The sequence below is a fragment of the Variovorax sp. GW823-FHT02B07 genome (assembly GCF_058797695.1).
In genome coordinates, this window is the sequence record NZ_JBXAJX010000005.1 from 1 (window position 1) to 110,172 (window position 110,172).

A 110,172-nucleotide genomic window follows, 5' to 3' on the forward strand; every position below is an offset into this window, starting at 1 on the left:
CTGGCCGACGTGCTGCGCGTGCACAGCGGCCAGGCCATCGGCGTGCTTGCGGGGGCGCAGAAGGCCGATGCGGACACGGGCCTGTCGGTCATCGCGGGCAACGACGACCTGGACTTCCAGGCGCAGCACGACGAGTTGCGCGTGCAGGCCAAGGAAGCGCTGAAGATCGCCAGCACCGACCAGACGGTGGAGTTCGCGGCCAAGAAGAAGATCCGCATCTCGACGGCGCAGGGCGCGTCGATCACGCTGCAGGATGGGGACATCACCTTCGAGTGTCCGGGGAAGATCACCTATCACGCGGTGCAGCGGAAGTTGGCCGGGCCGACAAGCTCGCCGTATGGGTTGCCGCTGTTCCCGCAGAGCATCTGCATCGAGTGCATGCTGAAGGCGGCACAAAGCGGAGCCCCCTTCTCCGCCTTGCAGTGAGCGTGGCGTTGGAATTCGCGACCGATCCGATCGACCCCCTCCACCTTGCCCATGCCGTGCAAGCGATGGTCGACGCCCAACCGTCATCCGTCGGCCTCTGGTTGCTGGTCGATGCGGCCTTGCTCGACCCGGCGCGCCTCGCATCGGTGCTGCGCCGCAACGAGTGGTCGCACGTCAATGCGCTGGCCAACACACCGTTGGAGGCCTATGGCGCAAGGGGACCGCAGCTGCTGGAGCTGCCACTGGACGACGAGGTGCGCACCGAGGGCTTGCGGCGCCTCGCCACGATCGACCCGGCGGCGCCCGCATTCAGCTGGATCGCCTCCAGCCACGCCGCTGCGGATTTGCAGGCCTGCTTCGGCTACCTTGCGCAGGCGCGGCACGACGGCTTGAAGCTGCACTGCCGCATGGGCGATGTGCGCGTGCTTCCGACGCTGCTTGCCACGCTGGCCGTGCCACAGGCACGGCGCGTGGCGCAGGCCATCTCGCAATGGCAATGGTTCGATCGCAGTGGTGCCGTGGTCGGCAACTGGCTTGCTGCTGATGGGAAGGACGATGTGGCCGATGCCCGCGACCATCTCGAACTCGATGCATCGCAATTCGCGACGCTCCTGGATGCCTCGGAAGCCGACGGCATCTTTGCGCAGCTGCTCGAGACGGTGTCGCAGCTGGTGCCGCAGACCGACCGGGCAGCGTTTCATCAGCGGCTCCAGCGCGCCCTCGCGGTTGCCACGCGCCTGCACGTGGCAGGCAACCCGGACCGGTTGCAGTTCGTGGTGCTCTCGCTGACCTGCGGCGATGACTTTTATCAGCATCCCGATCTGTCGGACACATGGAAGACCGTCGCACAAGGCTCCAGCCTGTCGGGCCTGATGAAGGGCTGGAGCGACGCGCTGTGGAAGGCGTTGGAGGGGAAGGCTTCATGAAGCGCATTGCTCTCCTGGTTCTTTGCGCGTTGGCGTTGTTGGAGGCTTGCAGCAGCAAGAAGCCGGCGGCTGAAAGCTACAGCGCCAACCTCAGTGCCTACAACCACACAGAGGACTACATCCACGAGTTCTATGTGGATGGGGCAGGTGGCGGCAATTCACGTCCTTACGGCGGTGGCGGCAGCTTTGTGTGCTGCATCTCCTATCCGGCCCAATGGCGCCCCGGGCTCAGCGCAACGGTGGAATGGACAACCTCGAGCGGAATTCCGGGCGACAGGCGGCCCGAGGCCATCAAGCCCACTTGGCACAAGAGAGTTGTCTCGATTGATCGATATGACGTCCCAGGCAGCACGCTCAACGTGCACTTCCTGGCCGAGGGCGATGTTCGATTGGTCATCTCCAGCAAGGGCTCCGGTGCCAAGGGCTACCCCGGCCCCGACTACCCGATGAAGCCACCGAGCTGGAAGTGGTGACTCAAGGCGAGCAAGAATTTTCGGAAACCCGACGAACAACACGTGAACGCATTGAAAGGCCACACGCCATGAAACGCCCAACGATCCTGACGCTTTGTGCACTGGCACTGCTGACGCTGCCACTGGTGGCTTGCAGCAGCAAGAAGCCGGCCGCCGAAAGCTACAGCGCCAACATCAGCGCCTACAACCACACGGAGGACTACATCCACCAGTTTTACGTGGATGGGGCCGGCGGCGGCAACTCGCGTCCGTATGGCGGCGGGGGCAGCTTTGTGTGCTGCGTCTCCTTTCCGGCGAAGTGGCGCGCCGGTCTCAACGCAACAGTGAAGTGGACGACCTCCAGCGGAATCCCGGGCGATACGCGACCTGATGCGATCAAGCCTCGCTGGCACGAAAAAATCGTGCCCATCGAAAAGTACGACGAGCCCGGTGGTCTCTTGAACGTGCACTTCCTGCCGAACAACGAGGTGCGGTTGATCATTTCCAACAAGAGAGCCGGCGCCAAGGACTATCCCGGGCCGGCCTACCCAGTGAAGCCTGCAGACTGGAAGTGGTGAACCGAGGCGACCAAGGGATATCTCGAGAGATCTGGGGGCAACACATGAATGAATTTTCTGAAGGCTGGTACGAAATCAGCTTCGACGCCAGCACCTATGACAAGCGCTGCCTCTACTTCAAGACCGCAGAACTCTGTACGGCCGAGTGCATCCTCAAGGAATCGGGGCTGCAGATACTGATGTGGTCGGAGGAACCGGGTCGGGCCATCGCGTGGAAACAGGAGTATCGGCCGCTACAAAATGCGCCCGCAGGCGACTGGTGGGACAAAGACCCGGGCGGCACGAACTACCAGCCCGCATTGCCTGGCGACCACTCCCGCGCAGACCGGACTCTGACCGCACGCGAGCTGTGCCAACGCGCCGCCAGCGCCGATCCGAGCAAGGCCGATGCCCTGAGTTGCGCCAAAGAGATTCACGTGGGCCTGTTTTTCGACGGCACCAACAACAACCTGGTTCGCGATGTGCCGGATCAAAGCCACACGAACGTGGTCAGCCTCTTCAACGCGCACAAGGACGACAAGGTCGAGAATTTCCGCTTCTACATACCCGGCGTCGGCACACACTTCCCCGAGATTGGCGAAGTCAAGGAATTGGACGCCGGTAAGCGCTTCGGCACCGGTGGCGAGGCGCGCATCCATTGGGCGTTGATACAGGTCTACAACGCCTTGCACATGGCCTATCACGATGTTCTGTTGATCCGGCCCGAGGAGGCGAAGACACTTTGTGTCGATCAATTGAAGACCAGCTGGCGCTTGGGCGACGACAAGATGGTCAGCATCTTCAAGGGCATTCAGGAGCGCCTGCTCAAAGCCATCAAGGACCAGCGGCCGCGCGTGACCAAGATGCATCTGTCGGTCTTCGGTTTTTCGCGCGGCGCGGCCGAAGCGCGCACCTTTTGCCAATGGATGCAGAAAGTCGCCGAAAACATGACGGTCGGCGAGGCGACGCTGGAGCTTCATTTCCTGGGCATCTTCGACACCGTGGCGTCCGTCGGGCTGGCCGATTCGGCGCCGATCTTCCAAGGCTTTCAGGACTGGGCCGATGACACCATGGACATCCATGGCGTCAACCAGACGGTTCACTACGTGGCAGCGCATGAAATACGCCAGTCGTTTCCGCTGTCCACGGCGCGCATCAGGGCCAAGAACTACCCGCCGAACACCAAGGAGTTCGTCTATCCCGGGGCACATTCCGATCTGGGTGGGGGCTATCCACCGAAATCCCAAGGCAAGGCCATCGAGGGACGAACCGCATTGCTCTCGCAGATCCCCTTGATGGACATGTATTTCGAGGCCTTGGCGGCGGGCGTGCGATTGGACAGCAAGTCCGAGATGCAAGGGGAAATACAAGCCGATTTCGCAGTCGCGCCCACCCTCGACAAGGCCTTCAGCAGCTACGCCGCCTGGACCACGGAAGAGGAAAAACAGAATGTTGCCAACGGCGGCGAGCCCGTGCAGAACCGCATGCGCTATCACATGGAACTGTATTGGCGCTGGCGCGCCTCCAAGAGCGACGAGGCCACCTTCAAGGCCATGGCGAGCTATGAAGCCTCCAACAAGCAGGACCGACAGGATCTCTGGGAGTCGGAACTCGACTGGCGTACGGACGTGCAAGCCGCTCAGGTGGCCAACCAGCCCAGGCGGGTGTTCGTTCCCAGAGCGGGCTACGTCGAGCAGCAGTCGCGTGCCGATGAGGTGCAAAGGCGCCTTCTGCGCGCCGTGGCTGCCGCCAAGGACGTCCCGCAAAGCGCCAACGACTTCTTCGACAAGTATGTCCATGACTCGCACGGCGGGTTCTGGATGCTCGGCCCCATCACGAAGGAAAACCGCGAGGACTTCGTGGCCGCCATCAAGCAGAAGAAGGCCACGCACGACCGGTTGTTGAAGGAATCGGAGGCGCAAGGCAACCCGGGCCGTGCAGGAAACATCCGCAATCAGGCTCGTGCCTATGAACTCAACAATTTCGAACGCCGCGTCATCGCGACGGATGCGAAAGAACCGGGAACACTGCCGCTGATGACAGATGCAGATGCGCAAGATCTGCGAGACAACGCGGGCACGACGGCGAAGATTGCATTGAAAATCCTGGGCACCGCCAGCCGCCGCGAGCCGCACGGCCATGGTCGCTACCGGCGCGTGTTCGACAAGAGTTGAAGAAGCTCGCTGCAGGTTCAGTCATCGCCCCGCAGAACCCGCAGCAACCAACTGCCCGGCCATCGCCGTTCAGTGACGCCGGATCAAGATGAACTTGATCGCCCTCGTCCTGGTGGTTGGCACCCTGCCATCGCTGGTGTGCACGCTCTTCCTGATCGGCCATCGCGTGCGTCCACATCCCTCATGGGCACCTCGCTTGAAGCAAGCCCGGCTGTTCGTGCTCGTGCTGGCCGGCACCGCGTTGCTCTACCTCGGTGCATGCCAAGCACTCATCGACGCACGCAATACAGGCGCGCGTCTCGAGACCTACATGGCCGCCGTGACCTTCGCACCCTGCATCGTTTCAGGACTCGTCGCCCTGTTCCTCAAGCCTTGACGGCCGGCCTCACTCACTCGATGCGCGCGATCGCCGTCCCGGCTGCCACATAGCCCCCCGCCGCCGCCGCGAACACGATGCGCCCCGCGCGGTGCGCCACGACCTGCATCTCCATCTTCATCGCCTCCATCACCGCGATGACCGCACCTTCGGCGACCTCGTCGCCGTCCGCGACTTTCCAGCCTTGCAACGTGCCCGACACCGGCGCAGCCACGGCGGCGGCATCGGCCGCTGGTGCGTTCGCAACGCCAGGCGCAGCAGCAGCACCCGCACCACCCGCCGACGCCAACCCACGCAGCAACTCCGCCGGCAGCCCCAGCGACATGCGCCGCCCGTCGATCTCGATGGCCGTGCGGTGCAGCGACGCATCCGGCAACGGATCAGGCCGCATGCCTGCCTTCTCGTCGTTCGCAAAGTCCGTCTCGATCCAGCGCGTGTGGACCTTGAAGGCGTCTTCCGACACGAAGTCGGGGTGCGCCATCACCGCGCGGTGAAACGGAAGCACCGTGGCCAGGCCTTCGATGCGGAATTCCTTGAGGGCGCGGCGTGCGCGCGCGATCGCCTGGGCGCGCGTGGCGCCGGTGACGATGAGCTTGGCCATCAGCGAGTCGAAGGTGCCGGGCACCTGCGAGCCGGCGTCCACGCCGGTGTCCACGCGCACGCCCGGGCCCGAGGGGGCGTCGAACACGTGGACGGGGCCGGGCGTCGGCAGGAAGCCGCGGCCCACGTCTTCGGCGTTGATGCGGAATTCGAAGGAGTGGCCGCGCGGTGCGGGCGTTTCCTTGACGGACAGCGGCAGGCCTTCGGCGATGCGCAGCTGTTCGATGACGAGGTCGATGCCGGTGGTCTCCTCGGTCACGGGATGCTCGACCTGCAGGCGCGTGTTGACTTCGAGGAAGGAGATGGCGCCGCTCGCGCTCAGCATGAACTCGACGGTGCCGGCGCCGGTGTAGCCGGCGGCCGCGCAGATGTCGCGTGCCGACTGGTGGATGCGCTCGCGCTGCGCGTCGCTCAGGAACGGCGCGGGTGCTTCTTCGACCAGCTTCTGGTTGCGCCGCTGCAGCGAGCAGTCGCGCGTGCCGAGCACGACGACGTTGCCGTGCGTGTCGGCGATCACCTGCGCCTCGACGTGGCGCGGGCGGTCGAGGAACTGCTCGACGTAGCACTCGCCACGGCCGAAGGCGGTGATGGCTTCGCGCACGGCCGATTCGTAGAGGCCTTCGACTTCGTCGAGCCGCCACGCGACCTTGATGCCACGCCCGCCGCCGCCGAAGGCCGCCTTGATGGCGATCGGCAGGCCGTGCTGTTCGGCAAAGGCGAGCACCTCGCCCGCGTTGCTGACCGGGTCGGCCGTGCCCGCGACGAGCGGCGCGCCAACCTTCAGTGCGAGCTTGCGGGCCTGCACCTTGTCGCCCAACGTGGCGATGGCCGAGGGCGAAGGGCCGATCCACGTCAGGCCGGCGTCGATCACGGCCTGCGCGAAGGCGGCGCTTTCCGAGAGGAAACCGTAGCCGGGATGCACGGCGTCGGCGCCGCTGCGCTTGGCGATGGCCAGCAGCTTGGGAATGTTGAGGTAGGTGTCGGCGGGGCGGTGGCCGTCCAGGCCGTAGGCCTCGTCGGCGTGGCGCACGTGCAGCGCATTGAGGTCGGGATCGGCGTAGACGGCGACCGACTGCACGCCGTGGTCGGCGCAAGCACGCGCGATGCGCACGGCGATTTCGCCGCGGTTGGCGATCAGGACTTTTTTCATCGCAGGACTCTCGATCTCAAATCAAAGTTCGATGGCGCCGTGGCCGGCCATCGGTTGGAAGCGGACGCGGGCGTTCACGGGAATCTGCCCCGCACGGTCCAGGTGGTGGGTGGCGACCGACGCGATCACGGGGTAGCCGCCGGTGAGCGGGTGGTCGGCAAGGAACAGCACGGGCTGGCCGCTGGGCGGCACCTGGATCGAGCCGCGCGCCGTGCCTTCGCTGGGCAGCTCGGCGCTGTTCGCGCGCACCAGCGGTTGCTCGCCGTTCAGGCGGATGCCGACGCGGTTCGACTGCGGCGTCACCGACCACGGCTGGCTGCACAGGCGCTCGACGGCGTCGGCGGTGAACCAGTCGGTGCGCGGGCCGAGCACGATGTCGAGCACGACTTCTTCCTGCACGGTGGGCAGGTCGATGGGCGGCACTTCGGTGGCGCCGACGACGGCGCCAACGGCAACGCTGCGCACGGGCAACACGTCGCCCGCCACCACGGCGGGCGGGCCAATGCGGGCCAGCGTGTCGGTCGCGCAGCTGCCGAGCACGGGCGCCACGGCAAAGCCGCCGCGCACAGACAGATAGCTGCGGATGCCGGCGACGGGCTCACCGAAGGTGACGGTGTCGCCGTCGGCCAGCGCGATGGGCTGGTAGCGCAGCAGCGGCCATTGCGCGCCGTCGGCGCGGGTCAGCGTGAGCGGGCCGTCGGCGCCGGTGACGGCCATCACGGCGTCGCCGCGGCAGACGAACTGGAAGCCGCCGTAGGCGAGCTCCAGGCAAGCCGCATCCGACGCATTGCCGACCAATCGATTGGCCGCCTGCAGCGAGCGCTGGTCCATCGCGCCGGAGGCGGACACGCCCTGCCGGGCCTGGCCATGGCGGCCGCCGTCCTGCCACAGCGCTTGCAAGCCAGCGGCGCGGACCTCGAAGGCACTGCCGCCTTCGACGGCAGCAGGCGCGGGCGCCGCGACAACGCTCTCGACGACAGGCAACGCCACCTTCAACGACGTGGCATCGACAAAGCGCACCGCATCGCCCGGCTGCAGCAGCGCGGGCGTCTCGCGCGACAGGTCCCACATGGGCGTGTCGGTCACGCCGATGATCTGCCAGCCGCCGGGGCTGGCCTGCGGGTACACGCCGCTGAAGCTGCCCGCGAGGCCGACCGCGCCTGCGGGAATGCGGGTGCGCGGCACCGCGCGGCGCGGCACGTTCAGGCTGGGGTGGCCGCCGCTCAGATAGGCGAAGCCGGGCGCGAAGCCGGTGAAGGCGACGGTGTAGTCGCTGCCGGTGTGGCGGCGCACCAGCTCGTCGGGCGTGATGCCGAGCAGGCCGGCCACTTCGGCGATGTCTTCGCCGTCGTAGCGCACGGGAATCTCGATGCGCTTGTCGATGCGCGTCTCGCGGGCATCGAGCTTTCGCTGGCGCACGGCGTGTGCCAATGCGGCGGCCGACAGCACGGCGGGGCGGAAGGTGATGAGGATGGTGCGCGCGGCGGGCACCAGCTCGTCGATGCCGGCGACAGGCTCGGCGCGCAGCGAGGCCAGCAGCGCGAGCGTCTGCGCCAGGTCGTCGAGCTCGACCAGCACGGCATTCAGGTTGACGCGAAGAAAGCGCATCGATGTCGTCATGCGGTGGTGGCCTCGGCGAAGGGGCGGATCGTCACGCCGGCCTGCACGAGCCGCTCACGCACGCGGCGCGCCATCTCGACCGCGCCGGGGCTGTCGCCGTGCACGCAGATCGAATCGGCGCGGATGCGCACCACGCTGCCGTCGATGGCGGTGACGGTGCCTTCGTTGGCCAGCCGCAGCATGCGCTCGGCCACGTCGTTCGCGTCGTGCAGCACGGCGCCGGGTTCGCGGCGCGACACCAGCGTGCCCTGCGGCGTGTAGGCGCGGTCGGCGAAGGCCTCGGCCACCACGCGCAGGCCCTGGGCCTCGGCCCAGCCCACGAGCGGCGAACCTGCGAGCGCGACGAGCACGAGGCTGGCGTCGATCTCGTGCAAGGCCGCGATCACGTCGCGCGCCTGTCGCTCGTCGTGCGCGATGGTGTTGTACAGCGCGCCGTGCGGCTTCACGTAGCGCACCTCGGTGCCGGCCGCGGCGGCCAGGCCCTTCAGGGCGCCGATCTGGTAGATGACGTCGGCGCGCAGGTCGGCGCTGTCGACGTCCATGTTGCGGCGGCCGAAGCCGACGAGGTCGCGGTAGGCCACGTGGGCGCCCACTGCAACGCCGCGTTCCTTCGCCTGGCGCAGCGTGCGCAGGATGCCCGCGGGGTCGCCGGCGTGGAAGCCGCAGGCCACGTTGGCGCTGCTGACGATGTCGAGCATGGCGGCGTCGTCGCCCATGCGCCAGACGCCGAGGCTTTCGCCGAGGTCACTGTTCAAGTCGATGTTCATCGGGGGTCTCCGGCGTGCACCGCACGCCTCAGGAATCAATGCAGCCGGCCGGCGGTTTCGCGCACGTCGTGGCGCAAGGTGAGCGCGGTGCGGATCGCCACGCGGAAGGCCTCCACCTGCGCGGCCAGCGCCATGCTCGCCACGCCGGGTTTCGAGGCGGCCTGCTCGGGCAGGTAGGGCACGTGGACGAAGCCGCCGCGCGTGTGCGCCAGTGCCGGGCGCGTCGCGAGCCGGTGCATGAGCGCGTAGAAGATGTGGTTGCACACGAAGGTGCCGGCGCTGTTGGACACGGCCGCGGGCAAGCCCGCCGCGCGCATGTCGCGCACCATGGCCTTGATCGGCAGCGTCGAGAAATAGGCCGCCGGGCCGTCCCTGACCACGGGCAGGTCGATGGGCTGCTGGCCGGCGTTATCGGGAATGCGCGCGTCGTCGATGTTCAGCGCGGCGCGCTCCATCGAGATCTCGGTGCGCCCGCCCGCCGCGCCGATGCACAGCACCAGCTGCAGCGGCGAGCCGATCAATGCGGCGTCGAGCGTGTCGATGGCGCGGCCGAACACGCAGGGCAGCTGCACCGCCTGCACCACGGCGCCTTCGCAGGCCCAGCCATCGAGCGCGCGGGCGATCTCCCACGCGGGGTTGACCGGGTCGTTCTCGAAGGGCTCGAAGCCCGCGAGCAGCACGCGGCGTGCCTTGGCATCGGTGGCGGTGGTCATGCGCGGTGCCTCAGCGGAACATCAGGAAGTACAGCAGGAAGATGTTGACCACCAGCAGCGCGGCCGCCGTGGGTATCTGCACCTTGATCACCGCGTTCTTGTCGGGCAGCTCCAGCAGGGCCGCGGGCACGATGTTGAAGTTGGCCGCCATCGGCGTCATGAGCGTGCCGCAGTAGCCCGAGAACATGCCGATGGCCGCCATCACGGCCGGGTCGCCGTGGTACACGCCCACCAGCACCGGCACGCCGACGCCGCCCGTCATCACCGGGAAGGCCGCGAAGCCGTTGCCCATGATGATGGTGAACAGCGCCATGCCCAGCACATACACGGCCACGGCGACGAAGCGGATGTCCATGTTGATGTAGCTGGTGGTGATGTGCGCCACCGCCTTGCCCACGCCGGCGTCGGAGAACACCAGGCCCAGCATGCCCAGCATCTGCGGCAGCACCACGGCCCAGCCGAGCGCGTCGGTCAGGCGGCGCGACTCGCGCATGCCCTGCACGGGCGTCTCGCGCGTCAGCCAGCAGGCCAGCGCCAACGCCACCACGCAGCCGATGCCCAGGCTCACCAGCGTGGTGTTCTTGGGGTCGAGCAGCAGCGTGCCGCCGAGCTTGATGTGGCTCATGCCCACGGTGCCGATCACGGTGACCAGCGGGATCGCCAGCGCCGGAATGAACAGCTTGTTGCCCAGGCGCGTAGCGCTGGCCTGGTACTGCTCGGGCGTGGGCTCGCGGTGCTTGCCCGCGCCGACGCCGCGCAGGCCGGCAATGACGGCCATGCCGATCGCACCGGCGCCCACGAGCGCAGGCGGCAGCTTGTCGCCGACCAGGAAGACCAGTGCATAGATGCCCCAGAAGAGCGCGCTGGTGTAGCGCTTGGGATGCTGGCGGTCGGCCAGCGTCATCACGGCCGTGACGGCGAGGATGAAGCCGACCAGGAGGTACAGGTGCTGGATCGAGAGAATCATGATGCTCAGCGTCCTTCCTTGGCGGGCACGGCGGTGGCGGGCACGTCGGCCTCTACGGCGCCGCCCAGCTCACGGGCCAGCGCCTGGTCGAGCCGGCGCAGGCGCCAGGCGTGGATGATGAAAGCGGCGATGGCCGTGGGAATGCCCCACATCGCGATGTGCAGCGGCTCCACGTCAATGCCGGCTTCGTGCAGGAAGGTGGTCATCAGCACGATGGCGCCGAAGGCCACGAAGATGTCTTCGCCGAAGAACAGGCCCACGTTGTCGGTGGCCGCGGCATAGGCGCGCAGCTTGTGACGGATGCGGTCGGGCAGCTTGCCGTAGCGCGTCTCGGTGGCGCCTTCGGCCATCGGCGCGAGCAGCGGACGCACCATCTGCGGATGGCCGCCCAGGCTGGTCAGGCCCATGGCCGCCGTGAGTTCACGCGCGGCGAGGTAGACGATCAGCAGGCGACCGGCGGTGGCCGACTTGATGCGGCTGATCCAGTTCTGCGCGTGCTGGCGCAGGCCGTGGCGCTCCAGCAGGCCGATCACCGCCAGCGGCAGAAGAATGATCAGCGGCAGGTTGCGCGTCTTGATGAAGCCGGTGCCGATGGCCGTGAGGATCGCCATCGGGCCGAAGCCGGCGGCGAACGCCGTGACGATGGCCGTGACGATCACCACCAGCATCGGATTGAAGCGCAGGATGAATCCCGCAATGATCACGGCCACGCCGATCAGCGGCCACAGGGGGACTTCAGGTGTCATGGTTGGTCTTTCGTTGCAATGCAAAACACCGGCGCAGGGGCACCGGTGCGGTCGATTGATGCAAACCTCATGCCAATGAATGAGCAATTCATTTCTTATGAATCACTCATTTCAAACAAGTTGTTGAACAATTTTATGTAGTGTGCCCAACAACAGTGCCTGAATACCCCCATGAAAACCCTGAAACGGGCGCGTTTCGGTGCACGACTAGGCGTGGCACGGGGGCGGTCTGTTACAACGCAGGCTCGCTGCGCCCCTCTCTTTTCCCCTCCGACCGACCGGCATGACCCGACTGGATTCCCCCGCTTCCCCCGCCTCGCCGGCCGCCGGCGCGCTCACGCTCAACGACCGCGTGGCCGAGCTGATCCGCCAGAAGATCGTGAAGGGCGAGTTCTCGCCGGGGCAGCGGCTGTCGGAGGCCGCGCTGGCCGACAGCCTGGAGATTTCGCGCAACACCCTGCGCGAGGTGTTCCGCACGCTGACCAAGGAAGGCCTGCTCAAGCACGCGCCCAACCGCGGCGTGTTCGTGGCGGTGCCGAGCATCGCGTCGATCATCGACATCTACCGCGTGCGCCGGCTCATCGAGTGCCAGGCGCTGGCGCAGGCCTACCCGCGCCACCCCGCCAAGAAGCACATGCGCGAGGCGGTCGAGATGGCGCTGAAATGCCGCGACGCCGGCGACTGGCTCGGCGTGGGCACGGCCAACATGGAGTTCCACAAGGGCATCGTCGAGCTGGCCGACAGCGAGCGGCTGAACGTGCTGTTCGCCCACATCCTGGTCGAGCTGCGGCTGGCCTTCGGGCTGCTGAAAGACCCGGAGTTCCTGCACGCGCCCTACGTGGACATGAACACGAAGCTGCTCGAACTCATCGAGGCCGGCAAGTTCGCCGAAGGCTCGGCGGCGCTGAACGACTACCTGATCCACTCCGAGCGCATCGTGCTGGCCGTCTACGCGCGGCAGATGACGGACGTGGAATAGGTCGCCCCGGCTTCGCATCGGCATGCCTGTGCGGGCGAGGTGCTGAAATAATGACCACCCCGCCACCCCCACCGCCGGATGCGCCATGACCCTGTCCGCCTACCTGCTGTTCCTGCCCGCCTGCTTCGCCATCAACATGGCCTTCGGCCCCAACAACCTGCTGTCGGTCACCAACGGCGCCAAGCACGGCGTGTCGCCGGCCGTGATCGCGGCGAGCGGCCGGCTCGTGGCCTTCGCGGTCATGATCGCCATCGCGGGCCTGGGCATGGGCGCGGTGCTGGTGGCGTCGGAGCTGGCCTTCGACGTCATCAAGTACATCGGTGCCGCGTACCTCGTGTGGATCGGCGTCCGGCTGCTGCGCGCGCCGGCACCGACTGCGCAGGTGCAGGCGCACGAGGCCGCGCCGCCGTCGATGCGCGCGCTGGTGCGCCAGGAGTTCACGGTGGCGGCCGGCAACCCGAAAGCCATCCTGGTGTTCACCGCCTTCTTCCCGCAGTTCGTGGTGCCTGGCGCGTACGCGTCGAGCTACGTGCTGCTGGGCGTGACCTTCCTGGTGTTCGAGCTGGTCGCGATCGCGCTGTATGCGCTGCTCGGCGCGCGCATGCGCCGGCTGGCCAATGGCAGCCGCGCGATGCGCTGGTTCAACCGCGTGAGCGGCAGCATGATGGTCGGCTTCGGGCTGATCCTCGCGTTCACGCGCCGGCCTGCTTGAGTGCCCGACCGCACGGCGGTCAGCACTCGACGATGTTCACGGCGAGGCCGCCGCGCGAGGTTTCCTTGTACTTGGTCTTCATGTCCGCGCCGGTCTGCATCATGGTCTGGATGACCTTGTCCAGCGACACGAAGTGCGAGCCGTCGCCGCGCAGGGCCATGCGCGCCGCATTGATGGCTTTCACCGCGCCCATCGCGTTGCGCTCGATGCACGGGATCTGAACCAGACCGCTGACCGGGTCGCAGGTCATGCCCAGGTTGTGTTCCATGCCGATCTCGGCGGCGTTCTCGACCTGGCCGGGCGTGCCACCCATCACCGCGGCGAGCGCGCCCGCCGCCATCGAGCAGGCCACGCCGACCTCGCCCTGGCAGCCGACCTCGGCGCCCGAGAGCGAGCCGTTCTTCTTGTAGAGGATGCCGATGGCGGCCGCAGTGAGCAAGAAATCGACCACCGCCTCGTCGCCCGCGCCGGGAAAGAAGCGCTGGTGGTAATGCAGCACCGCCGGGATCACGCCCGCCGCGCCGTTGGTGGGCGCGGTGACCACGCGTCCACCGGCCGCGTTCTCTTCGTTGACGGCCATGGCGTACAGGTTGACCCAGTCCATCGCCGCGAGCGGGTCGGGCGCCGCCTGCGCCGTGCCATTGCCCTGCAGTTGCCCGAACAGGTCGGCCGCGCGCCGCCGCACCTGCATGCGCCCGGGCAGGGTGCCGGTGCTCGCGCAGCCGCGCCGCACGGCGCCGGCCATCGCGTCCCACACCTGCAGCAATTCCGATCGCACCTCGGCCTGCGGCCGCCACTGCGTTTCGTTGGCCATCATCAGCGCGGCGATCGACAGGCCCTGCGCCCGGCATTGCGCCAACAGCTCCGCGCCGGTGTCGAAGGCGAAGGGCAGCGCGGCCGGCGCCGGGCGCTGCACGCCGGCTTCGTTGCGCACGCTCTCGCCCTGCGCATCGACGACGAAGCCGCCGCCGACCGAGAAGTAGTCCGCCTCAGCCAAGGTCTGGCCCTGCGCGTCGAGCGCGATGAAGCGCAGGCCGTTCGGGTGCCGAGGCAGGCTCTTGCGCAGGAAGAGCAGGTGCTCTTTCTCGTCGAACGCCACGGCGTGCGTGCCGAGCAGGTGCAGCCGCCGCTCGCGCCGGATGGCCGCGATGGCGGGCTCGATGGTGTCGGGATCGATCCGGTCCGGCCGGTGGCCTGCGAGCCCGAGCAGCACGGCGCGGTCGGTGCCGTGGCCGCGGCCGGTGGCGCTCAGCGAACCGTACAGCTGCGTCACCAGCGCGGCCACCTGCGGCAGCAGGCCTTGCGCTTGCAGCAGGCAGGCGAACTGGCGCGCCGCGATCATCGGCCCGACCGTGTGCGAGCTCGAGGGGCCGATGCCGATCTTGAACAGATCGAAGGCGCTGACCGGCGTCGAAGGCGCCTTCGCCGTACTCGTCACCGCGCCTTCACCGCCAGGTTCCACAGCGCCACGAGCTGCTCGTACTCCGCCGAGGCCGCTTCCTGGTCGAGCGGGAAGACCTTGATGGCGCTCAGGTCGGGCAGCGAGGTGAGCTTGGACACCGCGATGTCACTGCGCACCGGACGACGGAAGTTCTTCACCAGCAGCTCCTGCTGCGTCTCCTTGCTCAGCAGGCCGTTGTAGAGCGCGACGGCGGCGTCCATGTTCTTCGCGCCCTTCACGATGAACATGCCTTCGGGCGCCAGGTAGCTGCCCTCGGTCGGGTACACCAGCTTGATCTCCTTCTGGCCGCCCGCCACGTACTCCTGCGCCGCGTACTCGATGGTCAGGCCCACCGGGTACTCGCCGGCGGCCACGCCCTTGTAGGTGCTGCCCGACGACGCGGTGACGACCGCGTTGGCCGCCAGCTTGCCCAGGCCGTCGCGGCCAAACTGCTTGAGCAGGCCGTACACCAGCATGTAGGCCGTGGCGCTCTTGCTCGGGTCGGTGATGGCGAATTTGCCCTTCCACTCGGGGCGCATCAGGTCCGACCAGGTCTTGGGCGCGGGCATGCCCTTGAGCTGACGCTCGTTGACCATCATCACCATGACGTGCACATTGGTGCCGACCCACAGGTCGTTCGGGCCGCGAAAGGCCGCGGGCACGGCCGCGAGGTCGGGCGACTTGTAGGGCGCCATCTGGTCCTTGTAGGCGCCCAGCGTGCCGAAGCCGCCGCTCCACAGCACGTCGCCGCGCGGGTTCTTGGCCTCGGCCTGGATGCGCTTCATCAGCGTGCCGGTGCCGCCCGTGACCTGCTGCACCGTGAGCCCGGGCGCCTTCTTCTTGACCACGGCCAGCGCGGTCTCGACGGTCTCGGTGTTGTTGGACGAATAGAGCACCACCGTCTGCGCACCCGCGACGCCCGCCGTGAGGGCCAGGGTCGCGAACGCGCATTTCGCCAGGGACTTGAAGGACATGAAAACCTCGCAGGTTGAAGTGAATGGGTGGGTCATTTGCTGGAGAACAGGTTGATGCGGAACACCTTGATCGCCACCACGATGGGCAGCAGGATCACGCTGACCAGCGCCGCGCCGTAGGCCGAGGCCAGGCCCAGGCGCCCGCCGTCGACCTGGCGGAAGATGGCGATGGGCATGGTCTCCAGGCCGCCCGTGTAGACCACGATGGAGGCCGACAGCTCTGAGATCGTGGTCACCCACATCAGGATGGCGGCCGAGATGATCGAGGCCTTCATGGCCGGCAGCAGCACCTTGAAGAAGGTCTTCAGCGGCGACACGCCCAGGCTGATCGAAGCCTCTTCGATCGAGTCCGAGATGTTGAACAGCGTCGACGACGCGTTGCGCACCGCGAAGGGCAGGCGACGCACCGTGTAGCACAGCACCATGATCCCCGAGGTGCCCGCCAGCACCAGCCAGCCGGTGTTGAAGGTCTGCACCAGCGCAATGCCCAGCACCGTGCCCGAGATGGTCAGCGGCAGCACCACGATGTAGTCCAGCAGCTGGGTGAAGGGGTTGCGCTTCTTGATCGTCAGGTAGCTCACGAGCACCGCGAAGGCCACGCCCACCACGGTGGCCATCGAGGCGAACTTCAGCGAGTTGATGATCGGCTCGGGCGCGCCGCGCAGCGCGCGCTCCAGGCTGGACAGCGACCACTGGCCCCAGCGCATCACGGGCCCGCTGGTCTCGGTGAAGGCGCCCACGAAGACGATGAGCAGCGGCAGCATCGACAGCACGACGATGACGCCCACGCTGAGCGTGTAGAACACCGCCGCGCCCGAGCGCACGCGCACCACGGCGGGCGCGCGGCCCTGCGTCATCGTGTAGATCTTGCGTTCGACCACGCGCTTCTGGAAAAACAGCACGATGGCCACGATGCCGATCGACACCACCGACATCGCGCTTTGCAGCGTGGGGCTGCCGCCCATCTCGCCGACGAAGGCGTTGTACGTCATGACCGACAGCAGCGGCACGCTGCTGCCCAGCACCACCGACAGCGCGAAGTTGCCCACCACCAGCGTGAACACCACCAGCGCATTGACCAGCACCGCGGGCAGGATCACCGGCACCAGCACGCGCAGCTTGGTCACCAGCGGCGAGGTGCCCAGGCTCAGGCCGGCCTCTTCGAGCTGGCCGTCGAAGCCGCGCAGCGCGGCCAGCACGCCCAGGTAGATGTAGGTGTAGTAGACCAAGGTCATGGAGAACACCATGCCGGTCCAGCCGTAGAAGGTCGGCAGCGTGATGCCCGCGCCCGCGAGCAGGTTGGTCACCAGCCCGTTGTTGCCCAGCAGCAGCAGCCACGACTGGCCGACGATGATCTCGGGGATCACGATGGTCATGATCGGCAGCACCGCCACCAGGTTCTTCAGCGGGAAGTCGTAGCGCGCCACCATGTACGCGAAGGGCACGCCCACGGCCACGGTGCAGGCCGTGACCGACACGCCGAGCACCAGCGTGTTGCGGAACGCGAGCAGGTACTCGCTGTCCTGCAGCAAGGTGATGAAGCCGGACAGCGAGAACGCGCCCGACTCGTCGCGCACGCTGTTCACGAACAGCGTGCCCAGCGGGTAGAACACGAAGAACAGCAGCAGCACGAGGCTGAGCAGGGTCAGGAAACCCCAGGGCCACCAGTTGATTTTCATGGCGTGCGTGTCCGTTCAGGCGGCGACGACGCGGCTGTCGGCCGGCACCAGCACCTGCACCGCATCGCCGGCCTGGAAGTCGGCCACCATGTTGCCGGCATGCAGCTCGACGCGGATCTCCGACTGGTCGTGCAGCCGGATGCGGTAGGCGGTCTTGAAGCCCAGGTACTGGCGGCGCAGCACCTCGCCCGCGATGGCGTTGGGCACGTGGGGTGCGGGCGCCATCAGCGACAGCGCCTCGGGGCGCGCGATGAGGATGCCCTGCGCGCCCAGCGCGGCGCCGCCCTGCTTGCCGTCCAGTTGCTGGCCGCACAGCTGGTAGCGTACGTGCGACGCGGCGCCGCCGGCGGACTCGGCCGGCACCGGGATCACGTTGGCCGAGCCGATGAAGTCCGCCACGTAGGCGTTCACCGGCGTGCCGTACAGCTCTTCGGGCGTGCCCAGCTGCGCGATGCTGCCGCGGTCCATGATGGCGATGCGGTCGGACATGGCCAGCGCCTCTTCCTGGTCGTGCGTGACGAACACGGTGGTGATGCCGGCTTCGCGCACGAGGTCCAGGATCACGTCGCGCATCTGCAGGCGCATCTTGGCGTCGAGGTTGGACAGCGGCTCGTCCATCAGCAGCACGCGCGGGCGGATCACCAGCGCGCGCGCCAGCGCCACGCGCTGGCGCTGGCCGCCGCTCATCTGCGCCGGGTAGCGGTCGGCCAGTGCCAGCAGGCTCACCTTGTCCAGCGCCTCGTTGACGCGCCGGGCGATCTCGGCCTTGGGCACCTTGCGCGCGCGCAGGCCGTAGGCCACGTTATCGAAGGCCGTCTTGTCGGGGAACAGCGCGTAGTCCTGGAACACCATGCCGATGTCGCGGTGGTGGGTGGACACGCGCGTCACGTCGTCCTTGTCGAAAAGAATGCGCCCGCCGTCGGGTTCGTTGAAGCCCGCGATGCAGCGCAGCAGGGTCGTCTTGCCGCAGCCGCTGGGGCCCAGCAGGGTGTAGAAGGCGCCATCGGGCACATGCAGCGACAGGTTCTGCAGCACCGTCTGGTTGGCGAACTGCTTCACGACGTTGTCGATGGTGATGGAAGCCATGTCTCTTGTTCAGGGTGGAAGGAAGCGCGATGCTAGGTGCGCCCCCTGCGTGCCACCAGCCGTATTTTTTAAGGCGGCCGGTTAGTTTTTCTGCAGGCTTCCCGGTCTACGATGCGCGCCGGCCTCCGACCCCGGGCGGCACGCAACCGAACACGAAAAGAACATGAGGAAGACAAGCCCGCTCGCCAAGGGTCGCATGTGGTGACCCGACGCCTCCCCCCTTTGAAGGCACTGCGCGCCTTCGAAGCGGCGGCGCGCCATGCCAACTTCACCGCGGCCGCCGACGAACTCAGCATCACGCACAGCGCCGTCAGCCAGCAGATCCGCCTGCTGGAGGACTACCTGGGCCAGCCGCTGTTCGCGCGCGAGGCCCGCGGCGCGACGCTGCTGCCGCATGCGCGCGACTACTTCGCCGAGGTGCAGGCCAGCCTGGACCGCATCGCCAGTGCCACAGCCGCGCTGAAGTCACCCCACCAGCGCGCCAGCCTGCGCGTGTGCACCACGCCCTCGCTGGCGATGAAGTGGCTCATCCCGCGGCTGGCCGGCTTCCAGGCCCTGGCGCCGCAGACCGACGTGCAGCTGTCGACCCTGGGCCGGCAGTTCTTCGACCAGGCCGAGGCCGGCAGCGACGTGCTGATCCGCCGCATTCCCATGCAGCGCCCCGACCACACCTGCGTGCGCTGCCTGGACGACCACCTCGTGGCCGTGGCATCGCCGCGCTTCATCGAACGGCACCGCATCGCCAGCATGGCCGACTGCCTGGGCCACCCGCTGCTGCAGGCCGCCGGCGAAGTGGAGAACTGGCCGCGCTGGTTCGAGCTGGCCGGCGTGCGCGTGCCGCCCCAGCTGCCCGGCCCCGTGTTCGACCACCAGTTCCTGTGCATGCAGGCGGCCATGAACGACCTGGGGCTCGCGCTGGCGCCCTGGTGCCTGCTCGAGGAAGACATCCGCGCCGACCGGCTGCGCCTGGTGTTTCCCGAACCGCGCCTGCCGGCCTCCGGCGTCTACGCGCTGTACCGCACCGAAGGGCCGGTGGCCGCGCTCGCACGGCAGTTCGTCGACTGGCTCGGCACGCAGCACTGGAACGCGGGCAGCCCCACCCCATGACCACCACGCTCACTCTTCCTTCCCTGCGGCTGTCGGACTTCAAGCTGATCGCCTTCGACATGGACTCGACGCTGATCGACATCGAGACGGTCGACGAGATCGCCGACATCGCGGGCTGCGGGCCCGAGGTCGCGGCCATCACCGAGGCCACGATGCACGGCGAGATCACCGACTACAAGGACAGCCTGCGCCGGCGCGTGGCCCTGCTGCGCGGCGTGCCGCTGTCGGCGCTGCAGGCCGTGTACGACCAGCGCCTGCACCTGAACCCGGGCGCCGAGACGCTGATCGCCGCGTGCAAGAAAGCCGGCCTGCGCGTCGTGCTGCTGAGCGGCGGCTTCACCTTCTTCACCGACCGGCTGCGCGATCGATTGAAGCTGGACGACACGCGCTCCAACGTGCTGGAGATCGAAGACGGCCGGCTCACCGGGCGCATGCTGCCCCAGCCCTGGGGCGACATCTGCGACGGCGAAGCCAAGAAGGACAAGCTGCTCGAATGCTGCCGCGCGATGGGCATCCCGCCGACCCGCGCCATTGCCGTGGGCGACGGCGCGAACGACCTGCCGATGATGCGCGTGGCCGGGCTGTCGGTGGCCTACCACGCCAAGCCGCTGGTGCGCGAAGCCGCGATGCTGGCGATCGACGAGGGCGGGCTCGACCAGCTGCTCGACCTGCTCAAGCCTTGAGGTATTCGGCCTTCGTGCCGAGCCAGCGGTCGATGTGGCGTTGCGCCAGCTCGGGGTGCTTCTGCAGCATCACCGGCGCAAGCTCGCGCGCCCAGTCGAGCAGCAGCGTGTCGGTCGCGAGGTCGGCAAAGCGCAGCAGCGGCGCGCCCGACTGGCGCGCGCCGAGGAACTCGCCGGGGCCGCGAATTTCGAGGTCGCGCCGCGCGATCTCGAAACCGTCGCCGGTCTCGGCCATCGCCTTGAGCCGCGCGCGCGCCGCCTCGCCGACGCGGCCGCTGTCGCCCGGCGCATAGAGCAGCACGCAGGCCGAGGCCGCCGCGCCGCGCCCCACGCGCCCGCGCAGCTGGTGCAGCTGCGAGAGACCGAAGCGCTCGGCATGCTCGATCACCATCAGCGAGGCGTTGGGCACGTCGACGCCCACCTCGATCACCGTGGTGCTCACCAGCACCTGGATTTCGTTCGCGGTGAAGGCGGCCATCACCGCCTGCTTCTCGGCCGTGGGCATGCGCGAATGCAGCAGGCCGACCTGGATGTGTTCGCCCAGCGTGCCGGCAAGTTCGTCGCGCGTCTCGGTGGCGTTGCGCAGGTCGACCGCCTCGCTCTCCTCGATCAGCGGGCAGACCCAGTAGACCTGTCGGCCCTGCGAAATCTGCGCCTGGATGCGGTCGATGACCTCGTCGCGCCGATGGTCGGCCACCAGCTTGGTGACGATGGGCGTGCGGCCGGGCGGCAGCTCGTCGAGCGTCGACACATCGAGGTCGGCGTAGTAGCTCATCGCGAGCGTGCGGGGAATCGGCGTGGCGCTCATCATCAGCAGATGCGGTTCGAGGTCGCCGCCCGCCTTGCCGCGCAGGGCCAGGCGCTGCGCGACGCCGAAGCGGTGCTGCTCGTCGATGATGGCCAGCGCCAGGTTCTTGAATCTCACCTTTTCGGAGATGACCGCGTGCGTGCCGATGACCAGCGCGGCCTCGCCGCTTTCGACGGCGGCCGACATCTCGTCGCGCTCCTTCTTCTTCTGGCTGCCCGTGAGCCAGGCCACGCGCAGGCCGCGCTCGGCCAGCAGCGGATCGAGCCAGCCGACCAGCTTGCCGAAGTGCTGGGCCGCGAGGATTTCGGTGGGCGCCATCAGCGCGCACTGGAAACCCGCGTCGATGCAGCGCGCCGCGGCCAGCGCCGCGACCACGGTCTTGCCCGAGCCCACGTCGCCCTGCAGCAGGCGGTGCATCGGGATCTGGCGGTGCAGGTCGGCCGTGATCTCCTCGCCCACGCGCTGCTGCGCGCCGGTGAGGCCGAAGGGCAGCACGGCGAGCAACTGCGCATGCAGCGAACTCGCCGCCGCGTCGGTGGACGCAGGCAGCACCGGCGCACGCTGCGCCGCGCGCTCCAGCCGCGCCTGCAATTGCGAGAGCTGCTGCGCCAGCAGCTCCTCGGCCTTGATGCGCTGCCACGCCGGGTGGCTGTGGTCTTCGAGCGCGGCGATCGACACGTCGGGCGTCGGGTAGTGCAGGAAGCTCAGCGCGCTGCGCAGGTCCCACGCGCCGCGCAGGCCGATCTGCACCGGGATCGTCTCGTCGAGCAGCGCGCGCGCCAGGCCCGAGCGCACCTCGCGCCGCAGCACCGGCTGCGCGAGCCCGGCCACGGTCGAGTACACGGGCGTGAGCGCGTTGGGCAGCGCCGTGCCGGCCGCCTTGACGGTCGGATGCATGATCTGCCGCCCCACGAAACCGCCGCGCATCTCGCCGCGCACGCGCACCTTGGCGCCCACCGCGAGCTGCTTCTGCTGCGACGGATAGAAGTTGAAGAAACGCAGCTGGCAGGTGTCGCTGCCGTCGTCGATGGTGGCGATGAGCTGGCGGCGCGGGCGGAACACCACCTCGCACTCGGTGACCACGCCCTCGACCTGCGCCATGTCGCCGTCGCGCGTGTCGACCAGGCGCACGATGCGGGTCTCGTCCTCGTAGCGCATCGGCAGGTAGAGCGCGAAGTCGATGTCGCGCGCGAGGCCGAGCTTGCGCAGCGCGCGCTGCACGAGGCTCAGGCCGGTGCCGGGCGGTGACGCCGGCGCGGCGGGGGGAGTCGGTTCTTTCTTGGCGGGCACGGACAAGGCTTCTAGCGTGGACGGCAAAGGTCCGTCAAGGCGCTGCGGGCATCGGGGAACATGAACTGGAAGCCGGTGCGCAGCAGCTGCGCGGGCACCACGCGCTGGCCTTCGAGCAGCAGGTCGGCCTGCTCGCCGAGCAGCAGCTTCACGGGCGCGGCGGGCGTGGGCATCCAGCAGGGGCGGTGCAGCACGCCGGCGGCGACGCGGGTGAAGGCCTCCTGGCTCACTGCACCGGGTGCGGTGACGTTGAAGGCCTTCGCGGTGGCCGGACCTGTGGCCGGCTCCGTCACCGTCCACACATGCGCGATGGCGCGGATCAGGTCGTGCACATGCACCCACGAGAGCCACTGCCGCCCGCTGCCCAGGCGCCCGCCCATGCCCAGCTGCACGGGCATCAGCAGCTGCGGCAGCGAGCCCTGGTGGCCCAGCACGAAGCCGAAGCGCAGGCAGGCCACGCGAACGCCGTGCGCCACGGCCGCGTGCGCGGCCTGCTCCCAGCGCTGGCACAGTGTCGACATGAAGATGCTCTGCGGCGGTGCGTCTTCGGTGAGCTCGGTGGCGTCGCCCTGCGGCTGCACGCCGTAGTAGCCGATGGCCGAGCCCGAGAGCAGCAGCCACGGCTTGCGCGGGCGCGTGGCGATCCACGCGACGAGCTGTTGCGTCAGGCCTTCGCGGCTTTGCAGCAGCTGCTGCTGGCGCCTTGCGCTCCAGCGCTGGCCGAGGATGCGTGCACCCGCGAGATTGACGACCACGTCGATGGCGTCGGCGGCGGGAATCTGGTCGAGCGACTGCACGCAGCGCACCGCGCCGCCAAAGCCCCAGGCGGCGGCGCGCGCGTCGCGCGTCCACACCGTCACCGCATGGCCGTCGTCCAGCAGGTGGCGCACGAGGATCTGGCCGATGAAGCCGGTGCCGCCCGTCACCAGCACCTGCTGCGGCGTCGTGCCGAAATGCACCGGGGCCTCGACGGCGCGCACCTGCGCCTGCTTCTGCTGTTTGAACAAGGCGCGCGCCGCGAAGCCGTCGCGCAGGCCCGAGATACCGACACCCACGCCGCACAACGCCAGGAAGGCGCTGAGCCAGCCGTGCGGCTGCCACACCATCGCCGTCGGTTGCGCTGCCCAGCCGACCGCGCTCATCGCCAGCAGCGCGATGAACGCGCCGGCGTTGATGGCCAGCACCGTGTGCGTCACGCGCTCGGTGGGCGGCAGCAGGCGGCTGCCGTCTTCGACCACGAAGTCCCACAGCGTGAGCACGATCTCGACGCCGAACACCACGAGCAGCACCCACGCCCACGCGCCGTGCCAGGCCCATGCCGACAGGCCGAGGAACAGCGCGCAATAAATCGACGAGCGCGTGGCGTGGATCGCCAGCTCGCGCCCCGCCGTGCCGCGGCGCGGCAGCGCCTCGGTGCCTTCGTGGTGGTAGAGCGTGTCGAAGGCGCCCAGCGCGCCTTGCGCCGCCATGAGCTGCAGGGCCAGCAGGTGCGTGTCGATCATGCGGACACCGCCTGCGGCTCCGGCACTTCCTCGAACACGCCGACCTGCGTGAAGGTGGTGCCCATGAGGCAGTGGCGGATCTCGATGCGGATGTTGAAGCGCTCGGGCGTCTCGTTGTGGTGCCAGAGAAAGGTCTTGCCCGGCGTGAACAGGCCCGGCAGCGGAATGCGCCAGCCGAACACCTCCCAGAAATAGCCGTCGCTCTGGAAATGCAGGCTGCCGCTGGGCTCCACGCTCAGCACCAGCTTCATGCCCAGCCCCATGCCGACGTACTCGAGCACCTCGCCGCGTTCGCTCTCGCGCATGAAGCTGGTGAACTGGATCGGTGGGCGGCCGTGCAGGCGGTAGATGCGCTGCTTGTAGATGGCCGGGTCGTCGGGCCGGGCGTAGACCTGGATCTCGACCGGGAAGTGGCTGTCGCTGTAGGGGATCAGCGCACCCTGGATCATCGGCTGCGTGAGGTGCCCCAAGAGCTTGCCGAAGCGCGAGCAGCGCAGCTCGCTGAGCGCGCCCAGGTAATGCAGCGCCTTGCCCGGCAGGGGGTTCTTGTCGAAGCGTCGGCGGATGTCGGGGTGCAGGCCCATCCAGGCGCCGCCCAGGATCTTCTTGAAGAGCTCGCCTTCGGAAGGAGGGGCGGGGGACGGCGTGACACGCGCGACGGAAGAATCGACCATGCGTCGATTCTGCCTCGGCAACCCCGAGCCAACCCCAGGTGACGCCCGTGATTCCGGGCCATGGGACAATCGCCGCTCTCCGCCTTTTTCCCTTCCCATGCCTCCTTGGCACGGGCCCGTCCGGCCCTCAAGCACCATGCGCGCCTTCACGCTTTCCGATTTCGATTTCCATCTGCCGCCCGAGCTGGTGGCACAACACCCGGCCACCGAACGCACCGCCTCCCGTCTGCTCGACGGCACAGGCCCCGCCCCGGCCGACCGCATCTTCAAGGAACTGCCCTCGCTGCTGCGCGCGGGCGACCTGCTGGTCTTCAACGACACGCGCGTGGTCAAGGCGCGCCTGTTCGGCGAGAAGCCGACCGGCGGCAAGCTCGAGCTGCTGGTCGAGCGCGTGCTGCAGGGCCACGAAGTGGTCGCGCACATGAAGGTCAGCAAGAAGCCGCCCGTGGGCACCACGCTCGAGATGGTGGGCGGCTTTCGCGCCACGCTGCTGGGCCGCTGGCCCGAGGAAGACGGCGCGCTGTTCCGCTTCGGCTTCGAGAGCGACGCCGGCGAAGACCCGTATGCGCTGATGCAGCGCTGCGGCCACGTGCCGCTGCCGCCCTACATCACGCACACCGACTCGGCCGACGACGAGAGCCGCTACCAGACCGTGTTCGCGCGTGTGCCCGGCGCCGTGGCCGCGCCCACGGCCGCATTGCATTTCGACGAAGGCCTGCTGGCCGAACTCGAAGCGCGCGGCGTGCAGCGCGCCAACGTCACGCTGCACGTGGGCGCCGGCACCTTCCAGCCGGTGAAGACCGAGAACATCGCCGAACACACGATGCACGCCGAACGCTACGAAGTGCCCGAGGCCACGCAGCGCGCCATTGCCGAATGCAAGGCACGCGGCGGGCGCGTGGTCGCGGTGGGCACGACCACGGTGCGCACGCTCGAGTCCTGGGCAAAAAGCGGCGAGGCCACGGGCGACACGCGCATCTTCATCACGCCGGGCTTCGCCTTCGCGCACGTCGACGTGCTGGTGACCAACTTCCATTTGCCCAAGAGCACGCTGATGATGCTGGTCTCGGCCTTCGCGGGCTACGAGCGCGTGATGGCGCTGTACGCCCACGCCATTGCCAACGGCTACCGCTTCTTCAGCTACGGCGATGCCATGCTGCTCGCACGCACCCAGGACTGAACGACATCATGCTGAACTTCGAACTCCTCAAGACCGACCCCGACAGCCACGCGCGCCGTGCCACGCTCACGCTCAACCACGGCAAGGTCCAGACGCCGATCTTCATGCCCGTGGGCACCTACGGCACCGTCAAGGGCGTGATGCCGCGCAGCCTCGAAGAAATGGGCGCGCAGATCATCCTGGGCAACACCTTCCACCTGTGGATGCGTCCGGGCCTGGACGTCATGGCGAGCTTCGGCGGGCTGCACCAGTTCGAGAAATGGGACAAGCCCATCCTCACCGACTCGGGCGGCTTCCAGGTGTGGTCGCTGGGTGCGATGCGCAAGATCAGCGAAGAGGGCGTGAAGTTCGCGTCGCCCGTCAACGGCGACAAGCTCTTCCTCACGCCCGAGGTCTCGATGCAGATCCAGACCATCCTGAACAGCGACATCGTGATGCAGTTCGACGAGTGCACGCCCTACGACACCAAGGGCCACATCACGACCGAAGCCGAGGCGCGCGTCTCGATGGAACTGAGCCTGCGCTGGGCCAAGCGCTGCCAGGCCGAGTTCACGCGCCTGCAGAACCCGAACGCGCTGTTCGGCATCGTGCAGGGCGGCATGTTCGAGAACCTGCGCGAAGAGTCGCTGGCGGCGCTGGTCGACATGGACTTCCCCGGCTACGCCATCGGCGGCGTGAGCGTGGGCGAGCCCAAGGAAGAGATGCTGCACATCATGGGCCACACGCCGCACCGGCTGCCCGCGAACAAGCCGCGCTACCTGATGGGCGTGGGCACGCCCGAGGACCTGGTGCAGGGCGTGGCCGACGGCGTCGACATGTTCGACTGCGTGATGCCCACGCGCAATGCGCGCAACGGCACGATGTTCACGCGCTTCGGCGACCTGAAGATGCGCAACGCGCGCCACAAGAGCGACCCGCAGCCAGTCGACCCGAGCTGCACCTGCCACGCCTGCGCCGGCACCTCGGGCGTGTCGTGGAACGACGGCGGGCGCGAAGGCTTCAGCCGCGCCTACCTGCACCACCTGGACCGCTGCGGCGAAATGCTCGGCCCGATGCTGTGCACGATCCACAACCTGCACTACTACCTGAACCTGATGACCGAGATCCGCGCGGCGCTCGACGCGGGCACCTTCACGGCGTTCCGCGCGCAGTTCAAGGCCGACCGCGCACGCGGCGTCTAGGACTTTGCGGCGCCCGGCGGCTGGATGGCCAGCGGCGTCGCGTAGGGTTCGATGCGCAGCAGCTCGTTCCTGAAGACCACGATCTGCCTGAGCGGCGCCTGCACCAGGGCTCCGCTCGCGTCCTTGTGCGAGGCGTACTGCCAGAGCGTGAGCTGACCCTTCTCGGCCAGCATGGCGGCAAGCCGCTGCACGGGCGGCGCCGCGCCGGCGCCCAGCTGGGCCGCCTCGATGCCCACCACGATGTCGTCTCGCGGCGAGACCACTTTGAAGAGCAGCACGGGCGCCGGTGCCTGCGCCTGCGCGCGGACGTGCCGCGCCGCGAAGGCGGCCGGAAGCAGCGCGAGGCAGAAGACGAAACGGCGGTTGAAGGAGCTCATGGGCCGAAGCGTATGCCTGCCACGGCGACCTGCCCACAGGCCGGAAGCCATACGCCGGGTGGAGGCCCGGCCGGCACCAGGGACGCCGTCATCCGGTACGCTTGCCCTGTCTTCACTGCGGTTGTCCTCCCCCTCATGACCAACGCCTCCCCACCCACGGCCTATACCGCCCGCTACCCCTCGCTGGCCGGCCGCACCGTGTTCATCTCGGGCGGCGCCAGCGGCATCGGCGAATCGCTGGTGCGGGCCTTTCATGCCCAAGGCGCGAAGGTCGGCTTCTGCGACCTCGACACCGCCGCCGGCGATGCGCTCGCCGCGCAGCTGCAGGGCGCGCACCCCGCGCTGTTCGTGCCCTGCGACGTGACCGACACGGCCGCCCTCGCCGCCGCCATCGATGCGGTGCGCCAGCGCTTCGGGCCGGTGTCGGTGCTGCTGAACAACGCCGCCAACGACCGGCGCCACGAGATGGCCGACGTGACCAGCGACGACTTCGACCGCCTCGTGGCCGTCAACATCAAGCACCAGTTCTTCGCCGCGCAGGCCGTGGCCGACGACATGCGCGCGCTGGGCGGCGGCTCGATCGTCAACTTCGGCTCGATCAGCTGGCTCATGAAGGGCCGCGGCTACCCGGTCTACCAGGCCTGCAAGGCGGGCGTGATGGGTCTCACGCGCTCGCTGGCGCGCGACCTGGGCAAGCAGAACATCCGGGTCAACACGATCATGCCGGGTTGGGTGATGACCGAGCGGCAGATCAAGCTCTGGGTGAAGCCCGAATCCGCCGCGGAGATCGATGCGGCCCAGTGCCTGCCGGGGCGGGTGATGGCGGAAGACATCGCCGCGATGGCGCTGTTCCTCGCGGCCGACGATTCGCGCATGTGCACCGCGCAGGACTACGTGGTGGACGCAGGCTGGACCTGAAGCGCTTCAACGGTCGCCCCAAGGAAAAAGCCCGGCATGCCGGGCTTTTTGCTGCGTGGGTGGCGGGACGATCAGTCGCGCAGTTCGGCCGGCAGCGTGCCGCCGTTGGCGGCGATGCGGGTCATCACCTGCTTGTGCAGGCCGATGTTCCATTCGGCCGAACCCGGTTCGCCGTTGCTGTAGAGGATTTCGCTGGCCAGTTCCTTGCGCGCGGCGAGGCTGCTGTCCAGGCCCAGCAACTTGAGCAGGTCGACGATCGAGGTGCGCCAGTTCAGGCCGGCGGCACCCGGCATCGCGTCCAGGACGGCGGGCACGTCGCCCAGCGGGATCGCGGGCGGCGGTGCGGCAACGGCCAGTGCGCCGGGTGCAGCCGCCGGCGGTGCGGCGACGACTTCAGCGGCGTTGGCCGACGGGAAAATCTTGGAAAAAATCTTGCCGAAAATGCTCATGGGTGTGCTCCGTCAATGTGAATGGGAAAACCCGCGGCACGGCGTTGCGTGACGCAGCCCGGGGTTGTAGCACGACCGTGCGGCGCTTTCGCTACGTGGCCGGCTGAACCGGCGCGCCCGGCGTGACCGATTGCGCAGTGCCGGTCACAGGTGTATGCGCAGCGGCCGAGGTTCCGCAGGCATGGCAGAACTTGGAGAACGCGCTCTTGCGCGTGCTGCAGTGGCCGCAGTGGTCGAACAGGCCGATGCCGCAGTGCGGGCAGAAGTCGATCTCGTTGTTCTTCAGGTCGACCGGCCGCTCGCAGCCGGGGCACACGCTCTTGGCCAGGCGGGCCAGCGCGGTGTCATAGCTCAGCTCTTCGCGGCGCACCTGGTCGGGCTGCTGCTCGGCGAGCTTCTGGCGCGCCAGGTAGCGGTTGAGTGCCACGATGGCATAGCGCCCCACCAGCACCGTGAGCACGATGCCCACCACGTAGCGCACGTAGCCGCCGTAGCTCGGCAGGTAGGGCACCAGCTCGACGAAGAAGGCGAACAGGGCGAAGAAGATGAAGCCCCACACGAAGGGCCAGTAGGTGCTCTTGCGCTTCTTCACGAACAGCCAGCCGGCCACCAGCAGCAGCGGCAGGGTCAGCGCGAGCCGGTAGCCGAACACGCGCAGTTCGACGCGGCGGTACTCGGCGTCCAAGCGCTGCTGTGCGTCGTGCTCCAGCACGCCCAATGCCGCGCGCGCACGCTGCTCGGCCTGGCGCGCGTCGAGTGCGATCTGGCGCTGCGCGTCGGCCTTGCGCTGCGCCGCGTCTTCCTTCTGCTTGAAGGCGTCGAGCGCCTTGGTGCGCGCGATGAGCTCGGTGTCCTGGTCGGGCTGCGCGGTGGCGCGGCGCGTGGCGATCCAGTTGCCGAAGGTCTCGCGCGCGTTGGCGCTGGCCTGCTGGGCGGTGTTGAGCTGCAGCTGCGCCTGATCGAGGTCGCGCGCGGCCTGCAGTTCGGCGGCCTCCGAGGCCTTGATGGTGGCGCGCAGCGGCTCGGCTGTCGGCTTGTCGATGAAGTCGTCGAGCACGCGCACGCGCTCGACCTGCGGCAGGTCGCCCACGATCGTGCTGCCCAGCCCGATCAGGAAGCTCGCGAACACGAACGCCACCAGCCACAGGCCGCGGCGGAACCACTTCTCGGACAGGCGCAGGGATTTGCTCATGGTCTTACCTTCTTTCTTTCTTTTCTTCGCTCAGAGCTTGAGTGTGACCGGCGCCGCGCCCAGGCCCGCACGCGGCAGCCAGGCGAACACCGAGTCGACGGTCACGGTCTCGATGCGGTCCGAGAACCGCTTCTCGTTCGGATGATCGTCGAAAGCGATGTTGGCCGAGCCCACGCGCCCGCCCAGGCGGGTCAGCGGGCCGAGGTTCAGCGTGGTGGGCTCGTAGCCCTTGAACTGCAGCCAGGCCTGCGCCTGCGCGCGGGTGCCGATGGTGGCGGGCTCCATCGCGGCGGCCAGGGTCTCGATAGCCCACTGGTTCGACTGCTGGTACTTCTGGCCCCAGGCGTAGCTCACGATGCTGTAGGGCGCCACGTTCAGGCGCACGAGGCGCGCATCGGGCTCGCGCAGCGCGGCCATCAGCTGGGCCTGCACCGCGGGCGTGGGCACGGACCAGGCGGCCTCGTAGCGCCACAGGTCGTCGAGGAAGAACTCGCCCAGCCCCTGCCGGTAGACCGCGGCCACCGCGGTGCCGCAGTGGTTGAGCTTGTGCACCACGCGCCACGGGCCTTCGTCGGTCTTGTAGGCGATGCCCAGGTGCGAGTAGCGCAAGCCGTACTTGCTCAGGTCCTGCCCGGCGCGCGCCAGGATGACCACGCGCGCGCCGCTCGCATCGAGCTGCTGCGAGGTGCGCTCGGCCAGCTGCATGCCCTTGACGATCAGCGCCGGCGTCGGCCTGACCTGTTCGCACGAGCGGCCGGCGTTCGCCTGCAGCGGGAGCACCGCAGCGACGGCGAACGCCAGCAGCAGCGCGGGGCGCAAGGCGGGTTTCACGACAGTCTTTCGTTGTGAAACAGTGCGCGGCCGACCGCGTTGGGCACGAAGGCCAGCACCTCGCCGGCAGCCGAGAGCACGACGCCCGTGCCGATCACGCTGACGACCACGGCCGTGCCGGCGGCCGCCGACACGCCACGGGTGGCACGCCCCATCACCTTGACGCTGACGCGGGCGCCGTCCGAGGCGCGTTCGAGCAGGTAGACGGTGCCGTCGACCGAAGCCTCGACCGCGATCACGGTGAGCACCGAGCCGCCCACCGACAGCGCCGCGGGCACGGCGACCACCGCCGTGGCCGAGGCACCGACGACCGAAGCAGCACCGACCACCGAAGCCACGGGCAGCAGCGACAGCGCGGCCGAGGCCTCGCTCTGGGCCCGTGCGGGCAGCGGCGTCGCGACACCCGCGAACGCGGCGCAAGCGGCGAAGGCCAGGGCGGCCATCGACCGCGCCAGGGCGGTCCTGCGGTAAGCCGGCAGGCTGCGCTGGAGGATCGAAACGGTGGGGGATGAGAGGGGTTGCATGAAGGCCTCGCGGCGCAGTGAAGGTGAGCGAATGATGGTTCGCCTTCACGCCGCGAGGCTCGAATACTTCAACCAGTTGCGATCCTGGCGTCCCGCAGTATCCCGAAGAGATACTTTGGGGCGCACGCCTCAGGAGGCCAGCAGGCCGGCCACGCGCTGGCGCAGCGTCTCGGGCTGCACCTCCTGCGGCGCCACGGGGTGGCCCACGCGCAGGCCCACGCGGCTGAAGAAGCCGCGGCGGAAGGGCTTGGCCATGGCGACCTGCTGGCCGCCGCGCAGTTCGATGCGGCTGAAGTACGAGCCCCAGAGGTTGGTCAGCGCCATCGGGACCACGGGCGGCTCGATGCCTTCGGCGCGCGCGCCTTCGAGGATCTTCATCACGCCGCCCTTGAAGGGCTGCAGCTCGCCGTCGCGCGTGATCGCGCCTTCGGGGAAGATGCCCAGCAGGTCGCCCTCGCGCAGCACGCCGATGGCCTTGGCGAAGGCCGCCTCGTACGCGGCCGGGTCTTCCTTCTGCGGTGCGATCGGAATGGCCTTGGCCAGCTTGAACAGCCAGCCGAGCACCGGCACCTTGAAGATGCGGTGGTCCATGATGAAACGGATCGGGCGCGGGCTCGCCGCCATCAGCAGCACCGCGTCGATGAAACTCACGTGGTTGCACACCAGCACGGCGGCGCCCTCGGTGGGAATGTGCTGGTCGTCCTTGATGTCGAAGCGGTACACGAAGCGCGACAGCACCCAGGCCACGAAGCGCAGCAGGTACTCGGGCACCAGCATGAAGATGTAGAACGCCACCACCGCGTTGGCGATGCCGGTGAACAGGAAGATCTGCGGAATGGTGAAGCCCGCGCCCAGCAGCGCGCCCGCCAGCACCGAGCTGCCGATCATGAAGAGCGCGTTGAGGATGTTGTTCGCCGCGATGATCCGCGCGCGGTGCGTGGGCTGGCTGCGCAGCTGGATCAGGGCGTACATCGGCACGCTGTACAGGCCCGCGAAGAGCGACAGCAGCGCGAGGTCGGCCATCACGCGCCAGTGCGCGGCCTGGTGGACGAAAGCGCCCAGGCCCATGCCGGCCGAAGGCGGCAAGGCGCACGAGGCAAAGTACAGGTCGATGGCGAACACGCTCATGCCGATGGCGCCCAGCGGCACCAAGCCGATTTCCACCTGACGACGACTCAGCGTCTCGCACAGCAGCGAGCCCACGCCGATGCCCACCGAGAACACCACCAGCAGCAGCGAGGCCACCTGCTCGTCGCCGTGCAGCACTTCCTTCGCGAAGCTCGGGAACTGGCTCAGGAACACCGCGCCGAAGAACCACATCCAGGAGATGCCCAGCAGCGAGCGGAACACCACGATGTTCTCGCGCGCCAGCATCAGGTTGCGCCAGGTTTCGCTGAAGGGGTTCCAGTTGATGACCAGACTCGGGTCGGTGGCCGGCGCGGGCGGAATGGCCTGCGCCACGCCGCGCCCCACCAGCGCCAGCAGCAGGCAGGCCACGGCCACCGTGGTGTGGCCGATCTGCGGCATCGCCACCAGCAGCCCGCCCGCCACCTGGCCCAGCAGGATGGCGACGAAGGTGCCCATCTCGACCATGCCGTTGCCGCCCGTGAGCTCACGCGAATCGAGCACCTGCGGCAGGTAGGCGAACTTGACCGGCCCGAACAGCGTGGAGTGCAGCCCCATGAGGAACACGCAGCCCAGCAGCACCACCGCGTCGGCGCGCACGAAACCCCAGGCGGCGATCACCATGATCGCGATCTCGAGGTTCTTGACGAAGCGGATCATCTTCGTCTTGTCGAACTTGTCGGTCAGCTGCCCGGCCGTGGCCGAGAACAGCAGGAAGGGCAGGATGAACAGCGCACCGATCACCAGCCCCGCCATGGCCGGCGGCATCCAGCTCAGTTGCAGCTGGTAGGTCACCATGACGGTGAAGGCGAACTTGAAGAGGTTGTCGTTCGCGGCCCCCGCGAACTGGGTCCAGAAGAAGGGCGCGAAGCGCCGCTGGCCGAGCAGGGCGAACTGGTTCGCGTGGGCGTTGGGCTCATGCACCACGGGCGCGGGCGCGGCGGCGGCGGGGGTTGTCATGCGATGCAATCTCCTCTTTGTCTTCTACCGCTGCGCCACGGGCGTTCCGTGGTCAGGCCGCGTCATGCCGCGATCGCGGCAGGGTCGGGATTGTGCCGCAGCAGCGTCGCGCGCCAGCCCTTTTCAAGGCGGTACAGCGCCATCAGCACGGGCAGGCCGGCCAGCGACGCCACCAGGTGCTTGAGCGTGTGACCCGACACGAGGTGGCCGGTGGCTTCGTAGATGGCGTGGTCGCCCAGTTCGAAGGCCTTGGCCACCACATAGAACGCGATCACCCAGCCCAGCTTGAGCCCGACAGCGCCGCGCATCGGCGTGGCCAGCGCCAGCGTGAGCACCACCGCCATGCCGCCGAACTGCACCAGCGCCCAGGGCAGCACGTTGCCGGTTTCCTGGCAGACCTCGGCGGCCAGCAGGCCGGCCGTGAGCACGAACCAGGCGGCCGGCCAGCCGGCGCGCTGGCTGACGCGCTCGCAGACGGCAATGCCGATCAGGCCCGCGAAGGCCACGGCCATGCCGGCGCGGTCGGCCGCGAGGCGGGGCGCGTCGGGCATCAGGTGATAGAAGGCCGAACCGGCGGCGGTGGCGATCAGTCCGGCGAAGAACAGCCAGGCGCAGTCCAGCGTGTTGTCGGGCGGGTCGTTGGCGGGCGGCGCCAGCGGGAACCCGGCCAGTGCCTCCTGGTGCGAGCGGTCGATGCGGTTGAGCCGGTACAGCCCCAGGCAGCCGATGGCCAGGAACGGCAGGTTGCTCAACACGTCCATCGCGTTGGGCAGATGAAACAGCGGCCGGTTGTCGGCGAACACGGAGGCGATCGCCACGTCGGCGGCCGGCAGCGCCGGGCCGAAGAAGGCGACGAGCAGGAGCAGCGCGAAGGTGAACAACAGTCCGCGTTCGCGGCGTGTCAGGGTCGGCAGAAGCATGGCGTTCCTCGGTGGGGTGGTGGCTGGCGGGTGGAATCTAGTTGCCAGCCCTTCCCCAGGCATCGAGAATCGATACGAGGCACTATTTCACTCCCTTCGGTATCCTTTTTCTATACCTTCAACCCGTACCCTCCCTTCATGAGCACCACCGTCGATCTGGTCCAGGCCCTCAAGAACGAACTCAAAAGCGCCCGCATGACGTATGCCGACCTGGCCCGGTCGCTGGACATGGCGGAGTCCAGCGTCAAGCGCATGCTGGCCAAGAGCGACATGCCGCTGTCGCGCGTCGATGCGATCTGCCGCGCCCTGAAGATCGATTTCGCCGAGCTGGCGCGGCGCGTGGCCGACGCCCAGCCGCTGCTGAAGGAGCTGACGCACGAGCAGGAAAAGGCCGTGGTCAAGGACAAGAAGCTGCTGCTGGTGGCGATCAGCGTGCTGAGCCAGTGGACGCTGGAGCAGATCGTGTCGTCGTACCGGATCACCGAGGCCGAGTGCATCGGCTGCCTGGCGCAGCTGGACCGCATCGGCATCATCGAGCTGCGCCCGCTTAACCGGTACCGCCTGAAGCTCGCCAAGACCTTCCGCTGGCGCCCGCACGGCCCGGTGATGGAGTTCTTCCGCGAGAACGTGGTGCTCGACTACTACAAGGGCGGCTTCGACGGCCCGGCCGAGGGGCTGCTGCTGGTGCACGGCTCGATCAGCCGGTCGCTGGCGCCCGCCTTCATGGAGCGGCTGCAGCGCGTGGCGCAAGACTTCGCGCAGCAGCACCAGACCGACCAGAAGCTGTCGGCCAAGGACCGCGAGGGCTACACCCTGCTGCTGGGCATGCGCAACTGGGAATTCGAGCTCTTCACCCGCCTGCGCAGAAACTGAAGGCCCGTCAGGGCTTCGCAGCTTCCAACGCGTCGCGCGTGGTGCGCGCCGCGTTCTTCGCCGCGTCGGCGAAGTCTTCGCCCGACGAGGCGTAGATGATCGCCCGCGACGAGTTCACGATGATCGGCGCGTCGGCGCGCCAGCCGGCGCGCACGGTGGCGACCGCGTCGCCGCCCTGGGCACCGACGCCCGGGATCAGCAGCGGCACCGTCGGCGCGAGTTCGCGCACGCGCTCGATCTCGGCCGGGTAGGTCGCGCCCACCACGAGGCCGAGCTGGCCGTTGAGGTTCCACGGGCCCTGCGCCAGGCGGGCGACGTGCTCGTACAGGAAGGGCTGGCCCTCGACGCTGGCCAGCCGCTGGCCCTGCAGGTCGGAACCGCCGGGGTTGCTGGTGCGGCACAGCAGGAAGGCGCCCTTGCCTTCGTACTGGAGATACGGCGCGACCGAGTCGAAGCCCATGAAGGGCGACAGGGTCACGGCGTCGGCGCCGTAGCGCTCGAAGGCCTCGAGCGCGTACTGCTCGGCGGTGGAGCCGATGTCGCCGCGCTTGGCGTCCAGGATGGTGGGCACGTGAGGCGCGTTGCGGCGCATGTGCTCCATCAGGCGTTCGAGCTGGTCTTCGGCGCGGTGGGCCGCGAAGTAGGCGATCTGGGGCTTGAAGGCGATGACCAGGTCGGCCGTCGCGTCGACGATGCGCGCGCAGAAGTCATAGATGCGGCTGGCGTCGCCCTTGTACGCCCCCGGGAATTTGGCTGGCTCCGGGTCGAGGCCCACGCAGAGCAACGAACCGTTGGTTTGCTGTGCAGCGGCCAGCTTGTCGAGGAAAGTCATGGGGCCCGATTTTACGGACCCCGCCCGCCGCCCTCAGGCCGTGGGGGTGGCCTGCTCTGCGGCCAGGCACAGGTCGGCCCAGGCGCGGGCCTTGTCGGCCGGGTTGCGCAGCAGGTAGGCGGGGTGGTAGGTGGCGACCACCGGCACGCCGTTTGCCGACGCCAGCGGCACGGCACGACCGCGCAGCTTGCCCAGCGGATCGCGGCTTTGCATCAGGCTCTGCGCGGCCAGCGGGCCCATCGCCAGCACGACGCACGGCGCCAGCGCCGCCGCGTGGGCGTCGAAGGCGGCATCGATCGGTTGCGGACTGCCGGGCTGGCCGGCCGCCACGCCGCGGTGCGTGCGCATCAGGTGCACGGGCGTGCGGCCGTCGTGCAGCTTCAGCGCGCGCAGCATGTTGTCGAGCAGGCGGCCGGCGTCGCCCGCGAAGGGCTCGCCGTGGCGGCCGTCGGCCTCGGGGGGCATGTCGGCCACGACCAGCCAGCCGCCCTGCACCGGCGCCGCGGCATCGGCCTTGTCGGCGTACAGGCGGCAGGGCGCTTCGACCAGCACGGCGGCGCCTTGCGCCACGGGCGCCGGCGCGACAGGACGCGGCGCCGGGGCGGCCACGGGGCGGGCGACGGGTGCGGGTGCCGGGCGCGGCGGGGGCGGCGCGTCGTAGGACTGGTCGCGATCGTCGAGCTCCAGCGGCGGGCCTTCGGGCATGTCGGGCATGCCGGAATCTGCGGCCACGGGGACCTCTGGCTCGGCGTCGACTTCGATCTCGGGTTCCGGTGGCACGGGCCACCAGACCTTCACGCCCATCTCGTCGAGCATGGCGCGCTGTCGCGCGTCCAGGCGCAGGGTGTGGACCGCGGTGTCCGTCATCGCAAAGCTCCCCAGGCGGAGCCTGTTTCGTTGAGGCGCATGCTCATGACGACCGCGTCTTCACGCTTGCCGTCGAACGCCGGGTAGTAGCCCTTGCGCACGCCGACGCTGCGAAAGCCTTGCCGCAGGTAGATGTCGAGCGCGCGCCGGTTGCTTTCGCGCACCTCGAGCCACAGCCACAGCGCGCCCTCGCCGCGCGACCAGCCGGCCAGCGCCTCGAGCATGAGCGGCGCCCAGCCCTGGCGCTGGAAGGCCGGCGCCACGGTGATGTTGAGCAGGTGCACCTCGTCCACGCCCTTCATGGCAACGAAGTAGCCGATCAGCGTTTCGCCCAGGCTCGTACAGGGCGACTCGACACCCGGCGCCACGCCGGGCGCCAGCAGGCACTGGCAGTGGTAGCCCACGGCCATCGAATCGGTGAAGTTGGCGCGCGTCCAGGGGTGCGTGTAGGCCGTCTGCTCGACCGCGCACACGGCATCGATCCGCTCGACGGTGAGCGGTTCAAGACGGGCTTCGACGGACTGGAGGACGGCGCTCATGCGGGGTTCGGCGGAACGGCGGCCGCCGCCTTGATGGCGGCGCGTTCCTCGGTGGTTTGCGCCACTTTATCGCGAACATACAGCGGCCAGGCCTGCGCGGCGGGCACGGTGCGGCCGGCCGCGAGCAGCGCGGGCGCCAGCCGCAGCATGGCGGCTGCCGTGGGCAGCACCTCGTGGCGGGCCGTGGCGCCCGCCAGGCGCGGGCCGTAGGCGGTGAAGGCGTTGCCGGCGAGCGCCCAGCCGGCCGGCACCTCGAGCGCCTCGGGGGCCAGCAGCAGCGGCTCGGGGTCGCCGCCGAACGGGCCGGCGGTGGCGAAGTCGTAGTGCGCGGCGTAGAGCTGGTCCATGCGCGCGTCGAGCACGGCCACCACGCGCTGCGCGCCGAAGGCATGGCGCGCCTCGTCGGCCACGGCCAGCAGGGTGTCGACCGGCAACAGCGGCACCTTGGCGCCGAAAGCCAGGCCCTGCGCCACCGAGCAGGCGGTGCGCAGGCCGGTGAAGGAGCCCGGGCCGCGCCCGAAGACGATGGCGTCGAGCTCGGCCAGCGCGAGCCCCGCGTCGGCGAGCAGCTCGCGGATCAATGGCAGCAGCGTGCTCGACGCCTGCGCGCCGCCCACGCCGCTGTGCGCCAGCACGCGGTCGCCGTGGCGCACCGCGACCGACAGGTGCTCGGTGCTCGTGTCGAAGGCCAGCAGCTTGTCAGACATTCGGACGCCCCATTCCCGCCGGGCACGGCGTCGGGCAGACCGGCGCCACGCGCACGACCGCCGCGCGCACGCCGAACAGGATGCCGGCCGTCACCAGCGCGAGGCCGGCAACCAGGCTCCAGTGCATCGGTTCGCCCAGCCACAGCACCGCGCCGAAGGCCGACAGGCCCGGCACCAGCGCCGTGATCATGGTGGTGCGCACGGGGCCGAAGTGCTGGATCATCTTCGTGAAGGTGATGCCGGAGATCACCACCGAGCCGACGCCCTGGAAGGCCATCTGGAATGCGACCTCGCCCCACGGCGCGCTGCCAATGTGGCTCACGACCGCGCCCGAAGCCACCAGCAGCGTGTAGACCGGCACATAGGTCATCAAAGCAAACACGGTGATGGCGATGGTCGCGCGCACGGCGTCCAGCCCATGGCGGCGCGCCACCACGCTGTAGCAGGCCCAGCAGAAGGCGGCGCCCATGAACATCAGGTCGCCCTTCCAGACCTCGCCGCCCTCGAAGGCGTGCAGCAGGCTGCGCCCGCCGACCACGAGGTCGCCCGCGACGATCATCGCCAGCCCGATGGCGCGCGTGGGCGTGATGCGGTCGCGCAGCACCAGCGCGGCCAGCAGCGTGGTCCACAGCGGCAGGCTGCCGGGCATCAGCACGGCGGCATGGCCGGCCGGCGCGAAGAAGAAGCCGCTGTAGGCGATGAGCGCGTAGGCCACGCCGCCGAAGATGCCGGCGGTGGCGGTGATGCGCAGCGACAGCGGCGACAACCCGAAGAACGAGGACACCGCGCCGCGATGCTTCGTCGCCAGCCACGCGCCCCAGGGCACCAGCACCAGGCTGGCGCCGCAGACGCGCGCAAAGGCCAGGTCGAAGGGCGTGAGCGAGCGCGCGGCCGAGGCGCGCGCGATGAGGATGAAGGCGGTCCAGACCACGACGGTGACCACGGCCGCGCCGATGCCGAGCATGCGGGGAGACAGGAGGGGCGGGGAGGTCTGCGGGGGCGCGGCGGGCATCCCGCCATTATCGAGGGCAGGCCCCGGCCACGCAGGGGCGGGGCGAATCAGCCGGCCTCGTCGGCGCGCAGGATCGCCAGGCCGGCCGCGCGCAGCGGCGCCAGCGCCTGCTCGGGGGCCTGCGGCGCCACCAGCAGTTGCGTCGCGTCCGCCAACGGATTGATCACCCAGGCCGAGGCGGCCCCGAGCTTTTCGGACGAGGCCAGCACGACGGTCTCGGCCGCGGCGGCCATCAGCGCGCGCTTGATCTCGGCCTCTTCCGCATCGCCCGTGGTCAGGCCCGCCTCGGCGTGCACGCCGGTGGCGCCCATGAAGTAGGTGTCGGCATGGATGCGCGAAATGGCCGCCATGGCCGCCGCGCCGACCGCCACCATCGAATGCCTGAAGAGGCGCCCGCCGATCAGCACGACCTCGATGCCGGCGTGCGCCGCCAGCTCGACCGCCACCGACGGGCTGTGCGTGACCACCGTGGCCTGCAGCGCGAGCGGCAGGTGGCGCGCCAGCTGCACGGCCGTGGTGCCGCCGTCGATGAACACCACCTGCCCCGGCTTCACGAGGCGCGCGGCGGCGCGGCCGATGGCCACTTTTTCGTCCGGCGCGAGCTGCTGGCGCCCGCTGAAATCGGCCTCGGCCGCCGCGACCGGCAGCGCGCCGCCGTGCACGCGCTGCAGCAGCCCTTCGGCCGCGAGCTCGCGCAGGTCGCGGCGGATGGTGTCCTCGGACAGGGCCAGTTCCTCGCTGAGCGCCTTGGCGACGACCTGGCCGTCGCGCCGCAGGACCGAGAGGATGTGTTGCTTGCGCGGTCGGGTGAGCATGGGCCGATGGTAACTGGTTTGCACGCTATTGCACGAATCTTCTTGATATTGCACGAACTCGGTTCTATGCTCGCCGCCATGACCATTCACGACCGCGTCCGGGTGCACGAAGTCACCCTCCTGTCCGACAACTGGTACACGCTGCGCACCACCGCCTTCGACTGGCGGCGCAACGACGGCGAGTGGCAGCGCATGCACCGCGAGACCTACGACCGCGGCAACGGCGCCACGCTGCTGCCCTATCACCTGGGCCAGCGCACGGTGCTGCTCACGCGGCAGTTCCGCTACCCGGCCTTCGTCAACGGCCACGACGACCTGCTGATCGAGGCGGCCGCGGGCCTGCTGGACAACGCCGCGCCCGAGGAACGCATCCGCGCCGAGGTGGAAGAAGAACTGGGCTACCGGCTCGGCACCGTGCAGAAGGTGTTCGAGAGCTTCATGAGCCCGGGTTCGGTGACCGAGAAGCTGCACTTCTTCGTGGCGCCCTACGAGGCCTCGATGCGCGTCGGCGCGGGCGGCGGGCTGGCGGAAGAGGGCGAGGACATCGAGGTGCTCGAGCTGGGCATCGACGAGGCGCTGGCCATGGTGGCCGACGGCCGCATCGCCGACGCCAAGACGATCATGCTGCTGTACCACGCGAAGCTGCACGTGTTCCCGCCGGGATAATCCGCGGATGCCTCTTGCCTCCCGCCGTGCGCAGACCTTCGCGCTGACCCTCGCCCTGCTGGCCCCGGCCGGCGCCCTCGCCCAGCAAGCCCTTCCGCCCCAGGTCGATGCCGCCCTCGCGCGCGCCAAGGTGTCGCGCGAGGCCGTGACCCTGCTCGTGGCCGATGCCGACGCCAGCCGCGCGCCGCGACTGGCCTGGCGCTCGCAGGTGCCGGTGAACCCGGCCTCGATCATGAAGCTGGTGACCACCTACGCGGCGCTCGACCTGCTCGGCCCGGCCTACAGCTGGAACACGCCGGTCTACGTCGAGGGCACGGTGGCCAACGGCGTGCTCAACGGCAACCTCTACATCAAGGGCCAGGGCGATCCCAAGCTGGTGCTGGAGCGCGTGTGGCTGCTGCTGCGCCACGTGCAGGGCCTGGGCATCACCACCGTGAGCGGCGACATCGTGATCGACCGCAGCGCCTTCGAGACCACGGTCGAGAACGACCCGGCCGCCTTCGACGGCGAGCCGCTGCGCCCCTACAACGCCTCGCCCGACGCGCTGCTGGTGAACTTCAAGTCGGTCAACATGACCTTCGCGCCCGACCGCGCCGGCCAGTACGCGCGCGTGAGCTACGAGCCCCCGCTGGCCAGCGTGGCGATGCCGCCCACGGTGCCGCTGGCGCCCGGCGAATGCGGCGACTGGCGCGGCGCGCTCAAGCCCGACTTCAGCGACGTGAACCGCATCCGCTTCAACGGCGGCTTTCCCACGGGCTGCGGCGAGAAGAGCTGGGCCGTGGCCTACGCCGATCCGCGCACCTACAGCCTGCGCGCCATCGGCGGCATGTGGGCCGAGATGGGCGGGCGCGTGGGCGGCCAGATGCGCGAGGGCCGCGTGCCCGCGGGCCTGAAGCCGGCCTTCGACTTCGAATCGCCGCCGCTGGCCGAGGTCGTGCGCGACATCAACAAGTACAGCAACAACGTGATGGCGCAGCAGGTGTTCCTCACGCTGGGCCTCACGCAGAAGCAGCGCGGCACCTTCGAGGCCTCGCGCAGCGCGCTGGGCCAGTGGTGGCGCGAGCGCATCGGCACCGGCGAGGCCTCGCCGGTGTTCGAGAACGGATCGGGCCTGTCGCGCGACGAGCGCATCAGCGCCGCCGCGCTCGGCAAGATGCTGCAGGTGGCGTGGCGCTCGCCCGTGATGCCCGAGCTGGTGGCCTCGCTGCCCGCGATGGGCGTGGACGGCACGCTGAAGCGGCGCACGCTGCGCTCGGGCGGCGCGGCCCACCTGAAGACCGGCACGCTGCGCGACGCCTCGGGCGTGGCCGGCTACGTGCACGGCGCGAGCGGCCGGCGCTACGTGCTGGTGGCCATCGCCAACGGCGAGAACGCCGGCGCCGCGCGCGCCGCCTTCGACGCGCTGATCGACTGGACCGCGCAGGACCAGTGACTCGGACGGGGCCCGAGGCGGCCCGCTACTGAATAGGTTCTGCTCGCAAACGCTGCTTGCGCGCGGCCATGGCGCTGCCCAGAATCGGACGCTCGTTCGTTTTCGATACAACTCCAGGAGACGCGTCTTGACCTTGCATCCACGGCATTCCTCCCTCTCGGCCCGCCGGGTCACCGCCGCGGCGACGCTCGCCGGCGCCACGTTGCTGCTCGCCGCCTGCGGCGGAGGCGGTGGTGGGGGCGGCATCGGCATCGGCTTTCCGCCGCCGGGCGGCGGCAGCGACACCGGGCGCGGCACGGTCGTCACCAGCCCGCCCGAGCAGGGCACCAAGCTCACGGCCGACCAGTTCAGGGCCAGCCTGCAGGCCTCCGACCAGGGCAAGGCGCTGCTGCAGGTCACCGGCGCGCCCAAGTGCGGCGTCGACATGCGCTACCTCGAATACCGCACCGTCGGCGGCAAGAACGAAGCCACCAACGCCACCGCCGCGATCATGGTGCCCTCGGGTTCCGACGTGGCCTGCAGCGGCGCGCGCCCCGTGGTGCTGTACGCGCACGGCACCACGCCGGCGCGCAACTACAACCTCGCCAAGTGGACCGACACCACCCAGCCGGCCGCCGGCGAGGGCCTGATGGTGGCGGCCATGTTCGCGGCGCAGGGCTACATCGTGGTGGCGCCCAACTACGCGGGCTACGACAAGTCGACGCTGCCCTACCACCCGTACCTCAACGGCGAGCAGCAGGGCAAGGACATGGTCGATGCGCTCACCGCGGCGCGCAAGACCTTCTCGGACATCGGCGCGAACGACGCCGGCTCGCTGTTCATCACCGGCTATTCGCAGGGCGGCTACGTGGCGATGGCCGCGCACCGCGAGATGCAGGCCACCGGCAAGACCGTGACGGCCTCGGCCCCGCTGGCCGCGCCCTCGGCCATCAGCCTCCTGACCGACTACACCTACCTGGGCTGGCCGGCGCTGGGCGCCACGCTGTTCGTGCCGCTGCTGTCGACCAGCTGGCAGCAGCAGTTCGGCAACGTCTACAACAGCACCAGCGACGTCTACGAAGCGCAGTACGCCACCGGCATCGACACCCTGCTGCCCACCCTCACGCCGGGCACGCTGTTCTCCAGCGGCAAGCTGCCGCAGCTGGCGCTGTTCCCGGCCGACGGCAAGCCGGGCCCGGTGAGCCCCGAGCTGGCGATCTTCTATGGCGCCAACAACCTCATCAAGCAGAGCTTCCTCACGCAGGCGGCCACCGACATCCAGTCGACTCCCTGCCCCGGCAACGCGCTGCCGGCCACGGCCGCGTCGCTGAGTTCGGCCTCGCCGCTGGACTGCAAGCCCGCCACGGGCTTCCGCAAGGCGGCCATCGCCAACGACCTGCGCAACTGGGTGCCGACCAAGCCGATGCTGCTGTGCAGCGGCGCGAACGACCCGACCGTGAACTTCCTGAGCACGCGCGCCACGGCCGGCTACTTCCGCGCCAAGGGCATGCCCGCCGCCGCGCTCGCGGTGGTCGACCTGGAAGACCGCGGCACCACCGACAGCTACTCGGCGGCACGCGCCGGCTTCGCACAGGCGAAAGACCTGCTGGCACAGAGCACGCCGGGCAGCGCCACCGACAAGGCGCGCGCCGTGACCGCGGCCTACCACGGCACGCTGGCGCCGCCGTTCTGCCTGGCGGCAGCGCGCGGGTTCTTCCAGGGTGTGCTGGCGGCCGGGGGCTGAGCCCCGCAGCCTGAGAGGCGTTGATCAGGCCGCTGCAGCGCGCTGCAAGCGGTCTTTCACACCTTCCCACTCGGGCGTGTCGGGCGGCGTCTCGACCCAGATCAGCTTCACGCCCTGCGCGTCGAACTCGCGCAGCACCGCGAACAGCTGCTGCGCGGTGGCTGCGGCGTCGTCGGGCATGCGCCGCAGCAACACGCGCTGCGAGCGGCTGCGCACGTTGCTGCGCGTCCACACGGCGATGTGCGCGGCGTTGGCGCCGAGCACATCGAGGCCGGTCTGGATGGCCTTGGGGTCCATCAGCCGCACCTTGGCGTCGGGCGCGTAGTGCGCCTCCAGCGTGCCCGAGGCGCGTGGGTCGGGCGTGTCGAGCACCTCGCGGTCGCGCAGGGGCTCGCCGACGGCGGCCTCGATCTGGTCGCGCGTGATGAGGCCCGGGCGCAGCAGCACGGGCGCGCCGCGGCTGCAGTCGACGATGGTCGATTCGATGCCCACTTCGCAGGCGCCGCCGTCGACGACGAGCAGCGCGTCGCCGAACTCGTCGTGCACGTGCTGCGCCGTGGTCGGGCTGACGCGGCCGAAGCGGTTCGCGCTGGGCCCCGCCAGGCCGGGCACGCCCTGCTCGGCGCAGGCTTCGAGCAGCGCCTGCGCGACCGGGTGCGCGGGACAGCGCAGGCCGATGGTGTCCTGCCCGCCGGCCGCCGCCGTGCCCACGCCGGGCTGGCGCGTGACGATCAGCGTGAGCGGGCCGGGCCAAAAGGCCTGCACGAGCTTCTGCGCGAAAGGCGGCAGCGGCTGGGCGAAGCGCGACAGCGCCTGCGCGCCCTTGGCGCCCGCCGCCACGTGGACGATCAGCGGATGGTCGGCCGGCCGGCCCTTGGCCGCGAAGATGCCGGCGACGGCGGTGTCGCTGCTGGCGTCGGCGCCCAGGCCGTAGACGGTCTCGGTCGGGAAGGCGACCAGCCCGCCCACGCGCAGCACGCGCGCAGCCTCGGCGATGGCGTCGGGAGCGTGGCCGTCGAGGATCATGCGAGCGCCGGCAGGCCCAGCAGCAGCGCGGCCTGCGAGGCGTTGGCGCGCACGCTCTCGAGCGTGGCGCCGGTGAGGGTCAGGTGGCCCATCTTGCGGCCGCGGCGCGGTGCCAGCTTGCCGTACAGGTGCAGGTGGGTGCCGGGCAGGGCGAGCACCTCGCTCCAGCGCGGCGCGACCGGCTTGGCGCCGTCGCCTTCGCCGCCCGGGAACCAGAGGTCGCCCAGCAGGTTGAGCATGACGGCGGGGCTATGCTGGCGCGGCGCGGTCAGCGGCAGGCCGGCGAGGGTGCGCACCTGCAGCTCGAACTGCGACACGTCGCAGGCCTCCATGGTGTAGTGGCCGCTGTTGTGCGGGCGCGGCGCCATTTCGTTCACCACCAGCGAACCGTCGGCCAGCGCGAAGAACTCGACGCACAGCACGCCCACGTAATCGAGGCCGGTGGCGATGCTCTTGGCGGAATTGACCGCGCCCTGCGCCACGGTCTTGGGCATGTTCTGCGGGTGCACCTCGGTCACGGCGAGGATGCCGTCGCGGTGCAGGTTGCGCTGCGGCGGGAAGTGCACGATCTGGCCGTCGCGGCCGCGCGCCAGGATCACCGAGCACTCGAACTCGAGCGGCAGCATCTTCTCGAGCACGCAGGGCACGCAGCCGGCGGCCTGCCAGGCCTCGACCAGCTCGGCGCGCGTCTTCACGCGCTGCTGGCCCTTGCCGTCGTAGCCCAGGCGGGCGGTCTTGAGGATGCCGGGCAGCAGCTGGTCCTCAACAGCGGCCAGTTGCTCCGCGGTCTCGATGACGGCATAGGGCGCGCAGGGCACGCCGCAGCGCGTGAAGTGCGCCTTCTCGGCGATGCGGTCCTGCGCGATGGCGATGGCCGAGGCGGCGGGCGACACCGGCCGCGCCACCGCCAGGTGCTCCAGCGAGGGCGCGGGCACGTTCTCGAACTCGGTTGTCACCGCATCGGCCAGGCCGGCCAGGCGGGCCAGGCCGTCGACGTCGGCGTAGTCGGTGTGGATGTGGTGGTGGCTCACGCGGCCGGCGGGGCTGTCGGCATCGGGGTCGAGCACCGCGGTGAAGTAGCCCATGCGCTGGGCCGCGTGCGCGAACATGCGCCCGAGCTGGCCGCCGCCGAGCACGCCGAGCGTGGCACCCGGGAGGATGGGCAAATCGCCGGCATGGCCCGAATGGCCGGTGCTCACAGTGCACCCCCGCCTTGCGGCGAGAAGGGCGACACCGCCGCGCCCGCTTCGGGCGGCGGCAGCACCATGGCCTCGGCAGCGGCGGTCTGGGCCGTGCGGAAGGCGTCGAGCCTGGCGCGCAGCGCCGGGTTGTTCACCGCCAGCATCGCCACCGCGAACAGCGCCGCGTTGGCCGCGCCGGCGGTGCCGATGGCAAAGGTAGCCACGGGCACGCCCTTGGGCATCTGCACGATGCTGTAGAGGGAATCGACCCCCTGCAGGTGGCGGCTGGCCACCGGCACGCCGAGCACCGGCACCGTGGTTTTCGACGCCAGCATGCCCGGCAGGTGGGCCGCGCCGCCCGCCCCGGCGATGATCGCCGTGAGCCCGCGCCCGGCGGCGCTTTCGGCGTACGCGAACAGCGCATCGGGCATCCGGTGGGCCGAGACCACCTTCGCTTCGTGGCTGATTCCGAATTGCTGGAGAATCTCGACCGCGTGGCGCATCGTCTCCCAATCGGAGTTCGAGCCCATCACTACACCGACCTGAATGGTTTCGTTCATGGTTTCAATTTTACGTTTCACCCCCAGCTGTTCCCGATGATCGACATCACTCTCGAAAATTTCCAGGCCGAGCTGATCGAAGGCTCGGTCGCCACGCCGGTGCTGCTGGACATCTGGGCCGAATGGTGCGGCCCCTGCAAACAGCTCGGCCCGGTGCTCGAAAAGCTCGAAACCGAGTACGCCGGCCGCTTCACGCTGGCCAAGCTGGACGCCGACAAGGTGCCGCAGATTTCCTCGCAGCTGTCCGAGATGTTCGGCGTGCGCAGCATCCCGTTCTGCGTGATGTTCAAGGACGGCCAGCCGGTGGACGGCTTCGTGGGCGCCATTCCGGCCGAGAAGATTCGCGAATTCCTCGACAAGCACGTGCCGGGCGCGGATGAGGCCGAGGCGGCTTCGGAAGGCGCCGCCGCGCAGGAAGCGCTAGCCGAGGGCGACACCCTGGGCGCGCTCGAGAAGCTGCAGCACGCCGTGGCCACCGACCCGGCCAACGACGACGCGCGCTTCGACTACATCAAGCTGCTGCTGCAGGAAGGCCGCATCGACGACGCCAAGGTCGCCTTCGCACCCGTGATCGCCAAGACCACGCTGGTGCGCCGCTTCGATTCGCTGCAGCGCTGGATGGACGCCATCGATTTCGCCGCACCGGTCACCGGCTCGGCGCCGACGCTGGGCGACTTCGACGACAAGATCGCGGCCAACAAGCGCGACTTCGACGCCCGCTTCAACCGCGCCCGCCTGCTGATGGCCGCCCAGCGCTGGACCGACGCGATGGACGAGCTGCTCGACATCCTCATGCGCGACAAGAGCTGGAGCGAAGACCTCGCGCGCAAGACCTACATCGCGATCCTCGACGTGATCGAGCCGCCGAAGGTGAAGGTCGCCGACGGGCAGATTCCGCCGGACGATCCGGTCGTGGCCACTTACCGTCGCCGCCTCAGCAGCGTGGTGTTGAGCTGAACGGCTGAACGACGCATTGCGCCTTTCAGTGCGCAATTGAACAAGAAAGCGACCTGAGGGTCGCTTTTTTGTTGCCGCCACCGCCCCATATAGATAGCATTGCTACTCAATTTCCGATAAAAGCGCATTGCAATGCTCCAACTGACCGAAGAACTCGAAAAAGCCCGCAAGGCCGGCGGCCTGAGCCAGGAGGCGCTGGCCACGCGCGCCGGGCTGTCGCGCATGACGGTGCAGCGCATCGAAAGCGGGCAGATCGATCCGCGCCTGTCGACGCTGCTCGAAATGGCGCGCGTGCTGGGGCTCGAGCTGATGCCCGTGCCCGCCAGCCTGCGCCCGCAACTCGAAGATTTCGTGCGCTCGGGCGGGCGCCTGCTCGGCCAGCCGGCGGGCGTGGGCGCACCGCCGTCCATCGCGCAGAGCCTGGCCGACGAGAACCGGTGAGGCGGTGAGCACGCGCGCCGCCTTCAACACCGGCATCCGCTACCTGCGGATGCACCTGCACCTGCCCGGTGGCGGGCGGCGCGCCATCGGTTACCTCTCGCAGTACGGCGACATCCTGCGCGTGTCCTTCGACGAGGCCTACATCGCCGATGCGGGCCGGCCCACGCTGTCCCTCGCGTACCGCGGCGCCGACGAGGCCGCCACGCGCGCCATCCTGGCCTCGGCGCGCGACGCCCGCGTGTCGCGCAGCGATGGCCGCTGGCCCAGCTACTTCCAGAACCTGCTGCCCGAGGGCCACAACCGCGAGCGCCTGGCGCAGCAGCGTGGCTGCGCGGCCGACGACGAGTTCGAGCTGCTGGCCGCCGCCGGCCACGACCTCATGGGCGCGCTCGAGGTCGAGCCGGTGCCCACGTCCGAGGGCATTCCCGACACCGTGCGCCACTGGCACACGGCGCTGGGGCTCGACGTGCTCGAACCCGGCTTCGTCGAGATGCCGGTGGAAGACGCCGCCGCCATCCCCGGCGTGGTGACCAAGTTCTCGGCGGTGCAGGACGGGCGGCGCTACGTGGTCAAGCGCCACGGCGCGGCGGGCTCGTTCATCCTCAAGCTGCCGAGCACGCGCCACCCCGACCTGGTCGCCAACGAATACACCGGCTACCGCCTGTGCGGCGCGCTCGGCCTCGACTGCGCGCAGGCCCATGTGATTGACCGGGCCGACGCCGAGCTGCCCGAGCTGGTGCCCTTCGCCCAGATCCTGGCGGTGCGCCGCTTCGACCGCACGCCCGAGGGCGGGCGCATCCACATGGAAGAGTTCGCGCAGGTGCTGCAGTACGAGCCGCGCCAGAAGTACGGTCGCGGCCTGGCCACCGACTGGCCCGCCATGCTGCGCGTGCTCGACCGCCTGTCGCCGAACCCGGTGGCCGACGTGCGCGAGTGCGTGCGCCGCCTGGTCGCTTTCATCCTGCTGGGCAACAGCGACGCGCACCTGAAGAACTGGGCGCTGCGCTACCCCGACGGCGTGGCGCCGGTGCTCGCGCCGCTGTATGACCCGGTCTGCGTGGCCGCCTTCTTCGAGGACGTGCCGGCGCGCGACTACGGCGTCAACCGCGCCATCGACGCCACGCTGCGTGCCTTCGACGGGGCGGCGCTGGAGGCGCTGCTGCGCACGGCCGGGCTGCTGCGGCCGGCGCGTCTGATGGCCATCGCGCGCGACACCGTGCGCCAGGCCCAGGCCGACTGGCCCGCGCTGCTGGCGCAGGACGGCACGCCCGCCAGCGTGCGCCGCTGCGTCGAGGCGCGCCTCGCGGGCGGCGTGGCCCTCGCCAGCCTCGCGGCCTGAAGAAGCCCGGATGCGCCATCGGGCCTGTCTTCGCACCGGCCACGGCGTCGCATACGATGGCGCCGGTTTTAACTTGTTGCAGATTGAAAAGGAAAATTGGCCATGCGTTCCTTCGCCCGCCGTACCGCGCTCCCCGCCATTGCCTCGGCCGCGCTGCTGCTGACCGCCCTGACCGGTTGCGGCAGCGGCATCAGCCTCGACGAGCCGATCGAAGGGCCGGTGTGGCGCCTGGTGCAGCTGGGCGACGAGCCCATCGCGCCGGGCGGCGATGCCCAGCTGCAGTTCGATCGCAACAGCGGACGGGTCAGTGGGTCAGGCGGCTGCAACCGCGTCACGGGATCGTTCACGCGCGCGGGCGTGTCGCTCAAGCTCGGCCAGATGGCCGCGACGCGCATGGCCTGCGCCGACCCGGTGCGCGGCGCCAACGAGGCGCAGTTCCTGTCGGCGCTGCAGAACACGGCCAGCTACCGGCTGGCGCCGGGGCGGCTCGCGCTGCTCGATGGCAGCGGCCGCACGGTCGCGTTGCTCAGCAGCGGCACGACGCGTTAAGGGCGAAAAACCAGATCAGCCATGGGTGAGGCGGTCCAGCGCCTCACGGTACTTGGCGGCCGTCTTCTCGATGACTTCGGCCGGCAGGCGCGGCGCCGGGGGCGTCTTGTCCCAGGGCTTGCCGTTGATCTTGGTGGCCTCGAGCCAGTCGCGCACGAACTGCTTGTCGTAGCTCGGCGGGTTGGTGCCGGCGGCCAGCGCGGCCTCGTAGCCCTCGACCGGCCAGTAGCGCGAGCTGTCGGGCGTGAGCACCTCGTCCATCAGCACCAGCGTGTCGTTCTCGTCCAGGCCGAACTCGAACTTGGTGTCGGCAATGATCATCCCCTTGGCGAGCGCGATCTGGGCCGCCGCCTCGTAGATGGCGATGCTGACCTCGCGGATCTGCTGGGCCAGCTTGGGGCCGACGACCTCGACCACGCGCTCGTAGCTGATGTTCTCGTCGTGCTCGCCGGCCGCGGCCTTGGCGGCGGGCGTGAAGATCGGGCGCGGCAGCTTGCTCGCGTTGGTCAGGCCCTCGGGCAGCGGCACGCCGCAGACGGCGCGGTTGTCCTGGTATTCCTTCCAGCCACTGCCGGCCAGGTAGCCGCGCACCACGGCCTCGACCGGGATCGGACGCAGGCGCTTGACCAGCATCGAGCGGCCCGTGACCTGCGCCACCTCGTCGGGCTGCACCACGCTCTCGGGCGCCTCGCCCGTCAGGTGGTTGGGGCACAGCGCGCCCAGGCGGTCGAACCACCACAGCGCCATCTTGGTGAGGATCTCGCCCTTGCCCGGGATGGGCTCGCCCATGATCACGTCGAAGGCGCTGAGCCGGTCGCTCGCGACCATCAGGATGCGGTCTTCGCCGACGGCGTAGTTGTCGCGCACCTTGCCGCGCGCAAGCAGGGGCAGGCTCTGGATGGAAGAGGTGTGAACGGTGGTCATGGACGGATGCTCGGCTGGGAAACGGTGACGGGAAAAGCGGATTGTGCGCGCAGAAAAAAGCCACCGCGAGCGGTGGCCTGCGGCGCGCAGTCTGTCTTCGTTAGATGACTTGCTGCGCCAGGTCGCCCTTGGCGTACTTGGCGGCAACGACCTGCAGCGTGTCGCCCTTGATCTTGGCGCCCTGACCTTCGCAGCCGAACTCGATGTAGCGCTGCTTGCAGATCTGCTTGGCGGCTTCGCGCGCGGGCTTGAGCCACTCGCGGGCGTCGAACTTCTCGGGGTTCTCGGCCAGGAACTTGCGCACCGCGCCGGTCATCGCCAGGCGGATGTCGGTGTCGATGTTGATCTTGCGCACGCCGTACTTGATGGCTTCCTGGATTTCCTCGACGGGCACGCCGTAGGTTTCCTTCATGTTGCCGCCGTATTTACGGATGATTTCCAGCAGGTCCTGCGGCACCGACGACGAGCCGTGCATCACCAGGTGGGTGTTGGGCAGGCGGGCGTGGATTTCCTTCACGCGCTGGATCGACAGGATGTCGCCCGTGGGCTTGCGCGTGAACTTGTAGGCGCCGTGGCTGGTGCCGATGGCGATGGCCAGTGCGTCCAGCTGCGTGGCCTTCACGAACTGGGCGGCTTCTTCCGGATCGGTGAGCAGCGACGCATGGTCGAGCACGCCTTCGGCGCCGATGCCGTCTTCTTCACCGGCCATGCCGGTTTCGAGCGAGCCCAGGCAGCCCAGCTCGCCTTCGACCGTGACGCCGACCTTGTGGGCCAGTTCGACCACCTTGCGGGTCACGTCGACGTTGTAGTCGAACGAGGCGGGCGTCTTGCCGTCTTCGTGCAGCGAGCCGTCCATCATCACGGACGAGAAGCCCAGGTCGATCGCGCCCTGGCAGATGGCCGGGCTCTGGCCGTGGTCCTGGTGCATCACCAGCGGGATGTTCGGGTACTGCTCGATGGCGGCCTGGATCAGGTGCTTGATGAAGGCTTCACCCGCGTATTTGCGGGCGCCGGCGCTGGCCTGCAGGATGACGGGCGCGCCGGTTTCCTTGGCGGCCTCCATGACGGCCTGGACCTGTTCGAGGTTGTTGACGTTGAAGGCCGGAATGCCGTAGCCGTTGGCGGCGGCGTGGTCCAGCAGTTCGCGCATCGAGACGAGTGCCATGGGAAATACCTCGTGGGAATAGAAAAAGACGGGAAAAAGAGAAGGCGGAAAGTCGGGAGAAAACTACCCCGATTCTACCGAGCCCCCTTGTGGGACAGGGCCGACGCCACCCCGGGCGCCACGGGTACTGGCGCGCAGCTCTTTTTCAACTTTTTCAGATCGGCAACTGCGTGGTCGACAGCACCTGCTTGAGCACCACGAAGGTCCGGATCTGCCGCACGCCCGGCAGGTACAGCAGCTGCTCGGCATGCAGGCGGTTGAAGCTGTCGTTGTCGCGGGTGCGCACGAGCATGAAGTAGTCGAATTCGCCCGTGACGACGTGGCATTCGAGGCAGCCCGACACCTTCTGCGCCGCCTTCTCGAAATCGGCAAACGAGTCGGGCGTGGAGCGGTCGAGCACCACGCCGATCATCACGAGCATGCCGACCTCGAGCGCGTCGGGGTCCAGCAGGGCGACCACGCCCTTGATGAAGCCGGCGGCCCGGAGCCGCTCGACCCGCCGCAGGCAGGCCGGCGCGCTGAGGTTCACCTTGGCGGCCAGCGCCACGTTCGACACCGAGGCGTCGCGCTGCAGGGCGCGCAGGATGGCGCGGTCGGTGCGGTCGAGCTCCGTCGGGGCACGCAACTTTGTTGTGCTCATGGCTTCCTTTCCGGATGAAAAACCTTCTGTATGGAGATACTGCCTTCTTTTGAGCGACGAAGCCAGCCAACTTCGCAAGCACATTGCAAAGGCTTCTTCCTACGATCAACAGCTTCAACCCCTCACCGCTTTTGGAGCTGCGTCGATGAACCTGAAGAAATTCCCCCGCCACGCCCTGACCTTCGGCCCCACGCCGATCCAGCCGCTGAAGCGCCTGAGCGCCCACCTGGGCGGCAAGGTCGATCTCTACGCCAAGCGCGAGGACTGCAACAGCGGCCTGGCCTTCGGCGGCAACAAGACGCGCAAGCTGGAGTACCTGATTCCCGAGGCGCTCGAAGGCGGCTACGACACGCTGGTGTCGATCGGCGGCATCCAGTCGAACCAGACGCGCCAGGTCGCGGCCGTGGCCGCGCACCTGGGCCTGAAGTGCGTGCTGGTGCAGGAGAACTGGGTCAACTACTCCGACGCGGTGTACGACCGGGTCGGCAACATCGAGATGTCGCGCATCCTCGGCGCCGACGTGCGGCTGGACGCGGCGGGCTTCGACATCGGCATCCGCCAGAGCTGGGAACAGGCCATGGCCGACGTGCGCGCGGCCGGCGGCAAGCCCTTCCCGATCCCGGCGGGTTGCTCGGAACACCCGCGCGGCGGGCTGGGCTTCGTGGGCTTTGCCGAGGAGGTGCGCCAGCAGGAGGCCGAACTCGGCTTCAAGTTCGACTACATCGTGGTCTGCTCGGTCACGGGTAGCACGCAGGCCGGCATGGTGGTGGGCTTCGCGGCCGACGGGCGCGCCGACCGCGTGATCGGCATCGACGCCTCGGCCAAGCCCCAGCAGACCTACGAGCAGATCCTGCGCATCGCCAAAAACACGGCCGAGCTGGTCGAGTTGGGCCGCGACATCACCGAGAAGGACGTGGTGCTCGACCGCCGCTTCGGCGGGCCCGAGTACGGGCTGCCGAACGAGGGCACGCTGGAGGCGATCCGCCTGAGCGCGCGCTTCGAGGGCATGCTGACCGACCCGGTGTACGAGGGCAAGTCGATGCACGGGATGATCGAGAAGGTGCGCCTGGGCGAATTCCCGGCGGGCTCGAAGGTGCTGTATGCGCACCTGGGCGGGGTGCCGGCGCTGAACGCCTACAGCTTCCTGTTCCGCAACGGCTGAACCAGACGGCGCCATGAAAAAGGCCGGCATGTGCCGGCCTTTGTCTTGCTGCGAACGAACTCAGCTCGCCCTGCAGATCTTCAGCATGTTGGTGCCGCCGGGCGCGCCCATCGGCTCGCCGCAGGTGATGGCGTACACGTCGCCGCTTTGCACGATGCCGCGCTTCTTCAGGTGGCTCTCGGCCTGGCGCAGCGCGGTGTCGCGGTCGCTTTCCGAATCCATGAGCAGCGGGCGCACGTTGCGGTACAGCGCCAGCTTGCGCTGCGTGGCCAGGCGCGAGGTCAGCGCGTACATGGGAATGTGCGCGCGGTGGCGGCTCATCCACAGGATGGTCGAGCCCGACTCGGTCAGCGCCACGATGGCCTTGGCGCCCAGGTGGTGCGCCGTGAACAGCGCGCCCATGGCGATCGACTGGTCGATGCGGCTGTAGGTCTTGCCGCTGAAGTCGGCGTCGAGCGTCTTGTCTTCGGCGGCCTCGGCAGCTTCGCAGATGCGGCTCATTTCCTGGACGGTCTCGAGCGGGTAGCGGCCCGAGGCGGTTTCGGCGGAGAGCATCACGGCGTCGGTGCCGTCGAGCACGGCGTTGGCCACGTCGCTCACCTCGGCGCGCGTGGGCACGGGGTTGGTGATCATCGACTCCATCATCTGGGTCGCGGTGATGACCACCTTGTCCATGTCGCGCGCCATGCGGATCATCTTTTTCTGCAGCGCCGGCACGGCGGCGTTGCCCACTTCCACGGCCAGGTCGCCGCGGGCGACCATGATGCCGTCGCTGGCGCGCAGGATTTCTTCCAGCTTCGGAATGGCCTCGGCGCGCTCGATCTTGGCGATCATGCCGGGCTTGTGGCCGTACTCGGCGGCCGCCACGTTGCACAGCTGGCGCGCCATTTCCATGTCGGTGGCGTTCTTGGGGAAGCTCACGGCCACGTAGTCGGCCTGGAAGCTCATCGCGGTCTTGATGTCTTCCATGTCCTTGGCCGTCAGCGCGGGCGCCGTGAGGCCGCCGCCCTGCTTGTTGATGCCCTTGTTGTTCGACAGCTCGCCGCCCAGCTTGACGGTGGTGTGCACCGCTTCGCCCTTGACGCCGTCGACCGTGAGCACGATCAGGCCGTCGTTCAGCAGCAGCTTGTCGCCGGGCTTCACGTCGCGCGGCAGGTCCTTGTAGTCGAGGCCGACGGCATCGACGTCGCCCAGCTCGGTGCGCGAGGCGTCGAGCACGAACTTGGCGCCCGGCTCCAGCCAGATCTTGCCCTGCGCGAATTTGCCGACGCGGATCTTCGGGCCCTGCAGGTCGGCCATGATGGCCACTTCGCGGCCGGCCTTGCGGGCGGCTTCACGCACCATGGTGGCGCGGTCGATGTGGTCCTGCGCCGTACCGTGGCTGAAGTTCAGCCGCACCACGCTGACCTTGGCCAGGATCATCTGTTCCAGCAATTCCGGCGTGCTGGAGGCGGGGCCGAGGGTGGCGACGATCTTGGTGGCGTGGCGGGGGATGCGGTCCGAGCTCATGAAGGGGGTCTCCGTTTTGTATTCGCTACTGTATACACTTTGTGTGTCGAACGGAAGTCAGTCGCCACGGGGGATTTCCCTCCCGTGGCCGGACCGCCGCCGGAATCAGCCCGCCGCGCGCTTGGCCAGGATCTCGAAGGCCGGCAGGGTCTTGCCCTCCAGCACCTCGAGGAAGGCACCGCCGCCGGTCGAGATGTAACCGACCTGCTTTTCGATGCCGTACTTGGCGATGGCCGCCAGGGTGTCGCCGCCGCCGGCGATCGAGAAGGCGCTGCTCTCGGCAATGGCTTGCGCGATGGCCTTCGTGCCGCCCGCGAAGGCGTCGAACTCGAACACGCCCACGGGGCCGTTCCAGACGATGGTGCCGGCTTCGCGCAGCTGCGCGGCCAGGATGGCCGAGGTCTTCGGGCCGATGTCCAGGATCAGGTCGTCGTCGGCCACGTCGGTGGCGGCCTTGACGGTGGCGGGCGCGTCGGCCGCGAAGGTCTTGGCCGTGACCACGTCCACCGGAATCGGCACGTCGGCGCCGCGCGCACGCATGGCGTCGATCACGGCCTTGGCCTGATCGAGCAGGTCGGGCTCAGCCAGTGACTTGCCGATCTTCAGGCCCGCGGCCAGCATGAAGGTGTTGGCGATGCCGCCGCCGACGATCAGCTGGTCGACGTTGGCCGACAGGCTCTTGAGGATGGTGAGCTTGGTGCTGACCTTCGAGCCCGCCACGATGGCGACCAGCGGGCGCTTGGGCTGGGCCAGCGCCTTGGTGATGGCGTCGATCTCGGCCGCCAGCAGCGGGCCGGCCGCGGCCACCTTGGCGAACTGGGCGATGCCGTAGGTGGTGGCTTCGGCGCGGTGGGCGGTGCCGAAGGCGTCGTTCACGTAGATGTCGGTCAGCGCGGCCAGCTTGCGGGCCAGCGCTTCGTCGTTCTTCTTCTCGCCCTTGTTGACGCGGCAGTTCTCCAGCAGCACGACCTGGCCGGGCTTGACGTCGACGCCGTCGACCCAGTTGGCCACCAGCGGAACCTCACGGCCCAGCAGCTCGCCCAGGCGCTGGGCGACGGGCGCCAGCGAGTCTTCGGGCTTGAACTCGCCTTCGGTCGGGCGACCCAGGTGCGAGGTGACCATCACGGCCGCGCCGGCGTCGAGCGCCAGCTGGATGCAGGGCACCGAGGCGCGGATGCGCGTGTCTTCGGTGATGCGGCCGGCGTCGTCTTGCGGCACGTTGAGGTCGGCACGGATGAAGACGCGCTGGCCGGCGGCCTTGCCTTGCGCACAGAGGTCGGTGAATCGAATGACGTTCATGGGTCTGAGGATGGTGAAAGACGGGACTGCCCGCATTGTAGTTTTCACCCTCCGGCGCCCCTGCGCGTCTCTTGCGGGGCGGTGATGCTTTTTCAGGCCTTCGGCTGCGCGGTCGCGAACTGCTCCAGGATGCCGACGAAGCTCGCCGCCGCGGGCGACAGCGAACGCCGCGCCGCGCTGTACACGCAGACCTCGCGGTGGAAGTCGGGCGATTCGAGCCGCACCATCTGCAGCCCGTGCGCGCGCACCAGCGACGCCGAGTAGGTCGGGCACACGGTCAGCCCCAGGCCCGAGGCCACCATGCCCAGCGCGGTCGTCATGTACGACACCTCCTGCGTGCCCGGCCGCATCAAAAAGGCGCGCTCCTCGGCCCCCAGCTCGGGCAGCACGCGTTGGCGGAAGTCGCGCGTGGGCGCGATGAAGGTGTAGGGCCCCAGCTCGTGCCAGCGCACCTTGCGGCGCTTGGCAAAGGCGTGGCCGGGCGGGCAGATCAGCCAGTGGCGGTCGCGAAACAGCGTGCGGCGTTCGATGGCGGCGGCGTCCACCGCCACGTCCTGGCCCACGGCCAGCTCGACGTCGCCGGCCGCCACGCCCAGCAGCAGGTGCTCGGGCAGCGTGTCGGCCAGGCGCACGTCCACGTCGGGGTAGGCCTCGCGGTAGGCGGCGATCACGCGCGGCATCAGCGTGCAGGCCATGAGCTGCGGCGCTGCAAGCCGCAACAGCCCTTTCTTCTTGTCACGCAAATCGGTCACACCCGCGACCGCGCTCGTGAGGTCGCCGAGCAGCCGGTGCACCGACGGCAGGAACTCGCGCCCCGCCTCCGACAGCTGCACGCGCCGCGTGTTGCGGTCGAGCAGCTGCACGCCCATCTCGCGCTCGAGCTCGCGCACCAGCACGCTGAGCGCCGACTGCGTGAGGTGCAGCTGCCCGGCGGCGGTGGTGAAGCTGCCGGTTTCGGCCACGGCGGCGAAGGCGCGCAGCTGGCGCAGGGTGAGGTTCATATATATGGTTATTTCATCAATCGATGAATTAATTTCGATTGCATCATAAGACGCGGCATTGCCCAATCGCGGCCTCAACGGAGACACGACATGCCGACGACCGCCACCCCCACGGCGCCCCCACCCATTCGCGGGCTGCACCACTTCGCCTGGCGCTGCCGCGACAGCGAGGAAACCCGCCACTTCTACGAAGACCTGCTGGGCCTGCCGCTGGCCCACGTCATCAAGAACGACCACGTGCCGAGCACGGGCGAGTACTGCCCCTACGTGCACATCTTTTTCCAGATGCGCGACGGCGCGTACATCGCCTTCTTCGACCTGGGCGACGACACCGCCGCGCTGCCCTCGCCCAACACGCCGTCGTGGGTGAACCACATCGCGCTGCGCGTCGACTCGGTGGCCGATCTGCTGGCCGCCAAGGCGCGGCTCGAAGGCGCGGGCATCGAGGTGCTGGGCGTGACCGACCACCACATCATCGAATCGATCTACTTCTTCGACCCGAACGGCATCCGCGTGGAACTCACCACGCCGACCGTGCCGCAAACCGAGATGGACGCGCACGCGCGTCATGCCCATGCCGACCTCGACGCGTGGACCGCGCGCAAGGCGGCGCTTCGCGCAGCGAAAGGCGCATCGCATGTCTGAGCTGCAACTCGCCGTCATCGACGTGAAGCCCGGCGCGGCCATGGACAGCCAGTCGGGCCTGCAGCTGCTGCGCCCGCGCATCTACGGCGCCTTTCGCGCGCCGCCGGGGCCGAAGAAGATCGCGGCCATCGTGATGCACCCGACCAGCAACTTCATGGGCCACTACCTCATCGGCCCGCTGGCCGAGCGCGGCATCTGCTGCATGGGCCTGAACTCGCGCTTCGTCGGCAACGACACGGTGCTGCTGATGGAGCGTGCGATTCAAGACCTGGGCGCCGGCGTGCAGTACCTGCGCGAGGCCGGCTACGAGAAGGTGTTCCTGGTCGGCAACTCGGGCGGCGCGGCGCTCGCGGCCTTCTACCAGGCGCAGGCCGAGCAGCTCACGGCCACGCACCTGCCCGACGGCGACCCGACGCACCTGCACGCCAGCGACCTGCCGCCCGTGGACGGCCTCGCGCTGTGCGCCGCACACCTGGGCCGCACGCGGCTCATGCGCGACTGGATCGACCCCTCGGTCACCGACGAGCACGACCCGCTCTCGGTCGACCCCGACCTCGACATGTACGACCCGCGCCACCGCGTGCCCTACGAGGCCGAGTTTCTCGCGCGCTTCAGCGCGGCGCAGAAGGCGCGGATGGACCGCATCGAGCAGTGGTGCCTCGAGCGCCTCGCGCTGCTGCGCGGCACACCCGGCGCGCCGCGCGACCAGACCTTCGTCGTCTACCGCACGCACGCCGATCCGCGCTGTGTCGACCTGTCGCTCGATGCCAATGCGCGCCTGCCCGGCAGCGTCTGGGGCGATGCGCGGCAGGTGAACTATTCGGCCAACGCGATGGGCCGCACCACCTCGCTCACCGCGTTCCTCTCGCAGTGGTCGTCGCGCTCGCAGGCCGACGGGCCCACCAACCTCGCGCGCACCACGGTGCCGAAACTGCTGCTGACCTACACCGGCGACCAGTCGACCTTCCCCAGCACGCGCGACGCCTGGATGGCCGCGGGCGGCGCGCGCATCCGCAACGTCGACATCGTGGGCGGCAACCACTACCTGGCGGGCCAACCCGAGCTGATTCCGCAGGCGGCCGACGCCATCGCCGAGTTCGCACACGCGCTGTAGAAGAGCCATGGAAAACTTTGCATTCGCACCGGCCTACGAGCTGCCGGTCTGGCCCTTCACGCCGCCGCCCGAACTCAGCAGTGTGCAGGTGGTGCGCCACCCGGTCGTGATCGTCGGCGCCGGCCCCTCGGGCCTCACGCTGGCTTGCGACCTCGCGCAACGCGGCGTGCGCGCCGTGCTGCTCGACGAGGACGACACGGTGGGCGTGCGCGGCGCCTCGTCGCGCGGCATCTGCTATGCGCAAAAGAGCCTGGAGATCTTCGAGCGCCTGGGCATCTGCGAGCGCATCGCGGCCAAGGGCGTCACCTGGTCGTTCGGGCGCACCTTCTCGGGCAACGAGGAGGTCTACAACTTCAACCTGCAGGCCAGCAGCGTCTCGACGCAGCCGCCCTTCATCAACCTGCAGCAGTTCTACATCGAGTGGTTCCTGGTCGATCGCATTCTCGAGCTCGGCGTGACCGACCTGCGCTGGAAGAGCCGCGTGACGCGCGTCGAGCCGCTGGCCGACGGTGTGCGCATCGACATCGAGACGCCCGCCGGCAGCTACACGATCGAGGCCGACCACCTGATCGACGCCACGGGCGCGAACAGCCCGATCCGCACGCAGCTCGGCGTGGCATCGCACGCCTCGCGCAGCACCGACCGCTGGTGCATCAGCGACGTGCGCTTCGAAAAACCGCTGCCCACCGAACGCTGGACCTGGGTCGATGCGCCCTTCAACGAAGGCCGCGGCGTGTGGCAGCACCTGATGGCCGACGGCGTGTGGCGCATCGACTACCAGATGCCCGAGGACTGCGACCCCGCCGAGATCAGCCGCCCCGAGGTGGCCGGCGCGCGGCTGCGCGAACAGCTCGGGCCCGACGTGGCGTTCGAGTTCGTGTGGATCGGGCCGTATGGCTACCGCGACCACCTGCTGGAGCGCTTTCGCCACGGCCGCGTGTGCTTCATCGGCGATGCCGCGCACGTGGTGAGCCCCTTCGGCGCGCGCGGCGGCAACACCGGCATCCAGGACGCGGCCAACCTCGGCTGGAAGCTTGCGCTGGTCGCGCAGGGCCAAGCCGGCGAGGCGCTGCTCGACAGCTACGACGCCGAGCGCCGCCCGGCCGCGCAGGAAAACCTGACGGTCACGAGCCGTTCGGCGCGTTTTCTCGCGCCGCGCTCGCCGGCCGAACACACGCTGCGCCGCGCCGTGGTGGCGCTGGCCAAGCGCCACACCTTCGCGCGGGCGCTGGTCAACACGGGCCGCATGTCGGTCGCCAACGACTACCCCGCCGCGCCGCTGCTGCCCGAAGGCGGGCGCACCGTGCAGAACCTGCCGCTGCGCTGGGCCGACGGGCGCCAGACCACGCTGATGCAGCTGCTGGCCGAGGGCACGCAGTGCCTGGGCCTTTGGTTCGCGCCGACACGCGCGCAGGCGCAAGCGGCGTGCGATGCCACGGCCGCACTGCCACTGCGCCTGCTGGCCGTGGGCGGCGACAGCGGCCTGCCGACCTTGCAGGCCGACGAGACGCTGGCGCGCCACCTCGGCATCGACCCCAACGTGGGTGGCTTCGTGCTCGTGCGCCCCGATGCCTACCGCGCTGCGCTCCTTGCGCAAGCCACCCCCGACACGATCGCCGCCGCCGTCCGCACGGCGCTCGCACTCCCCGCTTCGTCCTCATGATCACCGAGCCCCGCATCCCCGACCCCGACGGCTTCTACGCCGCCCTGCTGGCCGCGCACGAAGGCCGCACCGAGGCGCAGAGCGCCGACCTCAACGCGCGCCTCGTGCTGCTGCTGGCCAACCAGTGCGCCGACCAGGCCGTGCTGCTCGCCTGCATCCGCGCGGCGGCCGAGGCCGACGACGACATCCCCACGACCACGACAACACCTCCATGACCGCCACCGTCTCTTTCGCTTCCGCCTCCGACACCCGCGAGCAGAAGCCCCGGCTGCAGGAACTCGCACCGGGCGCCTACGGCTACATCAGCGACTTCGATCCCAACTGCGGCTTCGTCGTCGGCGAGGAGCAGGTGGTGCTGATCGACACCCGCCCCACGCCGCGCATGGCGCGCGACTTCCTCGCGGCGATCCGCGGCGTGACCGACAAACCGATCCGCACCATCGTGCTCACGCACTACCACGCGGTGCGCGTGATGGGCGCCAGCGCCTTCGACGAGGTGCAGGAGATCGTCGCCAGCAACGGCACGCTCGACTGGATCCGCACGCGCGGCCAGGCCGACTTCGAATCGGAAGTCGGCCGCTTTCCTCGCCTGTTCGCGGGCGTGGAAGAGATTCCGGGCCTGACCTTCCCCACCACGGTCTTCGAACGCGAGATGACGCTGCCGCTGGGCGGCGGCCGCGAGTTGCGGCTCATGGCGCTGGGCCGCGGCCATTCGAGCGGCGACACCGTGGCCTGGCTGCCCGACAGCGGCGTGCTGTTTGCGGGCGACGTGGTCGAGAACCACTGCGGCGTGTACGCGGGCGACGCCTACATCGGCGACTGGGCCGGCACGCTCGACGCGGTGCGCGCGCTGCAGCCGCGCGTGCTGGTGCCGGGGCGCGGCGCGGTGCTGCAGGGCGAAGCGGCCTGCGCCGAGGCGATCGGACTCACGAAGGACTTTCTCTCCACGCTGCTCGACAGCGTGCGCGCGGGCATCACCGCGGGCGAGACGCTCAAGGGCTGCTTCGCGCGCGCCGAGGCGGCGATGACGCCGCGCTTTGGCGGCTGGCCGGTGTTCCAGCACGTGCTGCCCTTCGACGTCTCGCGCGCCTACGACGAGCTGCGCGGCATCGAGCACCCGGTCGTATGGACCGCCGAGCGCGACCGCGAGCTCTGGCAGGTCCTGCGCGGCACCTGAGCCGCCCCCTCACCGATTTTCAACAAAGCAACGGAGACAAAAACGATGAAACGCTTCCTTCCCCTGCTGGCCGCGACCCTCGCACTCGCCGCCGCACCCTTCGCGTCGGCGCAACCGGCGGCCTACCCCAGCCAGCCCGTGAAATGGATCGTGCCCTACGTGGCCGGCGGCGGCACCGACAACCTCGCGCGCTCGCTGGCCGAGGCCATGCAGCCCTCGCTCGGCCAGCCGCTGATCATCGACAACCGCCCCGGCGCGTCGACCAACATCGGCGTGTCGGTGATGATGCAGGCCAAGCCCGACGGCTACACGATCATGCAGGCCGAGAACGCGGCGCTGCTGTTCAACGAGCACATGTTCGCCAAACTGCCCTACAAGCCGGCGACCGACTTCACCTACATCGGCACCATCGGGCGCTTCCCGGTGGCGCTGGTCGTGCACCCCGACTTTCCCGCGAAGAACGTGGCGGAGTTCGTGCGCTACGTGAAGGCCAACCCCGACAAGGTGAGCTACGCCTCGCCCGGCAACGGTTCGCCGCACCACATGGCGATGGAGCTGTTCAAGCAGAAGGCGGGCCTCACGATCACCCACGTGCCGTACAAGGGCGCCGCACCCGCCATGACCGACGTGATGGGCGGCCAGGTGCCGACGATGATGCTCGACCTGGCCTCGGGCCTGCCGATCATCAAGTCGGGCAAGGTGCGCGTGCTGGCCATCGCGCTGCCGCAGCGCGCCGGTGCGTTGCCCGAGGTGCCGACCTTCGTCGAGGCCGGCTTCAGCGACGTCAACGCCTACGCCTTCCACGGCCTGATCGGCCCGGCCGGCATGCCGCCCGAGGCCGTGGCGCGCATCAACACCGAGCTGCACAAGGCGATGAAGGCACCGAAGGTGGTGAAGCTGTTTGCGGAGTTCGGCTTCGAGGCACTGCCCGGCACGCCGCAGGACTTCTACAAGCTCTCGCGCGCGGAGAGCGAGCGCTGGGGCAACATCATCAAGACCGCCGGCGTGAAGCTCGACTAGTCTGAGCCGATCACCAGCCCAGGCCGAGGTGCAGGGGCAGGTAGACCGCCATGCCGGCCAGCATCGTGCCGAGCACGCCGCGCCGCCAGAAGTAATAAGCGCCGCCGACGACCGCCGCGTAGAGGCGGGCGTCGTGCAGCGTGGTGATCAGGTGGCCCTGCGTCATCACGATCTCGGGCGCGATCACGCCGGCCAGCGCGGCGGCCGGCGCGTAGTGCAGCGCGCGGTGCGCCCACTCGGGCAGGCCCCAGGGCCGGTCGAGGATGAAGAAGAAGCAGCGCGTGAGCACGGTGACGCCGGCGAGGCCGGCGATCACGGCCAAAGACCACCAGTCGGTGCCGCCGCTCATTTGTCGTCCTCCGCGTCGGGGTCGAGCCCGAACTGCTTTTCGAGCCAGAAGCACAGCAGCACGGCCACGCCGATCGCGACCACGATGTTGAGCTTGAGCGGCAGCGCATAGGCCGCGACCGCCGTGGCGCCCGCGATGAGCGCGGCCAGCACGCGCAGCCGCGTCGTCGCCATCGAGCAGACGATGGCCACCAGGCTCAGCACGCCGGCAAAGCCCAGGCCCCAGGTCTGCGGAATGAGGTTGGCCAGCGCGATGCCCAGCAGGCTCATGCCCATCCACGCGCACCAGGTCACGAAGTAGTTGCCGGTGAGGTAGGCCTCTTGCGCCAGCCGCTCGGCGGGCGTGGTCGGCGGGGCCGTGTACTGCTTCGTGAAGAGCGCGTAGCTCAGGTCGGCCGTCAGGTAGCCGTGCAGCAGGCGGCGCCAGCGCGGCATGTGCATGAGGTAGGGCCGCAGGTGCAGGCTGAACACCACGAAGCGCAGGTTGACGCAGAAGCCCGTCGCCAGGATCACCCAGGCCGGCGCGCCCGCGGCCAGCAGCGGGATGGCGGCCAGCTGCGAGCTGCCGGCGTAGACGAACAGGGTCATCGCCACGGCCTCGAGCACGCTCATGTCCGACTTGACCATGGCCACGCCGGTCATCAGGCCCCAGGCGCCGATGCCGAGCGCGGCCGAGGCCATGTCGCGCATGCCGGCGCGGAACTCGGGCTGGCGGCGCAGCGTGGGCGAGAGAAACATCAGCCGAAGACCTGTCCGGCCTTCAGGTCGAAGCCGCGCAGGAAATCGGCCGCGGGCAGGCGCTTGCCGCCCGGGCGTTGCAGTTCGGTGAGCACCACGGTGGTGTCCGACGCCGCCACGGCGACGCCGGTGGCGTCGGCCGAGACGACGGTGCCGGGCGCGGCGCCTGCAGGGCCGGGCGCCACGTGCGCAGCCCAGAGCTTGACGGTCTCGCCGCCGAGCGGGCTGTTGGCGCCGGGGAACGGATCGAAGGCCAGCACGCGGCGCACGATGGCAGCGGCCGGCTGCGTCCAGTCGATCAGCGCTTCGTGCTTCTCGACCTTGTGGGCGTAGGTGATGCCTTCGGTGGGCTGCGGCGTGCGGGTGAGTTGCCCGATCTGCGCCAGCGCATCCACCACCATGCGCCCGCCGAGCGCGGCGAGCCGGTCGTGCAGGCGGGCGGTGTTGTCGTCGGGGGCGATGTCGACCGACTCGCGCAGCAGCATGTCGCCGGTGTCCAGGCCCGCGTCCATCTGCATGATGGTGATGCCGGTCTGCGCGTCGCCAGCCTCGATGGCGCGGTGGATCGGCGCCGCGCCGCGCCAGCGCGGCAGCAGGCTGGCGTGGATGTTGAGGCAGCCGTGCACCGGCAGGTCGAGCACCCACTGCGGCAGGATCAGCCCGTAGGCCGCGACCACCATCACGTCGGGCTGCCACGCGAGCAGCGTGTCGCGCGCGACGGTGGCCTCGTCGGGGTACTTGCCGTCGAGCCGCAGGCTGCGCGGCTGCGCCACGGGCCAGCTATTGGCAACGGCGCACTGCTTGACGGGCGAGGCCTGCAGCTTCATGCCGCGGCCGGCGGGCCGGTCGGGCTGGCTCATCACGCCGACGATGTCATGGCCGGCAGCGGCAATGGCCTCCAGGGCGACGCGCGCGAACTCGGGCGTGCCCGCAAAAACGACTTTCAACGCGCTCAATCCCGGATCCGTTCGAATTCGAGGTCATCCCCCGTGTGGTACCGGCGCACCACGCCGGTGGGGTCGATGTAGATATAGAGCATGCGGCGCTCGTTGATGGCCTTGTAGCGCCAGGTCCAGACGGTGCCGTCGAAGGAGCTGACGCGGCTGATTTCGTAGGGCTTGCCGTAGAAGGCCAGCACCTCGTTCTGGCGCCAGCGGTCGACCTGGATGTCGTGGCCGAAGCGCGCCTCGGTGAGCACCTGGGTCACCGAGACGACCTTGCCGGAGGCATCGAGGTCGATGTCGACCACCTCGAAGCCGGCCGGCATGCGCGAATACTGCAGGCGCTCGCCGCCGCCGTTGAGCGGGTAGCGGCCGGTGGGCGCGCCCAGGCGCTGCAGGGTCTCGGCGGCGGAGGTGCCGGGCTGGATGCGCGTGGGTTCGCTGACGCAACCCGCCAGGAACAGCAGTCCGGCGGCGGCCAGCGAGGACCACGCAGCCCGGTGGCTCATGCCCGTGCTTCTTTCATGTCCTCGCGCTGCTGCTTGAGGAGCTTGCTCTTGATGCGGTTGCGCTTGAGCGGCGACAGGTATTCGACGAACACCTTGCCCATGAGGTGGTCGAGCTCGTGCTGGATGCACACGGCCAGCAGGCCGTCGGCCTCGATGCTGCGGGTGTTGCCGTCGGCGTCGAGCGCCTGGACCTTCACCGAGGTGGAGCGCATCACGCCGTCGTAGATGCCGGGCACCGAGAGGCAGCCCTCTTCATTCAGCACCTTTTCGTCGCTGGCCCAGGTGATTTCGGGGTTGATGAGCACGATCGGCTCGTTGCGCTCTTCGGAGACGTCGATCACCACCACGCGCTCGTGCACGTCGATCTGGGTCGCGGCCAGGCCGATGCCGCTCGCGTCGTACATGGTTTCCAGCATGTCGGCGACCAGCGTCTTGACGCGCGCGTCCACGCCCTGCACCGGCTTGGCCACCGTGTGCAGGCGCTTGTCGGGGTAACTCAGAATGATTCGTTTGGCCATGAAATCGGGGGGAAGTTGTGGCTATTTTCGCCAATTCCGCGACGCGTCGCGGCGCATTGGCGCGAAAACGTTGCCCTTGCAAGGGCTTCGGGCGCAGAATTCGTAGCAAATTGTGAGATTCGTATGCGCCACGATACTTCGTGCGCTCACCCATCCAGACATGACACAGCCCAGCTCCACCGAACACCAGCGCCCGACCCTTTTTGCCTTCTGGACGGCCGCCCTGGCAGTGGCCGGCAGTTGCGGCGCCACGGCGGCCTGGGCGCAGACGACCTACCCGGTCACGCCCCAGCAGCGCGCCACCGCCCAGCAGACCGCCCAGGCCGGCGTGCCGCTGAGCGAGCTGTCGCCGAAGGCGCCCGACGAGTACACCGTCAAGCCCGGTGACACGCTCTGGGCCATCTCGCGCCTGTACCTGCTGCGCCCCTGGCGCTGGCCGGAGCTGTGGGGCATGAACATCAACGAGATCCAGGACCCGCACCGCATCTACCCGGGGCAGGTGCTGTACCTGGACAAGAGCGGCGGCCGCGCGCGCCTGACCACGCGCCGCGGCGTCTCTGGCGGCGACGGCGGCACCATCAAGCTGTCGCCGCGCACGCGCTTCGACTCGCTCGCCGGCATGGCCCTGCCCACGCTCAACCCGAGCCTGATCGAGCCCTTCCTCAGCGAACCCATCGTGGTCGACGCCAACACGCTCGACGCCGCGCCGCGCATCGTGGCCGGCAACGACAGCCGCGTGCTGCTGTCGCGCGGCGACCGCGCCTATGCGCGCGGCAACGCCGAGTCGCCGCTGGTCGAGAAGCCGGGCCCGGTGCAGCACTACCGCATCTTCCGCAGCGCCACGCCGCTGAAAGACCCCGGCACCGGCGAGATCCTCGGCTACGAGGCGCAGTACCTGGGCAAGGCGCAGCTGCAGCGCGGCGAATCGACCACCATCGAGACGACCGGCGACAAGGACGTCATCACCGTCGTGCCGGCCAGCATCGACATCATTGCGTCGCGCGAGGAAATGCGCGCCGGCGACCGCCTGCTGCCCGAGCCGCCGCGCCAGCTGCTGAGCTACGCGCCGCGCGCGCCCTCCACCCAGGTGGACGGCCGCATCGTGTCGGTCTATGGCAACGCCGTGCAGTACGCGGCGCAGAACCAGGTCGTGGCCATCAACAAGGGCACGCGCGACGGCGTCGACAACGGCCACGTGCTGGCCATTTTGAAGAACGGCGAGACCATCCTCGACCGCACCGGCGCACGCAAGGAAACCATCAAGCTGCCGAACGAACGCATCGGCCTGCTGATGGTGTTCCGCACCTTCGAGAAAGTCTCGTACGCACTCGTGCTCGAAATCAACGACACTCCCCGCGCCGGCGACTTCCTCGTCAATCCCTGACACGCGCCTGAGGCTTCTTTCTCGCACACTCGTTTGGAACGCGCAGAACTCGCAGGCTGGCTGCGACTTTCACTGACACCAGGCGTCGGCGACGGCGCCGCACGCCGCCTGCTCGCGGCCTTCGGGCTGCCTGACGCGATCTTCGCGCAGCCGGAGGCGACGCTGTGCGAAGTCGTCAGCACCGCCCAGGCCGCCGCGCTCAAGCAGCCGCCCTCCGGCCTGCAGGCGCAGGTCGACCAGACCTGGCAATGGCTGCACCCCGCGGACGACCCCACCGGCGGCGCCATCACGCGCCGCGTCGTGACGCTCGGCGATGCCGGCTACCCGGGTTCGCTGCTCGAAATGGTCGACCCGCCGCTGATGCTCTACGTGCTCGGCGCCGCCGCCTTCGACCTCACGCAACTCGGCCGCAGCCTTGCCGTGGTCGGCAGCCGCAACCCCACGCCGCAGGGCGCCAGCCATGCGCGCGCCTTCGCACGGGCGCTGGGCGAAGCGGGCCTGCCCGTGGTCTCGGGGCTGGCGCTCGGCATCGACGGCGCAGCGCACCTGGGCGCGCTCGACGCGGCCGGCGACGCCCCGGTGCTCGCCACGGTGGCCGTGGTCGGCACCGGCCTGGACCGCGTGTACCCCGCGCGACACCGCGACCTCGCGCACCGCATCACGCTGCAGGGGCTGATCGTGAGCGAGCTGCCGCTGGGCACGCCGCCCCTCACGCAGAACTTTCCCAAGCGCAACCGCCTCATCGCAGGCCTGGCGCGCGGCACGCTGGTGGTCGAGGCGGCGCTGGCGTCGGGCTCGCTCATCACCGCGCGGCTCACGTCGGAACAGGGCAAGGAAGTGTTCGCGATCCCCGGCTCGATCCACTCGCCGCAATCGCGCGGCTGTCATGCGCTGATCCGGCAGGGCGCGAAGCTGGTCGAGTCGGTGAACGACATCCTCGAGGAGCTGCCGCCACTCGCGCCGGCCGCTCGCACGCTGGTCAGCGACACGTCTTCACCGGCCCCGGAGCATCCGCTGCTCGATGCCCTCGGCTTCGACCCGGTGAGCCTCGATGCGCTGAGCGCGCGCACCGGCTGGAGCGCGGCCCAGCTGCAGGCGAAGATGCTCGAGCTTGAACTCGACGGGCATGTCTCGCGGCTGCCCGGCGGCCTGTTTCAAAGAGCAGCCGTCGGCTGACGCACGAAGTGCACGAAAGCCTGGGGACACACGACAGATTCCTCGGCTATATTGGGCCCATGTTCGAAGTGCTCGTGTTTGTGTATGAAAACTACTGGCGCGGCGATGCCTGCCCCGAACCCGAACAGCTGGGCCGCAAGCTCAGTGCGCACGGTTTCGAGGCGGAAGAAATTCGCGACGCCCTGCAGTGGCTCGACGGCCTGAGCCTTGCCACGCAAGGCCTGCAGTTTGAACACCAGACCAGTGAAGGCGATGACGACAACGCCATCACCACTGCCCGCGTCACGCTGGGCGGCGCGCCCGATGCGGCGCTGCCCCAGTCGAGCCAGTCGATGCGCGTGTACTCGCCGTCGGAGCAGGAACACCTCGGCGCCGAATGCCTCGGCTTCATCCGTTTTCTCGAGCTGTCGAACGTGCTGCCCTGCGGCCTGCGTGAGGTCGTCGTCGAGCGCGCGATGGCCGCGCCGGGCGACCCGGTGGCGTTGGACGAACTCAAGATCATCGTGCTGATGGTGCACTGGAGCACGGGCATCGAGCCCGATGCACTCGTGCTCGATGAGCTTTGCGAGAGCCGCGAAGGCCGTACGGCACACTGAACTCGCCCCCAAGGCAGTTCAAACTCTCCCCGGAACAGACGAGAACCGCCGCGCGGCTGACTAGTTCAGCAGCCGCTCGGGATTCGCATCGAGCTTCGCCAGCGCCTCGCGCGTTGCGCGCGCGGTGAGCGTTTCTTCCTCGGCCGGCACCAGCAGGCCAGCCTGCAGGTACATCGCCAAGCGCCCAGCCTGGATGAGGAAGCTGCGGCCGTCGGCCGAGGCAAACAGGTGCAGCTGCTTGCGGTCGCTGCGCCAGACGAACTGGACCTGGGTCACGCGGTCGTTGTGGTCCAGCATGAACCAGTTGCCGACCTGCAGCTCGTGGGTCCACGCGAGCATGTCTTCGGCCACCTTGACGCCGGCGGTGTCGGAAATGACCTCGATGGCGGTCGCGTCCACGCCGAGCAGCAGCTCGATGCTCTGCGCGTCCAGCGGCAGGCTGGAGGCGCTGCCGTCGTCGGTCACGAAGTCTTCCAGGTGCGCCAGCCGCTCGGCCATGGCCTCGATCTTGGCCTGGGGAATGGCCTCGGTCTTCGACATGAAGGCGTCGGTGAGCGTGGCGCCGATGGTCTTGATGTGTCCTTCCTGCGGCTCGCCGACGATCCCCAGCAGGTCCATGCCCTGGCGCAGGCGCTGCAGCAGCTGCGGCAGGTCCTGGATCACGCGGGCGCGGTCGGCGCGGTTGGGCTTGGCACTCGCGGCCCAGACCAGCTCGGAGGCCACGCGCTTGAGCATCACGGTGTGCTCGCCTTGTGCGCCGTAGCGCAGCGCGGCGATGGCCAGCACCTCGGCCCAGACCTTGAACAGGAACTCGCGGATCTCGTCGCGCACCGGCATGTCGTTGAGCATCTTGCGCAACTCGATGGTGTACTGGATCGCCATCGTCTCCTTCTGCTCGACCTGCTGCGCCACGCTCATGACGCGCTGCGTGGCGTCGCTCTGCGTGAGGTAGCGGCTGAGGAAAGCGACGAACTCGTCGAACACCAGCTTGAATACGCGCTGGCCGGTCTCGGGGTACTGCTCGATCACCTGCACCACGCGCTTGATCTCGTTCTCGAGCGCGCTGCCGGTGATGGCGGCGGCGTCGAAGCCCATCACACAGGAGCCCATGCGGTCGATCAGCATGCGCGCGGGGTGCTGCAGGGTGCCGAAGAATTCGGGCTCGGCGATGGCCACGCGCAGCACGGGCATCTGCAGCCGCGCGAACCACACGCGGGCGGAGAACGGAATGCGCTCTTCCGCGAGGATGGCCTGGAACATCAGCGCCACGATCTCGACCGTGGCCTTGTCGGCCGTGGTGGGCGCGCGCTTCTTGAGCTCGGCGGTGCGCCGGCGCAGGTCGACCGCGGTCTGCTGGATCAGCGTGGCCTGCTCGCCACCGCCGTCGATGTACTGCGTGGCCGCCATGCGGTAGGCGACCTCGGCATCGGCGATGGCGCCGGCAAAGGTGCGTGAAAACACGCGGGGCGCGGCCACGCCGCCACCGGTGCCGGTCGTGCCCCCGCCCGGTTGCGAGGCGCCGGCCTCGCCGCCGATGCGCGCGGCGACAAAGCGCTTGAGGCTCAGCAGCGCGGTCTGCGCGCGCTGCCGCGCGAAGGCGAGCGGCGAGCTGCCCATCATCGAGCTGGAGGCCGGCCCTGACGACGGCACGGACGCCGCATGCGAGGCCTGGAAAGCGAAGCCCGGACGCTGCTGCTGCTGCGATGGCTGCTGGCCGTGCGGCACCGCCGCACCCGCCGGCGCGCCCTGCCCCATCGGCATGCTCGACGACACCGGCATGCCCATGGACGACGGGCCGCCGCCCGAATCGCCCGTGCGGCGCACGAAGCTCTTGAGGTCGATTTCGGGCATCACGCCCTGCGCGATCAGGAAGGCGTTGGCGCTTTCGTAGGCCTTCACGACCACGTCCGCCAGGGCCTGCTGCGCCGTGCCCTGCACACGGCCCCAGGCCTCGCGGCTCAGGCCGGCGGCCAGCCACTGTTCCACCAGCAGCTTGGCCAGGGTCTCGGGTTTCAGCACGTCCCGGGCATCGAGCTCGTGCGTGCCTTCGAGGTGCTGGATGCGCAGGCGCAGGTCGCTGAGTTCGAAACTGGCCTTGTCGTGGATGGTCTGCGCGAGGCGCGAGGCGAGGATGTTGCTCTCGACCACCTCGTCGCCGATGAGCTCCAGCCGCAGCGCCGCGGGGGCCGACGAGGTGGCGCCCGCCGGGCCCGTGCCCAGCGCCTTGCGCCAGCCGGTCTGCGCCAGCGACACCCACTGCGAGGCATGGCCCTGGAACGCCACGAGGTCGTCGCGGCTTTCCTGCATGGTGCGCGCGCTGCCGACATCGGAGGCCACCGCGGTCAGCCGGTCGCGAATGGCCTGGGCCAGCGGAGCGATCGCACCTTCCGTGGCCGCCACGAAACGCTCACGCGCCTCGCGTGCGAGCTGCAGGGAAGAAGCGGACCGCGCAGTGCTCATTGATGGATCGGAAAGGCCGGAGAGAACGGTTCATCGGCGACAGCCCCGAGCTTGCATCGGGATGCGCCACCGCACAAGTGCGGGTGACGCGAAGCTAGCGCCGAAGTATCCCTCAGACGACGGCGCCGGCGTTCGGGTCGTCGCCGCCGGAGTCGCCGTCGCGCTTGACCGGCGGGCCCTTGATCAGGTCCTCGCGCTTCACGCCCAGCCACATCGCGATCGCGGCGGCCACGAAGCACGACGAGTAGATGCCGAAGCAGATGCCGATGGTCAGCGCCAGCGCAAAGTAGTGCAGCGTCGGGCCGCCGAAGAAGAACATCGACAGCACCACGAGCTGCGTGGAGCCGTGGGTGATGATCGTGCGGCTGATGGTCGAGGTGATCGCGTTGTCGATGACTTCGGTGGTCGTCATCTTGCGGTAACGACGGAAGTTCTCGCGCACGCGGTCGAAGATCACGACCGACTCGTTCACCGAGTAGCCCAGCACCGCCAGCACCGCTGCCAGCACCGCCAGCGAGAACTCCCACTGGAAGAAGGCGAAGAAGCCCAGGATGATCACCACGTCGTGCAGGTTGGCCAGCACGGTGGACAGCGCGAACTTCCATTCGAAACGGAACGCCAGGTAGATCATGATGCCGATCACCACCATGGCCAGCGCCTTGATGCCGTTGGAGGTCAGCTCGTCGCCGACCTGCGGCCCGACGACCTCGATGCCGCGCTGCGTGGCCGACGGGTCGACCGACTTCAGCGCCTGCATGACCTGCGCGCTCTGCTGGTCGGAGCTCATGCCCTTCTGGGTGGGCAGGCGGATCTGCACGTCGCGCGAGGTGCCGTAGTTCTGCACCTGCACTTCGGGATAGCCGAGCTTGGTGACGGCCTCGCGCACCTTGCCGATGTCGGCCGATTGCTCGTAGGCCACTTCCATCACCGTGCCGCCGGTGAACTCCACCGACAGGTGCAGCCCGCGGTGGAACAGGAAGAACAGCGCCAGCGCAAAGGTTGCGAAGGAAATGATGTTCAGCACCAGGGCATGGCGCATGAACGGGATGGTCTTGTGGATGCGGAAGAATTCCATGGCGATGGTCCTCGGCCGTTACTTGGTGTCGACCACGGCCGTGCCGTCGGTCTTGGGCCGCCAGACGGTGCCGATCGACACAGACTTGAGCTTCTTCTTCTGGCCGTACCAGAAGTTCACGAGGCCACGCGAGAAGAACACGGCGGAGAACATCGAGGTGACGATGCCGATGCAGTGCACCACCGCGAAGCCGCGCACCGGACCCGAGCCGAAGGCCAGCAGCGCAATACCGGCGATCAGCGTGGTCACGTTGGAGTCGAGAATCGTGCCCCAGGCGCGGTCGTAGCCCGCGTGGATGGCGGCCTGCGGCGAGGCGCCGTTGCGCAACTCTTCGCGCACGCGCTCGTTGATCAGCACGTTGGAGTCGATGGCCACGCCGATGGCCAGCGCCATGGCCGCGATGCCGGGCAGCGTGAGCGTGGCCTGCAGCATCGAGAGAATGGCGACCAGCAGCATCAGGTTCACGGCCAGCGCGATCGACGAGAACAGGCCGAACAGCGCGTAGTAGGCACACATGAAGACCATGATGGCCAGGAAGCCGTACATCACGCTCTTGAAGCCTTTTTCGATGTTGTCGGCGCCGAGCGTCGGGCCGATGGTGCGCTCCTGGATGATCTCCATGGGCGCGGCCAGCGAGCCGGCGCGCAGCAGCAGCGCGAGGTCGCTCGCTTCGGCCACCGTCATCGAGCCCGAGACCTGGAAGCGGTTGCCCAGTTCGCCGTTGATCGACGGGGCCGTAAGCACTTCGCCCTTGCCCTTCTCGAAGATCAGCATGGCCATGCGCTTCTTGTAGTTCTCGCGGCTGACGTCGCGCATGATGCGACCGCCCTTGGCGTCCATGGTCAGGTCGACCTTGGGCTGGTTGCTCTGCTGGTCGAAGCCGGGCTGGGCGTCGGTGAGGTTCTCGCCGGTGACGAGCACCTGCTTCTTCACGATCACCGGGCGACCACCGCGGTCGAGGAATTTCTCGGAGCCGAAGGGCACGGGCGCGCCGCTCAGTTCGGCCGCGCGGCCTTCGGCGCTTTCGTCCACCATGCGCATTTCGAGCGTGGCGGTGCGGCCCAGGATTTCCTTGGCCTTGGCCGTGTCCTGCACGCCGGGCAGCTGCACGACGATGCGGTCCAGGCCCTGCTGCTGGATCACCGGCTCGGCCACGCCGAGTTCGTTGATCCGGTTGTGCAGGGTCGTGATGTTCTGCTTGAGCGCGGCGTCCTGCAGGCGGCGGGCCGCCTCGGGCTTGATGGTGGCGGTCAGGCGCCAGTTGGTGCCGTCCTGGGTGTCGGTGGTGCTGAGGTCGGGGAACTGGTCCACGATCAGGCGCTTGGCGGTCTCCAGCGAGGCCGCGTCGCGGAAGGTCACCTCGACGGTCTGGCCGTTGCGGCTGACCTGGGTGCCGCGGATGCTCTTGTCGCGGAAGGTGGTGCGCAGGTCGCTCGCGAACGATTCGGCCTTCTTGTCGATGGCGCCCTTCATGTCGACCTGCAGCAGGAAGTCGACGCCGCCGCGCAGGTCCAGGCCCAGGTACATCGGGAACGCATGCAGCGACGTGAGCCACTTGGGCGAACGCGACAGCAGGTTCAGCGCCACCGTGTAGGGCGGGTCGCTGGCGTCGGGCACCAGGGCGCGCTGCACGACGTCGCGCGCCTTGAGCTGGTCGTCGGTGGTGGTGAAGCGGGCGCGCAGCGAGCCGGCGTCCAGCGTCACCAGGTCGGGCGTCAGGCCGGCCGCCTTCAGCGCCTCCTCGACCCGGGTCTGGGTGGCGGCATCGACCTTGACGGTCGTCTTGGCCGCGGACACCTGCACCGCGGGTGCCTCGCCGAAGAAATTGGGCAGGGCGTAGATGAGCCCCACGAGCAGCACGATCACGATGATCGTGTACTTCCAGACCGGGTAACGGTTCATGAGAAGGCGCTTTTCACAAGCGTTTCAGAAATGGAACACGGCGTGACTTGGGGCCCTGCGCCCTGAAGCGCAAGGTTCAGCTCACGCTTTTATTGCTTGACGGCGCCCTTGGGCAGCACCTGGACCACCGCGCTGCGCTGGATCTTGATCTCGACGCCGTTGGCGATTTCCAGGCCGAGGTACTGGTCGTTCAGCGAGGTGATCTTGCCGAGCACGCCGCCGGCCGTGGCGACTTCGTCACCCTTGGCCAGGGCTTCGATCATGGCGCGGGCCTCTTTCTGGCGCTTCATTTGCGGGCGGATCATGACGAAATACAGCACCACGAACATCAGCACCAGCGGCAGCATGCTGCCCAGCGAAGACAACATGTCGCCACCACCGGCGGCTGCGGGCGCGGTTTGAGCGAAAGCAGAGGAAATGAACAAGAGAGTCTCCAGCAGAGGGAAGAGAGAAGAAAAAGACTTCAGATGCGCGGGCCGGGCCCGCGGTTCCGCGCCCACGAGGGATGCGGGCCGCAAGTCAAAGGCTCGGCGGGGGAGGCCGCGCGCAGTCGGGCATTGTATTCGGCGCGGATGGCCGTTTCGCGCCCTTATCCGGCGCACCCCCGAGGGCTTTCAGCTATGGTTTAAATAGCAAAGAGCGCCGCAGGGGCGCTCTTTGTCAGGGGAAACGGGCCTGTCGGATCAGGCCGCTGCGCGCTGCGCCTGCGGGTTGCGCCACTTGCCCATCAGCTCGGTCCAGCGGGTGCGGGCCGCCGCCAGGTTGCGCTCCTTGACGTGGCCGTAGCCGCGGATCTGCTCGGGCAGGCTCGCGATCTCCAGCGCCAGCGCGTGGTTGTCGGCGCGCAGGCCCTTGAGCACTTCCTCGATGCTGGCGCGGTACTCGCCGATGAGGGCGCGCTCGGTCTTGCGCTCTTCGGTGCGGCCGAAGACGTCGAGTGCCGTGCCGCGCAGGCCCTTGAGCTTCGCCAGGAAGCGGAAGCCCGTGAGCATCCAGGGGCCGAACTTCTGCTTCTGCAGCTGGCCCTTGGTGTTCTTCTTTGCAAGCAGCGGCGGCGCCAGGTGGTAGTTGAGCTTGTAGTCGCCCTCGAACATGCCCTCGACGCGGTCCAGGAAGCTGCGGTCGGTGTGCAGGCGGGCGACTTCGTACTCGTCCTTGTAGGCCATGAGCTTGAACAGGTAGCGCGCCACCGTTTCGGCCAGGCCCGTGCTCTTGCCGACGGCCGACTCGACCTGCTGCACGCGGCCGACGAAGGCCTTGTATTCCTCGGCGTAGGCGGCGTTCTGGTAGCCGGTCAGGAACTCGGCGCGACGAGCGACGAGGGCCTCGACTGTCTCGCGCTTCTTGAACTCGATGACTTGGCCCGGGCGCACGCGCTTTTGCAGCTCGTCCGGACGCACGGCGGCCTGGCGGCCCCACTCGAAGGCGGTCTTGTTGTTCTCGATGGCCACGGCATTCAGCTCGATGGCGCGCATCAGCGACTCGTGCGCCAGCGGCACCCAGCCCTTTTGCCAGGCGTAGCCCAGGATCATCGGGTTGACGTAGATGGTGTCGCCCATCAGCGCGGTGGCGGCGGCATCGGCGTCGAAGGCGCCCAGGCCGTCGATGCCCACGGCGCGCGCAATTTCAGCGGCGCAGGCGTCTTCGGGGTTCTGCCAGTTGGCGTTGCGCACGAAGGCCGCCGTGGGCGCGCTGTGGCTGTTGAGCGCCACGTGCGTGCGCCCTTCGCGCATGCGCGCCATGGTCTCGGCGTTGATCGTGACGAGCGGGTCGCAGGCCAGGATCAGGTCGGCCGCCGCGGTGCCCACGCGGGTGGTGCGGATGTCGTCCTGCGTGTCGCCGATGAGCACGTGGCTCCAGGTGGCGCCGCCCTTTTGCGCCAGGCCCGCCGCGTCCTGCGTGACGATGCCCTTGGCCTCGATGTGCGCGGCCATGCCCAGCAGCTGGCCGATGGTGATCACGCCGGTGCCGCCAACGCCGGCCACCACCACGCCCCAAACCTTGCCGCCCGCGAGCGACGGAATGGCGGGCTCGGCCAGCAGGCCGAACTCGGCCGGCGTGGCCGCCTTGTTCTTGCCCTTCTTCTTGAGCTGGCCGCCCTCGACGGTCACGAAGCTCGGGCAGAAGCCCTTCAGGCAGCTCATGTCCTTGTTGCAGCTGCTCTGGTTGATGGTGCGCTTGCGGCCGAATTCGGTCTCCAGCGGCTCCACCGAGAGGCAGTTGCTCTGCACGCTGCAGTCGCCGCAGCCTTCGCAGACCAGCTCGTTGATGACCACGCGCTTGGCCGGATCGACGGCCGTGCCGCGCTTGCGGCGGCGGCGCTTCTCGGTCGCGCAGGTCTGGTCGTAGATGATGGCCGTGGTGCCGGCGATGGCGCGGAACTCGCGCTGGATGTCGTCGAGCAGGTCGCGGTGCTTCACCTGCACGTGGTCGCCGGGGATGTTCACGCCCTCGTACTTCTCGGGCTCGTCGGTGACGATGACGACCTTCTTCGTGCCCTCGGCATGCAGGCTCTCGGCGATCTGCAGCACCGAGTGGCCCTCGGGGCGCTCGCCCACGGTCTGGCCGCCGGTCATGGCGACCGCGTCGTTGTAGAGGATCTTGTAGGTGATGTTCACGCCGGCCGCGATGCTCTGGCGGATGGCGAGCAGGCCGCTGTGGAAGTACGTGCCGTCGCCCAGGTTGGCGAAGATGTGCTGGTCGGTCGTGAAGGGCTGCTGGCCGACCCATGGCACGCCCTCGCCGCCCATCTGCGTGAAGCCGATGGTGGAGCGGTCCATCCAGGTCGCCATGAAGTGGCAGCCGATGCCGCCCATCGCGCGCGAGCCTTCGGGCACGACGGTGCTGGTGTTGTGCGGGCAGCCCGAGCAGAACCAGGGCTGGCGCGTGGCGTCGGCCACGCTGGTGGAGGCCTGCTGCACCACCATCGCGCGCTCCTTGGCCTCCAGGATGGCCAGTTGCGCGTCGATGCGCGCGGCCATGTCGGCGCCGGCGGCGGCCAAGAGGCCGGTCTTCTTCAGGCGCGCGGCGATGGCCTTGGCGATGAGGGCCGGATTCAGGTCGGCGTTGGCGCGCAGCAGCGTGTGCGAGGTCGGGTTGGGCATCGACCATTCGCCGCCGGAGTAGCCGTCGTCCGTGGAGCTGGCGCCTTCGTCGAACTTGCCGACCACGTTGGGGCGCACGTCGGAGCGCCAGTTGTAGAGCTCTTCCTTCAGCTGGTATTCGATGACCTGGCGTTTCTCCTCGACCACCAGGATTTCCTGCAGGCCGGTGGCGAATTCGCGCGTGAGCTGCGCCTCCAGCGGCCACACCACGCCCACCTTGTGCAGGCGGATGCCCAGCTGGCGGCAGGCCGCGTCGTCCAAGCCCAGGTCGATGAGCGCCTGGCGCGTGTCGTTGTAGGCCTTGCCGCTGGCCATGATGCCGAAGCGGTCGTTCGGGCCTTCGATCACGTTGTGGTTCAGGCGGTTGGCGCGGATGTAGGCCAGCGCGGCGTACCACTTGTAGTGCATGAGCCGGGCTTCCTGCTCTAGCGCATGGTCGGGCCAGCGGATGTGCAGGCCGCCGGGCGGCATCTCGAAGTCGGTGGGAATGACGATGTCGACGCGCTCGGGGTCGATCATGGCCGTGGCGCTGGACTCGACGATCTCCTGGATCGTCTTCATGCCCGACCACACGCCCGAGAAGCGGCTCAGCGCGAAGGCGTGAATGCCCAGATCGAGAATTTCCTGCACGTTGGCCGGGAAGAACACCGGCGTGCCGCAGGCCTTGAAGATGTGGTCGCTCTGGTGCGCGGCCGTGCTGCTCTTGGAGATGTGGTCGTCGCCGGCCACCGCGATCACGCCGCCCCAGGCGGTGGTGCCGGCCATGTTGGCATGCTTGAACACGTCGGAGCAGCGGTCCACGCCCGGGCCCTTGCCGTACCAGATGCCGAAGACGCCGTCGAATTTGTTGGTGCCCTGGGGCGAAAAGCCCAGTTGCTGCGTGCCCCACAGCGCCGTGGCCGCAAGCTCTTCGTTCACGCCGGGCTGGAAGACGATGTTCTGTTCCTTGAGGAACTTGCTGGCTTTCCACAGCGCCTGGTCGTAGCCGCCGAGCGGGGAGCCGCGGTAGCCGCTGATGAAGCCGGCGGTGTTCTTGCCGACCTGCTTGTCGCGCAGGCGCTGCAGCATCGGCAGCTTGACCAGGGCCTGGACCCCGCTCATGAAGGCGCGCCCGTAATCGAGGCTGTATTTGTCGTCGAGCGTGACGGTTTCTAGCGCGCGGCGAATGTGCTCGGGCAGCGGGGCGTTCATGTTCTCTGTCTCCGTATTGGCAGGGCTTTGTGGGCCTGGCTGAGGGGTGTGGGTCTGTGCCCGGTAGGGCGCAAGCCCATGGTGACGCAAAGTGTATGCCGGGGTCTGCGACAGGTGTTTGCGTTTTTTGCCTCGAAAAAACGACTTTCAGAAAGAATCTTGCTTAACATCCACCCCCATGGAAAGCATTGACAAGTTCGACCTCGCTATCCTGCAAGAACTGCAGACCGATGGCCGCCTCACGAACGCCGAGCTGGCGCAGCGCGTGGGCCTGTCGGCGGCGCCCTGCTGGCGCCGCGTGCGGGCGCTGGAAGACGCTGGCTTCATCAAGGGCTACCGCGCCGAGATCGACCGCCACAAGATCGGGCTGGGCGTGCTGGCCTTCGTGCGCGTGGACACCGAGCGCGTGACCCACGAGGCCACGCGCAAGCTGGAAGACGCGATCCGCAAGATGCCCGAGGTGGTGGCCTGCCACTACATCAGCGGCACCGGCACCTTCGAGCTGCAGGTGGTGGCGCAGGACCTGAACGGCTTCTCGGCCTTTGCGCGGCAGAACCTCATGAACCTGCCGAACGTGAAAGACCTGCACACCAGCTTCTCGCTGGGCGAGGTGAAGGCCAACAGCGCGCTGCCGCTGGGGCACCTGGCGAAGTAGCCGCCCCTCCAGAAAAGAAAAAGGGCCGCCTCCCGCGAGGGAGCCGGCCCGTCCATCCGCCCGAGGGCGGTGCACCTTCTATCTGGTTAGAAGGTGATGTCCTTCTCGACGTCCTGCAGCTTGCGGCGGGCCAGCGCCAGGTTCGACTTCGCCTTGTCGAGCACGAAGTAGATGAACACGCCTTCCTTCTGCGCCATCGGGCGCAGCAGGTGGTACTGCTTGCCCAGCGTGATCAGGATGTCTTCGATGGTGTCGCTCAGGCCCAGCGCGCGCATCGTCTTGAGCTTGGCACGCATCACTTCGGTGTTGCCGGCGGCGGCCACTTCGAGGTCCACGCCGGAGCCGGCGGCGCCCAGCATCATGCCGCTGGCGGAATCGACCACGGCAGCGCACAGGGCGCCGTCGGCGGTCAGGAGGGTGTCGAGGCTGGTCTGGATCGAGGCCATGTCAGTAAGTCCTGTGAGTGAAATTCATGCGAATGAAAAAAGAGGGTGGAGACGTCGCATGCCAATCCGTCCCCGCCCGTGAATTCGTGGGTGAGGCCTAGGGCTGCGGCGCCTCGAGCGCCCGCACGCAGGCCGCCGTGCGGTACATCGCCTGCGCGAGCACCGCGTCGGCGTCGGCGATGACGTTCACCACCAGCGAGGTCTCGCCGCTGTGCACCGGGCTGACGAGCGCAAAGCCGTTGTCGGTCGCGACCGTGATGCAGGTGCAGCGACCCAGACGCGCCTCCTGCGACACCACCGCGCCGATGGCGGCGATCGAGCTGGCCATGGCGGCGATGCGCGCGGGCTCGACGTCGCGCCGCGCGACGCTGGCGATCTCGAAGCCGTCGGGCGTGGCGATCACCACCGAAGCGATGCCCGTGACCTCGTCGAGCACGCGGCGCGCCTCGACCGCGGCGCGCAGCTTCAGGGCGTGGGGAATCTTCATGGCGCGGCCTCCTCGTCGAGCACTTCGATCTGCATCAGCAGCGTCTCGATCAGCGCGACCACGTCGTCCTTGCGGCGCGGGTCGACCGCCAGCAGCGGCAGCACCAGCCCGCGCGCCGCCAGGGCCTGCGCGTAGTCGTCGAGCGTGGGGGTGGGGTGCGAGGGCAGGCGGCTCACGCCCACGGCGCAGGGCATGCGCTCGAGCGCGCCGGCGAAGCCGTCCAGGTACTGGGCCAGGTCGGCCATCGGGTCGGGCCGGCTGTTGTCCAGCAGGATCGCCAGGCCCAGCGCGTCGCGCACCAGGATCTTCCACATGAAGTCGAAGCGGCTCTGGCCCGGCGTGCCGTACAGGCGCAGCCGGTCGCCGTTGTCCAGCGTCACCTGGCCGAAGTCGAGCCCCACCGTGGTGGTGGCCTTGGCGACCGAGGTGTCGGCGTTGGCGACCTCGGTGGCGATCGGCGCGGTTTCGCTGATGGCCGCGATGGCCGTGGTCTTGCCCACGCCCATCGGGCCCGTGAAGACGAGCTTGAAGTCCCTCATGCCGGCGCCCCGTTCAGGCCAGCCCGAGGCGTCGGCGGATGCGCGAGAGCAACCCCCGCTTGTGCTGCGCGGCCTCGGCGCCGGCGCCGGCCCCCGAGGGGCGCGGCGCGCGGGCTTCCTCCGACCAGGTCAGCGCGCCCTCTTCCTCCAGCAGGCCGAGGAAAGTGCTGCACTCCTGCACGTCGATGCGGCCCAGCACGCTCAGGCTTTCGGCCGATTGCGCGCTCTTGGACAGGGCGGCCGCCAGCCGCACGTAGATCGGATGGCGCTGCAGGGTCACCTGCGAGGGCCAGCGGATCAGCGAGGCGCGTGCGCGGATCGAGCGCACCATGGCGCGCGCCGCGTCGCCCGAGGCCCCGCTGGGCGCGACCTGGTTGAGCAGCGCGACCAGCTCTTCCGCGTAGATGGGACGCGCCAGCGTGCGGCGCGCGGGCGCGGCGGCCAGGGCCTCGCCGCGCGCCACCATCGGCACCACGAAGCGCGCGGCCGGCGTCTGCCGCTCGGCGGCCGGCGCATCGCCGTCCACCAGCAACAGGTCGCAGGGCTGCGACTCGCTGACCGTCCACAACGACCGGAGATTGGAGCTGAGGCGAACGATGATCCGCAGGAGCTCGACCTCGACCTGAGGGAGCCCCATGACGCCCAAAACCAATGGCATACCTTCTTCCCTGAGCAATTGTTCTTAATAGTTCCTTATTGTTATATGTGTTAACTAATTGATGCGTTGTGTATCGAGTCGATGCCCAAATTTGGACGCGCACCGAGAAGTAACGCACACGCTGGGAGCGCCGGGCCGGCGGCGCGGCCCTTCGCGAGACCTCTGGGACACTGGGGCCCATGAATTCCGAAGAAGCTGGCCCACGGGCCCTGTCGCACCTGCACACCCTGGGCCTGCTGACCGACGCGGAACACGCGCAGGCGCTCGCGCACCCCGACCTGCCGAACGCGCCGCTGCGCACCCCGAGCGAAGCGCTGGGCTGGGCAGCCGCCAAGGACATCGTCGCGCCGGAGGCGCTGCCCGGCCTGCGCGCCCGTGCCGCCCCGGGTGCGCAAGACGAGGCGCACCGCACCGTGGCGAATGCGGTGGCCATGGTCAGCGGGCAGGCGCCGGCCTGGGTGCTGCTCGAGATCAGCCTCATGGCGAACCGCCTGGAAGACGGCGTGACCGAGAGCGCCCTCGATCAGCTGCAGGCGCTGCAGTTGATCGATCCTGCGCAGCACGCACAGGCCCTCAGCCTGCTGCCCGCACAGGAACCCGAATGGGCCGCGCCCGCTTCGCCGGCCGCCACGCTCGCCTGGGCCGTGCGCACCGGCGTGCTGACGCCCGCGCAGCTGCAGATGCTTGCCACGCCGATGTCCGCGGTCTCGCCGGAGGGCCGGCAGGTCGTGGCCGATGCGCTCGCCCGCACGGAGCGCAACAGCGGCGGGCGCACGAAGACCGTGCGCACCCGCACCGTGACGTGGCACTCCACAGGGGCGCCCGCCTCGCCCCGCGCGGGCAAGGTGATCGCGGTCGTGGCCGTGGTGGCCGTCGCGCTCTACCTCCTGTTCGCTCGGTAGGCGGCAAGGGGTCCCGATAGCGACCGCCTAAAATGCTCGCCCACCGCTTCCCGCCGGGCGGCAAAGACACAAGGACCCCGAATGAACTCTCTACGCCGTGCCCTGGCCCTCGGCCTCGCTGCCGCCACGCTCGCCTTCGGTGCCCAGGCCCAGAACCGCGAACTCACCGTGGCCTCCAGCGCCACCTACGCGCCGTTTGCCTTCGAGAACAAGGACAAGCAGATCGTCGGCTTCGACATCGACATCATCAACGCCATCGCCAAGCAGCAGGGCCTGAAGATCAAGATCGTCAACACGCCCTTCACCGGCATCTTCGGCGCGCTGAACAACGGCGACGTCGACCTCGTGATCTCGGGCGTCACCATCAACGAGAAGCGCAAGCAGAGCTACGACTTCACGCCGCCGTACTTCGCGGCGCGCCAGCTCATCGCGCTGCCGAAGAACAGCACCGTGGCCTCGCTGAAGGACCTCACGGGCAAGAAGATCGCCGTGGTCAGCGCCTCCACCGCCGACGACATCGCCTCGCGCGAGTTCGGCAAGACCAGCCCCAACATCCGCCGCTTCGAGAGCACGCCACTCATCATTTCCGAGCTGGCCGGCGGCGGCGTCGATGCCGCCATGGGCGACAACGGCGTGATCGCCTACCGCGTGGCGCAGCACCCCGAACTGAAGACGCTGGACGACAAGTCCTTCCCCGAAGAAGGCTTCGGCATCGTCGTGAAGAAGGGCGACAAGGCGCTGCTCGACAAGCTGTCGGCCGGCCTGGCGGCCATCCGCGCCGACGGCAGCTACGTGACGATCTACAAGAAGTGGTTCAACAAGGACCCGAACGTGCGCTGAGCCGCACGGCATTTTCCTGAACACGGCCGCCCTCACGCGGCCGTTTCGTTTTTCCGCTGACCGACAGATAGACAGAGAGTTGAGGACGCAAGCATGGAACAACCAGTGCTGCTTTTCGGATGGTTCCGCTGGGACATCCTCGTGGAATACAAGGACCTGTTCTGGCAGGGCGCCTGGATGACGCTGCGCATGACCGTGGTCTGCGTGCTGCTGGGCGCGAGCTGGGGCCTGTGCCTGGCGCTGGCGCGGCTGGCGCAGGCGCGCCACGCGCCGTGGACCTGGCTCACGCGCGTGTTCCTGCGCTGGCCGGCCACGGTGTACGTGAGCTTCTTCCGGGGCACGCCGCTGTTCGTGCAGATCCTGCTCATCCACTTCGCGGTGATGCCGGTGTTCATCCACCCGAGCACGGGCATCCTGATCGACGGCGAACTCGCGCGCACCCTCAAGCAGGAGCACGGCGCCCTCATCTCCGGCGTGGTCGCGCTCACGCTGAACTCGGCGGCCTACATCTCCGAAGTGTTCCGCGCCGGCATCCAGTCGATCTCGCGCGGGCAGTTCGACGCCGGCCGCTCGCTGGGCCTGAGCCCGGCGCAGGTGATGCGCTACGTGGTGCTGCCGCAGGCCTTTCGCCGCATGCTGCCACCGCTGGGCAACAACGCGATCGCGCTGCTCAAGGACACCTCGCTGGTGTCGGCCATCGGCCTGGCCGAACTGGCCTACGCCGCGCGCACCGTGGCCGGCGCCTATGCGCGCTACTGGGAGCCGTACCTGGCGATCTCGGTGGTGTACTGGGTGATGACGCTGGTGCTGACCACGCTGCTGCGACGGCTGGAACACCGTCTCGCACGCAGCGACAGAAGTTAGGCACACCCCCAGGCTTCGCGCACTTCGTGTCGCTACGCCAACCCCCTTGCAGGGGGCAACACCTGAGGCCCGGCAAAGCCGGTTCCTCGGTGTTCCTGGAAAGAGAAGAGCGTCTTGTCGATGCTCCGCTGTTGCCCGCGCCACAATAGCGCGACATGCCGCCCATATCCCCCGAAGAGACACCCCTCCCGCCGGCCCGGCCGCAGCCCTCGAACCTCGCGGCGCTCGAGCCCCTGAAGCTCCCCGTGTTCCGCATGCTGTGGAGCACCTGGCTCATCGCCAACATCTGCATGTGGATGAACGATGTGGCCGCGGCGTGGATGATGACCTCGCTGACCACCTCGCCGATCTGGGTCGCGCTGGTGCAGTCGGCCTCCACCCTGCCGGTGTTCCTGCTCGGGCTTCCGAGCGGCGCGCTGGCCGACATCCTCGATCGCCGGCGCTGGCTGGTGGCCACGCAGTTCTGGCTGGCCGGCACCGCCGTGGTGCTGTGCGCCGCCATCGCGCTCGACGTGATGACCGCGCCGCTCCTGCTGGCGCTCACCTTCGCCAACGGCATCGGGCTGGCGCTGCGCTGGCCGGTGTTCTCGGCCATCGTGCCCGAGCTGGTGCCGCGCCAACAGCTGCCGGCGGCGCTGGGCCTGAACGGCATCGCCATGAACGCCTCGCGCATCGTCGGCCCGCTCACGGCCGGCATGCTGATCGCCAGCGCGGGCAGCGTGTGGGTGTTCGCGCTCAACGCGGTGCTGTCGGTGGCCTCGGGCTTCGTGGTGCTGCGCTGGCGCCGCGAGCACACGCCCAACCCGCTGGGCCGCGAGAAACTCATCAGCGCGATGCGCGTGGGCGTGCAGTTCGTGCGCCAGTCGCAGCGCATGCGCGCGGTGCTCACGCGCGTGTCGCTCTTCTTCTTCCACTCGACCGCGCTGCTGGCGCTGCTGCCGCTCCTGGCGCGCAACCTCCAGGGCGGCGGCGCCGGCACCTTCACGCTGCTGCTGGCCGCCATGGGCACGGGCGCGATCATCGCGGTGCTCTTTCTGCCACGGCTGCGCCAGGCGCTCGGGCGCGACCAGCTGGTGCTGCGCGGCGCCATGCTGCAGTCGGCCGCCACGGCCGTGATGGCCGTGGCGCCCAACGCCTGGGTCGCGGTGCCGGCGATGTTCTTCGGCGGCATGGCGTGGATCACGGTGGCCAACTCGCTGTCGGTGTCGGCCCAGCTGGCGCTGCCCGACTGGGTGCGCGCGCGCGGCATGTCGACCTACCAGATGGCGATCATGGGCGCGAGCGCGATCGGCGCGGCGCTGTGGGGCCAGGTGGCCACCGTCACGTCGCTGAAGCTGAGCCTGGCCATCGCCGCCGTGAGCGGCACGCTGCTGATGCTCGCCGCCATGCGCTGGGTGACCGACGTGAGCGGCGAGGACGACGTGCGCCCCGCCCAGGCCGGCTGGGCCACGGGCCCACCCGCCGAGGCGCCGCAGGAAGACGGCCGCGTGGTGATCACGGTCGAGTACCTGATCGACCCGTCGCGCGCCGCGGCCTTCCACCTCGTGATGCAGCAGACCCGGCGCGCGCGCCTGGGCCAGGGCGCCATCGGCTGGGAGCTGCTGCACGACATCGCGCAGCCCGAACGCTACGTGGAGCAGATCGTGGACGAGTCGTGGACCGACCACCTGCGCCGCTTCAACCGCGCCACCGCCGCCGACATGGCGCTGCGCGAGCGCCGGCTGGCCTTCCACCTGGGCGAGTCGCCGCCGGTGATCACGCGCTTCGTGGTGCGGCGCTGAGCAGGGCCGTCAGCGGAAGAAAGCCAGCCGCGCGAGGAAGGTGTGGTCGGCCTCCGCCGCCATCAGCCCGACCAGCACCAAAAGGCACAGCGGCGGCAGCAGGATGGCGTAGACCAGCGCCATCCGCTCCCAGGCCATGTGCATGAAGACCGCGACGATGAGCCCGGCCTTCAGCAGCATGAAGACGATGATCAGGCCCCAGCGCAGGTAGCCCTGCACGTGCAGGTAGTCGACCATGTACGACATCGCGCTGAGCACGAACAGGAGCCCCCAGATCTTCAGGTACAGGCCGATCGGGTGTTGCTGGCCGGTGGTGGTGTGAGTGTTCATGGTCGTCCTCACCAGAGATAGAACAGCGCGAAGATGAAGACCCACACCAGGTCGACGAAGTGCCAGTACAGGCCCACGATCTCGACCACCTGGTAGTTGCCGGCCTTGTCGTAGTCGCCGCGAATGAGCTTGAAGGCCACCGCGAACAGCAGCACCACGCCGGCCGACACGTGCAGCCCGTGGAAGCCCGTGATCATGAAGAAGGCCGCGCCGAACTGCGCCGCGCCCATCGGGTTGCCCCAGGGCCGCACGCCCTCCTCGAGGATCAGCTTGGACCACTCGAAGGCCTGCATGCCCACGAAGAGCTCGCCGAAGGTGGCGGTCACGAGCATCAGCGTGGCGGCGTTCACGCGGTCGCCGCGGTAGGCGAAGTTGACCGCCATCGCCATCGTGCCACTGCTGCTGATGAGCACGAAGGTCATGATCGCGATCAGCAAAAGCGGCACGTCGGCCCCGCCCACGTGCAGCGCGAACACCTCGCTCGGGTTGGGCCAGGCCACTGTGGTCGAGACGCGCACCGTCATGTAGCCCGTGAGGAAGCAGCTGAAGATGAAGATGTCGCTCAGCAGGAAGATCCACATCATGGCCTTGCCCCACGAGACGTGGAAGGCCTGGCGGTCGGACGACCAGTCGGCCACCAGCCCGCGCCAGCCGCTCGTGGCGACGGCAGTGGAGCCGGTGAGGGTTGCTGCAGTGGTGGAGTTCATGCGAAGCCTCCTCACGCCGTGCCGCAGAGGACGCGCGCCACCTCCGGCGTCACCCACCCCAGCAGTGCGAACAGCGCCAGCCACACGGCCAGCATGAAGTGCCAGTAGCGCGCGCACAGCGCGATGCGCCATCCGGCCCGGGCGGGGTCGGCCCAGGCGACGCGCGCCGCCATCGCCCACCCGACCAAGCCGCCCGCCAGGTGCAGCCCGTGCATGGCGGTCAGCAGGTAGAAGAAGCTGCCCGACGGGTTGCCGGCCGGCAGCACCTGCGCGTGCGCCATCGCGGCCCAGGCCCACAGCTGCACGCCGAGGAAGCCCACGGCGCACAGGCCGCCGGCCAGCAGCAGGCGGCGCATGCGCGCCGGGTCCACGCGGCGCGAGGCAGCTTCCAAAGCCACGCTGCCCGCCGCCAGCAGCGCCGAGCTGAGCCACAGCTGCCACGGCAGCGCGAGCGCGACCGCATCGCCGCTGCTCATGCGCATCACGTAGGCCACGGTGAACAGGGAGAACAGCGCGGTGACCACGCCCATGAAGACCCACAGGCCGATGCCCGCCGCGCTGGCGTGCGCGTCGCGCAGCCGCACGTCGCGGGGCAGGCCGCGCAGGCGCAGGGCGGCGTCCGCGTTCATGCCGGTGCTCCGCGCGCGCCGCTCACCGGCACGTCGTCCTTGTCGTCACTGGCCTGCGGCGGCGCGTTTTGCGCGATGAAGTCTTCCGCTGCGCCCGGCACGCCGTAGGCGTAGGCCCAGCGGTAGGCCACGGGCAGCCGCGGCCCCCAGTTGCCATGGCCGGGCGGCGTCTCGGGTGTCTGCCATTCGAGCGAAGCGGCGCGCCACGGGTTGGCGCCGGCCGGCCGGCCGCGCCAGGCGCTCCAGGCCAGGTTGGCGATGAAGAGCAGCTGCGCCGCGCCGACCACCAGCGCGACCACGGTGATGAATTCATTCAGGCTGAAGGCCGACGGCGGAATGAACTTGTAGCCGTCGAAGTTGTAGTAACGCCGCGGCATGCCCAGCACGCCCAGGTAGTGCATGGGAAAGTAGATCGCGTAGGTGCCCAGGAAGGTGATCCAGAAATGCAGCCGCCCGATCCGGTCGTCCAGCATGCGGCCGGTGATCTTGGGGAACCAGTGGTAGATGCCGCCGAACACCACCAACAGCGGCGCCACGCCCATCACCATGTGGAAGTGCGCCACCACGAAGTAGGTGCCCGACAGCGGGATGTCCACGCTCACGTTGCCCAGGAACAGCCCCGTGAGCCCGCCGATGACGAAGGTGCACACGAAGGCCAGCGCGAACAGCATCGGCACCGACAGGTGGATGTCGCCGCGCCACAGCGTGAGCAGCCAGTTGTAGACCTTGATCGCGGTGGGCACCGCGATGACCAGCGTGGTGGTGGCGAAGAAGAAGCCGAAGTACGGGTTCATGCCGCTCACGAACATGTGGTGCGCCCACACCACCACGCTGAGCCCGCCGATGGCCACGATGGCCCACACCATCGTGCGGTAGCCGAAGATGCGCTTGCGCGCGTGCACGCTGATGAGGTCCGACACGATGCCGAAGGCCGGCAGCGCCACGATGTAGACCTCGGGGTGGCCGAAGAACCAGAACAGGTGCTGGAACAGCAGCGGGCTGCCGCCCTTGTGGCCCGACAGCTGCCCCATCGACACCAGCGCCGGCATGAAGAAGCTGGTGCCCACCGTGCGGTCCAGCAGCAGCATCACGCCGCTGACGAACAGCGCCGGAAAACCCAGCAGCGCCAGCACCGTGGCCACGAAGATGCCCCACACCGTGAGCGGCATGCGCAGCAGCGTCATGCCCCGGCAGCGCGCCTGCAGCACGGTGGTCGCGTAGTTCAGGCCGCCCATGGTGGTGGCCACGATGAAGATCAGCAGCGACACCAGCATCAGCACGATGCCGCCGCCGTGGCCCGGCGTGCCGGGCAGAATCGACTGCGGCGGGTACAGCGTCCAGCCCGCGCCCGTGGGGCCGCCCGCGACGAAGAAGCTGGCCATCAGCACCACCACCGACAGCAGGTAGACCCAGAAGCTCAGCATGTTGAGGTAGGGGAACACCATGTCGCGCGCCCCCACCATGAGCGGGATCAGGTAGTTGCCGAAGCCGCCGAGGAACAGCGCCGTGAGCAGGTAGATCACCATGATCATCCCGTGCATGGTCACGAACTGGTAGTAGCGCTCGGCGTTGATGAACTCGAACTGGCCCGGAAACCCCAGCTGCAGCCGCATGAGGTTGGACAGCACCAGCCCGACCACGCCCACCGCGATGGCGGTGCAGGCGTACTGCACGGCGATCACCTTGTGGTCCTGGCTCCAGACATAGCGGCGCAGGAAGCCCTGCGGCGCCGCGTGGCCAGCGTCGTCGTGCTCGTCGTCTTGAGTGAGCGCAGAAGAAGTCATCGCGCGGCCTTCTGTTCGGTGGCAGCCTGCGCCGGCGGGCTGCCCAGACTCTGGATGTAGGCCACCAGCGCGGCCAGCTCCTCGTCGCTCAGGTCGATCTTCGGCATCACCGGCGGGAAGCCCTTCACATGGCGCGCCTGCGGGTCGCGGATGAAGCTGCGCAGGTAGGCCTCGTCGACCAGCGCGGTGCTGCCGTCGGCCATCGACTCGTTCTTGCCATACAGGCCCTTCCAGGTCGGCCCCACGCGTGTGCTGCCGTCGATGGTGTGGCAGGCCACGCAGCCCTTGGCGTCGGCCAGCGCGCGGCCCTGGTCGACGCGGCCGCCACCGCCGGCCGGTGCCTGGGCAGCCTGCGTCGCCTTGGCCGCTTGCGCCAGCTGCATCGCGCCGAAGGTCGGCAGCGCCGTGCGCCACGCGTCGTAGGCCGCCGCGTCCTCCACCACCACGAAGCCGCGCATGTTCGGATGGCCCACGCCGCACAGCTGCGCGCACAGCGCCTCGTAGCGGCCCGCGACGGTGGGCGTGAACCAGAAGCGGCTCACCTGCCCCGGCACGATGTTCATGCGGGCGCGGATGGGCGGCACGAAGAAGTCGTGCAGCACGTCGTGGGAGCGCATCAGCACCAGCATCGGCTGGCCGATCGGCAGGTGCACCTCGTCGCCGGGGACCAGCAGGTCGTCCAGCCCCGCCGCGTCGGCCGGGTCGAGCCCGAAGGGGTTGGCGGCGCTGACGAAGCGCGCGTCGGTCGCGCCCAGCTTGCCGTCCGCGCCGGGCAGGCGAAAGCGCCACTGCCACTGCTGGCCCAGCACCTCGAGCACGCGCGCGTCATGCGGCGTGCGCACGTAGTTCGCGTACACCACGAGGCCGGGCGCCAGCAGCGCCATGATGCCGACGGTGGTGCCGCCGATGAGCCAGCGCTCCAGCGTGCGGCTCTCGGGCGCATGCGGCGCCACGCGGCGCCCCTCGCGGTGGCGAAAGCGCACCACGGTGTAGGCGAGGAACAGGTTGATGACGACGAAGAACAGGCCCGTGATGAGCAGCGTGATGGTCAGCGTGTCGTCCATGCGCTGCCAGTTGGAGGCCAGCGGCGTCGTCCACCACGGGTTGACGGCGTGGAACGCCACCGAGGCCACCACGATGAGCAACAGGACGACGGCGATGGTCATGTGCTGCGCTCCCTGGGGTGGCCATCGTGGGGTCCGGGAGTCGCATGCGCGGCGGCTTCAGCGGATCGCCGGGATCCGCGGCTCTTCGCCCTCGAAGCGGGCCTCGGGGTGCGTGGCCTCCAGCATCGCCTCGACCTCGCGCACGCGCGCGGGCGGCAGGTCGACCATCAACAGGACCTGGCCCTGCGCGATGGCGCTCTCGAAGCGCGCCAGCCGCGGGCTCGGGATCGACACGCCGACCATGGTGGCCGACCAGGCGCCCACCACGCCGCCCAGCAGCGCCAGGCCCACGGCCACGGCCCATTCGGGCTCGTCGCCGAACACAGGGAACAGCAGCGCGGCCAGCAGCCCGACGACCACGCCGCAGGCGGTGCCGAGCACCCAGCCGGTCTTGGCGGCGTGAACGAGGTCGGAGGTCTGCCAGACGTTGGCCGCATGGAGCCCGGCCATGTCCTGGCCTTCGCGTGCGGCGAAATGCAGGTGCGCGATGTCGACACGCGCCTGCAGCAGATCGTGCATCGCCTGCCTGGCACTCGCCAGGTCCGGCAACAGCCAATAGATGCGTCTTTTCACGGCGCCTCCTTTCCGTCTTGCGACGAGCAAGAGACCATGCTTGAGTTATAGGCTCAACAAGGGCCGCATTCAAGTCGGCGCGCCATCGGGACCGACCCGGTGAGTACGGAAGTTCGTCGGTTTCCAGAAGGGCAATTGCACTGAATAATCCGCCGCTCCAGGCCCCCACGGCCTCATGAAAAACAAGAAGGAGCAGACGACATGCGCATGGAGCGAGGCCCCCGGTTTTCCCACTTTTCTCGGTTTTCTTTTCCCCGCCGTCATCCGGCATCCCCCCTTCCCTGGCTCGCGGCCGCCCTTGCAGGGCTCGCAGGCGGCGCCGCGCACGCGGCCTGCGGCCCCACCGCCACGCCGGTCACCGGCGACACCGTGGTCTGCGACGGCACCACGACCGTATCGCCCAGCGTGATCGCCACGCCGGGCAGCACCGGCGTCACCATCACCGTGAACAGCGGCGCCACGCTGACCACCAACGCCACGCAGGCGCTGCTGGTGCGCGATGCGAGCACCATCACCAACAACGGCACCATCACGGTGTCGGGCGGCTCGGGCTCGGCGCGCGCGGCGATGGTCGCCACGGGCAACGACAACACGCTGACCAACAACGGCACCCTGAGCACCACGAGCAGCGGCACCGCAGGCATCCTGGTGACGTCGAACAGCAGCACGCGCACGCGCATCACCAACAACGGCAGCATCGTCACCACGGGGGGCAGCTCGCACGGTATCTCTTTGCTGGGCCCGGGCAACACGGTGATCAACAACGGCAGCATCTCGGCCATCGGCAGCTCGGCCAAGGGCGTGTACCTGCAGGGCGGCAACCTCGTGGCCAACCTGCTGGTGAACACCGGCAGCATCGCCACCACGGGCGCCAACTCGCCGTCGGGCGGCGCCGACGCGGTGCATGCGAACACGCTGGGCGGCACCTTCTTCTCGCGCGTGGAGAACCGGGCCGGCGCCACGCTCTCGAGCGCCAACGGCTACGGCTACCGCGGCCAGAACGGCAACGACGTGCTGGTCAACGCCGGCACCATCGAAGGCCACGGCGGCACCGCCAGCACCGACGCGATCTACATGGGCGCGCTCGGCAACGGCACGCTGATCCTGCAGACCGGCTCGGTCATCAAGGGCGGCGCCGACGGCGGCGTCGGCAAGACGGCCAGCACCTTTCTCGAAGGCAGCGGCACGGTCGACAACGCCTTCCGCAACTTCCAGCACCTGACGATGCGCGGCGCCGCGTGGTCGTGGCAGACCGACGCGAGCTTCTCGGATTCGATCCGCGTCGAGTCCGGCCGCTTCACCCTGCCCGCCACGCTGACCAGCCCCGTCATCACGGTGTTGCCCGGCACCACCGTGGCCGGCACCGGCACCTTCGCGGGCAACGTCACCAACCAGGGCACGCTGCTGCCCGGACCGAACGACGGCGTCGGCTTCGGCGCCTTCACGGTGCGCGGCAACTACGTGGGCGGCAGCGGCGCGCTGCTGCAGGTCAACGCCGTGCTGGCGGGCGACAACGCACCCTCGGACAAGCTGGTGATCGACGGCGGCGCGGCCACGGGGTCCACCGGCCTGCGCGTGGTGAACCGCGGCGGCCTGGGCGCGCCCACGCTGGCCGACGGCATCCTGGTGGTGCAGGCCGTCAACGGCGGCACCACGGCCGACCACGCGTTCTCGCTGACCCAGGCGGTGGAGGCCGGCGCCTACAACTACCGGCTGTTCCGCGGCGGCGCGACGGGCAGCAACCGCGACAACTGGTACCTGCGCAACAACGGCTATCTCGTGGGCGGCACCGTGGTGGGTTCGCTGGAGGAAGCCGCCGAGGTGATCGCCGAGACAGGCTCGCCGGCGACGGTGGAGCAGGTCAAGCTCTACCGGCCCGAGGTGCCGCTGTACAGCGCCCTGCCGATCGCCGTGCGCCGCCTCGGGCTGGCGCAGCTGGGCACCTTCCACGACCGGCAGGGCGACGCCCAGCTGCTCGCGGACGGTGAAGGCCGGCAGGCCTCGTGGGGCCGCGTGTTCGGCGAAAGCACGCGGCAGCGCCTGCGCGGCGATGCCAATCCGCAGTTCGACGGCAGCGTGAGCGGCCTGCAGCTGGGCCACGACTTTCTGGCGGCCACCGACAGCGCGGGCGGACGCCACCGCGTCGGCGTGCTGGGCGGCTACACGCGGGCCAGCGGCCACGCGAGCGGCGTCGCCGGCGGCGCCACCAACGAGGCGGCCGGCCGGCTCACCGTCGAGGGCTACAGCCTGGGTGCCTACTGGACCCGCATCGCGAGCAGCGGCTGGTACAGCGACGCCGTGCTGCTGGCCACGCGCTACAAGGCTGATGCGCGCTCCACCCTGGGGCGCGGCGGCCGCCCGCACGGCACCAGCGTGACCGCCTCGCTCGAAGCCGGCTACCCGCTGGCGCTGAGCGACACCGTGACGCTGCAGCCGCAGGTGCAGCTGATCTGGCAGCGCAGCTCGCTCGACGACTTCGACGACGGCCTCTCGCGCGTGCGCTTCCAGCGCGACAACGCCGTCACCGGCCGGCTGGGCGCGCGGCTCGAAGGCCGCTTCGAGGCAGGCGGCGGCGTCTGGAAGCCCTACCTCAAGCTCAACCTGTGGCACACCTTCAGCGGCAGCAACGCGATCTACTTCGGGCCGAGCGACCGGGTCACCAACCGCCGCAACGCGAGCGCGCTCGAAGTGGGCGGCGGCATCGTCGGGCAGGTGAACAAGACGCTGTCGGTCTACGGCGGCCTGGCCTACACCAGCGCCATCGGCATCACCGAACAGACCGGCGTGCAGGGCCAACTGGGGCTGCGCATGCGCTGGTGACCCCGGGGCGCCGGGCGCCCGGACGGCTCGACTTTTGACCGTCCGGGCAAATTTGATGGCATGCGGTTTGCTTGATAAAGATCAACGGGTATCCACGGATAGCCAGTCTTTTTTGACCGTATGGATAATTTAGCCCATCATCCCGTCCGCCCGCCACGAGGTACACCCCGATGAATCACCCCCCCTTGCGCAGCCGCTTCTGGTCCGACCTGACCAGTGAAGAGTTCTCCCGCCTCGACCGCGAACGGCTGATCGCCGTGCTGCCGGTGGGAGCGACCGAACAGCACGGCCCCCATTTGCCGATGTCGACCGACACCGCCACCATCGACGGCATGGTGCGCGCCAGCCTGCCCTACCTGCCCGACGACCTGCCGGTGCTGTTCCTGCCCACCGTGCCCTACGGCAAGAGCAACGAGCACTCGCGCTACCCGGGCACGCTCACGGTGTCGGCCAACACGCTGATCTCGCTGTGGAAAGACGTCGGCGCCTGCGTCGCCAAGGCCGGCGTGCGCAAGCTGGTGCTCTACAACAGCCACGGCGGCCAGATGAGCGTCATGGACATCGTGGCGCGCGACCTGCGCGAAGAGCACGACATGATGGTCGTGGCCGCCAACTGGTACACGCTGGGCCTGCCCGAGGGCCTGTTCACCGCGCACGAAGGCAAGCACGGCATTCATGCCGGCGACCTCGAGAGCTCGGTGATGCTGCACCTCACGCCCGATTACGTGCGCAAGGATCAGTTCCAGAACTTCGGCTCCATGACCGAGCAGCTGGCCGCCGAGAACAAGTTCCTGTCGATCACGCCCAGCGGCAAGCTCGGCTGGCAGATGCACGACATCAACCCGGCCGGCGCCGCCGGCGACGCCACCCGCGCCAGCGCCGAGAAGGGCGCCGCGGTGCTCGACCACGTGGGCCGGCGCTTCGTCGAGCTGCTGCACGAGATCGACCGCTTCCCGCTCTCGCGCCTGGCCAACGTTCCGGCCTGGCGCTGACGCCAAGGAGTCCCATGGAAAGCACCACGCCATCCACGCCGCCCCTGGTCCGCCTGCGCAACGTCGGCAAGCGTTTTGCCAACGGCACGCTCGCCCTGCAGGGCATGACGCTCGACATCGGCGAGCACGACTTCGTCAGCTTCCTGGGCCCCTCGGGCTGCGGCAAGAGCACCGCACTGCGGCTGATCGCCGGGCTCACGCGCATCAGCTCGGGCGACATGCAATGGTCGGGCGCCAACACCGGCAGCGCCAAGGACAGCAAGAGCGACCGCGACCTGGGCTTCGTGTTCCAGGAGCCCACGCTCATGCCCTGGACCAAGGTGTTCGACAACGTCTGGCTGCCGCTCAAGCTCGCGGGCATGAGCCGCGACGAAGCCGCGCCGGTGGTGCAGCACGTGCTGGAGCTGGTCGGCCTCTCGCGCTTTGCCGACGTGTACCCGCGCGAGCTCTCGGGCGGCATGAAGATGCGCGTGTCGATCGCGCGCGCGCTGGTCACGCACCCGCGCCTGCTGCTCATGGACGAGCCCTTTGCCGCGCTCGACGAGATGACGCGCATCAAGCTCAACAACGACCTCTTGGCCATCTGGCGCGAGCACCGTTTCTCGATCGTGTTCGTCACGCACAGCGTGTACGAGTCGGTGTATTTGTCGAACCGCATCGTCGTGATGGCGGCGCGCCCGGGCCGCGTGATCGACGAGATCGCCATCGACGAGCCCTACCCGCGCGGTGAAGCCTTTCGCACCTCCAGCCGCTACAACGCGCACTGCACGGCTGTTTCGCAATCTCTGCACGGAGCGCTCCATGGCCTCGACATCGACCATTGAAACCGTGATGCCCCTCGACACCACCAACGAAGCCACGCCGTCCGCCGAGACGCTGCGCGCGCACGAAGACAAGCTGCGTCGGCGCGAGGCCACGCTGCGCATCGTCGTGCCGGTCGTCATCGTCGCGGCGCTGCTGCTGGTGTGGGAATGGATGGTGCGCGCCAACGACATTCCGCACTACATCCTGCCGGCGCCCTCGCTCATCCTGCGCACGCTGTTCGACAACTGGGGCTCGCTCTCGGGCGCGCTGTGGTTCACGGTGAAGCTCACGCTGCTGGCGCTGGGCGCCGCCATCGTCGGCGGCGTGCTGCTGGCGATTGCCTTCGCGCTGTTCAAGTGGGTGGAAATCGGCCTGTTCCCGATCGCCGTGATCCTGCAGGTGACGCCGATCATCGCGATCGCGCCGCTGATCCTGATCTACGTGTCGAGCACCACCGCGGCGCTGCTGCTGTGCGCATGGATCGTGGCCTTCTTCCCCATCCTGTCGAACACCGTCATCGGCCTGAAGAGCGCCGACAGCAACCTGCGCGACCTGTTCCAGCTGTACAAGGCCTCGCCCTGGCAGACCTTCCGCTACCTGCTGGCGCCCAGCGCGCTGCCGTACTTCATGGCGGGCCTGAAGATCGCCGGCGGCCTGAGCCTGATCGGCGCGGTGGTGGCCGAGTTCACGGCCGGCACGGCGGGCAAGGAAACGGGGCTGGCCTCGCGCATCCTCGAATCGAGCTTCCGCACCGAGATCCCGATGATGTTCGCGGCGCTGCTGCTGGTGTCGCTGCTGGGCATCGTGATCTTCATCGTGTTCGCCGCCCTGTCGCGCCTCGTGCTCGGCCACTGGCATGAAAGCGAAATGCGCCGTGAACGCTAGAACCCCGCTGTCCACCGTCGACTGGGATGCCGTGCGCGAGGACCTGCGCGGCCTGAACGTGATCGCCACGCCCAGCCAGCGCAAGCAGCTGTCGAAGGACTTCTACTGGTACAGCCCGATCCTCACGGCGCAGCTCGCGGGCTGCGTGGCCGACCTCGTGGTCAAGGTCAGCACCGAGGACGACGTGCGCCAGGCCGCGGCCGTGGCCGCCAAGTGGAAACTGCCGCTCACCGTGCGCGCCGGCGGCACCGGCAACTACGGCCAGTGCGTGCCGCTCGAAGGCGGGCTCGTGCTCGACGTGACGCAGATGTGCCGCGTGCTCGACCTGGCCGACGGCCGCATCCGCGTCGAGGCCGGTGCGCGCATGCACGACATCGACCTGGCCGCGCGCGAGACCGGGCAGGCGCTGCGCATGTGGCCCTCGACCTGGCACGTGGCCAGCATCGGCGGCTTCATCGCGGGCGGCTTCGGCGGCATCGGGTCGTTTCGCCACGGCATCCTGCGCGACCCCGGCAACCTGCTGCGCGCGCGCGTGATGACGGTGGAGCGCGAGCCGCGCGTCATCGAGCTGGTCGGCGACGAGATCCAGCAGGTGCACCATGCCTACGGCACCAACGGCGTGATCCTCGACGTGGAGGTGGCGCTGAGCCCGGCGGTCGACTGGGTGCACTGCACGGCGCTGTTCGACACCTACCGCGGCGCGCTCGACTTCGGCATCGCCGCGCAGGCGCCCTCGCTGGACATCTTCCTGCTGTCGACCGTGGAGGCGCGCTTCTCGCCCTACTACACGGCCATGGGCGATCGCTTTCCGCCCGACCGGCACGCGGTGTTCACCATGGTCTCGCCCGAATCGATGGCCGAGTTCCGCGCGCTCGCGGCGGCGCACGGCGGCACCCTGTCGGTGGCCGGCACCGAGGCCGAACTGCAGGCCGAGGGCCTGCCGCCGGCCTACGAGTGCGCCTTCAACCACACGACGCTGCAGGCGCTGAAGGCCGACCGCAGCTGGACCTACCTGCAGGTGGCCTACGCCCAGCCCTTCGACCCGGCCGTGGTCGAGCGCCACATGCAGATCTTCGGCGACGACGTGCTGCAGCACCAGGACTTCGCGCGCGCCAACGGCCAGTGCGGCACCTTCGGCATCCTGCTCGTGCGCTGGAAGGGCGAGGCCCACCAGTACGAGGTGATGCGCGAGATCGAGTCGCAAGGCGGCGCGCAGATCTTCAACCCGCACGTCTTCACCATCGAGGACGGCGGCATGAAGACCATCGACACGCAGCAGATCGAGTTCAAGAAGCGCAGCGACCCGATGGGCCTGATGAACCCCGGCAAGACGCGCGGCTGGACGCCCGACATGGCCGTCGAGCGCTGAAAAACAATTAGTCTTCGCATCCCGTCCCCACCCCAACCTCCACAGGAGTCCGTCCCCATGCGCATCCCCGCTTTCTCTCTTCGGCCGCTGGCCTTCGGCCTGGCCCTCGCAGGCGCCGCCTTCGCCGCACAGGCCCAGGACAAAGTGGTGTTCGCCACCAACTGGAAGGCGCAGGCCGGCCACGGCGGCTTCTACCAGGCGCTGGTGGACGGCACCTACAAGAAGTACGGGCTCGACGTGGAAATCATGCAGGGCGGCCCGATGGTCAACAACCGGCCCATGCTGCCGGCCGGCAAGGTCGACTTTTTGATGACCGGCAACCTGCTGCAGTCGTTCGACAACGTGAAGAACGGCGTGCCCACCGTGGTGGTCGCGGCCATCTTCCAGAAGGACCCGCAGGCCATGTTCGCCCACCCGGGCCAGGGCTACGACTCCTTCAAGGACATGACCAAGGCGCCCGTGGCCTTCATCGGCAAGGACGGCCAGTTCAGCTTCTGGCAGTGGATGAAGTCGGAGCACGGCTTCAAGGACGCGCAGCTCAAGCCCTACACCTTCAACGTGGGCCCGTTCCTGGCCGACAAGAAGTCCATTCAACAGGGCTACGCCATCTCGGAACCGCTGTCGATCAAGGCCCAGGCTGGCTTCGACCCGGTGGTGCACCTGCTGGCCGACCACGGCTTCTCGACCTACGCCACCACCATCGAGACCCGCGCCGACCTGATCAAGACCAAGCCCGAGACGGTGCGCAAGTTCATCGAGGCCTCGATCGTCGGCTGGAACAACTACCTCTACGGCGACAACAAGGCCGCCAACGAGCTCATCGCCAAGACCAACCCCGACGCCACGCCGGCCGCGCTGCAGGGCTCCATCGATCTCATCAAGAAGATGGGCATCATCGACAGCGGCGACTCGCTCACCAAGGGCATCGGCGCCATGGACGAGGCGCGCGTGAAGGACTTCTACGACAAGATGGTCAAGGCCGGCCTGTACAAGTCGGGCGAAATCGACCTGTCGAAGGTCGCGACCACGCAGTTCGTCAACAAGGGCGTCGGTGTCGACGTTCGCATGAAGCTCACCGGCAAGTAATTCGCTTCGTTTTTTCCCGTGGGTCGCGCGGGGCTTGCGCCGGGGTCAGATGCCGGCGCCTGGGTTGCCATAAGGCACTGCGCGGCCTTTGTTCCCTTGGGCTCTGACCCCGTCTCGCCGAACAGGCGAACCGGCCCGAACCATGAAAACGCTCGTCGTCCATTGCCATCCGAACCCTGACAGCTTCAACCACGCGCTGTACCGCACCGCCCTCGAGGCCCTCACGCCGCGACACCCCGTCAAGGCCATCGACCTGTACGCCGAGGGCTTCGACCCGACGCTGACACGCGAAGAGCGCATCGCCTACCTCGACAACCCCGAACTGATCCGCGAACGCGTGAAACCCCACGTCGAAGCGCTGCTGTGGGCCGAGCACCTGGTGTTCGTCTACCCCACCTGGTTCCATGGACCGCCGTCCATGCTCAAGGGCTGGCTCGAGCGCGTGTGGCTGCCGGGCGTGGCCTTCCTGCCCGCCGAGCGCAAAGGGCAGCTGGCCAAGTCGGGCATGCGGCACATCCGCCGGCTGACGGTGGTGACCACGGGCGGCTCGCCGCGCTGGTTCGTGATGGCCATCGGCGACCCGGGACGGCGGCTGTTCACGCGCGCGCTGCGGGCGTTGTTCGCGTGGCGCTGCAAGGTGACGTGGCTGCAGCTGCACGACATGAACGCCGTCACCGACAGCGACCGCACCCATTTCATCGCGCGCGTGGCGCGCACGCTGCACAACATCCAGTAGACACGCAGGGAGACACACACCATGAGCCTCGAACGCACGCTGACCGTCCGTGTCGAACGCATCTCGCGGCAGACGCCGGAAATCCTGGCCTTCGAGCTGGCGCATCCGTGGGGCCGGCCGCTGCCCGGCTACGAGGCCGGCGCGCACATCGACGTGCACATGCCCGGCGGCTTCTCACGCCAGTACTCGCTGGCGCGCGCGCCCTCGGGCAGCGGCGGCTACGTGATCGGCGTGAAGCGCGAGCACGCGAGCCGCGGCGGCTCGGCCTCGATGCACGAGCGCGTGCGCGAGGGCGACCTCATTGCGATCAGCGCACCGCGCAACACCTTCCCGCTGCGCGCCGAGGCCCGCCGCCACCTGCTGCTGGCCGGCGGCATCGGCATGACGCCGCTGCTGGCCATGGCGCAGGCGCTGGCCGCGCGCGGCGCCGACTTCACGCTGTGCGTGTTCGCGCGCAGCGAGGAGCACCTGGCCTTCGCCGAGGCGCTGCACGCGCCCGCGCTGGCGCCGCACCTGAAGCTGCACCTGGACCAGGGCGATGCGACGCAACGCATCGACCTGCGCGCGCTGCTGGCCGAGCGCGCGCCCGACACCCACCTGTACGTGTGCGGCCCCGGCGGCTTCATGCAGGCGGTGCGCGAGGCCGCCGCGCACTGGCCCGAGGACGCGCTGCACACCGAGTACTTCGCCGCGCCCACCGGCACGGCCGCCGCCACCACCGGCCTGCCCTTCACGCTGAAGCTGGCGCGGCGCGGCATCGAGGTGCCGGTGGCGGCCGACCAGACCGCGGTCGACGCATTGCACGAAGTGGGCATCGACATTCCCGTGTCGTGCCAGCAGGGCCTGTGCGGCACCTGCGTGGTCGAGGGCGACGGCAACGGCGCCGAGCACCGCGACTTCTGCCTCACGGGCACCGAGCGGCGCACCAAGGTGGCGCTGTGCTGCTCGCGCGCCAAGGGCCCCGACCTGGTGCTGCAGCTGTGAGCGTGACGGACACCGACAGCGAAGCCCCCGCCACGCGCGGGCGTTCGCGCAAGTACACGCAGGTGCTGGGCCTCATCAACCAGGCCGCCATCGAGGTGTTCGCCAGCGAAGGGCTGGCCGGCGCCTCGACGCAGGCCATCGCCGACAAGGCGGGCCTGTCGAAGGCGCAGCTGCACTACTACATCGAGAGCAAGGAGGCGCTGTACCGCCAGGTGCTGCAGGACATCCTGACCGACTGGATCGTGGTGTTCGGCTTCAGCGACGAGGCCTTCGGCCCGCGCAAGGTGCTGGGCGACCTGATCCAGCGCAAGATGATGTTCTCGTTCGAGCACCCGCTGCGTTCGCGCATCTTCACCGCCGAGATGATGCGCGGCGCGCCCGTCATCAACAGCATGATGGACACGAGCAAGCAGCGCACCGACCAGGCCGCCGCGGTGATCCAGAACTGGATGAACCAGGGCCTGATGGACACCGCCGACCCGATGCTGGTGCTGTTCCACATCTGGGCCGTGACGCAGTTCTACGCCGACCACGCCACGCAGGCCGCCTACTACCGCAACACGGCGCAGCAGGGCGAGGACAAGGACCGCCGCTACCTGATCGAGCAGGTGACGGAGTTTCTTTTGAAAGGCGCGGGCGTCAAGTAGCGCTGCGCAGGGGGAGGTACATGGTGGCTTCGACTTCCACCAGCACCTCGTCGCCCGGCAGGAAGCGCGACACCTCGACCACCGTGCTCACCGGCGGCTCGCCCGGATAGAACAGGCCGCGCACGCGGTTGTAGAAGGCGTAGTGCGGCAGGTGGCGAAAGTACTGCACCAGCTTCACCACGTCTTCCATGGTGCCGCCGTGCTCGGCCGCGATCTGGCGGATGCGCTCCAGCACGAACCAGCTCTGCGCCACGATGGGCGCCTCGAAGATGTCGACCGACATCTGGCCCGTGGCGTAGCCCACGCCCTGCAGCGCGGTGCGGGCTTCTTCCGGGATGGCGTCGTAGCCCGCCACCGCACGGCGCGTGGCCGGGTCGACGGCGACCACGCCGCTCATGAAGACGAAATCGCCGACGCGCTTGGCGGCGGCATAGTTGGCCATCGGCTTGCCCATGCTCATGGTGTGTTCTCCAGTGCCCGGCCTGCGCGGTAGACGGTGCGTTGCCGTCCGCGCGGGCCGATGAGTTCGTGTTCGTCGGTGGCGGCCAGCACCACCAGGTCGGCCGGGCAGCCCGGCGCGATGCGGCCGTCCCACGCGAGGCCAAGCGCCTTCGCGGGGTTCACGGTGATGGTGTCGAGCCAGTCGGCGGCAGGCGCCAGGTGCGCCATCTGCACGCCCAGGCCGAAGGTCTCGAGCAGGTCGTAGCTGCCGTAGGGATAGAAGGCGTCCTGCACGTTGTCGGTGGCCAGGCTGGCGCGCAGGCCGTGTGCCGCAGCCTCACGGATGCGCGTGATGCCGCGCGCCACGGGCGTGCGGTCCCACGCGCCCTGCAGGTAGAGGTTGGTGGTCGGCAGCGCGACCAGGTGCAGCCCGGCGCCGGCGCACAAGGTGAGCGTTTCGGCGGCCACCGCATCGTCCTGCACCGAGAGCGAGCAGGCGTGGCCGCAGACCACGCGGCCCTTGAAGTCGCGCGCGCGCACCAGCTGCGCGATGCTGCGCAGGCCGCTGGCGTCGGTGTCCAGGCCTTCGTCGACGTGGAAGTCGAGCCCCAGCCCGTGCTGCTGCGCGAGGTCGAACACGCGGCCCAGCTTGGCGAAGAGGCCGTCGTTGCGGTAGATGAAAGCACCCAGTGAACCGCCCGCGCGCTTCACGTCGCGCGCGATGCGCTCGCCGGCGGCGAGGTCGGCGAACACGTCGAGGGGCACGAGCGCGACGAACTGCAGCTCGATGCGGCCGGCCCACTCTTCGCGCAGCGCCTCGAACACGGCCAGCGCGGCCGGCGGTTCGGGCTCGACCCAATCGAGGTGCGTGCGCAGCGCGCGCGTGCCGGCGCGCCAGGCCTCGTGCAGCGCGCGCTCCATGCGCAGGCGCAGCGAAGCGCCGGTCCAGCTCGCGCGGTGGCGGCCCATGCGCTCGATGGCGGTGAACAGGTCGCCCTGCGCGGCGCCGACGTCCTGCACGGTGAAGTTCTTGTCGATGTGCGCGTGCGCCTCGACAAGCGCGCTCAGCAGCGTGCCGCGCGCCTGCGTCTGCGAGGCGCTGGGCGCGATGGCCGCGACCTTGTCGCCGTCGAGTGTGACGTCGAAGACCTGCGCATCGCCCGCTGCGAAACCACGCAGCGGCGCGGGAATGCGCAGCGCTTCGAGCGTCGTCATGCGCGCTGGCGCCAGTCGCGCAGCCAGCCCAGGCCGGCCGAGGTGCCGCCGGGCTCCATGCCGCGGCGCGGGCGGTACTCGCAACCAACCCAGCCCTGCCAGCCGCACTGGGCCGACACCTCATCGATCACGCCGAAGAGGTAGTCGTAGTTCTGCTCGCCCACATCGGGCTCGTGGCGCTCGGGCACGCCCGCGATCTGCAGGTGGCCGACGCGGCCGGTCGGCAGGTACTGGCGCAGCTTCATCGCCACGTCGCCCTCGACGATCTGGCAGTGGTACAGGTCCATCTGCACCTTGAGGTTGGCGGCGCCGACCGTCTCGACGATCTGGTGCGCGTGGTCCTGCCGGTTGAGAAAGAAGCGCGGGATGTCGCGCGTGTTGATCGGCTCGATCAGCACGTCGCGCCCGGCCTTCGCGGCCTCGGCCGCGGCCCAGCGCAGGTTCTCGACATAGACGGCCTCTGCCGCCTCGCGCGCGAGGCCTTCGGGCACGAGGCCGGCCATGACGTGGATGCGCGGGCAGTCGAGCGCCACGGCGTAGTCGATGGCCTTGGCGATGCCTTCGCGGAACTCGCCCTCGCGCCCCGGCAGGCAGGCCAGGCCGCGCTCGCCGCCGGCCCAGTCGCCGGGCGGGCCGTTGAACAGCACCTGCTGCAGGCCGTTGTGCTTCAGGCGGGCGACGATTTCCTCTTTCGAGAAGTCGTAGGGAAAGAGGTACTCGACAGCCTGGAAGCCGTCTTTCGCGGCGGCGTCGAAGCGGTCGAGAAATGCGAGCTCCGGATAGAGCATCGAGAGGTTGGCGGCGAATTGGGGCATGGGGTGTTTGTACTACCAGCGCGCACCGAAAGTGCGGCGCAGTTCATCGATCTGGTCGGGGGTGAGCGGTGCGGGCCGGGTGGCCTGCGTGAGCAGCTGCAGACGGGCGGTTTCTTCCAGCTCTTCGAGCACGGCCATCGCGGCGGCCGGCGTCTCGTGCCAGACGTTGGGGCCCAGGCGCGCGAGCATCGCCGCGCGGATCGGCGTGCCGGCCGCGCCGTAGCGCGCGATGGTCTGCGCCACCTGCTCGGCCGCCTCGGGCGCACCGGGGCGGTGGTACGGGATGACCGGCACATGGCCGACCTTCATCACGAAGTAGGGCGTGAGCGCGGGCAGCAGTTCGGCTTGCGGGTTGCCCAGGGTCAGGGCCACGCAGTGCGTGCTGTGCGTGTGGATCACGCAGGCCGTGGCGGCATCGAAGCCGCGCGCGGCGGCGTAGATGCGCGTGTGCAGCGCGATGGTCTTGCTGGCACGGTCGCCGCCGGTCTGCTGGCCTTGGGCATCGAGCCGTGCGAGCCGCGCGGGGTCGAGAAAACCCAGGCAGGCGTCGGTCGGCGTGATGAGGAAACCGTCGTCCAGCCGCACGCTGATGTTGCCGGCCGTGGCGTGCACATAGCCGCGCTCGAACAGGCTGCGGCCGACACGGCAGATTTCGTCGCGGGCTTCGTTCTCGGTCATGCGAGCACTGTAAAAGCTTTGGTGAAGAAATCGTCGCTGCCGAAGTTGCCCGACTTCAGCGTGATGTGCAGCCCGGCTTCGGGCGCCGCGTCGCAGCGCGCATGGCACCACGGCACGCCGGGGTCGATCTGCGGACCGATCTGCATCTGCGCGATGCCCAGCGCCTGCACGCAGGCGCCCGAGGTTTCGCCGCCGGCCACCACCAACTGGTGCACGCCGCGCTCGACCAGGCCGCGCGCAATGGCGGCGATGGTGCGTTCGACCATGGCGCCGGCTTCTTCCACGCCGAGCCGCCCCTGCACCGACTTCACGGCGCCGGCTTCGGCGGTCGAGTAGACGAGCACAGGGCCTTGGTCGATCAGCGGTGCGGCCCAGGCCAACACTTCGGCGGCCACGTCCACGCCCGCCGCGATGCGCAGCGGATCGATGGCCATGGCCGCGCCGCCGCGCTGGATGAAGTCGAGCACCTGCCGGTTGGTGGCGAGCGAGCAGCTGCCCGACACCACCGCCGTCTTGCCGCCGGCCTTCGGCAATGCGCTGGCCTGCGACGACGGCGCGAGGCCGAAGTTGGCCGGCAGGCCGATGGCCACGCCCGAGCCCGCCGTGAGCAGCGGCAGCTTCGCGAGCGCCGGACCCATGCGCAGCAGGTCGTCGTTCGACACGGCATCGACGATGGCGATCGACACGCCCTCGGCCTTCAGCTGCGCGATGCGTTCTTCGATGGCCGCTGCGCCGCGTGCGACCACCGCGTGGTCGATGAGCCCCACCTTGCGCGTGCACTGCGCCTGCAGCACGCGCACGAGGTTGGGGTCGGTCATCGGCGTGAGCGGATGGTTCTGCATGCCGCTCTCGTTGAGCAGCACGTCGCCCGCGAACAGGTAGCCCTTGAACACGGTGCGCTTGTTGTCGGGGAAGGCGGGCGTGGCGATGGTGAAGTCGCAGCCCAGCGCGTCCATCAGCGCCTCGGTCACGGGGCCGATGTTGCCTTGGGCCGTGCTGTCGAAGGTCGAGCAGTACTTGAAGTAGATCTGCTGCGCGCCCTGCGCCTGCAGCCAGCGCAGCGCATCGAGCGACTGCGCGATGGCCTCGGCCGGCGCGATGGTGCGCGACTTGAGCGCGACCACCACGGCATCCACGTCGGCATCGAGCGGGGCGGCGGGCACGCCGATGGTCTGCACCACGCGCATGCCGGCGCGCACGAGGTTGTTGGCCAGGTCGGTGGCGCCGGTGAAGTCGTCGGCGATGCAGCCGAGCACGAGCTTCGCCATCGCTCAGCCCTTCAGCGCCAGCGTGACCGCCTGCGCGTTCTCGCGCACGTAGTCGCGCAGGATGGCGTCGAAGCTGGCGTCGGCCTTCAGGCCCAGCGCCTCGGCGCGCGCCGCGTGGATGCGGCTGGGCCAGCTGGTGACGATCTTCGCGATGGCGGCGTCGGGCTCCCAGTCGATGAGGGCGGTGGCTTCGGTGCCGGCGATGCGCTCGAGCGCCTGCGCCATCTCGCGCACGGTGGTGGTCAGCGCGGGCAGGTTGACCGCGGTGCGCGCGCCCCATTCGGCTGCGCCGGCGGTGGCCGCGCGCACGATGCCGGCGACGGTGTTGCCGGGCGAGGCCAGCGCGACCGGCGTCTCGGGCGCCACGGGGCAGCGTGCGCGCACGCCGGCCAGCGGCTCGCGCAGCATGCCGCTCAGGAAGCTGGAGGCCGCGCCGTTCGGGCGGCCCGGGCGCACCGACACCGTCATGAGCCGCACGTTGCGGCCCTGCACGAAGCCCTTGCGCGTGTAGTCGGCCACCAGTTGCTCGCCGATGAATTTCTGGATGCCGTAGCTGTTCTGCGGCGTGGGCAGCGTGGTGTCCTCGATCACCGCGGGCAGGCGCTGCTCGGGCGAATCGCCGAACACGGCGACGGAGCTGGAGAACACGAACACGGGCGCATGGCCCGCGCTGCGGCAGGCGTCGAGCAGGGCGCGCGTGGTGTCCAGGTTGCTGCGCATGCCAAGGTCGAAGTCGGCCTCGCACTCGCCGCTCACGGCGGCGGCGAGGTGGAACACGGCGTCGGTGTCGGCCAGCGGCAATGCGCCGTTGGCAGCCTGTTCGTACAGGTCGCCCTGCACGAACTGCACGCGGGCGTCGGCTGCGAGGTCGGCGGGCGGCGGCACGCGGTCGGCGAGCGTGATGCGTGCGATGTCTTGAGGCTGGCCGCCGGCCAGTGCGAGCGGGCCGCCGGCGAGCAGGGTGCGGGCGAGGCGGGCGCCGAGGAAGCCGCAGCCGCCGGTGATGAGAACGTTCATGGTGTGTGTCTTTCCTGGGTCGGTGGAGCGCAGAGGCCCAATGCTATTTTTTCCCGGCGGGCAGTTCGATGCCCGGGAAGATCTTGATGACCGCGCTGTCGTCTTCGCGCGCGAAGCCGGCCGTGGAGGCCTGCATGAACATCTGGTGCGCGGTGGACGACAGCGGCAGCGGAAACTTGCTCGCGCGCGCCACGTCGAGCACCAGGCCCAGGTCCTTCACGAAGATGTCGACGGCCGACAGCGGCGTGTAGTCGCCCGCCAGCACGTGGGCCATGCGGTTCTCGAACATCCAGCTGTTGCCGGCGCTGTGGGTGATGACCTCGTACAGCGCATCGGGGTTCACGCCCTCGCGCAGGCCCAGTGCCATGGCCTCGGCCGCGGCGGCGATGTGCACGCCGGCCAGCAGCTGGTTGATGACCTTCACCTTGCTGCCCGCGCCGGCCGAATCGCCCAGGCGGTAGACCTTGGCGGCCATCGCGTCGAGCATGGCGCCGGCCTTCTCATACGCCGCGGGGGTGCCGGCGGTCATCATCGTCATCTGGCCGCTCGCGGCCTTGGCGGCGCCGCCGGAGATCGGCGCGTCGAGGTACAGGATGCCCTGCTGCGCCAGGCGCGCCTCGAGCGCCACCGACCAGTTCGGGTCGACGGTGGAGCACATCACGAACAGGCTGCCGGGCTTCATCGACGCCGCGCAGCCGGGCGTGGTGCCGTCGCCGAACAGCACCGACTCGGTCTGCGCCGCGTTGACGACCACGCTGACCACGATGTCGCACTGCGCGCCGAGCGCGGCCAGCGTGTCGCAGGCGGTGCCGCCTTCGCGCGCGAAGGCTTCGGCGACGCCGGGGCGCACGTCGAACACATGCGGCGCATGGCCCGCGCGGCGCAGCGATTGCGCCATGCCGCTGCCCATGGCGCCCAGGCCCACGAGGCCGACGACGGGGGTGTTGTTGGAAGAAGAAGTCATGTCGTGCGTCCTTCGATCAGCGATTGACGAGTTGCTTCGGGGTGAGCCACACGCCGATGGCGCCGAGCACCAGCGCGCCGGCCAGCACGTACATGCCGATCTGCGTGCTGCCCGTGAGGTCCTTCAGGTAGCCGATGAGGTACGGGCTCACGAAGCCCGCGAGGTTGCCCACCGAGTTGATGACCGCGATGCCGGCGGCTGCCGCCGTGCCCGAGAGGAAGGCGGTGGGCAGCGACCAGAACAGCGGCGCGCAGGTGAGCACGCCGGCCGCGGCGAGCGACAGGAAGGTCAGCGACACGACCGTGTTCTGCGTGTACGAAGCGGCCACGGTGAAGCCCACGGCGCCCATCATCGCGGGGATGATCAGGTGCCAGCGGCGTTCGCGGCGCGCGTCGGCGCTGCGCCCGAACAGGTTCATCGCGACGATCGCGCACAGGAACGGAATGGCGCTGAGCAGGCCGATGTTGAAGTTGCCCTGCACACCCGTGGCCTTCACCAGCGTGGGCAGCCAGAAGGTCAGCGCATACTGGCCCATGACGAAGGCGAAGTAGATGAGCGCCATCCACCACACGCGCGCGTCGCGGAACATCGCGCCCACCGAGTGCGGGCCCTTGGCGCCGTGCGCCTGGTCGCGATCGACCTCGCGCTGCAGCAGCTGCTTCTCTTCGGGCGAGAGCCAGCGCGCGTGCTTGATGCCGTTGTCCAGGTAGAACAGCACCATCACGCCCACCAGCACGGCGGGAATGGCTTCGATGATGAACATCCACTGCCAGCCGTGCATGGCCGATACGCCGTGGAAGGCGTCCATGATCCAGCCCGACAGCGGGTTGCCGAAGATGCCCGCCACGGGAATCGCCGACATGAACACCGCGATGATCCGCGCGCGCCGGTGCGACGGGTACCAATGCGTCAGGTACAGGATCACGCCGGGGTAGAAGCCCGCCTCGGCCACGCCGAGCAGGAAGCGCAGGATGTAGAAGCTGGTCGGCGTTTCCACGAACACGAAGCAGGCCGACAGCAGGCCCCAGGTGATCATGATCCGCGCGATCCACACGCGTGCGCCCACGCGGTTGAGCAGCAGGTTGCTGGGCACTTCGAACAGGAAGTAGCCCAGGAAGAAGATGCCGGCACCGAGGCCGAACACGGTTTCGCTGAAGCCGAGGTCCGCGCCCATCTGCAGCTTGGCGAAGCCGACGTTCACGCGGTCGAGGTACGCGACCACGTAGCACAGCATCAGGAAGGGCACGAGGCGCCAGAACACCTTGGCGTAGGCGCGTTTTTCGAGCGCGGCGTCGGGCGCGTCAGCCGCGAGGGGCGCGCCGGCCTGGAGGGTGGAAGTCATTGGGAGGGAGTCCGCTGGATGAAAAAACGGGGCCGTCCCGTCACCTTGCGGCGCGGCGGCCCCTTACTTGTCAGGTCATCATACAAATTTAAGACAAGCTCCCGGATACGGGATAACCCGCACATTCTGCCCTCTTCAGAAAACCGTAAGCGTGGGCTTACTTGCCTGCCGGCCAGCCTTCGACCAGGGGTCGGGCGAGCTGGGCGCCTTCCTGCTGCCAGAAGGCCGGGTCGGCCTGCTCGATGCGGCGGATGGCGTTGTCCATGTGGGCCTTGGCAGCTTCGCGCGCGGCCAGCGGGTCGCCGGCGTCGATGGCCTCGACGATGCGCGCATGTTCCTGCGCCACTTCGCGCACGAAGTCGGCACGGCGCGCCTCGTTGGCGCGCGTGACGCGGGTGGCGCCATGCAGGAACTGCCGCAGGTACTGCAGCGTGCCGATCAGGAAGGGGTTGCGCGCGGCCTCGGCGATGGCGCGGTGAAAGCGCACGTCCTCGTCAGCCCCGTTGCCGCCCATCGACACCGCCGCGTGCAGCGCATCGATGGCGTCGCGGATGCGCAGCATGTCCTCGGGCGTGCGGCGCTCGGCCGCAAGCGCGGCCACCTCGGCCTCGAGCGCGCGGCGCAGCTCGACCATCTGCACCACCGCTTCGCGCGAGGCCACGTGCGGCATCTCGAAGCGCAGCGGTTCCACGCCGGCAGCGCGCACGTACACGCCGCTGCCCTGGCGCGAATCGACCAGTCCGAGCGACTTCAGCCGCGACACCGCCTCGCGCACCACCGTGCGGCTCACGCCGAACTGGGTGGCCAAGGCGGTCTCGGTGGGCAGCCGGTCGCCTTCCGACAAGCGCCCGCTGCGCACCTCGGCCACGAGCGCTTCCGCCACCTGGTCGGCCAGGCGGACG

Annotated in this window: 109 protein-coding genes (1 of these 109 only partly in view); 45 read left to right on the top strand and 64 right to left on the bottom strand. The window is 69.1% G+C overall.

Annotation, left to right across the window (positions count from 1 at the left end):
* From AC1RGU_RS23535 to AC1RGU_RS23560, 6 genes are all read left to right on the top strand, one after another.
* Nucleotides 1-426 (top strand): DUF2345 domain-containing protein (locus tag AC1RGU_RS23535; RefSeq protein WP_492698297.1); only part of this gene is annotated, 426 nt, incomplete at its 5' end.
* An 8-nt stretch (nt 427-434) separates the two neighbouring features.
* On the top strand, nt 435-1,352 hold the full coding sequence (locus AC1RGU_RS23540) for a DUF4123 domain-containing protein (RefSeq protein WP_492698299.1): 918 nt from the start codon (nt 435-437) through the stop codon (nt 1,350-1,352).
* Nucleotides 1,349-1,825, top strand: a complete 477-nt coding sequence (locus tag AC1RGU_RS23545) for a DUF3304 domain-containing protein (RefSeq protein WP_492698301.1) — start codon at nt 1,349-1,351, stop codon at nt 1,823-1,825. The genes AC1RGU_RS23540 and AC1RGU_RS23545 overlap by 4 nt, the downstream gene beginning before the upstream one ends.
* Before the next feature lie 68 nt (nt 1,826-1,893).
* Nucleotides 1,894-2,382, top strand: a complete 489-nt coding sequence (locus tag AC1RGU_RS23550) for a DUF3304 domain-containing protein (RefSeq protein WP_492698303.1) — start codon at nt 1,894-1,896, stop codon at nt 2,380-2,382.
* A 44-nt stretch (nt 2,383-2,426) separates the two neighbouring features.
* Entirely contained in the window at nt 2,427-4,535 is a 2,109-nt protein-coding gene (locus AC1RGU_RS23555; RefSeq protein WP_492698305.1) for a T6SS phospholipase effector Tle1-like catalytic domain-containing protein, read from the top strand.
* Between the two features lie 88 nt (nt 4,536-4,623).
* On the top strand, nt 4,624-4,911 hold the full coding sequence (locus AC1RGU_RS23560; RefSeq protein WP_492698307.1) for a hypothetical protein: 288 nt from the start codon (nt 4,624-4,626) through the stop codon (nt 4,909-4,911).
* A 13-nt stretch (nt 4,912-4,924) separates the two neighbouring features.
* Here the strand turns inward: AC1RGU_RS23560 and AC1RGU_RS23565 are convergent, their stop codons facing one another.
* Genes AC1RGU_RS23565 through AC1RGU_RS23590 form a run of 6 tightly spaced genes read right to left on the bottom strand, consistent with a single transcriptional unit; the run spans nt 4,925 to nt 11,474 of the window.
* Entirely contained in the window at nt 4,925-6,661 is a 1,737-nt protein-coding gene (locus AC1RGU_RS23565) for an acetyl/propionyl/methylcrotonyl-CoA carboxylase subunit alpha (RefSeq protein ID WP_492698309.1), read from the bottom strand.
* A gap of 21 nt (nt 6,662-6,682) precedes the next feature.
* Nucleotides 6,683-8,269, bottom strand: a complete 1,587-nt coding sequence (locus AC1RGU_RS23570; protein WP_492698616.1) for a 5-oxoprolinase subunit B/C family protein — start codon at nt 8,267-8,269, stop codon at nt 6,683-6,685.
* An 8-nt stretch (nt 8,270-8,277) separates the two neighbouring features.
* Nucleotides 8,278-9,048, bottom strand: coding sequence for a LamB/YcsF family protein (locus AC1RGU_RS23575; RefSeq protein WP_492698311.1), 771 nt, complete (start codon nt 9,046-9,048; stop codon nt 8,278-8,280).
* A gap of 35 nt (nt 9,049-9,083) precedes the next feature.
* Complete coding sequence (pcp, locus tag AC1RGU_RS23580) at nt 9,084-9,761, bottom strand: pyroglutamyl-peptidase I (RefSeq protein WP_492698313.1); 678 nt, start codon at nt 9,759-9,761, stop codon at nt 9,084-9,086.
* A 10-nt stretch (nt 9,762-9,771) separates the two neighbouring features.
* Entirely contained in the window at nt 9,772-10,728 is a 957-nt protein-coding gene (locus AC1RGU_RS23585; protein WP_062477418.1) for a DUF979 domain-containing protein, read from the bottom strand.
* 5 nt (nt 10,729-10,733) lie between these two features.
* Nucleotides 10,734-11,474 (bottom strand): DUF969 domain-containing protein, encoded by a 741-nt coding sequence (locus tag AC1RGU_RS23590; RefSeq protein WP_492698315.1) that lies wholly within the window; start codon nt 11,472-11,474, stop codon nt 10,734-10,736.
* A 283-nt stretch (nt 11,475-11,757) separates the two neighbouring features.
* Here AC1RGU_RS23590 and AC1RGU_RS23595 point away from each other — a divergent pair, with 283 nt between their 5' ends.
* Together AC1RGU_RS23595 and AC1RGU_RS23600 are read left to right on the top strand one after the other, a co-directional pair.
* Nucleotides 11,758-12,453, top strand: a complete 696-nt coding sequence (locus AC1RGU_RS23595; RefSeq protein ID WP_390347919.1) for a GntR family transcriptional regulator — start codon at nt 11,758-11,760, stop codon at nt 12,451-12,453.
* A gap of 85 nt (nt 12,454-12,538) precedes the next feature.
* Nucleotides 12,539-13,165: a LysE family translocator gene (locus tag AC1RGU_RS23600; protein ID WP_159279239.1), complete on the top strand. Its 627-nt coding sequence runs from the start codon at nt 12,539-12,541 to the stop codon at nt 13,163-13,165.
* Nucleotides 13,166-13,184: 19 nt separating this feature from the next.
* On the opposite strand, the gene AC1RGU_RS23605 is transcribed toward AC1RGU_RS23600, so the two are convergent.
* The 4 genes from AC1RGU_RS23605 to AC1RGU_RS23620 are packed head-to-tail and all read right to left on the bottom strand — an operon-like array spanning nt 13,185 to nt 18,345.
* Nucleotides 13,185-14,603 carry an L-serine ammonia-lyase gene (locus AC1RGU_RS23605; protein WP_492698317.1) on the bottom strand — a complete coding sequence of 473 codons (1,419 nt, stop codon included), beginning with the start codon at nt 14,601-14,603 and terminating at the stop codon, nt 13,185-13,187.
* Nucleotides 14,600-15,580, bottom strand: a complete 981-nt coding sequence (locus AC1RGU_RS23610) for an ABC transporter substrate-binding protein (protein ID WP_307637652.1) — start codon at nt 15,578-15,580, stop codon at nt 14,600-14,602. Before AC1RGU_RS23610 ends, AC1RGU_RS23605 begins: the two co-directional genes overlap by 4 nt.
* A 32-nt stretch (nt 15,581-15,612) precedes the next feature.
* Complete coding sequence (locus AC1RGU_RS23615) at nt 15,613-17,259, bottom strand: ABC transporter permease (protein WP_492698320.1); 1,647 nt, start codon at nt 17,257-17,259, stop codon at nt 15,613-15,615.
* Nucleotides 17,260-17,274: 15 nt separating this feature from the next.
* Nucleotides 17,275-18,345 (bottom strand): ABC transporter ATP-binding protein, encoded by a 1,071-nt coding sequence (locus tag AC1RGU_RS23620; protein WP_062477439.1) that lies wholly within the window; start codon nt 18,343-18,345, stop codon nt 17,275-17,277.
* A 222-nt stretch (nt 18,346-18,567) separates the two neighbouring features.
* Between AC1RGU_RS23620 and AC1RGU_RS23625 the strand changes: the two genes are divergently transcribed.
* Nucleotides 18,568-19,452, top strand: coding sequence for a LysR substrate-binding domain-containing protein (locus AC1RGU_RS23625; RefSeq protein WP_240531241.1), 885 nt, complete (start codon nt 18,568-18,570; stop codon nt 19,450-19,452).
* The gene (serB, locus tag AC1RGU_RS23630; RefSeq protein WP_492698322.1) at nt 19,449-20,135 is read left to right on the top strand and encodes a phosphoserine phosphatase SerB; all 687 of its coding nucleotides are present in this window, start codon (nt 19,449-19,451) and stop codon (nt 20,133-20,135) included. The genes AC1RGU_RS23625 and serB overlap by 4 nt, the downstream gene beginning before the upstream one ends.
* Here the strand turns inward: serB and recG are convergent.
* From recG to AC1RGU_RS23645, 3 genes are read right to left on the bottom strand one after another with little or no spacing between them, the layout of a single operon-like run.
* Complete coding sequence (gene recG / locus AC1RGU_RS23635) at nt 20,125-22,233, bottom strand: ATP-dependent DNA helicase RecG (protein ID WP_492698324.1); 2,109 nt, start codon at nt 22,231-22,233, stop codon at nt 20,125-20,127. The genes serB and recG overlap by 11 nt on opposite strands.
* 11 nt (nt 22,234-22,244) lie before the next feature.
* Nucleotides 22,245-23,735: a TIGR01777 family oxidoreductase gene (locus AC1RGU_RS23640; RefSeq protein WP_492698326.1), complete on the bottom strand. Its 1,491-nt coding sequence runs from the start codon at nt 23,733-23,735 to the stop codon at nt 22,245-22,247.
* Nucleotides 23,732-24,409, bottom strand: a complete 678-nt coding sequence (locus AC1RGU_RS23645; protein WP_492698328.1) for a DUF4166 domain-containing protein — start codon at nt 24,407-24,409, stop codon at nt 23,732-23,734. The genes AC1RGU_RS23640 and AC1RGU_RS23645 overlap by 4 nt, the downstream gene beginning before the upstream one ends.
* A gap of 136 nt (nt 24,410-24,545) precedes the next feature.
* On the opposite strand from AC1RGU_RS23645, the gene queA reads away from it, so the two are divergent.
* A complete protein-coding gene (gene queA / locus AC1RGU_RS23650) occupies nt 24,546-25,589 on the top strand; it encodes a tRNA preQ1(34) S-adenosylmethionine ribosyltransferase-isomerase QueA (RefSeq protein ID WP_095747235.1) in 1,044 nt (347 codons plus the stop codon).
* Nucleotides 25,590-25,597: 8 nt separating this feature from the next.
* Entirely contained in the window at nt 25,598-26,770 is a 1,173-nt protein-coding gene (gene tgt, locus AC1RGU_RS23655; RefSeq protein WP_159274089.1) for a tRNA guanosine(34) transglycosylase Tgt, read from the top strand.
* On the opposite strand, the gene AC1RGU_RS23660 is transcribed toward tgt, so the two are convergent.
* Nucleotides 26,767-27,147: a hypothetical protein gene (locus tag AC1RGU_RS23660; protein WP_492698331.1), complete on the bottom strand. Its 381-nt coding sequence runs from the start codon at nt 27,145-27,147 to the stop codon at nt 26,767-26,769. The genes tgt and AC1RGU_RS23660 overlap by 4 nt on opposite strands.
* Before the next feature lie 135 nt (nt 27,148-27,282).
* Here AC1RGU_RS23660 and AC1RGU_RS23665 point away from each other — a divergent pair, with 135 nt between their 5' ends.
* A complete protein-coding gene (locus tag AC1RGU_RS23665; RefSeq protein WP_492698333.1) occupies nt 27,283-28,065 on the top strand; it encodes an SDR family NAD(P)-dependent oxidoreductase in 783 nt (260 codons plus the stop codon).
* 71 nt (nt 28,066-28,136) lie between these two features.
* Here the strand turns inward: AC1RGU_RS23665 and AC1RGU_RS23670 are convergent, their stop codons facing one another.
* The 6 genes from AC1RGU_RS23670 to AC1RGU_RS23695 form a co-directional block, all read right to left on the bottom strand.
* Nucleotides 28,137-28,514, bottom strand: coding sequence for a DUF3597 domain-containing protein (locus AC1RGU_RS23670; protein ID WP_492698335.1), 378 nt, complete (start codon nt 28,512-28,514; stop codon nt 28,137-28,139).
* A gap of 91 nt (nt 28,515-28,605) precedes the next feature.
* Nucleotides 28,606-29,706: a serine endopeptidase gene (locus AC1RGU_RS23675; RefSeq protein ID WP_492698337.1), complete on the bottom strand. Its 1,101-nt coding sequence runs from the start codon at nt 29,704-29,706 to the stop codon at nt 28,606-28,608.
* Between the two features lie 30 nt (nt 29,707-29,736).
* Nucleotides 29,737-30,537, bottom strand: coding sequence for a DUF2145 domain-containing protein (locus AC1RGU_RS23680; protein ID WP_070063204.1), 801 nt, complete (start codon nt 30,535-30,537; stop codon nt 29,737-29,739).
* Entirely contained in the window at nt 30,534-30,980 is a 447-nt protein-coding gene (locus AC1RGU_RS23685) for a hypothetical protein (protein WP_492698618.1), read from the bottom strand. The genes AC1RGU_RS23680 and AC1RGU_RS23685 overlap by 4 nt, the downstream gene beginning before the upstream one ends.
* A 210-nt stretch (nt 30,981-31,190) precedes the next feature.
* On the bottom strand, nt 31,191-33,146 hold the full coding sequence (locus AC1RGU_RS23690) for an MFS transporter (RefSeq protein WP_492698339.1): 1,956 nt from the start codon (nt 33,144-33,146) through the stop codon (nt 31,191-31,193).
* A gap of 62 nt (nt 33,147-33,208) precedes the next feature.
* Entirely contained in the window at nt 33,209-34,066 is an 858-nt protein-coding gene (locus tag AC1RGU_RS23695; protein ID WP_159274093.1) for a hypothetical protein, read from the bottom strand.
* A 138-nt stretch (nt 34,067-34,204) separates the two neighbouring features.
* On the opposite strand from AC1RGU_RS23695, the gene AC1RGU_RS23700 reads away from it, so the two are divergent.
* Complete coding sequence (locus tag AC1RGU_RS23700; RefSeq protein ID WP_062477478.1) at nt 34,205-34,939, top strand: helix-turn-helix domain-containing protein; 735 nt, start codon at nt 34,205-34,207, stop codon at nt 34,937-34,939.
* A 7-nt stretch (nt 34,940-34,946) separates the two neighbouring features.
* Here AC1RGU_RS23700 and pyrF read toward each other — a convergent pair whose 3' ends face one another.
* Genes pyrF through AC1RGU_RS23730 form a run of 6 tightly spaced genes read right to left on the bottom strand, consistent with a single transcriptional unit; the run spans nt 34,947 to nt 39,711 of the window.
* On the bottom strand, nt 34,947-35,771 hold the full coding sequence (gene pyrF, locus AC1RGU_RS23705) for an orotidine-5'-phosphate decarboxylase (RefSeq protein ID WP_062477481.1): 825 nt from the start codon (nt 35,769-35,771) through the stop codon (nt 34,947-34,949).
* 33 nt (nt 35,772-35,804) lie between these two features.
* Nucleotides 35,805-36,638 (bottom strand): uracil-DNA glycosylase family protein, encoded by an 834-nt coding sequence (locus AC1RGU_RS23710; protein ID WP_492698341.1) that lies wholly within the window; start codon nt 36,636-36,638, stop codon nt 35,805-35,807.
* Nucleotides 36,635-37,177: a ribosomal protein S18-alanine N-acetyltransferase gene (gene rimI / locus AC1RGU_RS23715; protein ID WP_062483095.1), complete on the bottom strand. Its 543-nt coding sequence runs from the start codon at nt 37,175-37,177 to the stop codon at nt 36,635-36,637. The genes AC1RGU_RS23710 and rimI overlap by 4 nt, the downstream gene beginning before the upstream one ends.
* Nucleotides 37,174-37,884 carry a tRNA (adenosine(37)-N6)-threonylcarbamoyltransferase complex dimerization subunit type 1 TsaB gene (tsaB, locus tag AC1RGU_RS23720; protein ID WP_492698343.1) on the bottom strand — a complete coding sequence of 237 codons (711 nt, stop codon included), beginning with the start codon at nt 37,882-37,884 and terminating at the stop codon, nt 37,174-37,176. The genes rimI and tsaB overlap by 4 nt, the downstream gene beginning before the upstream one ends.
* The gene (locus AC1RGU_RS23725; protein WP_492698345.1) at nt 37,877-38,896 is read right to left on the bottom strand and encodes a DMT family transporter; all 1,020 of its coding nucleotides are present in this window, start codon (nt 38,894-38,896) and stop codon (nt 37,877-37,879) included. The genes tsaB and AC1RGU_RS23725 overlap by 8 nt, the downstream gene beginning before the upstream one ends.
* Nucleotides 38,897-38,943: 47 nt before the next feature.
* Nucleotides 38,944-39,711: a DeoR/GlpR family DNA-binding transcription regulator gene (locus AC1RGU_RS23730; protein WP_492698347.1), complete on the bottom strand. Its 768-nt coding sequence runs from the start codon at nt 39,709-39,711 to the stop codon at nt 38,944-38,946.
* Between the two features lie 78 nt (nt 39,712-39,789).
* Here AC1RGU_RS23730 and AC1RGU_RS23735 point away from each other — a divergent pair, with 78 nt between their 5' ends.
* The 3 genes from AC1RGU_RS23735 (at nt 39,790) to AC1RGU_RS23745 (ending at nt 43,532) form a co-directional block, all read left to right on the top strand.
* Entirely contained in the window at nt 39,790-40,377 is a 588-nt protein-coding gene (locus tag AC1RGU_RS23735) for an NUDIX hydrolase (RefSeq protein ID WP_070063371.1), read from the top strand.
* A 7-nt stretch (nt 40,378-40,384) separates the two neighbouring features.
* Nucleotides 40,385-41,809, top strand: coding sequence for a D-alanyl-D-alanine carboxypeptidase/D-alanyl-D-alanine endopeptidase (gene dacB, locus AC1RGU_RS23740; RefSeq protein WP_492698349.1), 1,425 nt, complete (start codon nt 40,385-40,387; stop codon nt 41,807-41,809).
* 127 nt (nt 41,810-41,936) lie between these two features.
* Nucleotides 41,937-43,532, top strand: coding sequence for an alpha/beta hydrolase family protein (locus tag AC1RGU_RS23745; RefSeq protein ID WP_492698351.1), 1,596 nt, complete (start codon nt 41,937-41,939; stop codon nt 43,530-43,532).
* Between the two features lie 24 nt (nt 43,533-43,556).
* Here AC1RGU_RS23745 and AC1RGU_RS23750 read toward each other — a convergent pair whose 3' ends face one another.
* From AC1RGU_RS23750 to purE, 3 genes are read right to left on the bottom strand one after another with little or no spacing between them, the layout of a single operon-like run.
* On the bottom strand, nt 43,557-44,558 hold the full coding sequence (locus AC1RGU_RS23750; protein WP_492698352.1) for an L-threonylcarbamoyladenylate synthase: 1,002 nt from the start codon (nt 44,556-44,558) through the stop codon (nt 43,557-43,559).
* A complete protein-coding gene (locus tag AC1RGU_RS23755) occupies nt 44,555-45,757 on the bottom strand; it encodes a 5-(carboxyamino)imidazole ribonucleotide synthase (RefSeq protein WP_492698353.1) in 1,203 nt (400 codons plus the stop codon). Before AC1RGU_RS23755 ends, AC1RGU_RS23750 begins: the two co-directional genes overlap by 4 nt.
* Nucleotides 45,754-46,299, bottom strand: coding sequence for a 5-(carboxyamino)imidazole ribonucleotide mutase (gene purE / locus AC1RGU_RS23760; protein ID WP_492698355.1), 546 nt, complete (start codon nt 46,297-46,299; stop codon nt 45,754-45,756). The genes AC1RGU_RS23755 and purE overlap by 4 nt, the downstream gene beginning before the upstream one ends.
* Nucleotides 46,300-46,335: 36 nt before the next feature.
* Between purE and AC1RGU_RS23765 the strand changes: the two genes are divergently transcribed.
* The 4 genes from AC1RGU_RS23765 to AC1RGU_RS23780 all read left to right on the top strand — a co-directional run bounded on the left by AC1RGU_RS23765 (nt 46,336) and on the right by AC1RGU_RS23780 (nt 49,585).
* Nucleotides 46,336-47,256: a tetratricopeptide repeat protein gene (locus AC1RGU_RS23765; RefSeq protein WP_159279218.1), complete on the top strand. Its 921-nt coding sequence runs from the start codon at nt 46,336-46,338 to the stop codon at nt 47,254-47,256.
* Nucleotides 47,257-47,388: 132 nt separating this feature from the next.
* Nucleotides 47,389-47,697, top strand: coding sequence for a helix-turn-helix domain-containing protein (locus tag AC1RGU_RS23770; RefSeq protein ID WP_062481916.1), 309 nt, complete (start codon nt 47,389-47,391; stop codon nt 47,695-47,697).
* A gap of 49 nt (nt 47,698-47,746) precedes the next feature.
* Complete coding sequence (locus tag AC1RGU_RS23775) at nt 47,747-49,036, top strand: type II toxin-antitoxin system HipA family toxin (RefSeq protein ID WP_492698620.1); 1,290 nt, start codon at nt 47,747-47,749, stop codon at nt 49,034-49,036.
* A 102-nt stretch (nt 49,037-49,138) separates the two neighbouring features.
* Nucleotides 49,139-49,585: an META domain-containing protein gene (locus tag AC1RGU_RS23780; protein WP_070063217.1), complete on the top strand. Its 447-nt coding sequence runs from the start codon at nt 49,139-49,141 to the stop codon at nt 49,583-49,585.
* Between the two features lie 15 nt (nt 49,586-49,600).
* Here the strand turns inward: AC1RGU_RS23780 and AC1RGU_RS23785 are convergent, their stop codons facing one another.
* The 3 genes from AC1RGU_RS23785 to AC1RGU_RS23795 all read right to left on the bottom strand — a co-directional run bounded on the left by AC1RGU_RS23785 (nt 49,601) and on the right by AC1RGU_RS23795 (nt 52,314).
* Entirely contained in the window at nt 49,601-50,509 is a 909-nt protein-coding gene (locus AC1RGU_RS23785; RefSeq protein ID WP_062478299.1) for a phosphoribosylaminoimidazolesuccinocarboxamide synthase, read from the bottom strand.
* 100 nt (nt 50,510-50,609) lie between these two features.
* Entirely contained in the window at nt 50,610-51,674 is a 1,065-nt protein-coding gene (gene fba / locus AC1RGU_RS23790) for a class II fructose-bisphosphate aldolase (protein ID WP_062478296.1), read from the bottom strand.
* A 154-nt stretch (nt 51,675-51,828) separates the two neighbouring features.
* Nucleotides 51,829-52,314 carry an Lrp/AsnC family transcriptional regulator gene (locus AC1RGU_RS23795; protein ID WP_070063218.1) on the bottom strand — a complete coding sequence of 162 codons (486 nt, stop codon included), beginning with the start codon at nt 52,312-52,314 and terminating at the stop codon, nt 51,829-51,831.
* 145 nt (nt 52,315-52,459) lie between these two features.
* Between AC1RGU_RS23795 and AC1RGU_RS23800 the strand changes: the two genes are divergently transcribed.
* The gene (locus tag AC1RGU_RS23800; RefSeq protein ID WP_062478293.1) at nt 52,460-53,476 is read left to right on the top strand and encodes a 1-aminocyclopropane-1-carboxylate deaminase; all 1,017 of its coding nucleotides are present in this window, start codon (nt 52,460-52,462) and stop codon (nt 53,474-53,476) included.
* Between the two features lie 60 nt (nt 53,477-53,536).
* Here AC1RGU_RS23800 and pyk read toward each other — a convergent pair whose 3' ends face one another.
* The 3 genes from pyk to AC1RGU_RS23815 all read right to left on the bottom strand — a co-directional run bounded on the left by pyk (nt 53,537) and on the right by AC1RGU_RS23815 (nt 57,285).
* Nucleotides 53,537-54,985 carry a pyruvate kinase gene (gene pyk, locus AC1RGU_RS23805; protein ID WP_062478290.1) on the bottom strand — a complete coding sequence of 483 codons (1,449 nt, stop codon included), beginning with the start codon at nt 54,983-54,985 and terminating at the stop codon, nt 53,537-53,539.
* A gap of 105 nt (nt 54,986-55,090) precedes the next feature.
* A complete protein-coding gene (locus tag AC1RGU_RS23810) occupies nt 55,091-56,284 on the bottom strand; it encodes a phosphoglycerate kinase (protein WP_492698357.1) in 1,194 nt (397 codons plus the stop codon).
* A gap of 92 nt (nt 56,285-56,376) precedes the next feature.
* The gene (locus AC1RGU_RS23815; RefSeq protein WP_062478283.1) at nt 56,377-57,285 is read right to left on the bottom strand and encodes a LysR family transcriptional regulator; all 909 of its coding nucleotides are present in this window, start codon (nt 57,283-57,285) and stop codon (nt 56,377-56,379) included.
* A gap of 90 nt (nt 57,286-57,375) precedes the next feature.
* Between AC1RGU_RS23815 and AC1RGU_RS23820 the strand changes: the two genes are divergently transcribed.
* The 6 genes from AC1RGU_RS23820 to AC1RGU_RS23845 are packed head-to-tail and all read left to right on the top strand — an operon-like array spanning nt 57,376 to nt 62,904.
* Nucleotides 57,376-57,930 (top strand): VOC family protein, encoded by a 555-nt coding sequence (locus AC1RGU_RS23820; protein WP_307582157.1) that lies wholly within the window; start codon nt 57,376-57,378, stop codon nt 57,928-57,930.
* The gene (locus tag AC1RGU_RS23825; protein ID WP_492698358.1) at nt 57,923-59,044 is read left to right on the top strand and encodes an alpha/beta hydrolase family protein; all 1,122 of its coding nucleotides are present in this window, start codon (nt 57,923-57,925) and stop codon (nt 59,042-59,044) included. Before AC1RGU_RS23820 ends, AC1RGU_RS23825 begins: the two co-directional genes overlap by 8 nt.
* Nucleotides 59,045-59,051: 7 nt before the next feature.
* The gene (locus AC1RGU_RS23830) at nt 59,052-60,707 is read left to right on the top strand and encodes an FAD-dependent oxidoreductase (RefSeq protein WP_492698359.1); all 1,656 of its coding nucleotides are present in this window, start codon (nt 59,052-59,054) and stop codon (nt 60,705-60,707) included.
* Nucleotides 60,704-60,922 carry a DUF2783 domain-containing protein gene (locus tag AC1RGU_RS23835; RefSeq protein WP_139700740.1) on the top strand — a complete coding sequence of 73 codons (219 nt, stop codon included), beginning with the start codon at nt 60,704-60,706 and terminating at the stop codon, nt 60,920-60,922. Before AC1RGU_RS23830 ends, AC1RGU_RS23835 begins: the two co-directional genes overlap by 4 nt.
* Nucleotides 60,919-61,884, top strand: a complete 966-nt coding sequence (locus AC1RGU_RS23840; protein WP_492698361.1) for an MBL fold metallo-hydrolase — start codon at nt 60,919-60,921, stop codon at nt 61,882-61,884. The genes AC1RGU_RS23835 and AC1RGU_RS23840 overlap by 4 nt, the downstream gene beginning before the upstream one ends.
* Before the next feature lie 45 nt (nt 61,885-61,929).
* Nucleotides 61,930-62,904 (top strand): Bug family tripartite tricarboxylate transporter substrate binding protein, encoded by a 975-nt coding sequence (locus AC1RGU_RS23845; protein ID WP_159274110.1) that lies wholly within the window; start codon nt 61,930-61,932, stop codon nt 62,902-62,904.
* A gap of 10 nt (nt 62,905-62,914) precedes the next feature.
* On the opposite strand, the gene AC1RGU_RS23850 is transcribed toward AC1RGU_RS23845, so the two are convergent.
* From AC1RGU_RS23850 to def, 5 genes are read right to left on the bottom strand one after another with little or no spacing between them, the layout of a single operon-like run.
* Nucleotides 62,915-63,253, bottom strand: coding sequence for an AzlD domain-containing protein (locus tag AC1RGU_RS23850; protein ID WP_062478262.1), 339 nt, complete (start codon nt 63,251-63,253; stop codon nt 62,915-62,917).
* On the bottom strand, nt 63,250-63,990 hold the full coding sequence (locus tag AC1RGU_RS23855) for an AzlC family ABC transporter permease (RefSeq protein WP_062478259.1): 741 nt from the start codon (nt 63,988-63,990) through the stop codon (nt 63,250-63,252). The genes AC1RGU_RS23850 and AC1RGU_RS23855 overlap by 4 nt, the downstream gene beginning before the upstream one ends.
* On the bottom strand, nt 63,990-64,946 hold the full coding sequence (gene fmt, locus AC1RGU_RS23860) for a methionyl-tRNA formyltransferase (protein WP_492698363.1): 957 nt from the start codon (nt 64,944-64,946) through the stop codon (nt 63,990-63,992). The genes AC1RGU_RS23855 and fmt overlap by 1 nt, the downstream gene beginning before the upstream one ends.
* Nucleotides 64,943-65,440, bottom strand: coding sequence for a hypothetical protein (locus AC1RGU_RS23865; RefSeq protein ID WP_056577158.1), 498 nt, complete (start codon nt 65,438-65,440; stop codon nt 64,943-64,945). The genes fmt and AC1RGU_RS23865 overlap by 4 nt, the downstream gene beginning before the upstream one ends.
* Complete coding sequence (gene def, locus AC1RGU_RS23870) at nt 65,437-65,958, bottom strand: peptide deformylase (RefSeq protein WP_492698365.1); 522 nt, start codon at nt 65,956-65,958, stop codon at nt 65,437-65,439. Before def ends, AC1RGU_RS23865 begins: the two co-directional genes overlap by 4 nt.
* A gap of 160 nt (nt 65,959-66,118) precedes the next feature.
* On the opposite strand from def, the gene AC1RGU_RS23875 reads away from it, so the two are divergent.
* From AC1RGU_RS23875 to AC1RGU_RS23885, 3 genes are read left to right on the top strand one after another with little or no spacing between them, the layout of a single operon-like run.
* Nucleotides 66,119-67,342, top strand: coding sequence for a LysM peptidoglycan-binding domain-containing protein (locus AC1RGU_RS23875; protein WP_095950491.1), 1,224 nt, complete (start codon nt 66,119-66,121; stop codon nt 67,340-67,342).
* 33 nt (nt 67,343-67,375) lie between these two features.
* Complete coding sequence (gene dprA / locus AC1RGU_RS23880) at nt 67,376-68,518, top strand: DNA-processing protein DprA (RefSeq protein ID WP_492698367.1); 1,143 nt, start codon at nt 67,376-67,378, stop codon at nt 68,516-68,518.
* A gap of 59 nt (nt 68,519-68,577) precedes the next feature.
* Complete coding sequence (locus AC1RGU_RS23885) at nt 68,578-69,114, top strand: Smg family protein (protein WP_492698369.1); 537 nt, start codon at nt 68,578-68,580, stop codon at nt 69,112-69,114.
* A gap of 60 nt (nt 69,115-69,174) precedes the next feature.
* Here the strand turns inward: AC1RGU_RS23885 and AC1RGU_RS23890 are convergent, their stop codons facing one another.
* From AC1RGU_RS23890 to AC1RGU_RS23910, 5 genes are all read right to left on the bottom strand, one after another.
* The gene (locus AC1RGU_RS23890; RefSeq protein ID WP_492698371.1) at nt 69,175-71,574 is read right to left on the bottom strand and encodes a DUF1631 family protein; all 2,400 of its coding nucleotides are present in this window, start codon (nt 71,572-71,574) and stop codon (nt 69,175-69,177) included.
* A 112-nt stretch (nt 71,575-71,686) separates the two neighbouring features.
* Nucleotides 71,687-72,649: a protein translocase subunit SecF gene (secF, locus tag AC1RGU_RS23895; RefSeq protein WP_062478240.1), complete on the bottom strand. Its 963-nt coding sequence runs from the start codon at nt 72,647-72,649 to the stop codon at nt 71,687-71,689.
* An 18-nt stretch (nt 72,650-72,667) separates the two neighbouring features.
* Nucleotides 72,668-74,551 carry a protein translocase subunit SecD gene (gene secD / locus AC1RGU_RS23900; protein WP_062478237.1) on the bottom strand — a complete coding sequence of 628 codons (1,884 nt, stop codon included), beginning with the start codon at nt 74,549-74,551 and terminating at the stop codon, nt 72,668-72,670.
* An 89-nt stretch (nt 74,552-74,640) separates the two neighbouring features.
* The gene (gene yajC / locus AC1RGU_RS23905; RefSeq protein ID WP_062478234.1) at nt 74,641-74,976 is read right to left on the bottom strand and encodes a preprotein translocase subunit YajC; all 336 of its coding nucleotides are present in this window, start codon (nt 74,974-74,976) and stop codon (nt 74,641-74,643) included.
* A gap of 258 nt (nt 74,977-75,234) precedes the next feature.
* The gene (locus AC1RGU_RS23910; protein ID WP_492698373.1) at nt 75,235-78,846 is read right to left on the bottom strand and encodes an indolepyruvate ferredoxin oxidoreductase family protein; all 3,612 of its coding nucleotides are present in this window, start codon (nt 78,844-78,846) and stop codon (nt 75,235-75,237) included.
* A 178-nt stretch (nt 78,847-79,024) separates the two neighbouring features.
* Here AC1RGU_RS23910 and AC1RGU_RS23915 point away from each other — a divergent pair, with 178 nt between their 5' ends.
* Nucleotides 79,025-79,501, top strand: a complete 477-nt coding sequence (locus tag AC1RGU_RS23915; RefSeq protein WP_062478228.1) for an Lrp/AsnC family transcriptional regulator — start codon at nt 79,025-79,027, stop codon at nt 79,499-79,501.
* An 86-nt stretch (nt 79,502-79,587) separates the two neighbouring features.
* Here the strand turns inward: AC1RGU_RS23915 and AC1RGU_RS23920 are convergent, their stop codons facing one another.
* The 4 genes from AC1RGU_RS23920 to AC1RGU_RS23935 all read right to left on the bottom strand — a co-directional run bounded on the left by AC1RGU_RS23920 (nt 79,588) and on the right by AC1RGU_RS23935 (nt 81,631).
* On the bottom strand, nt 79,588-79,947 hold the full coding sequence (locus AC1RGU_RS23920) for a hypothetical protein (protein ID WP_062478225.1): 360 nt from the start codon (nt 79,945-79,947) through the stop codon (nt 79,588-79,590).
* Nucleotides 79,948-80,044: 97 nt separating this feature from the next.
* Entirely contained in the window at nt 80,045-80,434 is a 390-nt protein-coding gene (locus tag AC1RGU_RS23925; protein ID WP_139700765.1) for a roadblock/LC7 domain-containing protein, read from the bottom strand.
* Nucleotides 80,431-80,973 (bottom strand): GTP-binding protein, encoded by a 543-nt coding sequence (locus AC1RGU_RS23930; protein WP_070063237.1) that lies wholly within the window; start codon nt 80,971-80,973, stop codon nt 80,431-80,433. The genes AC1RGU_RS23925 and AC1RGU_RS23930 overlap by 4 nt, the downstream gene beginning before the upstream one ends.
* Nucleotides 80,974-80,986: 13 nt before the next feature.
* Nucleotides 80,987-81,631, bottom strand: coding sequence for a hypothetical protein (locus AC1RGU_RS23935; protein ID WP_492740809.1), 645 nt, complete (start codon nt 81,629-81,631; stop codon nt 80,987-80,989).
* Between the two features lie 179 nt (nt 81,632-81,810).
* Here AC1RGU_RS23935 and AC1RGU_RS23940 point away from each other — a divergent pair, with 179 nt between their 5' ends.
* The 4 genes from AC1RGU_RS23940 (at nt 81,811) to AC1RGU_RS23955 (ending at nt 86,018) form a co-directional block, all read left to right on the top strand.
* The gene (locus AC1RGU_RS23940; protein WP_492698378.1) at nt 81,811-82,533 is read left to right on the top strand and encodes a hypothetical protein; all 723 of its coding nucleotides are present in this window, start codon (nt 81,811-81,813) and stop codon (nt 82,531-82,533) included.
* An 81-nt stretch (nt 82,534-82,614) separates the two neighbouring features.
* The gene (locus tag AC1RGU_RS23945; RefSeq protein WP_062479619.1) at nt 82,615-83,373 is read left to right on the top strand and encodes a basic amino acid ABC transporter substrate-binding protein; all 759 of its coding nucleotides are present in this window, start codon (nt 82,615-82,617) and stop codon (nt 83,371-83,373) included.
* A 93-nt stretch (nt 83,374-83,466) separates the two neighbouring features.
* Nucleotides 83,467-84,237, top strand: a complete 771-nt coding sequence (locus tag AC1RGU_RS23950; RefSeq protein WP_492698380.1) for an amino acid ABC transporter permease — start codon at nt 83,467-83,469, stop codon at nt 84,235-84,237.
* Nucleotides 84,238-84,392: 155 nt separating this feature from the next.
* Nucleotides 84,393-86,018, top strand: coding sequence for an MFS transporter (locus AC1RGU_RS23955; RefSeq protein WP_095950483.1), 1,626 nt, complete (start codon nt 84,393-84,395; stop codon nt 86,016-86,018).
* Nucleotides 86,019-86,027: 9 nt separating this feature from the next.
* Here AC1RGU_RS23955 and AC1RGU_RS23960 read toward each other — a convergent pair whose 3' ends face one another.
* Genes AC1RGU_RS23960 through AC1RGU_RS23985 form a run of 6 tightly spaced genes read right to left on the bottom strand, consistent with a single transcriptional unit; the run spans nt 86,028 to nt 91,207 of the window.
* Nucleotides 86,028-86,348, bottom strand: coding sequence for a cytochrome C oxidase subunit IV family protein (locus AC1RGU_RS23960; RefSeq protein ID WP_492698382.1), 321 nt, complete (start codon nt 86,346-86,348; stop codon nt 86,028-86,030).
* A gap of 8 nt (nt 86,349-86,356) precedes the next feature.
* On the bottom strand, nt 86,357-87,055 hold the full coding sequence (locus AC1RGU_RS23965) for a heme-copper oxidase subunit III family protein (RefSeq protein ID WP_095747270.1): 699 nt from the start codon (nt 87,053-87,055) through the stop codon (nt 86,357-86,359).
* Nucleotides 87,056-87,066: 11 nt separating this feature from the next.
* Nucleotides 87,067-87,684: a cytochrome c oxidase subunit 3 family protein gene (locus tag AC1RGU_RS23970; protein WP_307637684.1), complete on the bottom strand. Its 618-nt coding sequence runs from the start codon at nt 87,682-87,684 to the stop codon at nt 87,067-87,069.
* Nucleotides 87,681-89,468, bottom strand: coding sequence for a cytochrome c oxidase subunit I (locus tag AC1RGU_RS23975; RefSeq protein ID WP_492698385.1), 1,788 nt, complete (start codon nt 89,466-89,468; stop codon nt 87,681-87,683). The genes AC1RGU_RS23970 and AC1RGU_RS23975 overlap by 4 nt, the downstream gene beginning before the upstream one ends.
* Entirely contained in the window at nt 89,465-90,634 is a 1,170-nt protein-coding gene (locus AC1RGU_RS23980; protein ID WP_492698387.1) for a c-type cytochrome, read from the bottom strand. The genes AC1RGU_RS23975 and AC1RGU_RS23980 overlap by 4 nt, the downstream gene beginning before the upstream one ends.
* A gap of 57 nt (nt 90,635-90,691) precedes the next feature.
* Nucleotides 90,692-91,207, bottom strand: a complete 516-nt coding sequence (locus tag AC1RGU_RS23985; protein WP_095950478.1) for a DUF1269 domain-containing protein — start codon at nt 91,205-91,207, stop codon at nt 90,692-90,694.
* A gap of 201 nt (nt 91,208-91,408) precedes the next feature.
* On the opposite strand from AC1RGU_RS23985, the gene AC1RGU_RS23990 reads away from it, so the two are divergent.
* The 9 genes from AC1RGU_RS23990 (at nt 91,409) to AC1RGU_RS24030 (ending at nt 101,530) form a co-directional block, all read left to right on the top strand.
* Nucleotides 91,409-94,027, top strand: a complete 2,619-nt coding sequence (locus AC1RGU_RS23990) for an autotransporter family protein (RefSeq protein WP_492698389.1) — start codon at nt 91,409-91,411, stop codon at nt 94,025-94,027.
* Between the two features lie 170 nt (nt 94,028-94,197).
* Complete coding sequence (locus AC1RGU_RS23995) at nt 94,198-95,019, top strand: creatininase family protein (RefSeq protein WP_307695222.1); 822 nt, start codon at nt 94,198-94,200, stop codon at nt 95,017-95,019.
* A 14-nt stretch (nt 95,020-95,033) separates the two neighbouring features.
* Nucleotides 95,034-95,843, top strand: a complete 810-nt coding sequence (locus AC1RGU_RS24000) for an ABC transporter ATP-binding protein (protein ID WP_062479639.1) — start codon at nt 95,034-95,036, stop codon at nt 95,841-95,843.
* On the top strand, nt 95,821-96,708 hold the full coding sequence (locus tag AC1RGU_RS24005) for an ABC transporter permease (RefSeq protein WP_174250296.1): 888 nt from the start codon (nt 95,821-95,823) through the stop codon (nt 96,706-96,708). The genes AC1RGU_RS24000 and AC1RGU_RS24005 overlap by 23 nt, the downstream gene beginning before the upstream one ends.
* Nucleotides 96,680-98,077 (top strand): FAD-binding oxidoreductase, encoded by a 1,398-nt coding sequence (locus tag AC1RGU_RS24010; RefSeq protein WP_492698391.1) that lies wholly within the window; start codon nt 96,680-96,682, stop codon nt 98,075-98,077. The genes AC1RGU_RS24005 and AC1RGU_RS24010 overlap by 29 nt, the downstream gene beginning before the upstream one ends.
* 57 nt (nt 98,078-98,134) lie before the next feature.
* Nucleotides 98,135-99,163, top strand: coding sequence for an ABC transporter substrate-binding protein (locus tag AC1RGU_RS24015; protein WP_492698393.1), 1,029 nt, complete (start codon nt 98,135-98,137; stop codon nt 99,161-99,163).
* A gap of 142 nt (nt 99,164-99,305) precedes the next feature.
* Nucleotides 99,306-99,899, top strand: coding sequence for an NAD(P)H-dependent oxidoreductase (locus tag AC1RGU_RS24020; protein ID WP_139700783.1), 594 nt, complete (start codon nt 99,306-99,308; stop codon nt 99,897-99,899).
* Nucleotides 99,900-99,920: 21 nt separating this feature from the next.
* Nucleotides 99,921-100,883, top strand: coding sequence for a PDR/VanB family oxidoreductase (locus tag AC1RGU_RS24025; protein ID WP_492698395.1), 963 nt, complete (start codon nt 99,921-99,923; stop codon nt 100,881-100,883).
* The gene (locus AC1RGU_RS24030; RefSeq protein ID WP_489060683.1) at nt 100,880-101,530 is read left to right on the top strand and encodes a TetR family transcriptional regulator C-terminal domain-containing protein; all 651 of its coding nucleotides are present in this window, start codon (nt 100,880-100,882) and stop codon (nt 101,528-101,530) included. Before AC1RGU_RS24025 ends, AC1RGU_RS24030 begins: the two co-directional genes overlap by 4 nt.
* Here the strand turns inward: AC1RGU_RS24030 and AC1RGU_RS24035 are convergent.
* From AC1RGU_RS24035 to AC1RGU_RS24075, 9 genes are all read right to left on the bottom strand, one after another.
* The gene (locus tag AC1RGU_RS24035; protein WP_354348046.1) at nt 101,523-101,990 is read right to left on the bottom strand and encodes a RidA family protein; all 468 of its coding nucleotides are present in this window, start codon (nt 101,988-101,990) and stop codon (nt 101,523-101,525) included. The two genes, AC1RGU_RS24030 and AC1RGU_RS24035, sit on opposite strands and share 8 nt — an antisense overlap.
* Nucleotides 101,987-103,186 carry an amidohydrolase family protein gene (locus AC1RGU_RS24040; protein WP_492698398.1) on the bottom strand — a complete coding sequence of 400 codons (1,200 nt, stop codon included), beginning with the start codon at nt 103,184-103,186 and terminating at the stop codon, nt 101,987-101,989. The genes AC1RGU_RS24035 and AC1RGU_RS24040 overlap by 4 nt, the downstream gene beginning before the upstream one ends.
* Entirely contained in the window at nt 103,183-104,001 is an 819-nt protein-coding gene (gene otnI, locus AC1RGU_RS24045; protein WP_307582214.1) for a 2-oxo-tetronate isomerase, read from the bottom strand. Before otnI ends, AC1RGU_RS24040 begins: the two co-directional genes overlap by 4 nt.
* A gap of 12 nt (nt 104,002-104,013) precedes the next feature.
* Nucleotides 104,014-104,679, bottom strand: coding sequence for a class II aldolase/adducin family protein (locus AC1RGU_RS24050; protein WP_492682193.1), 666 nt, complete (start codon nt 104,677-104,679; stop codon nt 104,014-104,016).
* On the bottom strand, nt 104,676-105,947 hold the full coding sequence (otnK, locus tag AC1RGU_RS24055) for a 3-oxo-tetronate kinase (RefSeq protein WP_492698400.1): 1,272 nt from the start codon (nt 105,945-105,947) through the stop codon (nt 104,676-104,678). Before otnK ends, AC1RGU_RS24050 begins: the two co-directional genes overlap by 4 nt.
* Nucleotides 105,948-105,950: 3 nt before the next feature.
* Entirely contained in the window at nt 105,951-106,964 is a 1,014-nt protein-coding gene (denD, locus tag AC1RGU_RS24060; protein ID WP_492698402.1) for a D-erythronate dehydrogenase, read from the bottom strand.
* 43 nt (nt 106,965-107,007) lie between these two features.
* Nucleotides 107,008-107,928 carry an L-threonate dehydrogenase gene (ltnD, locus tag AC1RGU_RS24065; RefSeq protein ID WP_492698404.1) on the bottom strand — a complete coding sequence of 307 codons (921 nt, stop codon included), beginning with the start codon at nt 107,926-107,928 and terminating at the stop codon, nt 107,008-107,010.
* A 16-nt stretch (nt 107,929-107,944) separates the two neighbouring features.
* Entirely contained in the window at nt 107,945-109,270 is a 1,326-nt protein-coding gene (locus AC1RGU_RS24070) for an MFS transporter (protein WP_487847631.1), read from the bottom strand.
* Between the two features lie 157 nt (nt 109,271-109,427).
* On the bottom strand, nt 109,428-110,172 hold the 3' portion of the coding sequence (locus AC1RGU_RS24075; protein WP_070063260.1) for a FadR/GntR family transcriptional regulator. Its footprint extends 32 nt past the window's final position; only the last 745 of its 777 coding nucleotides appear in the window; its start codon lies beyond the right edge, outside the window; it ends in the stop codon at nt 109,428-109,430.

Excerpts from the sequence above, each read along its gene's own strand:
- AC1RGU_RS24010 (WP_492698391.1), top strand. The coding sequence starts at position 96,680 with ATGAAAGCGAAATGCGCCGTGAACGCTAGAACCCCGCTGTCCACCGTC.
- AC1RGU_RS23780 (WP_070063217.1), top strand. The coding sequence starts at position 49,139 with ATGCGTTCCTTCGCCCGCCGTACCGCGCTCCCCGCCATTGCCTCGGCC.
- AC1RGU_RS23980 (WP_492698387.1), bottom strand. The coding sequence starts at position 90,634 with ATGACCATCGCCGTCGTCCTGTTGCTCATCGTGGTGGCCTCGGTGGCG.
- secD (WP_062478237.1), bottom strand. The coding sequence starts at position 74,551 with ATGAACCGTTACCCGGTCTGGAAGTACACGATCATCGTGATCGTGCTG.
- AC1RGU_RS23875 (WP_095950491.1), top strand. The coding sequence starts at position 66,119 with ATGACACAGCCCAGCTCCACCGAACACCAGCGCCCGACCCTTTTTGCC.
- AC1RGU_RS24025 (WP_492698395.1), top strand. The coding sequence starts at position 99,921 with ATGAGCCTCGAACGCACGCTGACCGTCCGTGTCGAACGCATCTCGCGG.
- AC1RGU_RS24040 (WP_492698398.1), bottom strand. The coding sequence starts at position 103,186 with ATGACGACGCTCGAAGCGCTGCGCATTCCCGCGCCGCTGCGTGGTTTC.
- AC1RGU_RS23865 (WP_056577158.1), bottom strand. The coding sequence starts at position 65,440 with ATGAGCCACCGGGCTGCGTGGTCCTCGCTGGCCGCCGCCGGACTGCTG.
- otnI (WP_307582214.1), bottom strand. The coding sequence starts at position 104,001 with ATGCCCCAATTCGCCGCCAACCTCTCGATGCTCTATCCGGAGCTCGCA.
- AC1RGU_RS23975 (WP_492698385.1), bottom strand. The coding sequence starts at position 89,468 with ATGACTTCTTCTGCGCTCACTCAAGACGACGAGCACGACGACGCTGGC.
- AC1RGU_RS23570 (WP_492698616.1), bottom strand. The coding sequence starts at position 8,269 with ATGCGCTTTCTTCGCGTCAACCTGAATGCCGTGCTGGTCGAGCTCGAC.
- AC1RGU_RS23835 (WP_139700740.1), top strand. The coding sequence starts at position 60,704 with ATGATCACCGAGCCCCGCATCCCCGACCCCGACGGCTTCTACGCCGCC.
- AC1RGU_RS23670 (WP_492698335.1), bottom strand. The coding sequence starts at position 28,514 with ATGAGCATTTTCGGCAAGATTTTTTCCAAGATTTTCCCGTCGGCCAAC.
- tgt (WP_159274089.1), top strand. The coding sequence starts at position 25,598 with ATGCTGAACTTCGAACTCCTCAAGACCGACCCCGACAGCCACGCGCGC.
- AC1RGU_RS23820 (WP_307582157.1), top strand. The coding sequence starts at position 57,376 with ATGCCGACGACCGCCACCCCCACGGCGCCCCCACCCATTCGCGGGCTG.
- AC1RGU_RS23815 (WP_062478283.1), bottom strand. The coding sequence starts at position 57,285 with ATGAACCTCACCCTGCGCCAGCTGCGCGCCTTCGCCGCCGTGGCCGAA.
- AC1RGU_RS23750 (WP_492698352.1), bottom strand. The coding sequence starts at position 44,558 with ATGATCCTCGACGGCCACGCTCCCGACGCCATCGCCGAGGCTGCGCGC.
- dacB (WP_492698349.1), top strand. The coding sequence starts at position 40,385 with ATGCCTCTTGCCTCCCGCCGTGCGCAGACCTTCGCGCTGACCCTCGCC.
- AC1RGU_RS23695 (WP_159274093.1), bottom strand. The coding sequence starts at position 34,066 with ATGCTTCTGCCGACCCTGACACGCCGCGAACGCGGACTGTTGTTCACC.
- AC1RGU_RS23935 (WP_492740809.1), bottom strand. The coding sequence starts at position 81,631 with ATGCCATTGGTTTTGGGCGTCATGGGGCTCCCTCAGGTCGAGGTCGAG.
- AC1RGU_RS23885 (WP_492698369.1), top strand. The coding sequence starts at position 68,578 with ATGTTCGAAGTGCTCGTGTTTGTGTATGAAAACTACTGGCGCGGCGAT.
- AC1RGU_RS23585 (WP_062477418.1), bottom strand. The coding sequence starts at position 10,728 with ATGATTCTCTCGATCCAGCACCTGTACCTCCTGGTCGGCTTCATCCTC.
- AC1RGU_RS23620 (WP_062477439.1), bottom strand. The coding sequence starts at position 18,345 with ATGGCTTCCATCACCATCGACAACGTCGTGAAGCAGTTCGCCAACCAG.
- AC1RGU_RS23775 (WP_492698620.1), top strand. The coding sequence starts at position 47,747 with ATGCACCTGCACCTGCCCGGTGGCGGGCGGCGCGCCATCGGTTACCTC.
- AC1RGU_RS23965 (WP_095747270.1), bottom strand. The coding sequence starts at position 87,055 with ATGAACTCCACCACTGCAGCAACCCTCACCGGCTCCACTGCCGTCGCC.
- AC1RGU_RS23660 (WP_492698331.1), bottom strand. The coding sequence starts at position 27,147 with ATGAGCTCCTTCAACCGCCGTTTCGTCTTCTGCCTCGCGCTGCTTCCG.
- AC1RGU_RS23560 (WP_492698307.1), top strand. The coding sequence starts at position 4,624 with ATGAACTTGATCGCCCTCGTCCTGGTGGTTGGCACCCTGCCATCGCTG.
- AC1RGU_RS23945 (WP_062479619.1), top strand. The coding sequence starts at position 82,615 with ATGAACTCTCTACGCCGTGCCCTGGCCCTCGGCCTCGCTGCCGCCACG.
- queA (WP_095747235.1), top strand. The coding sequence starts at position 24,546 with ATGCGCGCCTTCACGCTTTCCGATTTCGATTTCCATCTGCCGCCCGAG.
- AC1RGU_RS23645 (WP_492698328.1), bottom strand. The coding sequence starts at position 24,409 with ATGGTCGATTCTTCCGTCGCGCGTGTCACGCCGTCCCCCGCCCCTCCT.
- AC1RGU_RS23890 (WP_492698371.1), bottom strand. The coding sequence starts at position 71,574 with ATGAGCACTGCGCGGTCCGCTTCTTCCCTGCAGCTCGCACGCGAGGCG.
- AC1RGU_RS23995 (WP_307695222.1), top strand. The coding sequence starts at position 94,198 with ATGAATCACCCCCCCTTGCGCAGCCGCTTCTGGTCCGACCTGACCAGT.
- AC1RGU_RS23665 (WP_492698333.1), top strand. The coding sequence starts at position 27,283 with ATGACCAACGCCTCCCCACCCACGGCCTATACCGCCCGCTACCCCTCG.
- AC1RGU_RS23840 (WP_492698361.1), top strand. The coding sequence starts at position 60,919 with ATGACCGCCACCGTCTCTTTCGCTTCCGCCTCCGACACCCGCGAGCAG.
- AC1RGU_RS23855 (WP_062478259.1), bottom strand. The coding sequence starts at position 63,990 with ATGTTTCTCTCGCCCACGCTGCGCCGCCAGCCCGAGTTCCGCGCCGGC.
- AC1RGU_RS23735 (WP_070063371.1), top strand. The coding sequence starts at position 39,790 with ATGACCATTCACGACCGCGTCCGGGTGCACGAAGTCACCCTCCTGTCC.
- AC1RGU_RS23850 (WP_062478262.1), bottom strand. The coding sequence starts at position 63,253 with ATGAGCGGCGGCACCGACTGGTGGTCTTTGGCCGTGATCGCCGGCCTC.
- AC1RGU_RS24035 (WP_354348046.1), bottom strand. The coding sequence starts at position 101,990 with ATGAGCATGGGCAAGCCGATGGCCAACTATGCCGCCGCCAAGCGCGTC.
- AC1RGU_RS23940 (WP_492698378.1), top strand. The coding sequence starts at position 81,811 with ATGAATTCCGAAGAAGCTGGCCCACGGGCCCTGTCGCACCTGCACACC.
- AC1RGU_RS23675 (WP_492698337.1), bottom strand. The coding sequence starts at position 29,706 with ATGAGCAAATCCCTGCGCCTGTCCGAGAAGTGGTTCCGCCGCGGCCTG.
- AC1RGU_RS23950 (WP_492698380.1), top strand. The coding sequence starts at position 83,467 with ATGGAACAACCAGTGCTGCTTTTCGGATGGTTCCGCTGGGACATCCTC.
- AC1RGU_RS23555 (WP_492698305.1), top strand. The coding sequence starts at position 2,427 with ATGAATGAATTTTCTGAAGGCTGGTACGAAATCAGCTTCGACGCCAGC.
- AC1RGU_RS23710 (WP_492698341.1), bottom strand. The coding sequence starts at position 36,638 with ATGACGGACACCGCGGTCCACACCCTGCGCCTGGACGCGCGACAGCGC.
- AC1RGU_RS23970 (WP_307637684.1), bottom strand. The coding sequence starts at position 87,684 with ATGAACGCGGACGCCGCCCTGCGCCTGCGCGGCCTGCCCCGCGACGTG.
- AC1RGU_RS23565 (WP_492698309.1), bottom strand. The coding sequence starts at position 6,661 with ATGAAAAAAGTCCTGATCGCCAACCGCGGCGAAATCGCCGTGCGCATC.
- AC1RGU_RS24005 (WP_174250296.1), top strand. The coding sequence starts at position 95,821 with ATGGCCTCGACATCGACCATTGAAACCGTGATGCCCCTCGACACCACC.
- AC1RGU_RS23685 (WP_492698618.1), bottom strand. The coding sequence starts at position 30,980 with ATGGCCGCCCTGGCCTTCGCCGCTTGCGCCGCGTTCGCGGGTGTCGCG.
- purE (WP_492698355.1), bottom strand. The coding sequence starts at position 46,299 with ATGAACGAAACCATTCAGGTCGGTGTAGTGATGGGCTCGAACTCCGAT.
- AC1RGU_RS23690 (WP_492698339.1), bottom strand. The coding sequence starts at position 33,146 with ATGACAACCCCCGCCGCCGCCGCGCCCGCGCCCGTGGTGCATGAGCCC.
- rimI (WP_062483095.1), bottom strand. The coding sequence starts at position 37,177 with ATGAGCGCCGTCCTCCAGTCCGTCGAAGCCCGTCTTGAACCGCTCACC.
- AC1RGU_RS23915 (WP_062478228.1), top strand. The coding sequence starts at position 79,025 with ATGGAAAGCATTGACAAGTTCGACCTCGCTATCCTGCAAGAACTGCAG.
- ltnD (WP_492698404.1), bottom strand. The coding sequence starts at position 107,928 with ATGACTTCTTCTTCCAACAACACCCCCGTCGTCGGCCTCGTGGGCCTG.
- AC1RGU_RS23575 (WP_492698311.1), bottom strand. The coding sequence starts at position 9,048 with ATGAACATCGACTTGAACAGTGACCTCGGCGAAAGCCTCGGCGTCTGG.
- AC1RGU_RS23725 (WP_492698345.1), bottom strand. The coding sequence starts at position 38,896 with ATGCCCGCCGCGCCCCCGCAGACCTCCCCGCCCCTCCTGTCTCCCCGC.
- secF (WP_062478240.1), bottom strand. The coding sequence starts at position 72,649 with ATGGAATTCTTCCGCATCCACAAGACCATCCCGTTCATGCGCCATGCC.
- AC1RGU_RS23960 (WP_492698382.1), bottom strand. The coding sequence starts at position 86,348 with ATGAACACTCACACCACCACCGGCCAGCAACACCCGATCGGCCTGTAC.
- pcp (WP_492698313.1), bottom strand. The coding sequence starts at position 9,761 with ATGACCACCGCCACCGATGCCAAGGCACGCCGCGTGCTGCTCGCGGGC.
- AC1RGU_RS23910 (WP_492698373.1), bottom strand. The coding sequence starts at position 78,846 with ATGAACGCCCCGCTGCCCGAGCACATTCGCCGCGCGCTAGAAACCGTC.
- AC1RGU_RS24050 (WP_492682193.1), bottom strand. The coding sequence starts at position 104,679 with ATGACCGAGAACGAAGCCCGCGACGAAATCTGCCGTGTCGGCCGCAGC.
- serB (WP_492698322.1), top strand. The coding sequence starts at position 19,449 with ATGACCACCACGCTCACTCTTCCTTCCCTGCGGCTGTCGGACTTCAAG.
- AC1RGU_RS23845 (WP_159274110.1), top strand. The coding sequence starts at position 61,930 with ATGAAACGCTTCCTTCCCCTGCTGGCCGCGACCCTCGCACTCGCCGCC.
- AC1RGU_RS24015 (WP_492698393.1), top strand. The coding sequence starts at position 98,135 with ATGCGCATCCCCGCTTTCTCTCTTCGGCCGCTGGCCTTCGGCCTGGCC.
- pyk (WP_062478290.1), bottom strand. The coding sequence starts at position 54,985 with ATGAGCTCGGACCGCATCCCCCGCCACGCCACCAAGATCGTCGCCACC.
- def (WP_492698365.1), bottom strand. The coding sequence starts at position 65,958 with ATGGCCAAACGAATCATTCTGAGTTACCCCGACAAGCGCCTGCACACG.
- AC1RGU_RS23545 (WP_492698301.1), top strand. The coding sequence starts at position 1,349 with ATGAAGCGCATTGCTCTCCTGGTTCTTTGCGCGTTGGCGTTGTTGGAG.
- AC1RGU_RS23770 (WP_062481916.1), top strand. The coding sequence starts at position 47,389 with ATGCTCCAACTGACCGAAGAACTCGAAAAAGCCCGCAAGGCCGGCGGC.
- AC1RGU_RS23785 (WP_062478299.1), bottom strand. The coding sequence starts at position 50,509 with ATGACCACCGTTCACACCTCTTCCATCCAGAGCCTGCCCCTGCTTGCG.
- AC1RGU_RS23800 (WP_062478293.1), top strand. The coding sequence starts at position 52,460 with ATGAACCTGAAGAAATTCCCCCGCCACGCCCTGACCTTCGGCCCCACG.
- AC1RGU_RS23810 (WP_492698357.1), bottom strand. The coding sequence starts at position 56,284 with ATGAACGTCATTCGATTCACCGACCTCTGTGCGCAAGGCAAGGCCGCC.
- AC1RGU_RS23700 (WP_062477478.1), top strand. The coding sequence starts at position 34,205 with ATGAGCACCACCGTCGATCTGGTCCAGGCCCTCAAGAACGAACTCAAA.
- AC1RGU_RS23730 (WP_492698347.1), bottom strand. The coding sequence starts at position 39,711 with ATGCTCACCCGACCGCGCAAGCAACACATCCTCTCGGTCCTGCGGCGC.
- AC1RGU_RS23825 (WP_492698358.1), top strand. The coding sequence starts at position 57,923 with ATGTCTGAGCTGCAACTCGCCGTCATCGACGTGAAGCCCGGCGCGGCC.
- AC1RGU_RS23955 (WP_095950483.1), top strand. The coding sequence starts at position 84,393 with ATGCCGCCCATATCCCCCGAAGAGACACCCCTCCCGCCGGCCCGGCCG.
- denD (WP_492698402.1), bottom strand. The coding sequence starts at position 106,964 with ATGAACGTTCTCATCACCGGCGGCTGCGGCTTCCTCGGCGCCCGCCTC.
- pyrF (WP_062477481.1), bottom strand. The coding sequence starts at position 35,771 with ATGACTTTCCTCGACAAGCTGGCCGCTGCACAGCAAACCAACGGTTCG.
- otnK (WP_492698400.1), bottom strand. The coding sequence starts at position 105,947 with ATGGCGAAGCTCGTGCTCGGCTGCATCGCCGACGACTTCACCGGCGCC.
- AC1RGU_RS23990 (WP_492698389.1), top strand. The coding sequence starts at position 91,409 with ATGCGCATGGAGCGAGGCCCCCGGTTTTCCCACTTTTCTCGGTTTTCT.
- AC1RGU_RS23595 (WP_390347919.1), top strand. The coding sequence starts at position 11,758 with ATGACCCGACTGGATTCCCCCGCTTCCCCCGCCTCGCCGGCCGCCGGC.
- tsaB (WP_492698343.1), bottom strand. The coding sequence starts at position 37,884 with ATGTCTGACAAGCTGCTGGCCTTCGACACGAGCACCGAGCACCTGTCG.
- AC1RGU_RS23600 (WP_159279239.1), top strand. The coding sequence starts at position 12,539 with ATGACCCTGTCCGCCTACCTGCTGTTCCTGCCCGCCTGCTTCGCCATC.
- AC1RGU_RS23925 (WP_139700765.1), bottom strand. The coding sequence starts at position 80,434 with ATGAAGATTCCCCACGCCCTGAAGCTGCGCGCCGCGGTCGAGGCGCGC.
- AC1RGU_RS23920 (WP_062478225.1), bottom strand. The coding sequence starts at position 79,947 with ATGGCCTCGATCCAGACCAGCCTCGACACCCTCCTGACCGCCGACGGC.
- AC1RGU_RS23590 (WP_492698315.1), bottom strand. The coding sequence starts at position 11,474 with ATGACACCTGAAGTCCCCCTGTGGCCGCTGATCGGCGTGGCCGTGATC.
- AC1RGU_RS23930 (WP_070063237.1), bottom strand. The coding sequence starts at position 80,973 with ATGAGGGACTTCAAGCTCGTCTTCACGGGCCCGATGGGCGTGGGCAAG.
- AC1RGU_RS23640 (WP_492698326.1), bottom strand. The coding sequence starts at position 23,735 with ATGATCGACACGCACCTGCTGGCCCTGCAGCTCATGGCGGCGCAAGGC.
- AC1RGU_RS23550 (WP_492698303.1), top strand. The coding sequence starts at position 1,894 with ATGAAACGCCCAACGATCCTGACGCTTTGTGCACTGGCACTGCTGACG.
- AC1RGU_RS23610 (WP_307637652.1), bottom strand. The coding sequence starts at position 15,580 with ATGTCCTTCAAGTCCCTGGCGAAATGCGCGTTCGCGACCCTGGCCCTC.
- AC1RGU_RS23830 (WP_492698359.1), top strand. The coding sequence starts at position 59,052 with ATGGAAAACTTTGCATTCGCACCGGCCTACGAGCTGCCGGTCTGGCCC.
- AC1RGU_RS24070 (WP_487847631.1), bottom strand. The coding sequence starts at position 109,270 with ATGACTTCCACCCTCCAGGCCGGCGCGCCCCTCGCGGCTGACGCGCCC.
- AC1RGU_RS23795 (WP_070063218.1), bottom strand. The coding sequence starts at position 52,314 with ATGAGCACAACAAAGTTGCGTGCCCCGACGGAGCTCGACCGCACCGAC.
- AC1RGU_RS24000 (WP_062479639.1), top strand. The coding sequence starts at position 95,034 with ATGGAAAGCACCACGCCATCCACGCCGCCCCTGGTCCGCCTGCGCAAC.
- fba (WP_062478296.1), bottom strand. The coding sequence starts at position 51,674 with ATGGCACTCGTCTCGATGCGCGAACTGCTGGACCACGCCGCCGCCAAC.
- AC1RGU_RS23765 (WP_159279218.1), top strand. The coding sequence starts at position 46,336 with ATGATCGACATCACTCTCGAAAATTTCCAGGCCGAGCTGATCGAAGGC.
- AC1RGU_RS24020 (WP_139700783.1), top strand. The coding sequence starts at position 99,306 with ATGAAAACGCTCGTCGTCCATTGCCATCCGAACCCTGACAGCTTCAAC.
- AC1RGU_RS23615 (WP_492698320.1), bottom strand. The coding sequence starts at position 17,259 with ATGAAAATCAACTGGTGGCCCTGGGGTTTCCTGACCCTGCTCAGCCTC.